This window comes from Amycolatopsis sp. NPDC049253 (assembly GCF_040678995.1).
In the GTDB taxonomy this organism is placed as follows: Bacteria; Actinomycetota; Actinomycetes; order Mycobacteriales; family Pseudonocardiaceae; genus Amycolatopsis.
The window spans coordinates 177,726-258,576 of sequence record NZ_JBFAQX010000011.1 but is presented as its reverse complement, the minus strand read 5'-3'; the positions used below and the strand labels follow the sequence as shown (position 1 = coordinate 258,576).

The following is an 80,851-nucleotide window of genomic DNA, read 5'->3' as shown; positions in this document are numbered from 1 at the left end:
AACGCCCGGTCCCATTCCGAACCCGGAAGCTAAGCCTGGTAGCGCCGATGGTACTGCAACCGAAGGGTTGTGGGAGAGTAGGACGCCGCCGAACTTTACGTGACAGTCAGGCCCCGGTCGAGAACGCGCAAGCGGTTCTCCCGGGGCCTGACCGCATTTCCGGGCCCGTTATGGCCTCGATCTAGAGGTCGATGACGATCTTGCCGTGCACGTGGCGGCCGGCCTGGAGCTCGGTCGCGCGGTGGATCTGCTCGACCGGGAAACTCGCCGCGATCGGCACCCGGAGCCGGCCCGCCGCGATCAGGCGGGCTATCTCTTCCAGGCTGCCGGGAGCGGCGTTCGCGCCGTTGGCCGCCGGCACACCGTCGACTTTCGTGGCGATGGTGCAGATGCGGCTGTCCGGAACGCCGAGTTCCCTCGCGGCGTGCAGTGTCTCTGTCCCGTGCAGGTCGATGGCGGCGGTGACACCGCCGGGAGCAAGGGTTCGGACCCGGTCGGCCAAGCCGTCGCCGTAGGTGACCGGGTCCGCTCCGAGCTCGCGCAGGAACTTGGACGAGGCCGCTGATCCTGTGCCGATCACGCGCGCTCCGGCGATCCGCGCCAGCTGGACGGCGAAGACTCCGACCCCGCCGCCCGCGCCGCCGATCAGCACTGTGTCGCTCGGGCCGGGCGCCACCGCGGCGAGGGCGGCGGAGGCCGTGCGGCCGGCGATGCTGAGAGTGGCGGCGGTGCGGTCGTCGACACCCTCGGGAGTGTGGTGGGCCTCGTTCGCCGCGGCCGCCCCGGCCGGGTCGATCACCACGAAGTCGGCTACTGCGCGCGATAAGGCGCCCCCGAACACCCGGTCACCGGGCGTGAAACCGGTCACCTCGGCACCGACTTGGTCGACCACCCCCGCGTAGTCGGTCCCGAACCCGGCCGGGAGGCTCAAGCCGAACCGGGCGGCGGTGTCCGCGTCGGCGGTCATGATCCAGTCCATCGGGTTCAGACCGGCCGCGGTGACCCGCACCCGGACCGGTCCCGGGCCGGCCTGCGGAGCGGGAATCTCACGGACGTCCAAGACTTCAGGGCCGCCGAACGAATCGAGCTGCACCGCCCTGCTCCTGCCTGCGGGCAAGTGATCGCTCTGGTGCCGCATGTATGCCTGTCTCCTTGGCTGAGGGAACGCAGTGAAACGGACTATGCTCCGTTTGCATGGACGACTCTAACACAATCGGAGCGTGATCCGTTTTGGCTGAGGCGGAGATGCGTGCGCCACGGGCGGACGCAACCCGTAACCGCGAGCAGCTGCTCGCGGTGGCGACTCGCGTGTTCGTGTCGGCTGACGCCGAGCCGTCGATGCGCGCGATCGCCCGCGAGGCCGGGGTCGGCATCGCCACGCTGTACCGGCACTTCCCGACCCGCGAGTCGCTGGTCGACGCGGTCTACCGGGACCAGGTCGTGCGGCTGACGACCGGCGCTCGTGACCTGCTCGCCCGGCTGCCTCCGGCCGCGGCGATGCGGCGCTGGATGGACTTGTTCGGAGACTGGATCGCGACCAAGAACGGGATGCTCGACACGCTGCTCGCGATGATCGAGTCGGGCGAGATCGCCCACGCGCAGACGCGGACCGAACTGTTGGCGGCCATCACCACGATCCTCGACGCCGGCCGCGCGGCGGGTGACCTCCGCTCCGACGTCACCGCCGAAGACATCGCCGCCGCCCTCATCGGCATCTTCACCGTGGCGCCCCGGCGCGAGCACGAGGCCAAGGCCGGCCGCCTGCTGAACCTCCTGATGGACGGCCTCCGGCCACCGCCGAGCTGAGCCGCCTCGAACCGGCGGGTCGGCCCCGGTGCCGGTGCCGCCCAGGGTGTCGAGCCGGCCTTATCGCCGGGGCCGGCGCAGGAGATACGTGTCCATGATCCAGCCGTGCTTTTCGCGGGCCTCCGCGCGGACCGAGCTGATGCGGGCCGCCAGAGCGGAGTCCAGGGGGCCTGACAGCAGGATCTCGTCCGGCGTTCCCACGTACGCGCCCCAGTAGATGTGCAGGCCCTGGTCGGCGAAGCGCTCGAAGGTGGTGTGCGCGTCGAGCAGGACGAAGACGTCGTCGGCGTCCGCGGGCCAGCCCGTGGCGAGGCGGCGGCCGGTGGTGAGCTGAACGGCGCGACCGATCTGGTTCATCGTCGTGCGGTGGCGGGCGACGAGCGCGGAGATGCTGCTCACACCGGGGATCACCTCGTAGTCGAAAGCGATGTTGCCGCGCGCGAGCACCGCCTCGATGAGGGCGATGGTGCTGTCGTACAGCGACGGGTCGCCCCAGACGAGGAAGGCGCCGGCGTCGTCGGGGCCGAGCTCGTCGCGGATGAGCCGCTCGTAGACGTCCGTGCGCAGTTCGTGCCAGTCGGCGACGGCGGCGCGGTAGTCGGACGGTGTGCGGTCGCGGTCGGGGTCCGTGGCGGTGACCACGCGATAGCCGGGCCGGGTGACGAAGCGCGACAGGATGTCCTGGCGCAGCCGCACGAGGTCGGCCTTTGCGGAGCCCTTGTCGAGGACGAAGAACACGTCGACGCGGTTGAGGCGGTCGATCGCCTGCACGGTGAGGTGTTCCGGGTCGCCGGCGCCGATCCCGATCGCGTAGAGCTTCCGCATCACCGCAGTCTGCCGGGCCGGGTAACCGGTCCCACAGGCGGCCCGCGTGGTGAACCCCTACCCCCAAGGGGTATAAAGGGATTAGGGAAAGCCACAGCACGAAGGAGCCGGTGATGACCGAAGCCACCTACACCGTCGAGGGTATGACCTGCGCGCACTGCGTCGGCGCGGTGCGCGAAGAGGTCGGGGAGCTCGCCGGTGTTCGCGAAGTCGACGTGGACCTCGCGTCGGGCGTGGTGAAGGTCGTCAGCGAGCAGCCGCTGGCCGTGGACGCCGTCTCGGCGGCCGTCACCGAGGCCGGCTACCGGCTCGTCGCGTAGGCCGCCATGACCACGACGACACACGCCCCGCAGACCGTCGAGCTCGTCATCGGCGGGATGACGTGCGCTTCCTGCGCAGCCCGCGTGGAGCGCAAGCTGAACAAGGTCGACGGGGTCACGGCGAGCGTGAACTACGCCACCGAGAGGGCCCACGTCGAGTTCCCCGCCACGGTGTCGGTCGACGACCTGGTCGGCGTCGTCGAAGCCACCGGCTACACCGCGCAGCGCCCCGAACCCGAGAAGCCCGAAGCCTCCGAGCCCGAGGACGAGACCCGGCCCCTGCGCGACCGCCTCGTTTATTCGGCGCTGCTGACGGTGCCGGTGATCCTGCTCGCGATGGTCCCCGCGCTGCAGTTCGACAACTGGCAGTGGCTCTCGCTCACCCTCGCCGCGCCTGTCGTGGTGTGGGGCGCGTTCCCGTTCCACCGCGCCGCCTGGACCAACCTGCGCCACGGCGCCGCGACCATGGACACGCTGATCTCCCTCGGCGTCTCCGCGGCCACGCTCTGGTCGCTCTACGCCCTGTTCTTCGGCACCGCCGGCATGACCGGGATGCGCGACGCCTTCACCCTCACCGTCACGCCGGGGATGGGCACGAACAGCATCTACCTCGAAGTCGCCTCCGGCGTGACCACGTTCATCCTGGCCGGCCGCTACTTCGAGGCTCGCGCCAAGCGCCGCTCCGGTGCCGCCCTGCGCGCGTTGTTCGAACTTGGCGCGAAGGACGTCACCGTGCTCCGGAACGGCACCGAACGGCGCGTCCCCGTGGGCGAACTGCGCGTGGGCGACACCTTCGTCGTCCGGCCCGGCGAGAAGATCGCCACCGACGGCGTGGTCGCCGAAGGCAGCTCCGCGGTCGACGTCAGCATGATCACCGGCGAGTCCGTGCCCGTCGAAGTCGCCGCCGGCGACGCTGTGACCGGCGCGACCGTGAACGTCGGCGGCCGCCTGGTCGTGAAGGCCACCCGGGTCGGCGACGACACCCGTCTCGCCCAGATGGCCCGCCTCGTCGAGGAAGCCCAGAACGGCAAGGCGGCGGTGCAGCGGCTCGCCGACCGGGTGTCGGGGATCTTCGTCCCGATCGTCCTGATGCTCGCCCTGATCACGCTCGTCGTGTGGCTGGCCAGTGGCGGCGACGTCGCCGAAGCCTTCACCGCGGCGGTCGCCGTGCTGATCATCGCCTGCCCCTGCGCGCTGGGCCTCGCCACGCCCACGGCGCTACTGGTCGGCACCGGCCGCGGCGCCCAGCTCGGGATCCTGATCAAGGGTCCCGAGGTGCTCGAGTCCACCCGTCGCGTCGACACCGTCGTACTCGACAAAACCGGCACCGTCACCACCGGCCGCATGAGCCTCACCGCCGTCCACCCCGCCGAGGGCACCACCGAGGCCGAGGTCCTGTGCTACGCCGGAGCCGTCGAAGACGCCTCCGAACACCCCATCGCCAAGGCCATCGTGGCCGGCGCCCGCGACCGCATCGGCGACCTGCCCGCGGTCCAGGAGTTCCGCTCGACCGAGGGGCTCGGCGTCACCGGGCTCGTCGACGGCACCGCCGTCCTCGCCGGCCGCGCCGCCTTCCTGGCCGACTGGGGCATTCACGTCGAGGGTCCCCTCGCCGACGCAAAGGTAGCGGCCGAGGAGCAGGGCGCCACCGCGGTGTTCGTGGCCTGGGACGGCCGAGCGCGTGCGGTGCTGGTCGTGGCCGACACGATCAAACCCACCTCGGCTCAAGCCGTCGCCGGGCTCCGCGCCCTCGGCCTCACCCCGGTCCTGCTGACCGGCGACAACGCGGGCGCTGCCCACGCGATCGCGCAGGCAGCCGGCATCGACGAGGTCATCGCCGAAGTCCTGCCCGAGGACAAGGTCGCGGTGGTCAAGCGGCTGCAGTCCGAGGGCCGCGTGGTCGCCATGGTCGGCGACGGCGTGAACGACGCCGCCGCCCTCGCCCAAGCCGACCTCGGCCTGTCCATGGGCACCGGCACCGACGCCGCCATCGAGGCCGGCGACCTCACCCTCGTCCGCGGTGACCTGCGCGCCGCCGTCGACGCCATCCGCCTCGCACGGCGCACCCTCGGCACGATCAAAGGCAACCTGTTCTGGGCGTTCGCCTACAACGTCGCGGCCCTGCCGCTGGCGGCGTTCGGCCTGCTCAACCCCATGATCGCCGGCGCCGCCATGGCCGTCTCGTCGGTGTTCGTGGTCTCGAACAGTCTCCGGCTGCGCGGCTTCCGCACCGCGCGCTGAACCGCGCTGAACCGCGCTGAAAAAAAGAGGGGCGCCCCGGCCGGGGTGCCCCTCTTTTTTGTCTGGACCTACGAGCGGACCAGCCGCGCGATCGCGTCGGAGGCCTCGCGGACCTTCAGGTCGGCTTCCTCACCACCGGCCGCGGCGGCCTGCACGACGCAGGTGGCCAGGTGCTCGTCCAGCAGCTCCAGCGAGAACGACTGCAGCGCCTTCGTGGCCGCCGACACCTGCGTGAGGATGTCGATGCAGTACTTGTCCTCCTCGACCATGCGCTGCAGGCCGCGGATCTGTCCCTCGATGCGGCGCAGACGCTTCAGATAGGCATCCCGCTCGTTGCCGTAGCCCGTCATCGCGCATCGTCCCCTTCGTTCGCACCTGTACGTCGTCCAGTATACCCACCCCACGTATCCGATACGGGGTATGCGTATTCACGCCCGGACGGCCACTGCGATGACGAGCCCGCCGACGTTCGTCGTGAAGTGCACCAGCACCGAGGCCAGCACTCCCCGGCCGAAGTGCCGCCACGCGTACAGGAAGACGCCCGCCGCGGCGGCCGCGACCATGGCGAGTACCTGCAGCAGCTGAGTCGGGATGCCGCCGAGCGCCGCGTGCACGGCCGCGTTGCGTCCGACGGCCAGCGCAGGAAGGAAGTGCCACAGCCCGAAGAACGCCGACGCCCCGAGGATCGGCCCCCACCGCCAGCGGTCGTCGCGCGCGCCGAGCAGCGCCGGCAGGACACCGCGGAACGCGATCTCCTCGACGATCACCGTGCCGAAGGTGATCCGCCCGAGCGTGAGCCACAGCAGTTGCGGCAGGTCGGGGTCGCCGACCCGCCCGTCGTCGTAGACGGTCCGCAACGCCGGCACCACGGCCGCGATGCCGAAGACGACCAGGAAGAACGCCGCCCCGATCAGCCCGGTGACGGCCGCCCGCCCGAGCGTCGCGCGGCTGACGCCGAGATCGGCCGGCGAGTACCCGGCACCGAACGCCAGGGCGAGCAGCACCGCCGCCGTCACCGCTCCGCAGACCGGGTATGCCCAGCCCGGCAGGACGCGGTTCGCGAGCGTGGTCGCCGTCGCCAGCACCACCACGCACACGACGACGAGCAGCAACCGCGTCGTCGTCTTCGGCCCGGTGACGGTCATGGCCCCAACTTAGGGGCGTACGTGATCTCCGCGGGTCGATCCACGCCGGGGCCGGGGTGAAAAGCCGGGCCACCGGCGTGGGCTCAGGTCGCCCGGAAGAAGTTGTGAGAGCGAGACAACCGCAGGTCAGCCGGTGGTGGTCGCCTCGGTGAGCGCCGGTTTGCGGCGCTGGACGGGCACGGCGGTGTCGGTGCCGCCGGGCTGCGGGTCCAGCGCGGCAGTCGCCGACGCCAGAAGTTCGCGGGTGCCGGTGAGCGCCGTTTTCAGGCGGTGGTGGATGGCCGTCAGCTCGGCGACGCGGTCGTCGGCCTGGGTGACGATGTCGTTGGCGTGCTCGGCCGCGCGGCGGACCAGGGTGTCGGCCTCCGCCTGCGCTTCGGCGATCTGAGCTGCGAGCACACGGTGGGTTTCCGCGCGCTGGTTCTCCAGGTCGCGCAGGGTTTCCGTGCGCTGGGCAGCCAGCGCACGCTCGGTCTCGACGCGTTCGGTCTCCAGCTTGCGCAGCGTTTCAGTGCGCTGCGCGTTCAGGTTGCGCACGGTCTCGGTGCGGTGGGCGTCGAGCTCGCGCAGCGTTTTCGTGCGCTGGGTGTCCAGTTCGGTGATCGTCGCGATGCGGCGCTGGTGCAGGGCCGCGGTGAGGTCTTCCTCCATGCGGCGGCGCTGCGTGGCGGCGGCCTCGTCGGCGGCGGCGCGTTCGGCGGCCGCGCGGCGCATGAACTCGTCGTGCGCGGCCTGCTGGCGACGGCGATCTTCCTCGGCCGCGGCCACGAGCGCGCGTTCCTTCTCGGTGAGCCGCACCGCCTCGGCCTCGGCGTCGAGCCGCGTCTGCTCCGCCTTTTCCTTTGCGCGCGCGATGATTTCCGAAGCTTCTTCGCGAGTCAGCTCGATCATGCGCCGTGATCGTTCCTGGAGCGCGTCGGCTTCTATGGGGGTGCGGCTGATGCGGTCGATCGTCGCGTGCAGCTCGCGGTTGTGCTCCGCCAGCCGGGCCACGCGCCGCATCGCCGCGTCGCGTTCGGCCGCCACCCGGCGGAGCTCTTCTTGGGCCCAGGCCACGAATTCCTTGACCTGGCCTCGGTGATAGCCGCGCCATGCCGGGTCGAAACGGGGCTCGACGGACATCAGGTCCTCGCCATCTTCGGGGGCCATGGCCTCACCTCCCATTTGGATGGTTTATCCCCGGGCGCGTTTTTTCCTTTGCCGCACCGAGGTTTCCGTGTGCCGTCCAGTGTGCCCGAAGACCGGGCCGCTGTGGGGACAGGCACGCGATCAATCTTCGAGCAGATCTTCCGCGCCCGTCGCGGTGCTCCGCACACCAGGCAGTTCCGCGAGTTCCGCCGTCAATTCCGCAAGATCACCGCGGCCCTGCAACCGCAGCGTGACGACCGCGATCCGTTGCCCCTCTTCGGAAACCGTCTCCCTGTCGACCGCCACCTGGTGGACCACCCAGCCGCGTCCGGTGCAGCTCGCGAGAACGTTTCGCAAAACTCCGTGCCCATCGGAGTAGCTCAGCCGCAGAATGGGTGGTTCACGCCGATGCCGTGCCACGAACCGGGAAAGCGGCGGGAAACCGCGAGTGATCACGATCAGTCCCACGGTCGTCGCCACCGCGAGCACGGGCAGCCCCGCACCGCACGCGACGCCGACGGCCGCCGCGAGCCACACCGTCGCGGCGGTCGTGAGCCCGCGCACGGCATCGCGGCGCACGAAGATCAACCCGCCGCCGACGAACCCGATGCCCGAGACGATCTGCGCCGCGATCCGCGACGGGTCGAGCGCCACGTGCTCGGTGTTCAGCAGGTCGGCGAACCCGTATTTGGACACGAGCATGAACACCGCCGACCCCACGCCCACCAGGGTGTGGGTGCGCAGGCCGGCCTGTTTGTTGCCGACCTCGCGCTCGAGGCCGATCGCCGTGCTCAGCACGAGGGCGAGCAGCACGGGGAGCAGCAGTGACCACTGTTCGTCCGTGGACCAGAGAGCGTGCACGCGGACACTTTGCCTCGCCGCCCGCTGGCGCGCCCGCCCGGCCCCCGAGGTGGATCACCCCTAAGCTCGGCGCATGGCCCGCTACTTCGACGTGCACCCGCAGAACCCGCAGCGGCGCTCGCTGGCCCAGGTCGTGGAGCTGCTTCGCGAAGACGGGCTCATCGCGTACCCCACCGACTCCTGCTTCGCGCTCGGCTGCCGGCTCGGCAACCAGGAGGGCATGGAGCGCATCCGGGCGATCCGCAAGCTCGACCACCGGCACCACTTCACGCTCGTCTGCCAGGACTTCGCCCAGCTCGGGCAGTTCGTGCACGTGGACAACACGGTGTTCCGGGCGATCAAGGCCACCACGCCCGGGCCGTACACGTTCATCCTCCCCGCGACCAAGGAAGTGCCGCGGCGGCTGATGCACGCGAAGAAGAAGACCGTCGGCGTGCGCATCCCGGAGCACGTGGTCACGCAGGCGCTGCTGGCCGAGCTGGGGGAGCCGATCCTGTCGAGCACGCTGCTGCTGCCCGACTCCGGCGAGCCCCTCACCCAGGGCTGGGAGATCAAGGAAGAGCTCGATCACCAGCTCGACGCGGTGCTTGACTCCGGCGACTGCGGCGTCGAGCCGACCACGGTGGTCGACTTCTCGTCCGGCGAGGCCGAGATCGTCCGCTACGGCGCGGGCGACGCGACGCGGTTCGAGTGACCTCAGTACCCCACGAGGTAGCGCTGCAGCGTCGGCCCGAGCCAGCGCACGGCCTCGTCCTCGGTCATCTCCGCGACCGGCGGTAGCCGCAGCACGAACCGGCACAGCGCCAGGCCCAGAACCTGCGACGAGATGAGCCCGGCGCGCACCGGCGCCTCGGCGGGGTCCGGGCACACCTTCGCGACCTGAGGCCCGAGCTGGTCGGCGAAGATCGAGCGCATGCGTTCGGCCGCCGTCTCGTGGGTGACGCCCGCGCGCAGGAGCGCGAACAGCGTCTCGTCGTCCGACCAGCGCGCCAGCACGTGCCGCGCGAGCAGGGTTCCGGCGTCTTCGAGCGGCAGCTGCGTGAAATCGGGCAGGCGCAGGTCGAAGTGGGCCGCGGCTGCGAAGAGCTTCTCTTTGGAGCCGTAGTAGCGCATCACCATCGACGGGTCGATGGCCGCGTCGGCCGCGATCGCGCGGATCGTCGCCCGCTCGTATCCGTCCGCGGCGAAGCGCTCGCGGGCGGCGTCCAGGATCGCGGCGCGGGTCGCGTCGGAGCGGCGGGGTCGGTCCGAGGTCATGCCAACAACTGTAGGCCAACGGGTGTTGACACGGCCAGCACCGGCACGTCTACTGAATGCCAACAGATGTTGGCAAACAGATGTTGGCTTGGGGGTCGACATGGAATCGGAAGTGCTGGTCGTCGGAGCCGGACCCGTCGGGCTGCTGCTCGCGGGGGATCTCGCCGAAGCCGGCGTGGCGGTGACGGTGCTCGAACGGCGGGCCACGGGATCGAACCTGACCAGGGCGTTCGGGGTCCACGCCCGCACGCTGGAGCACCTCGACGTGCGCGGCGTCGCCGACGAGCTCGTCGCCACCGGCGCGCGGCTGCGCGAGCTGCGGCTGTTCGACCGGGTCGAGATCGACCTCGCCAAGCTGCCCTCGCGCTACGGCTACCTGCTGATCACGCCGCAAACCCACACCGAGGAGATCCTGCGTTCGCGCGCCGAGCGGCTCGGCGCGAAGTTCGTGTGGGGCGCCGAGGTGCGCACGCTCGCCCAGGACCCCGACGGCGTCGACGTCACCACCGCCGACGGCCAGCTCTACCGCGCCCGCTACCTCGTCGGCGCCGACGGGCTGCACAGCGTCGTGCGCCGCCAGCTCGGCCTGCCGTTCCCCGGCCGTTCGGTGCTGAAGTCGATCATGCTGGCCGACGTCCGGCTCGACTCGCCGCCCGAAGACCTCCTCATGGTCAACGGCGTCGGCGACGGCTTCGCCTTCGTCGCCCCCTTCGGCGACGGCTACTACCGCGTCTTCGCCTGGGACCGGCGCTCCCAGGTCCCGGACGACGCGCCGCTCTCGCTCGACGAGGTCCGCGACATCACCCACCGCTCCCTCGGCACCGACCTCGGCATGCACGACGCGCGCTGGCTCTCCCGCTTCCACAGCGACGAGCGCCAGGCCCCGCACTACCGCTCCGGCCGCGTCTTCCTCGCCGGCGACGCCGCCCACGTCCACTCGCCCGCCGGCGGCCAGGGCATGAACACCGGTCTCCAGGACGCGGCCAACCTGAGCTGGAAGCTCACCGAGGTCCTGGCCGGCCGCCTGCCCGAGACCCTGCTCGACAGCTACGAAACCGAACGCCACCCCGTCGGCCGCCTCGTCCTCCGCAGCAGCGGCGCGATCATCCGCCTGGCCATGATCAAGCCGCGGGTTCTCCGCGAAGCCCGCAACCGCCTCCTCGGCACCGCCCTGTCCGCGGCGCCACTCGCCCGCCGCGTCGCCGGCATGATCTCGGGCGTCGGCATCCGCTACGCCCCACCCACCGGCGCAGACCGCCTTGTCGGCGCCCGTGCGGCGGACCGCGACCTTCCTGGGGGCCGGCTGTACGAGCAGTTGCGGGGTGGCCGCTTCGTCTTCGTCGGTGACCACCGCCCGGCCGGGTTGCCGGATGAGGTGGTATTTGCGCGGGGTGCCGGGAAGGTGCTGTCCGGCCTGATGCGCATGTGGGCTGGGTGGGGGATCCGGTGGGGTACTTCGGCCGGTGATCTCGGGTTGCCTGGGTGGCTGCCTGTGTCGGTGGTCGCGTGGTGGTCATGTCTTCGTCGGTGAGTATCGCTCGGCCGGGTTGCCGGATGCGGTGGTGTTTGCGTGGAGGTGCGGGCAGGTGCTGGTCCGGTCCGTTGCGTGTGTTGGCTGGGGTGGGGATGCGGTGGGGTACTTCGGCCGGTGAGTTCGGTTTGCTCGGGCGGCTGCCTGTGCCGGCGGTTGCGTGGCGGTCATCTCTTGGTCGGTGACCACCGCCTCCCGAGTCGGCCGGACCAGGTGGCGTTCGCGCGGCATGCACGGGAGGTGCTGGTCCGGCCTGATGTGCATGTGTGCGTCGGGGGGATCTGGTCGCGTACTTCGGCCGCTGAGCTGGCTTGCCCGGGTGAGCTGCTTGTGCCGGCGGTTGCGTGGCGGTCATGTCTTCGTCGGTGACCACCGCGTCGCGAGTCGGCCGAACCAGGTGGTGTTCGCGCGGGGAGGTGCTGGTCCAGCCCGGTGCGCATGTCGGCTGGGTAGGGGATCCGGTCGCGTACTTCGGCCGCTGAGCCAGGCCGTGGTCAGGCAACGATGGCTGCCGGGTGGCCGAGGAGGCGGGCGTAGGCGTCGGTGAGGGGGGTGGTGGAGGACGAGTGCCACGCGACCACCGCGTCGGGGCGGAGCAGGAGGGCGCCGGCGGGGGAGAGGGCGACGGAGGCGAGCCAGGTGAGGTCGGGGACCGCGACGGTGCGGAGGCCGAGGTGGTGGGCCGTCGCGGTCCAGTGGGTCTCGCCGGGGGAGGTCAGGAGGGCGAAGTCCGGGCCGGCGAGGTCCACAGTGGACACGCCGGGCGAGACCCAGGCGTGGGGCACGCGGGTGCCGGGCCGGCCGCCGGGTGCGTAGTGGTCGGAGGGCGCGGGGCCGCGGCCGTCGGGGACGAAGGCGCCCTCGTCGTACTGCACGCCGAACAGGGCGGTGACCGGGTCGACCGGGACTTCGCCGCTGGTCACGGACGCGATCATGGTGCCGAGGTGGCCGCTGACCCGGCTGGAGAACTCGGCCGTCGCGTAGCCGAGGGGGTGGCGTTCGGCATGGTAGGTGTCCAGCAGTGCGGATGAGGCCGACCCGGTGAGCACGGCCGCGAGCTTCCACACCAGGTTGTGGACATCGCCGATCGCGGTGTTCGCGCCGGCCGCGGCCATGGGCGGCATGGCGTGCGCGGCGTCGCCGGCGAGGAAGACGCGGCCCTCGGCGTAACGGTCGGCCACGTACATGCCCGACTCCCACGGCATCAGGCTCAGCACCTCGACCTCGAGGTCCGGCACGCCGACCACGGTGCGCAGCAGGTCGCGCCAGCCGTCGTCGCCCAGGGTCGCGGAGCCGGGGAAGTCCGACGTGGAGAACAGCCAGCGGTCGGTGCCGTTCACCGACACGAACGCGCCCGACGCCGCCGGGTTCTCGATCTGGCACAGGTTGAACTTCTTGTCCCGCACCAGGTCCGTGAGGTCGGCGCGGAACGCGATGTCCAGGTTGTCCGCGAGGTCGCCGTAGCCGCTGCGCGGAATCCCCAGCGCCTCGCGGACCGGGCTACGCGCCCCGTCGGCCCCGATCAGGTAATCGGCGGCCACTTCCGAGACCTCGCCCCCGGCGGACCGCAGCGACGCGATGACCCCCGAAGCGGACTGCGCGAACGACACCAGCTCCGTCGAGAACCGCACCGAAACCCTGCGGTCTTCCGCGGCGCGCCGCAGCACCGGCTCCAGCACGTCCTGCGGGCACAGCACGCTCGGCGCCGGACTCTGGTCGTTCATCCGGCCGTACTGCGCGAGGCCCGCCTGCATCGCCGGCGTGATCTCCGGCCACTTCGCCTCGGCCAGTGTCGGCCCGGTCAGCATCCCCGCGAACGACGCCAGCGGCGCACTCGCCTCCGCCACCGCGTCGCTCAGGCCGAGCGCGCGGAACACCTCGTTGCTGCGGTGGTTGAACCGCCGCGCCTTCGGCTGCGGTGACGTGCTCGCGTGCTTCTCCACCAGCACCGCGTCCACGCCGTGGTGGTGCAGCAGCAGCGCCGCGGTCAACCCGGCGACCCCGCCGCCGCTGATCAGCACCTGCGTCCGTTCGTTCACGACTACCCCCAACTCGACCGACCTCGAATGTGTACGTCGTACACTCTATGTACGTTGTACACGCCGAGTAGGATCGACGCAACCGACAGGAGGCCGCTTGAGCGCTCAGGGAACCCCGACCCCGCCGATCTGGCTGCTGCCCGAACCGCCCGAACGGCGGTGGGGCCTCGGTCGTGCGGAGATCGTGCGGACCGCCATCGCGATCGCCGACTCCGGTGGCTCCGACGCGCTCACCATGCGCGCCGTCGCGAAGGAGCTGGGCTCGTCCACGCCCATGTCGCTCTACCGGTACGTGCACAACAAGGACGGCCTCGTTGACCTCATGCTCGACGCGGCGAACGCCGAGGTCACCACACCCGAGAAGCCGGGCGAGGACTGGCGCGCCGATCTCACCCGGCTCTCGCACGACTCGTGGACGATGATGAAACGCCACCCCTGGTTCGCGGAGCTCGTGCACCAGCGCCCGCCCGCCGGGCCGCACGCGAGCCGCCGCCAGGAGTTCGTGCTGAGCACCTTCGTCGGGCTGGGCCAGGACCTTTCCGCGGCGGTCTCCTACCACCGGCTGCTGGACGGCTACGTCGTCGGCCAGGCCCTGCAGCGGTCCGAAGAGATGAAGATGTGGCAGCGCCAGGGGTTCCGCGGGCTCGACGACGTCCAGGAGCTCGCCGGCGCCTGGTTCGTCGACGTCGGCAGCGATGCCGAACCGCGTTTCCCGCTGCTCGAACGCGTGGTCAAGGACTTCCTCGGCGCCGACCCCCACGCCCCGGCCACCCCCGCCGAAGACGTCCAGTTCACGCTCGGGCTCGACTGCCTGCTCGACGGCATCTCCACCCGGCTCTGACGCTCGGGTCGCTTCGGCGTCCGGCCCGCCACCACCGGCGGCACCGCGGCGCGACCGCGCTGACCCAGGCCTCTGTGGACAGCCCGCCCGCGGCGACGGAGCCGTGGAGCGCTTCCGGACCGGCCGCGTCCGCTAGGTTGGGGCCGGTCAGGATCCGGCCCCTGGGGAGGACGACGTGAAGTTTCTGCTGACGATGCACATGAACCCCGAAGTCTGGGACGGACTCTCGGAGGAGACCAAGGACGCGGTCATGTCCGGGCACGGAGACTTCATCGCGAAGATCCGCGCGTCGGGGGAGATGATCAACACCCAGGCGCTCGGCGCCCCGGCCGACAGCGCCGTGGTGCGCGTGCGCGGCGGCGTCCCGGTCGTGACCGACGGGCCGTTCACCGAGTCGAAGGAGTTCCTCGCGGGCTTCTACCTCGTGGAGTGCGAGACCCGGGAACGCGCGCTCGAGGTCGCCGCGATGATCCCCGACGCCGGCATCGACGGTCTCGGCATCGAGGTCCGCCCGGTCGCGTTCTTCGCCGGCGCCGAGGGCGAGCCCGAGCCCGGCTGATGGACGCCGAACTGCTCCGGCCCCTCGTGCCGCAGGTGCTCGGGGTGCTGGCGCGCCGCTACGGCCAGTTCGAGGCGTGCGAGGACGCCGTGCAGGAGGCACTGCTCGCGGCCGTCGAGCAGTGGGCCGACGGGGACGTGCCGGACAACCCGCGCGCGTGGCTGCTCACCGTCGCGACCCGGCGGCTCACCGATCTCTGGCGCAGCGAGAGCGCCCGGCGCCGGCGTGAAGAGAACGTGGCCGCGCAGGAGGTCACGCAGGCGGTGCCGGGGCCGGGCGACGACCGCGCGCCGGAGCACGACGACACGTTGACGCTGCTGTTCCTCTGCTGCCACCCGTCGGTGACGCCGAGCTCGCAGGTCGCGTTGACGTTGCGCGCGGTGGGGGGCCTGACGACGGCGGAGATCGCGACCGCGTTCCTCGTGCCCGAGGCCACGATGACGCGGCGGATCACCCGCGCGAAGGAGAGCATCGCGGCCGCGGGGTCGACGTTCGCCGAGCCCTCGGCCGAGGACTGGCCCGCGCGGCTGCAGGTCGTGCTCCACGTGCTGTACCTGATCTTCAACGAGGGCTACACCGCGTCTTCGGGCGAGGAGCTGCACCGCGTGGAGCTGACCGCGGAGGCGATCCGGCTGACCCGCGCCGTGCACGCGCTGCTGCCCGGCGACGGTGAGGTCGCGGGCCTGCTCGCGCTGATGCTGCTCACCGACGCCCGCCGCCCCGCGCGGACGCACGAGGGCGCGCTGCTGCCGCTGGCCGACCAGGACCGTCGCTTGTGGACGGTGCCGCAGATCGTCGAAGGCGTGGAGCTGGTGAGCCGCACCCTCGGGCGCGGACCCGTGGGTCCGTACCAGGTGCAGGCCGCGATCGCCGCGCTGCACGACCGCGCGGCGAGCACGGAGACCACGGACTGGCCGCAGATCGTCGAGCTCTACGACGTGCTGGCGGAGCTCGCGCCGAGCCCGGTCGTGACGCTCAACCGCGCGATCGCCGTCGCGATGGTCCACGGGCCGGCCGCCGCGCTGGCCCTGCTGAGCACCGTCGAGGACGACAGCCGCCTCAAGCAGGGCCATCGCCTCGACGCTGTGCGGGCCCACCTGCTGGAGCTCGCCGGCGACACCGACGCGGCCCACGCGCACTACCTCCGGGCGGCCAAGCGGACGTCGAGCCTGCCCGAGCGCCGCTACCTGCAATCGCGAGCCGAAAGGTTTCTGCCGGCGCACCGATGAGTTCCGGGAGGCCCGCCGGTACGTCCCTGCGAAACCACTTCACAGAAGGGACCGTCACGATGACCACCACCACCGCCACCCCCGCCGAGATCCGCGACCTGCTCGAGAGCATCTACGCCGCCTGGGCCGACAACGACGCCGAGGCCTTCGCCGCGCTGTACACCGAGAACGCGACCGTGGTGATGCCTGGTGTCTTCCACCAGGGCCGCGGCGCCGTGCGCGAGTACATGGGCGCCGCGTTCGCCGGCCCGCTCAAGGGTTCGCGCGGCGTCGACGAGCCGCAGGACGTGCGCGTGGACGGCGACACCGCGATCGTCGTCAGCCGCGCCGGGATCCTGTTCGCCGGCGAGGACTCCCTGCCGGCCGACCGCGAGCGCATCGCCACCTGGGTCCTGACCCGTGCCGCCGGCTCGTGGACGGTCGCCGCCTACAGCAACGCCCCGGCACACTGACGTGCCCGACTTCGCGGCGAGCACCGGTCCGCACCGGGCCGAGCTGGTGGTGCACTGCTACCGCCTGCTCGGTTCGGTGCACGAGGCCGAGGACCTCGTGCAGGAGACGATGCTGCGCGCCTGGCGCGCGTGGGAACGCTACGACAGCACCCGCGCCTCGATCCGCACCTGGCTCTACCGCATCGCGACCAACGCGTGCCTCACCGCGCTCGAAGGCCGCGCTCGCCGTCCGTTGCCGACGGGGCTCGGCGGCCCGAGCGAAGATCCGCTGCAGCCGCTCGTGCCGGCGTTCGACGTGCCGTGGCTGCAGCCGCTGCCCGACGACCCGGCCGCCGTCACCGCCGCGCGCTCGGGCGTGCGGCTCGCGTTCGTCGCGGCGATGCAGCTGCTGCCCCCGCGTCAACGCGCCGTGCTCGTACTGCGTGACGTGCTCGACTTCACCGCCGCCGAGGTCGCCGAGCTGCTCGGCACCACCACGGCCTCGGTGAACAGCGCTCTGCAACGCGCGCGAACCGGCGTCGCCGGGGTGTCGGCCGACGAGCTCACCGAGTCGGGCGAAGCCGTGATCGACGACTACGTCCGGGCTTTCGAGGCGGCGGACGTCGACGCGCTGGTGACCCTGCTGACCGACGAGGTCGTGCTGGAGATGCCGCCCGTCCCGCTCTGGTACCGCGGCCGCGACGACTATGCCCGCTTCATGGCGCGCGTGTTCGAGATGCGCGGCACGCGCTGGCAGCTGCAGCGCACGCACGCCAACGGCCAGCCCGCCTTCGCCGCCTACTGCTGGGACGGCTCGGACTTCCGCCTGCACACGCTGCAGGTGTTCTCGATCGCCGACGGCCGGGTGGCGCACACCGTCGTGTTCCAGGACCCCGCGGTGTTCGAGGTGTTCGGCCTGGCGCCGGCGCTCACGCGCTGAGGCTCAGCCGCCGAGCAGCGGCCGGACCTCGACGCCGCCGTCGAGCACCGGGACGAAGCCGCCGATCTCCACCGCGTGGTCGAGGTCGCGCGCGTCGACGATGAAGAAGCCGGCCATGGCCTCCGGGCTCACCGCGAACGCGCCGGGGGTCACCGATGCGCCGCGCAGCGACCGCGTCATGGCCGCGGGCTGTGTGGCGTACCCGGCGATCAGCGTGCCGCCGGACGCGGTGATGCGGTCCTCGACGCGGGCGTGCTCTTCGAGCAGCTCGGGCGGGAGATCCGCGACGCCGCCGGGTGTCTCCCGCTCGTAGATCAGGATCGCGTAGTGCGGCATCCGCCTCTCCTTCGCTCGGCCGAATGGCCCAAGCTACCGGGGCGAGAGGAGGAACACGCGGATTTCGCGATGGGCGGCGCGCACGGCGTACGTGTCGTAGGCGGGCCAGTACCGGGCCACGGCGTCCCACATCTCCTGGCGTTCGTCGCCTTCGAGGAGCCGGCCGCGGACCGGAGTGGTGCGCCCGCGCGTGCTGACGGTCGCTTCGGGCTGGGCGATCAGGTTCGCCGACCACGCGGGTTGTTTCTCGCCGCCCCAGTTGGAGCCGATCACGACGTAGCCGCCGTCGCGTTCGACGTAGAGCAGTGGCACCTGGCGCGGCTCGCCGCTCGTGCGGCCGATCGTGGTCAGCAGCAGAGTCGGCAGACCCAGCGGAGTGCCGACGCCGAGGCGTCCGCCGGTCACGCGCAACATCACGCGGTCGGCCGGGACGAGGGCCCGTCCGAGCGCGGCGAACGCGGTCGTCTTGCCGAACGCGGTGAGGAGCTTTCGCAGTCCCATTCGCGCACCCTACTGGGTGATCACGAGGATCTTCCGCAGCGCCGCCACGACGTCCGGAAGCCGTTCGGTGAGGTAGAAGTGGCCGCCGGGGTGGGTCGTGAGGCGGAAGCCGCCGGTGGTGTGCGCGGCCCAGGCGCGCACGTCCTCGGGGGTCACGCGCGGGTCGTCGGCGCCGGCGTGCGCGTGGATCGGCGCGGCCAGGGGCGGGGCGTCGGGATGGGTGTGGGTTTCGACGGCGGTGTAGTCGGCGCGCAGCGCGGGGAGGACGAGAGCGCGCAGCTCTTCGTCGGCGAGCACGTGCGGGTCCGTGCCGCTGAGGTTCGCGACTTCGGCGAGCAGGGCGTTGTCGTCGAGCAGGTGTTTGGTGTCGTCACCCGCGCGGGACGGGGCGCGGCGGGCGGAGACGACGACGGCGTGCGGCCCGGAGCCCCGCGCTTCCAGCCGGAGGCCGACTTCGTACGCGAGCGTGGCGCCCATGCTGTGGCCGAAGAGCACGACGGGCACGTCGAGCCAAGGCAGCAACGCCTGTGTGATGGCGTCGGCGAGGTCCGGGAGCCGCGTGAGCGGCGCTTCGCCGAACCGATCCTGCCGGCCGGGGTACTGCACGGCGAGCACGTCGACGTCGGGGGACAGGGCCTTCGAGAACGGGTGGAAGAACGACGCCGAACCGCCCGCGTGCGGCAGGAAGACCAGCCGCGCCGGTGCGTCGTCCGCCGGGTGGTAGCGCCGGATCCACCGGTCTTCGGTCATCGCCGTGCCCCCTTCCGCCCCGGCCCCGATCCTGCCGCACCCCCAGGCGCGGCAGGACCGAGGTGTGGGTCAGCGCACGTCGGAAAGCGGGATGCGCTGGAACACCACGCTTTCGTACGGTCCGGCGGTCCCCGTCTCGTAGAGCAGGCCGACGGTCGCCGGGTCGGCTTGCACGAGGTCGGAGTAGCCCGCCGGGTTGCTCGTCAGCGTGCGGCCCGGGTGCCACGTGCGGCCGCCGTCGGAGCTGAGCCGCAGCTGCATCACGGCGCGGGTGGCCGGGTCGGCCGGGCCGGAGTACAGCAGCAGCCACGGGATCGTGGTCTGCAGCACGCTGCCTTCCACCTTCGTGCCGGAGATCCCCGGCTGCACCTGGTACGGCCGCACGAGCGTCTTCCCGCCGTCGAAGCTGTAGCCGTCGACTCGGTGGTCGGCGGCGGAGCCCTGGTTGCGGCTGGTGAAGTACAGCGCCCCGGTGGGCAGCTCGGTCATCGACGTCTCGTTGGCGGCGATCACGCCGTCGGTGCGGTCGTCGGTGAAGCCGATGTGCCAGGTGCGGCCGTTGTCATCGCTGTAGAGGTCGTGGCCGCCGTAGTACTTCGCCTCGGTGCCGACGTCGGTGGAGCCGGCGGGCGGAGCGCTGGAGTGGTTGGCGGGCACGACGATCCGGCCGGCGTGCGGGCCGTGGCGCAGGAGCGTGGCGTGCCCCGGACCGGTGGCGTACCAGCGCCAGGTGGGCAGTTTGGTTTCGGAGGTGATGTCGCGGGCCGGCGTCCAGGTGCGGCCGTTGTCACGGCTGCTGGACACGAACACGCGGCGGGTGTCCTGCGCGGACGCGGTGCCGGACATGATCTGCGCTTCGCTGACCGGTCCGTTGTGGACGGTCAGCAGCACGAGCTCGCCGTCGCGCGCCACGACCGGTGTGGGGTTGCCGGCGGTGTTGTCGCCGTTGCTGTCCACGACGGTCAGCGGGCCCCAGGTGCAGCCGCCGTCGCGGGAGGTCTTCGACACGGTCTGGATGGCGCCGGAGTCTCCGGCCGAGTCGCGCCGGCCTTCGGCGAACGCCACCAGCGACCCGTCGGCGGCGCGCACCACCGCGGGGATGCGGAAGGTGTCGTAGCCCTCGGAGCCGGAGGTGAAGGGCACCGACGACGTGCAGCCGTGGTGCGTGGGTGCGGCTGTGGCCGCGGGGGTGAACGACAGCCCGAGTGCGGCCGCCGCGAGCAGAGTCGTCCCGAACCTGCGGATCGGTGACACGTTCCGCCTCCTCGTCAGTGGGGATGGGGGAGAGACACAGGACGTGGGATGTCCGACGTCCTATGTCCGGACAACCTAGGGAGCGGTGCGGGGTTCGTCAAGGTGTTGTCGCTGCCTACACCCGCGTAGGGTTCGGGCCATGACGGAGGCGCGCACCAGCTACCACCACGGCAACCTGCGGGCGGTGCTGCTCGAGAACGCCGAGCGGGTGCTGGAGGAGTCGGGGCCGGACGAGCTGTCGCTGCGGCAGCTGGCGCGCGACGCCGGCGTGAGCCACGGAGCGCCGCGCCAGCACTTCGCGGACAAGCGGGCGTTGCTCGACGCGCTCGCGCAGCGGGGTTTCGAGCAGCTGGGGCTGGAGCTCGAGGCCGCGCGCGCGGACGACGGCGCGCCGTTCGCCGCCGCGCTGCTGGCGTTCGCGCGGGCGTGGGTTGGGTTCGCGACGCGGCGGCCGGCGCTGCTGGACCTGATGTTCGCGGCGAAGAACCGCGAGGGCGCCCGTGAGCTGCGGGCGGTGGCGGACCGGACGTTCGCGGCGACGTCGGCCATGATCGCCCGCGCGCAGGCGGGCGGCGACGTGGTGGCGGGTGAGCACGTCGCGTTCGCGATCTTCGCGACGCTGCAGGGCCTGGCCTCGCTCGTGACCAGCGGGATGAGCGGGGCGCGGCCGGTGGCGCAGCTGGTGGACGAGACCATCGCGACGCTCGTCGACGGGCTGCGGCCGCGCTGAGCTGTCGCTATTTGAGACCGCCGCGGCTCGGGGCGCGTGCGATCGTCGCGGGCGTGGATGTCGATCTCACGGTGACGGCCGGGAACTACCGCTTCGACGGGGTGTCGTTCGCGGTCGACACGAACATCTGGCTCCTCGGCGACGAGGAGGAGGTGCTGGTGGTCGACGCCGGCTTCGACGCGACCGCCATCGCCGCCGCGATCGACGGCCGCGACGTGCTGGGCATCCTGTGCACCCACGCGCACAACGACCACGCCGACGCCGCGCTCAGCTTGGCCGACGCGACGGGCGCGCCCGTGCTGCTGCACCCGGGCGACGTCAAGCTGTGGGCCCGGGTCAACCCCGGCCGCCGCCCCGACGCCGAGCTGGCCGACGGGCAGGTGCTCACCGTCGCCGGTTCACCGGTGGTCGTGCTGCACACCCCGGGTCACACGGCGGGTTCGGTGTGTTTGCACCTGCCCGACGAAGGCCTGCTCTTCAGCGGCGACACGCTCCTGTCCGGCGGCCCGGGCATGACCGGCGACGTGCTGTCGAGCGCCTCGACACTGCACGATTCGGTGCGCCGGAAATTGCTCGTGCTGCCCGATGAAACGGTGGTGCACCCGGGTCACGGATACGACACCGACATCGGCACCGAGCGCGTGGAATCGTGGGCCGGGCAGATTTGAGCGGATGTGGTCAGATTCTTTCGCAGGCGATCGTGAGGTCCACGCCGTAGAGCACGTAGGAACATTCGTGCGACGCGTGAGCGGCGTCGGTTTCCGTGCAGGCCAAGGGGAATCCGAGCACGTCGATGGAACAGTAGGCGTAGAACCGGTCCGGGTTGCCGGGCACCTGGTCGGCGGCCGCGGGCAGAGCGGTGGCGACCAGTCCGCCGCACACGAGTGCGCCGGCCGTGGCCCAGGAAGCGATTCGGGTTTTCATCTTCGCCGTCCTTTCTTCGAATGCGGGGTTTCCGCTTTCGGGAAATGCCCGGATTCCGGTGGTTCCACCCCTTCAGTCACCCCAACGTGTCATGGGGGCCGTCGCCGGGGCCCGTTGGGGCTGTCGCGGGCGTCACGGTCCTCCACGGCGAAAAGATGACGGTTGTCATATATCATGGGGGAAGGTTTCCCTGAGGAGGACGCATGGGACGCGTGTCGCGAGCCGAGGCCGATCGGCACCGCAGCGAGGTCGTCACGGCAGCCGCGCGGCTGTTCCGTGAGCGGGGCGTCGGCGGTGTCAGCGTGGCCGAGCTGATGGGTGAAGTGGGCCTCACGCAGGGCGGGTTCTACCGGCAGTTCGCGTCGAAGGAGGCGCTGGCCGGGGAGGCGGCGGCGGAGGCGTTCGAGCAGCTGGCGGCGCAGCTGCGGCAGATCCCCGAGGCCCCGGTGAGCGAGCGTCGCGCGGAGCTGGCGGCTTCGTACTTGTCGCAGGAGTCCCGGGACACGCCTGGCGAAGGCTGCCCGGCGACGGCGCTCGGCGGTGAGGCGGCGCGGGACGAGCAGGGGAGCCCGCTGCGCAAGTCGTATGCCGACGGCGTGCGGTTGTTCCTCGACGTGCTCGCCGAGTTCGACGGCGGGTCCGCGACGCGGGAGGACCACATGGCGACGCTGGCGACGTTGGTGGGCGCGCTGTACCTGGCCCGGGGGACGGCGGGGGATCCGCTGTCCGACGAGATCCTGGAAGCCGCGCGCCGGCGGGTGGTCGAGACCTCGCACGAGTGAGTCCGTTGTGGATTTTTGTTTGAGCGCACGACAATGGTCCGGCACGGGGGTGCCGGACCATTGTCCGTTGTGGAGGGTCAGCCGAGGAAGGCGTTGACGTCACCGGCGAACTCGGTGGCGTAGTGGAACAGGAAGCCGTGACCGGCGCCCGGGTAGATCGCGAGGCGGGCGTTGGGCAGGTGGTCCGCCAGGACCTTCGAGTTGGGCGTGGGGACCATGATGTCGTTGTCCCCGTTGGCGACCAGCACCGGCTGCGTGATGGCGGCGAGGCGCGCGGCGCGGCTCGGGTCCGGGATGCCCCAGGCGCTGATCGCGTCGAGCTGCGCGTCGCGGGTGGCGAGCGAGACGCCCTCGTCGCGGTCCTCGGTGCGGGTGAAGATGCGCTGCACGAACTCCCAGCCCTTCGCGACGCCGGTCGGGGTCTTCGCGAAGAACAGGTGCAGCAGGTGCTCGGCGCCGGGCTCGTCGGACTTGGCGGCGGTGCCGGTCTCGCCGGTCCAGGTGTGGAAGCCGTGGCCGCCTTCGTGGCTGGTGCCGGCGAGCACGAGCCGATTCACCAGCAGGGGCCGGATGAGGGTGAGCTCCTGCGCGACGAACCCGCCGAGCGAGAAGCCGAGCACGTCGACGTCGGTGAGCCCGAGCGCGTCGAGGAACGCCAGCGCGTCGTGCGCCATGGCGGTGACGGTGCGCGGGGTGGCGCCCGAGGTGCCGCCGACGCCGGTGTTGTCGAACAGGATCACCTCGCGCTCGGCCGCGATCGCGTCGACCAGCTGCGGGTCCCAGTTGTCGAGGTTGCCGCGGAAGTGCTGCAGGAACACGAGCGGGCGCACGTCGCGCTCGGTGTTGCCGAAGCGGCGGTAGGCGTAGGTGACGCCGTTGCCGGCCTCGACGGTGAGGTTCGGGGCGGTCAGCTGGCTGGGGGTGATGGTCTGCGACATGTCCGGGACTCCTTCGGCTGGGTCGATCTCCTTGTTTAGATTATGTACCTCATCTATTTGAGAGTGATAGATGACGTGCATCACCTAAACTGCTCGGGCTAGTCCAGGAGATCCAGGCGGAGCACGGTCGTGGGCCGGCCGTCCGGGAAGTGCGCGGCCTGGGCCTGGAGCACGGGCGGTGCTTCTTCCTCGCCGACGGGCCGGACGCGCCGGACGGTGTCCCGGCCTTCGGGTCCGTCGCGCTCCACACGGCAGTACCCGGCGGCGAGCAGGTTGCGCACCCAGCCGCGGCCGTCGGGCGCGCAGACGTACTGCCGGCCGCGCAGCTCCGTCACGTTCAGCGCCACCGGCCGCGACTCGCCGGACCGCCGCCCGACGACGTCGACGACCCTGAGCACCGGCACCCCGTCCACGTACGGTTCGACGGCGGCGTTCCGCACCTGCTCGACGTCCACGGCCTCTCCTTTCGTCACTCGAAGATACGGTTCGCCTACGGTCGGGCGTCAGGCAGCGTCCGATGTGGACTGTCCGGTGGTTGTCCTGTCGTTGTTCGGTTCTACTTCCGGCGCGAAGTCGAACACCAGCTGAACTGCGGGTGGTGTCCGGCGGGGTCGGCACGGTGTGCCGCCGACCGGGAACGGCGCGGCCGGGTTTTCGCCGTGCTGCTGTGGGTGATCGGCGAGGTAGCGCAGCTTGAGCAGGTGCCGCCGCACGAGCCCGGCGCGCCGCGCCTCGTCGAACAACGCGCGCGCCACTCGGTTCCCGGCGCGCCTGCGGTTTCGCGATTCGTTGTGGTCCACGGGGTCCTCGATGGGGTTGTTGTGGCTGCGCGTGACCGCTCCGTCGCGCATTCCGCGTGGCGGCGCCAGATAACAAGCGTGTCTCAAGTGGAACTCGGCCCGGAGCTGTTGGCCCATTCGGCCGCTGCGCGATCCGGCGTCCGGTCGTGTGGAAGATCGACGGCCCGGGCGGGCCGTCCACAGTGGGCGCTCTCGACCTCGTCGACGCGACCCGTGACGTAGCGCCGATTTCTCGGCGCCGGCGGATGCCGCGCGCTGACCGCGCGCGGCATTTCCGCTGGTGGTGCCCCCGGCAGGACTCGAACCTGCGACCTAGAGATTAGAAGGCTCTTGCTCTATCCAGCTGAGCTACGAGGGCCCGGGTCGACGACGGTTGCCGATCTCCAGCACCGGCAGCTTAGTCGTCGCCATCCTCTCGATCGTTCGACACCGTCGAATCGTTTCAGGTCTCGTTCGCCGGATTCGCCGGATGCCGCGCCGCCGCCCGGCCCCCGCGCGGGTGATCTTGCCCGCGGCCACGAAAGTCCGGCGGCGGCGCGTTCACCAGCGGTTCACCAGGCGCCCCGGGCTTCCCCCGCGGCTGTTGCCCACCCACGACATCCCGCTCGAATGGGTGGGATCGCCACGATCTCGCGGGAGGGGTCTCGGCGGGGTGGCGCTGGCTGTGGTTTCGGCAGGTCGGTGAGTGGGTGCCGGGGTGCATGGGGAGTTCCTCGCGGGGCGGGTCGGGACTTCGGCCAGTGGTGATGAATGGGGTGGGCTTGTCGGCGCACCGGGCTGCCGCGCCGGGATGGCTGCGGCGGGGCGAAACCGATCAGGGTGATCGACGGAGGCCGCTGCGGGTGGGCGGCTGGGAGCTCGCCGGCCAACGAGGTGCGGTGCTGTGGGGGGCGGGCGGGGTGCGCGATCGGGGCGCATGGGAGCGAGACGGGGGGCGATTGAGGCGTAGGTGGCTGGTGGCGGTAAAGGTGGCGCATCGGGGACCCAGTGCGATCGCGGCCAGGGTGAGCGGGCTCGGGGCTGACGGAGAGTTGCGACGCGGGTCGGCACTGCACAGTGGTGGGGATCGGGGGCGGGGGCGCCGCAGGTCAGTGGGTGGCGGTCGGGATCGGGGCTTGGCGCAGCCGGGGCAGGGCGCGGCGACGTGAGTTTGCGTGGGCTGGGCTGGGAACTGGCTGGCAGGGGCAGAGAGGGGGAATCGGAGCCTCGGTTGCCGGCCGGTGATGGGAATGGCCGGTACCTGCGGCCGGAGCGGATCCGGACCGGCGGAGGGCCGGGACAGCGGCGGGGACCGGGGAGGGCCCCGTGGGCGCGCTGGACACGGGGAAGGTGGCGCGCCCACGGGGGTGGGGCCGTTCGGGGACGGCCCCGGGGGCCGGTGATCGGTGGGGCGGCGCGGTGGGGGCCGCGGGATGGCCGATCAGCCGGTCCCGGTCAGGTGGTCGAGGGCAGGTGAGGGGAGTCGGACGGCCCCCGGGCACGGTGGTGTGAGTGCCGCCATGGCGGGCGAGCAGGGTGCGATCGCTCCGAGGCGGTCAAGGCCGGTGGAGATGCGGGCGTCGCGGAGTGGGCTCGCTGGTTGGAGTGCCCGGTGGTGAGTGAGTCGGGTGGGTGTCGCGGGGTGGGCTCGCTCGCGCCCCGTGGTGAGTGACGTGGGTGGGTTGCCTCGGAGTCGACTCCTTGGTTGGGAGTCCGCCTCAGGTGATCTCGTCGGTGAGTGCGCGGTGGCGTGGGCAAATCTGGTGGAGGCGCGGGATCGCGGAGTTGGGTAAGGCAGCTGGGAGCGCGGTGCGGTGCGGTGGGGTGGTCAAGGCGGGTGAGCGCGCCCCGGGTGGGCAGGGTGGGGTGAGTGCGCTCCGAGCGAGCCAGTCGGGTGGGTGCGCCCCGGGCGAGCCAGTCGGGGTGAGTGCGCTGTGAGGGGCGAAGAGTGGGTGCCCCCGGTGTGGATAAGGCGGGTTGTGGTTCCCGGGTGGGTGAGTCGGGTGGGTGCGCCCGTGGGTGGGCAAGGCGGGTTGTGGCCCGCGGGTGAGTGAGTCGGGTGGGTGCGCCCCCGGGGTGGCGGGCGGGGTGCCGGAGCCCCGGGGTGCGGTGGTGGCGTCAGTTCCAGATTTTGATGGCGCGCACGACGAAGGGGGACTGCGGAACGTAAGTGCCGCCACCCGGGTAGGTGGTGAAGTCTCCCTCGGTCGTGCATTCTTCGCTTTGGTAGACGGTGACGTCGCGGGTCAGGCGGTTGACGAAGGAATGCCCTTCGAATCCCTCGGGCAGGGGAATGCAGTCTTCGGGATTGGCGGTGCGGAGGTCGTAGTGCTGAGTGGTGCCGGAGTAGGTTTCGGCGGTCCACAGGCACAGTTCGCCGACGGTGCAGGCCGGGTCCGGAGTGGTGGTAGCGGAGGGAATGGTGAGGGCCGAGCCGGGAGTGGCGGGGGTGAGGTGGTCGGCCGCCGGGGAGGCGTGGGTGGCGCGGTGGGCTGACGGAGCCGCAGGGTGGGCTGAAGGTGCGGCAGAAGCGGCCTGCAGCGAAGGCACAGCGGAAGCGGCCTGCGATGAAGGCGCAGCAGAAGCGGTTTGCACCAGGGGCACAGTAGAAGCGGCCGGGCCAGAAGGCGCGGCAGAGGCCATCCCCGTCCCCGCCAGCAAGCCGGCCGTGGCCAGGAGCAGGACGCGCGGCAGGCGTGCGGGCAGGCCGGGCAGGCGGGACGGGGTCGTGGGCCGGCCGGGGTGGCCGGGGAACGTGGGCAGCTTCGGCAGCAGGCGTCGGAACATCGTGGGAACTCCCCCCTCGGTGGCGGCCGGAGTGGGCCGCCGCGGAATGTGTGGTTTCCACGATGGCGGGTGGGGGTGGGTTTGTCTGCCCGCATTCCTACGTCTGTGGACAAGTAGTATTCCGTCGCTCGAACGGCGCGAGTTGTCCACAGATCGGTGAACGGTATTGCTAAACGGCGGCCGTGCTGTTTCGGCGGATCAACGACACCGGAAGGACTACCGGCGGAGGCGGATTCCCGCCGGACATCAGGTGCAGAATCAGCTCACCCGCGGTGCGGCCCTTGCCGGCGAGGTCCTGGCGGACGGTGGTCAGCGGCGGCTCCGCCCAGGCGGCCTGGGGGGTGTCGTCGAAGCCGACCACCGAGACGTCGTCCGGCACGCGCAGGCCCAGCTGCCGGGCGGCGGCGACGGCGGCCAGCGCGAGCTGGTCGGACATGCACAGCAGCGCTGTCGGCCGGGGTGTGCCGGTCAGGAGCTCCGCCGCGCTCGCCCGGGCGGTGTCCGCCGACAGCCACGGCGCCTCGGACACCGCGACGTCGGTCACGCCCGCCGCGGAAAGCGTCGAGAGGTAGCCCGCCAGGCGCTCGCGCGTCCCGTGGAACGAGCTCGCCCGCGCGGACTCCAGGCCGGACGGGCCGTCGGGCGACAGCCGGGGTGCGGACAGGATCGCGAAACGCCGGTGCCCCAGCTCCAGCAGGTGCTGCGCAGCCAGCGCGGCCCCGCCACGGTCGTCGCAGCCGACGCGGGCGGTGCCGGGCAGCAGGGGCTGGTCGATCACCACGAGCGGCAGCCCGCGGTCGCGCACCGCCGCCAGTGCGGGGCTGCCGTCGGCCAGCGAGTAGGCCACGGCGATGTCCGCCTGCGCCGCCAGCACGCGCTCCGCCGGCGGCCCGCCGTGCACTTCGCCGCCGGGCAACAGCAGCAGCGCGTGGCCGGTCGGCTCCACGGCCTTCGCGAGCGCGTCGAGCGTGATGGACAACGCCGGGTCCGAGAACGCCGCCGAAAGGGACGCGTCGAGCAGGAATGCGATCGCGCCCGTCCGGCTCGTGGCGAGGCTGCGCGCCGTCGGGTTCGGCCCGGGGTAGCCCAGCTCCTTGGCCGCGCGCAGCACCTGCTCCCGCAGCTGCGCGGACAGCTGGTCAGGCCGGTTGTAGGCGTTCGAGACGGTCGCGCGGGACACCCCGACCGCCTCGGCGACGTCGTCCAGCGTCGGCCGCCGGCGCCGGGTGCTCGTCATCGGCGGAGCATAGCGCGGCCTTGACCCTCTGAAGCGCTTAAGTCATTCTGGGCCAAGGGCTCCCGGCAGAGAGGCAGGCGGCGATGCGCGACCGGACGGCGGTGTTCGCGGTCTTCGCGCTCAATGGAGCGGCCCTCGGCTCGTGGGCCCCGCGCACGCCCGCCATCGCCGCCCACGTGCACGCCGTGCCGGGCGTCTTCGGGCTCGCGCTGCTCGGCGCGAGCGTCGGGATGCTGTGTGCCGCACCGGTTTCCGGCCGGATCACCGAACGCGTGGGTGCCCGTGCGGCCGTCGCGGGCAGCACCGTGGTGGCCGCCGTCGCGCTCGTGCTCGTCGGGTTCGCGCCGAACGTGCCGTTGCTCGCCGGCGCCCTGTTCGTGCTCGGCGCGGGCGTGGGATCCCTCGACGTCGCCATGAACATCGCGGGCGTCGCCGTCGAGCGCCGCACGGGCCGCGCCGTGATGCCGACGCTGCACGCCGGCTTCAGCTTCGGTGCGCTCGCCGGCTCCCTGCTCGCGGGGCTGGCCGCGGGCCACGGCTGGTCGCCCGCGCGGCACCTCTCCGTGGCCGCCGTGGCCGCTCTCCTCGTGCTCGTCGCCGTGCTCAAGGCCGTGCCGGGAGACCGGCCGCCGAAGGAGACGACACCACCGGAACGCGGGAAGGCGCCGATCCGCCGGCCCGCCCTGTGGCTGCTCGCGGCCGTCGCGCTGTGCTCCGCGATCGCCGAGGGCGCGAGCTCCGACTGGTCGGCCCTGCTCATGGTCACCGCCCACGGCGTCGGCCAGGGCGCGGCGGCCTTGGCCTACTCCGGGTTCTCGCTGGCCATGGCGCTCGCCCGGCTCGGCGGCGCGTGGAGCCAGGAACGCTTCGGCGCCACCCGTTCCCTCGCCGTCGGCGCGGGGGTCGCGGCGATCGGTCTCGTCTGCACCGCCATGTTCACACCGGCAGCCTTCGCGTACGTCGGCTTCGCGCTCGCCGGCGCCGGCCTCGCCGCGGCGTTCCCGCTGGCCCTCAGCCTGGCGGGCAGCGCCGGGAAACGCGCCGACGGCGGAGGCGGCGAACGCGAGCTGGCCTTCGTCAGCACCATCGCGTACTCCGGCTTCCTCGCCGGTCCGCCGATGATCGGCGGCATCGCGCAGGCGACGTCCTACTCCGTGTCGTTCGTGGTGGTCGGCCTCATCGCGGCGCTGATCGTGCCGGCCGCCCTCGTCGCGGCCCGCGCGCGCCGGCGCGAGGACCTAGCCCTGGGTCTCCCCGTCCGGTGACTCGCGCCACTGCCCGAACGGCCGGTCGAGCGACCACTTGTCCCCGTCGTGCTCCAGCACCCGGTGCTCGCACGTGCGCAGGTTCGACAGCGACTCGAACAGGTCCACGCTCCAGCCGAACAACCGGCGGCACAGCAGCCGCAAGGTGAGTCCGTGGGACACGATCAGCACGCTGCGCGGGTGAGTTCCGCCACTGTGCAGCAGCTCGGCCAGGAACCCGGCCACGCGGTCGTCCACGTCGGCGCCCGACTCGCCGAAGGGCAGCCGGTAGAAGAAGTGCCCGAACTCGTGCCGCCGCTGCCGCTGCACCTCCTGGTCCTGCGGGTCCTGCAGGTTGCCCCAGTCCTGCTCGCGCAGCCGCGGCTCCTGCACCACGCGGTCGCAGTCGCTCTCGATGTCCAGCAACCGCAGCGTCTCGCGGGTACGCAGGTAGGGGCTCACGTACACGGCCGGGCGCTCCCCGCGCAGCAGTTCCTTGATCACCGGCCCCGTCGTGACCGCCTCGGCCCGGCCGGTCTCCGTCAGCGGGATCGCGTGGTCCGGGATCCGCGTGTAGGCGAGTTGGTCGACGCTCCCAAGGGACTCGGCGTGACGCAGCAGGATGATCCGCACGAAACCATCATGCCTGGCCGCACCCCCGTGCCGCGGAAAACGAGACCGGCCTAATCTCGAACGGTGAGCACCGACGCAGTGACGAAACCCGAACCGGCAGCGCGACGCAGGACCAGTGTGCTGCCGCTGCTCTCGGTGGGCGTGGTGCTCGCCGCCGTCGTCGCGGTCGGGCTCGTGGCGCTGACCGGTGGCGCCGGGTACCTGATCGCCGGTCTGCCCGACCCGGGGCTGGTCACGCGGTACGGCATCACGGTCGTCCGGGTGCTCGCCGAAGCCGCCTCCGTGGTCTGCGTCGGCGCTCTGCTGCTGGCTGCCTTCCTGGTGCCGCCGCAGAAGTCCGGCACGCTGGCGCCCGAGGGCTACGCCGCCGTGCGCGCGGCCGGCATCGCCGCCTGGGTCTGGTTCGTCTCGTCACTGCTCTCGGTGGCCTTCACCGCGGCCGACGGAGCCGGCAAGCCGTTCCTCGAAGTCCTTTCCCCCCAGACGCTCCTGGACCTCGTCGACGCGATCGAGCAGCCCAAGGCGTGGCTGTGGACGGCGCTCATCGCGGTGCTGCTCGCGCTCGGCTGCCGGCTCGTGCTCACGTGGGGCTGGACCGCCGTGCTGTTCTTCGTGGCCGTCGCGGGCCTGGTCCCGGTCGCCGTCACGGGTCACTCCGCGAGCGGCGGCTCGCACGACATGGCCACCAACAGCCTGCTGTTCCACCTGATCGCGGCCGCGCTGTGGGTCGGCGGGCTCGTGGCGGTGCTGGCCCTCGGCTGGCGCCGGGGCGCGCACCTGTCGCTGGCCGCGCGGCGGTTCTCCAAGCTGGCCTTGGTCTGCTGGGTCGTGATGGCGATCTCCGGTGTGATCAACGCGCTGGTGCGCATCAATCTCGGCGACCTGTTCACCACCGACTACGGCCTGCTCGTGGTCGCGAAGGTCGTCGCGCTGCTGCTGCTCGGCGTGTTCGGCCACCAGCAGCGCCAGCGCGGCGTGCGCGACCTCGTCGACGGCAAGGGCGGTGGCCAGCTGCTGCGGCTGGCGGCCGTCGAGGTGCTGATCATGTTCGTGACGCTCGGCATCGCGTCCGGGCTCGCCCGCACACCACCTCCGGCCGACGCGGTCACGCAGCCCTCGACCACCGAGCTGCTGATCGGCTACAACCTCGACGGCGCGCCCACCTTCTGGCGCCTGCTCACCGACTGGCGGTTCGACCTGGTCTACGGCACCGCCGCGATCGTGCTGGCCGGGCTCTACCTCGCCGGGGTGCGACGGCTGCGCAAGCGCGGCGACTCGTGGCCCACCGGCCGGATCGTCGCGTGGCTCGCCGGCTGCCTGGTGCTCCTGATCGCCACGTCGTCGGGCATCGGCCGCTACTCGCCGGCGATGTTCAGCGTGCACATGGGCACGCACATGCTGCTGTCGATGGTGGTGCCCGTGCTGCTGGTGCTGGGCGGCCCCGTGACGCTCGCGCTGCGCGCCCTGCCGACCGCCGGCGCCGGCGCGCCCCCGGGCCCGCGTGAGTGGCTCCTGGCGGCCGTGCACTCACCGGTGTCGCGGTTCCTGACGCACCCGATCGTCGCGCTGCTGCTGTTCGTCGGCTCGTTCTACGCGCTGTACTTCTCCGGCCTGTTCGACTCCGCGCTGAACTACCACTGGGCGCACCTGGCGATGAACGCCCACTTCCTGCTCGCCGGCTACGTCTTCTACTGGCCGGTGATCGGCGTCGACCCGGCACCGCGCAAGATCCCGCCGGTGGGGCGGCTCGGGATGATGTTCGCCGCCATGCCGTTCCACGCGTTCTTCGGCGTGATCCTCATGAACATGCAGGCCGTGATCGGCCAGGAGTTCTACACGTCACTTCGCCTGCCGTGGGTCGGCGACCTGCTCACCGACCAGCGCCTCGGCGGGGGCATCGCGTGGGCCGCGGGCGAGGTGCCCGTGCTGCTGGTGCTGATCGCGCTGCTGGTGCAGTGGGCGCGCGCCGACGAGCGCGAGGCCAAGCGGAAGGACCGCCGCGAGGAGACGACCGGTGGCGAAGAGCTGGCCGCCTACAACGCGATGCTCAAGAACCTGGCCGACGGCAAACGGGCGGAATGACCGCGTTGATGATGTCGTCCGCGTGATGTGGGCATGACCCTCGGTAGCGCGGTGGTGACCGCCGTCAGGGCGCGGATCGGGCCACTCTACGATCGCTTTCATGGCCGAGTTCATCTACACCATGAAGAAGGTGCGCAAGACCGTCGGGGACAAGGTCATCCTCGACGACGTCAGCACCGCGTTCTACCCCGGCGCCAAGATCGGCGTGGTGGGGCCGAACGGTGCCGGTAAGTCCACCGTTCTCAAGATCATGGCGGGGATCGAGCAGGCCAGCAACGGCGAGGCGTTCCTGCAGCCGGGTGCCACCGTCGGCATCCTCATGCAGGAGCCGCAGCTGGACGAGACGAAGACCGTCCGCCAGAACGTCGAGGAGGGCCTCGGCGAGACCAAGCAGAAGCTCGACCGGTACAACGAGATCGCCGAGCAGATGGCGACCGACTACACCGACGAGCTCATGGAGGAGATGGGCAAGCTCCAGGAGGAGCTCGACCACGCCGACGCGTGGGAGCTCGACTCCACCGTCGAGCAGGCCATGGACGCCCTGCGCTGCCCGCCGCCGGACGAGCCCGTCGACCACCTCTCCGGTGGTGAGCGCCGCCGTGTCGCGCTGTGCAAGCTGTTGCTGTCCGCGCCCGACCTCCTGCTGCTCGACGAGCCCACCAACCACCTGGACGCCGAAAGCGTGCTGTGGCTGGAGCAGTTCCTCGCGAACTACGCCGGCGCCGTCCTGGCCGTGACCCACGACCGGTACTTCCTGGACAACGTGGCCCAGTGGATCATGGAGCTCGACCGCGGCCGCGTCGTCGGCTACGAGGGCAACTACTCCACCTACCTGGAGAAGAAGCGCGAGCGCCTCGAGGTCCAGGGCAAGAAGGACGCGAAGCTCGCCAAGCGCCTCAAGACCGAGCTCGAATGGGTGCGGTCCAACGCCAAGGCCCGCCAGACGAAGTCCCGCTCGCGCCTCGACCGCTACGAGGAGATGGCGGCGGAGGCCGACAAGCACCGCAAGCTCGACTTCGAAGAGATCCAGATCCCGCCGGGCCCGCGCCTGGGCAGCGTCGTGGTCGAGGTCGAGAAGCTGCGCAAGGGCTTCGACGACCGCGTGCTCATCGACGGGCTGTCGTTCAACCTGCCGCGCAACGGCATCGTCGGCGTGATCGGCCCCAACGGCGTCGGCAAGACCACGCTGTTCAAGACGATCGTGGGGCTCGAGGAGCCGGACGGCGGCACGGTCAAGATCGGCGAGACGGTCAAGCTGTCCTATGTGGACCAGAACCGCGCCGGCATCGACCCGAAGAAGACGGTGTGGGAGGTCGTGTCGGACAAGCTCGACTACATCCACGTCGGGCAGACCGAAATGCCTTCGCGCGCGTACGTGAGCGCGTTCGGCTTCAAGGGTCCGGACCAGCAGAAGCCGGCGGGCGTGCTCTCCGGTGGTGAGCGCAACCGGCTGAACCTGGCACTGACGCTCAAGCAGGGTGGCAACCTGATCCTGCTGGACGAGCCGACCAACGACCTGGACGTGGAAACCCTGGGCTCGCTGGAGAACGCGCTGGAGCAGTTCCCCGGGTGCGCCGTGGTCATCTCCCACGACCGGTGGTTCCTCGACCGGGTCGCCACGCACATCCTGGCGTGGGAAGGCACCGACGAAGACCCGGCGAAGTGGTTCTGGTTCGAGGGCAACTTCGAGGGCTACGAGAAGAACAAGGTCGAGCGCCTCGGCGCCGAAGCGGCGCGGCCGCACCGGGTCACCCATCGCAAGCTGACCCGCGACTGACGCCGGGGGCGGGAGTGGAAGCCAGCAGGCACAACCGGTCGAGCTCGCCCGCACCCGCGGGCGGGCGGCTCGCTGCTGCCGGCGGGGCGACCCTCTCCGACCTCGGGCGGCTGATCGAGCGGGCGGACGCGCTGCACCTGCGCGCGCCCGAGCTCGCCTTGGTGCTCGGCGAGCGCGCGGCCGCGCTCGCCGAGGCCGCGGGCGCGGACGAGCAGTGGATCCGCGCCGAAAGCCTCGTGGTCGCGGCGCGAGTACGCCTCGGCGGTCGCACGTCGACCGTCGGGCGCGCCGTCGCCGCCCTGCGGGCCGCGGAGCACGCCGGGTACACCGACACGGCCGCGCGGCTGCGGATCGACCTGGCCGTGTGCGCGCGCAGCCTCGGCACGCCGCTGACCGGGCTCGCGGCACTGCGGCCCGTGCTGTCGGAACCCGCGGTTTCGGCCGTGCACCGCGCGGAGGCGCTGTGCCACCTCGTGGGCTGCCTCGCGCAGTTCGGCCGCAAGCCGGAGCTGGACCGCGTGCTCGTGGAGGCCGACAAGCTGGTGGTCGCCGACGAGTCGCTCGACGCCGACACCCGGCTGCTCGTGCGGGCGTTGCTGCGCAACGGCGCGGCGGCCCACCGGCGCCGCCACGGTGACCTCACCGCGGCCGCCGACGCCGCCCGCACCGGCCTCGGTTTCCTGGAGAAGCTGGACAAACCCGGCGACGACGGCGGTCTCGTGCGCGTGCGGCTCGTGCTGCAGCTCGTGAGCACGCTGCTCGACCGCGGCGACACCGACATGGCGTTCGACATCGCCGAACCCATGCTGAACGAGCCGGTGCGTGCGGCGGGGGTCGCGCCCACGGCGTGGCTGCGGCTGGCCGTGGCCACCCGGATCCACCTGCCTGCCGGTGCCGGCGACGCGGCGTCAGAGCTGGTGCGCGAAGCCGTGGCGAGCACCGATCGCCACGGGCTGCCCGCCGTCACCTCGCGGCTGTGGCTCGAACTGGCGCAGATCGAGGAGCGGTTCGGCAGCGCCGAGGAAGCCATCGCGTGCCTGCACCGCTCGCGCGCGGCGGAACACGTCCACTCACGGGCGCGTCGCCAGGCGTGTGGCCTGCTCGCGGGCGAGTTCGGCGCCGACACGGTGGCGCCGCTGGACCTCGACGACGTGATCGCGCGGTCGGCGCCGCAGGGGGGCCGTCCGGTGCCGATGGCCGTCGAGCCGCCGGTGCGCGACGTCGAGACGACGGCGTTGATCCGGGCCGTCCCCGCCGAGCCGAGCGCTCCGGAGCCGGCCGCCGCGAAGCCGGCCGTGGCGAAGGCCCAGCGTGCGGAAGCCCAGCCGCAGAAGGAAACCCCGCCGCCGAAGGAAACCCAGCCGCCGAAGGAAACCCAGCCGCAGAAGGAAACCCGGTCGCGGGCGGAAACCCCGGCGCGTCCGGAAATACAGCCGCGGCCGGCCGCTCCGGCGGAGACGACGTATGTGCGCGCGGCCGGTTCGGTGCCGGAGAAACCCGTTCGCAAGCCGGAGAAATCCGGGCCGAAGACGCCGACGTGGTCCTTCGGGCGAGCGGCCGCGGAGTCGGAGGCCGAGCGGACGTCGGTGATCCCGGTGATCCGCGACGAGCCGGAACCCGTGGTGCGCGCCGAGCGCACCGAGGCCCCGGCCGATCAGGTCGCTCGCTTCACGCTGTCCGCGCCGCGCACCGAGGCTCCGGAGCGACCGCGCGTCGCCGAGCCGCCCGCACCGCAGGTCAAGCGGCCCGTGAACGGGTTGCACTCGTCTTCGCGTCCGGCTCCTGCGGAAACCGGCCGCCGCGCGGCACCCGAGCGGCCGGCGGCGTTGCCGGGCTGGGTCAAGCCGTTCAAGAAGCCCGAAGCCGCGCCGGCTCCCCAGCCGAAGCCGGAACCCGTCGCCGAGGTCGTGCGCGAAGCGCCGGCGCCGCGGCCCCCGGCCGTGGCCGAGGACCTGCCGGGCCTGTCGCTGCCCGACCTGTCGGACATCCTGCCCGAGCTGCCGATGGCCCCCGCGCCCGCGGACGAGCCCGCCGCGCCGCTCTGGGAGAGCGACGAGTGGGCCCGCGAGGAACGCGCCCGCCGCGACGAGGTCTCCCGCGGCCGCAAGACCCGGCACGACGCGGAACACGGGTCTGTCGCGGCCCGGTCCGTGCTGGACCGCCTGGGGATCTCCGCCGGCGGTGGTGGCGGTCGCCGACGCGCGGACGAGGCCGCCGCGCGCGAGGAAACCGCGCGCACCGAGGAGCCCGAGGCCGTCTCCGACGTGACGGACCCGCCGTGGAAGCGCGAGACTCCGGACCTGGCGCCGGCCCCGCGTGCCGAAGAGGTGTCCGAGGAAGCCGTGGACCCGTGGCTGCCGCGGCTGCGGATGCCGCCGGCGCTGGACCCGCTCGAGGACTTCGACTCGTGGACGCCGACGTCGCAGCCGTTCCCGGAGAGCTACGCCCGCGCGATCGCCGAGGACGAGCCGCCGCCGGACGCCGGGCTGGCCGAGCTGCTGGCCCGCGCGCTGGCCGAGCACCAGGCCGGCACGGCGAGTGCCGCCGCGCTGGTGAAGCGGCTGGGCTCGGAAGACGACAAGCAGCGCCGTCCGGTCAACGGGCACGCGTCGGGCGAGCGCAAGCGCAACGGCGACTGAGGCCGTCGCCGAAATCCCGGTCCGTGCACCGCACCTTTCGCGTACCCGAAACCCGATGAGTTCCACGGGTTTGACGACGCCGGCTTCGGGGCACCGTCCCGTCGGATGACGACGCGACCGTCGCCCGTCCGGGCGGTTCCGGTGTGGGAATCCTCGCAGTGCCGGAAGGCAACCTTTTCCGGTTTGGCCGCCCGCTTCCGCGCGGCCACTCGCGGACTGAACCGATCACGAACCCGGTCCGGCACCACCGGACACCTCGGGCGGACCCGGGGCGCGCCCAGGGCCAAGGGATTCCCCCTGAACGGGTATCACCCGACTCCCGGGTAGCTGAACCGATCAACGCCGAAAGTCCTCGTCCTGTAAGGCAAACGTAAGTCTGGACAACTCCTGGTCTTTGTCACGGGCCCGGCGGGGTCGGATTAGTGTGGGGGTGTCCGCCACGTTGTGGTGACGGACGCGTCTCGATCTCGAAACTGGAGAGTTGCCTCACATGAGCTCGACGGGAGTCTCGTCCCCGCCCGGAACAGATGTCGGTGCCGAGGTCGGCGCGTTGCGTCGCTCGGCCAGCCCGGAACAGCTCCGGGACGAGCTGATCGACGCCGCCGCGGCGTTGGCGCCCGAGATCGGTGACCTGATCCGCCTGTACTACCGCCACATCCCGGCGGAGGAGATCGTCGGTGACGACCCCGTGGCGCTCGTCGGCGCGGTGCGCTCGCACCTGCAGCTGGCCAAGCAGCGCATGCCGGGACGCCCGGCGGTCCGGCTGCTGAACCCCACCGCGGCGCAGGACGGCTGGACCCGCGAGGCCACCGTCGTGCAGGTGGTCACCGACGACATGCCCTACCTCGTCGACAGCGTGGCGGCCGAGTTCGCGCGCGACGGCGTGCAGGTGCACCGCATCGTCCACCCGATCGTCGTGGTCAGCCGCGACGTCACGGGCGAGCTCGCGGGCCTGCACCCCGACGCCGACCCGGCGAACCCGCCGGCGATGTCGGCGGCCGAGTCGTGGATGTACCTCGAGATCGACCTCGTCACGGACCCCAACCGCGCCCGTGAGCTGGACAACCGGCTGGCCTCGGTGCTGGGCGACGTCCGGGAGGTCGTCGAGGACGCCGACAAGATGGCGCAGACCGCGTGCTCCGTGGCGGATTCGCTGGAGCAGCACCCGCCGAAGCTGCCCGACCCCGCGCAGATCGGAGAGGGTGCCCGGCTGCTGCGCTGGCTCGCCGACGGCCACTTCACCTTCCTCGGCTACCGCCGCTACGAGCTGGTCGAGAACCCGCACCCCGACTCGGACGAGCCGGCGCTGCGCGCGGTCCTCGCGTCCGGCCTCGGCGTGCTGCGCCAGGACAGCCTCGCCGCCCGCAGCCTCACCGCGGGCCCGGACGACTACGCCAGCGCGCTGTCCCCGACGCTGCTGGTGCTCACGCAGGCGAGCGCGCCTTCGACCGTGCACCGCCCGGTGTACCCGTACTACGTCGGCGTGAAGACGTTCGACGACGAGGGCACCGTGACCGGCGAGCACCGGTTCCTCGGCATGTTCACCACCACGGCGCTGCACGAGAACGTGCTCGACATCCCCGTGGTGTGCAAGCGCGTGCGCGAGGTGATCCACCGCGCCGGCTTCCCGATGGAGTCCTTCTCCGGCCAGCGGATGCTGGAGGTGCTGCAGAACTGGCCGCGCGCCGATCTGTTCTCCGCAGACACGGACTCGCTCTACGCCACCACGACCGGCGCCATCACGCTGTCGGACCGCCGGCGGCTGCGCCTGTTCCTGCGCCGCGACCCGTATGGCCGCTTCTACTCCTGCCTGGTCTACCTGCCGCGCGACCGCTACACCACGCGCTCGCGGCTGGCGATGCAGAAGGTGCTGCTGGAGGAGCTGGAAGGCACGCAGCTCGAGTACAGCGCGCGGATCGGCGAAACCGTGCTCGCGCAGGTGCACTTCATCGTGCACACCGACCCGGCGCACCGGATCGAGCCCGACACGCTGCGGATCCAGGAACGCCTCAACACCGTGGTCCGCAGCTGGGACGACCGCATGGTCGAGGCGATCCTGGCCGAGCGCCGCGAGCGCGCGGGCGACGGCCAGCCGATCGGCGTGATGGGCGAGGAGTCCGCCGTCGACCAGGGCCAGCGCTTCGCCGCGGTGTTCCCCGAGGGTTACAAGGAGGACTTCACCGCCGACGAGGCGCTCGCCGACCTGCGCAAGCTCGACACGCTGGCCGACGAGGGCGACCTGGCGCTGTCGTTCTACCTGCCCACCGACGCGGAGCCGGGCGAGCGCCGCTTCAAGCTCTACCTGCGCGGCGAAGGCGTGACGCTGTCGAAGGTCCTGCCGCTGCTGCAGGCCATGGGCGTCGAGGTCGTCGACGAGCGGCCGTACGAGCTGTTCCGCGAGGACGGCGGCGCCAGCTGGATCTACGACTTCGGCCTGCGCATCGAGGCGAAGTACCTCGACGAGACCAGCAGCGTCGCGCTCGACGCACTGCGCGAGCGGTTCCAGAGCGCGTTCCACGCGGCGTGGCGCGGCGACGCGGAGGTCGACGGCTTCAACGGCCTCGTGCTGCGCGCCGGTCTCACGTGGCGCCAGGCCGCCGTGCTGCGCGCGTACTCGCGTTACCTGCAGCAGGCCCGCAGCCCGTTTTCCCAGGCATACATCCAGAACACGGTGCTCAAGCACACCGAAGTGGCCACGCGGCTGCTGAACCTGTTCGAGACGCGCTGCGACCCGCAACTGTCCGATGTGGACCGCAAGACGCGGGAGGACTCGCTCGTCGGCGAGATCACCGCGATGATCGACGAGGTCACCAGCCTCGACGAGGACCGCATCCTGCGCCGCCTCATGGCCGTGATCAACGCGACGCTGCGCACCAACTACCACGTGACGGACGCGGACGGCGCCACGCGGCCGTACCTCGCGATCAAGCTCGACCCGAGCGGCGTGCCGGAGCTGCCGGAACCGCGGCCGAAGTTCGAGATCTTCGTGTACTCGCCGCGCGTGGAAGGTGTGCACCTGCGCTTCGGTGAGGTCGCGCGCGGTGGCCTGCGCTGGTCGGACCGGCGCGAGGACTTCCGCACGGAGGTCCTCGGCCTGGTCAAGGCGCAGGCGGTGAAGAACGCCGTGATCGTGCCCGTGGGCGCGAAGGGCGGCTTCGTGGTGAAGCGCCCGCCGGCTCCCACCGGCGACGCGAGCCTCGACCGCGACGCGCAGCTCACCGAGGGCATCGCGTGCTACCGCATGTTCATCTCGGGCCTGCTCGACCTCACCGACAACCGCGTCGAGGGCAAGACCGTCCCCGCGCCGGGCGTGGTGCGCCACGACGCCGACGACAGCTACCTCGTCGTCGCGGCCGACAAGGGCACCGCGAAGTTCTCCGACATCGCCAACGAGGTCTCGGCCCAGTACGGCTTCTGGCTCGGCGACGCGTTCGCCTCCGGCGGCTCGGTCGGCTACGACCACAAGGCCATGGGCATCACCGCCAAGGGCGCGTGGGAGAGCGTGAAGCGCCACTTCCGCGAGCTGGGCAAGGACACCCAGACCGAGGACTTCACGACCGTCGGCATCGGCGACATGATGGGCGACGTCTTCGGCAACGGCATGCTGCTCAGCGAGCACATCCGCCTGGTGGCCGCGTTCAACCACATGCACGTGTTCCTCGACCCGAACCCGGACGCCGCGTCGTCCTTCGCGGAGCGGCGCCGGCTGTTCGACCTGCCGCGCAGCTCGTGGGACGACTACGACCGCTCGCTCATCAGCGAGGGCGGTGGCATCTACCCGCGCTCGGCCAAGACGATCCCGATCAGCCCGCAGGTGCGCGAGGCGCTCGGCATCGCCGACGGCGTGACGCACCTGCCGCCGATGGAGCTCATCCAGGCGATCCTGCTGGCGCCGGTCGAGCTGCTGTGGAACGGCGGCATCGGCACCTACGTCAAGGCCGAGACCGAGACCCACGGCGACGCGGGCGACAAGGCCAACGACGCGATCCGCGTCAACGGCAACCAGCTGCGCGTGAAGGTCGTGGGCGAAGGCGGCAACCTGGGCCTGACCCAGCTCGGCCGCATCGAGTTCGCGCGCGCCGGCGGAAAGATCAACACCGACGCGCTCGACAACTCGGCCGGGGTCGACTGCTCCGACCACGAGGTCAACATCAAGATCCTGCTCGACCACCTCGTGGCCACCGGGGGCCTCGAGCACACGCGGCGCAACTCGCTGCTGGAGGAGATGACCGACGAGGTCTCCGACCTGGTGCTGGCCGACAACTACCGGCAGAACGCGGTGCTCGGCGTGAGCCGGGCCCACGCCGGTCCGATGGTGTCGGTGCACGCGCGGCAGGTGTCGTCGCTCGTCGCGAAGGGCGCTTTCGACCGCAAGCTGGAAGCCCTGCCGAGCTCCTCGGAGTTCCGCGCGCTGGAGAAGGCGGGCGAAGGCCTGTCGTCGCCGGAGCTCGCGACGCTGCTGGCCCACGTGAAGCTCGACCTCAAGGACGAGCTGCTGGCCAGTGAGCTGGTCGACTCCGAGGTGTTCACGCGCCGGCTGCCGGAGTACTTCCCGAAGCCGCTGCGCGAGCAGTTCGCCGACGCGATCGCGCAGCACCCGCTGCGCCGCCAGATCATCACCACGCTCGTGACCAACGAGCTGGTCGACGGCGGCGGCATCTCGTTCGTCTTCCGCCTCATGGAGGAGATGAACGCGACGGCCACCGACGCGGTGCGCGCGTACGCCGTGGTCACCCACGTCTACGACCTGCCGAAGCTGTGGGCGGAGATCGACGCGCTCGACAACGTGGTGCCCACCGCGGTCGCCGACGCGATGGTGCTGGAGACGCGCCGGCTGCTCGACCGCGCCGCCCGCTGGTTCCTCACCAACCGGCCGCAGCCGCTCGCGCCGCTGGCCGAGATCAACCGGTTCGGCCCGGTCGTCGCGGAGCTCGGCCCGAAGCTGGGCGACCTGCTGCGCGGCCGCGAGCTGGAGTCCGTGGAGGAGGACGCCGGCAAGCTCGTGGCCGAGGGCGTGCCCGCCGACCTCGCCCGCCGCGTGGCGCTGCTGCTGCACAGCTACGGCCTGCTCGACGTGGTCGAGGTCGCCGAGCTGGCCGAGCAGCAGGTGGGGCTCGACGCGCTGCACAGCCCGGCCGACACCGCCGAGCTGTACTACGCGCTCTCGGACCACCTGGACATCGACAAGATGCTCACCGAGATCAGCAAGCTCGAACGCGGCAACCGCTGGCACGCCCTCGCGCGGCTCTCGCTGCGTGACGACGTGTACGGCTCGCTGCGCGCCATCACGCTCGACGCGCTGCGCCACAGTGACCTGGACGTGGAGACCGACGCGAAGATCTCGCAGTGGGAGAAGACCAACGCGTCGCGGCTGTCGCGCGCCCGCGTGGCCCTCGACGAGATCACCCGCTCGGGGCGCCTCGACCTCGCGACGCTGTCGGTGGCGGCGCGCCAGATCAGGAGCACGGTCCGGTGACCTACGTTTCGCACGTCCGGCCGCGCTGGTCGGACATGGACGTGTACGGGCACGTCAACCACGCCAACATGGTGACGCTCCTGGAAGAGGCGCGGATCCCGGTGCTGTTCGGCGACGCGGTGAAAGCCGGGCTGACCGAGCTGCCCAAGGGCGTGGTCGTGGTGAAGCTCGGCGTGCACTACCGCGCGCCGATCGTGGTCACGCCCGAGACGTCGGTGCGGGTGGAGATCACGCTCACCGAGGTGAAGGCGGCCAGCATCACGCTGGCCTACGTCGTGCACACCGGGCCCGAGGAGTCGGACCCGGTGGCCGTGACGGCGGAGACCGTGCTGGCGCCGTACGACACCGTCAAGCTGCGTCCGAGGCGCCTTTCCGCCGAGGAGACCGAGTTCCTCAAGAAGGTGTTCGCCGATGCCTGAGCTGCGCATCCCCGACGCGGGCGACCGCGACACGCTCGGCGCCTTCGTCGCCCGCGCGGTGCGGCTCGACGGCAACACGGCCGTGCGGCTGCGCAACCGCCCCGACGGCGGTGTTGTCGAAGCGTGGACGGCCACGCCGTTCGAGGTCCTCGCCACCCGCGCGGTGGCGGGGACCGTGACCCCGGCCGACGTCACCGTGTCCGGCAACGAGCTGCTGGCGGCCCTCACGGTCGCCGGCGGCGAGGTCATGGATCCCGGCCCCGCGCGTGACCTGCTCTGGCACGCGGAGCTGCCCGCGCCCGGCCGCTGGCAGCTCGTGGACGACCTGCCGGTCGGCGTGGTGTCCGACCTGGCCGACCGCGGCGTCACGCTGGCCCGCGACAACGTCGGCCCGCACGGCACGCCACCGGCGTCGCTGATGGACCAGGCCGTGCTGACGGTGACCGGCGGCGAGCTCGAGGTGAAGGTGCAGCTGCGCTGCCTGTTCGCCTTGTCCGGCATGGGGTTGTTCGACTCGTCCATCGCCGGCGACGTGGTCCGCGTGACCGCCACGGACTCGTGGCTGCGGCTGGATGCCCGGTATGGGGCGGTGCTGAAGCGAAGGCACGCGTTGTTGCCTCTGCTTTTCTGAAATCCGCGCGATTGCGCGACACTCGCTCCAGCCAGGTTGTCTGTTCGCATTGTCTGTTCGCTTTGTCTGGAATTGCGCGAAAAGGGGTACCTGCCATTGCCCCTTCGCTTCTGAATTTCTTGCGATTTCCTTGCGGTCGTGGTGCTTTCCCGGCGACGGTGCGAGGGTGGGGACATGACCGACCCCGACGGTGACCCGACGGCGGATTTCCTCGCCGAGGTGCGCGCCGAGCAGACACCGTGGCGCACCGACCGCCCGGTGGACGCCGAGGGGCCCGAGCAGGCGGGCCAAACCGCGCGCCCCGGGCGCTTTTCGAAGGTCGGCCGAGCCGTGGGTGAGGCCGCTCCGTATGTCCAAGCCGCGTTGTTCGCGGCGTGGATCGCCACGTCAGTGGCCGATTCCGGCGACAGTTCGGGCGGAATGAACGGAGGCCAGAGCGGTTAGGTGGTCCCCGTGGACCGAAACTCCGGGTAGAGTCGGTGCCGGATGAGCCGCCGATGTCCGATTCGGCGCGACCTCGATCACCGCACCGCCGGTTGTCGTGGCTTTTTGCGCGCACGCGGTCCGCAGGCCGTTTTCGCCCGCCTGAGCCCCATTTCCGACGGTGGAGGGGAGACAAATGCTCCTGTCCGGTCCCGATCGTCTGACAACCGAAGCCGTGCACGAAGACCCACTGGTGCTGAGACGGGCGCTGGTCGGCTACGTACGCGCGGTGGCCGAAGCCGTGGACGTCTCCGTGGAGGGGACGTCGTGCGAGGTCGCCGACACCGTCACGGCCTACGTGGCGCTGAGCCGCCGCTCGCCGCGCTACCCCGGCCGTGACTTGATGTTGCTCTGGAACTCACGGCAGGGCTGGACGCTTTCCGTGGAGACGAGGCCGGCCGAGCCGCCGCTCGTCGTCGCGCGCCTGGGCGGAGACGCCGTGCCGGAACCCGCCCTCGTGGGCCGGTTCGTCGCCGAGGTGGTCTCGGCTTCCGACAACCGCGGGTGGACCACGCCGCCCAGCCGCGCCGCCGCCGATCGGGGTGAGCTGGCGGCCCGGCTGGAACGACGTGCCCGTCCCGTCGTCAGGCGGTCTTGAGCTTTCGCGCCAGCCGCTCCGGGCGGGGCCAGCGAACCTGAGACGCCCAGTTCAGCTTCTCGAACAGCCAGATGAGCCGAGCCGACGTGTCCAGCTGGCCGCGGCCCACGCCGTGGCGGGCGCCGGTCGGGTCGGCGTGGTGGGAGTTGTGCCAGGACTCGCCGAACGAGAGGATCGCCAGCGGCCAGAAGTTGGCCGAGCGGTCCCGCGCCTCGAAGGGGCGCTCACCGATCATGTGGCACAGCGAGTTGACCGACCACGTCACGTGGTGCAGCGCCGCCACCCGCACGAGCCCGGCCCAGAAGAAGGCCGTGAGTGCGCCCCACCAGCTCATCGTGGCGAGGCCGCCGATCAGCGCCGGCGCCAGCAGCGTCACGGCGGTCAGCACGGGGAAGAGGCTGTCGACACGGCGGATGTCCGGATCGTCCAGCAGATCCGGGGCGAAGCGGCGCGAGTTGGTCTTGTCGCGGTCGAACAGCCAGCCCATGTGCGCGTGCCAGAAGCCCTTGGCCAGCGCGGCGGGCGTGGTGCCGTAGCGCCACGGGGAATGCGGGTCGCCGTCGCGGTCGGAGTAGGCGTGGTGGCGGCGGTGGTCGGCGACCCACGAGATCACGGGGCCCTGCATCGCCATGCTGCCGGCCACTGCGAGCGCGATCCGCAGGCCACGGCGGGCGCGGAACGAGCCGTGGGTGAAGTAGCGGTGGAAACCGATCGTGATGCCCAGGCCGCTGAGGTAGTAGAAGCCGACGGCGAGGCCGATGTCGAGCCAGCTGAGCCCCCAGCCCCAGGCCAGGGGCACCGCGGCGACGACCGCCAGCAGGGGGAGCACGGCGAACAGCTTCACGAGGAAGGCTTCGGTGCCCGTCTTGCGGCCGGCGAGCATGGGCTCGGGTGCGGGCCGTTCGCGCACGGCGGTCGCCGTGCTCGAAGAGGTGGGGGCAGGGGAAGGAAGGGTGTCGCGGGGGGTGTCGATGCTGGAACGCTCCTGTCGAGCTGGTCCGATCGCTGCACTCTGCAGGACCGAGGCCGGTTCGACGGTGTGCCCGGGCTTCCCTGGCAGTTCAGGGAACGCGTCGTTGCGGGGGGCGCACACCGTTCGTGCGGTCCGGCCCCCGAGGGCCGGCCACGACCTGCTCTGCCAACGAACCGTTCGCCAGCAAGGTTCCCGGCGGAGTTTCCCGGCAGTTCCCCGAGAACGGCCGAGGGGCCGGTGCACGTGGCACCGGCCCCTCGGAAAACCGTTGTGACGTCAGAGAATCGTGACGGAAGTGGCCTGCGGCCCCTTCTGGCCCTGGCCGATCTCGAACTCCACCCGCGCGTTCTCCTCCAGGCTACGGAAACCGTTGCCCTGGATCTCGGAGTAGTGCACGAACACGTCGCCACCGCCGTTGTCCGGCGTGATGAAGCCGAAGCCCTTTTCGGCGTTGAACCACTTCACGGTGCCTTGCGTCATAAATGTCTCCACCACTGAAAACGATCGAGGTACCACTTCGGTACCCGGGTCGAAGACCGACGGTTTGATCTTCCGGTGACGGAGAACCACTACGCCCGCGCATCTTGCGAGCGTGGCTGCGGGGAGTGCCCACCGCACGAACACAAAATATGACCGCGGTCAGTTAACCACGTCGCACGCGGTCGCACCAGCCCACTGATCAGGTGGGCCCGCGGTGGCCGGAACCGGTCCACACTGTCTGTCCTTTGTGGACAAAAGGTGGGCCGGCGCCGGTACTGACCAGTGCTTCATTGTGCACGCGGGTGCACGTCGTGTAGCGTCGGTCACGTCGAGAGAGTTCTTCCCGCGCGCCGGCAGCAGAGCCGGCGTCGTCTTCGGCCGACCGCGAGGCCCGAGCCGGCTGCTCGGCCGGCCGTCGTCCCACCTGTATCTCGACGACTGCATTTCACAGAGGAGCCAGATGCGCTCGGAACGTCGTCCGCTGTCCCCCGACACCAGTGAGTTCGCCCGAGCCCGCGTCTCCGCGGAGCTGGGCCTGCGCCACCAGCGCGACCAGGCGGCCCGGACCGTCGCCGGCCGGGCCCGCGACGTGGACGACCTGCGTGGCCTGCTGGCCATGCTGGGCCTCGAGGCCGGGGCCCGCGGCTAGCCTTCCCGCTTCACCCCGCTCAGACCAGCCACGCCGCCGAGTCCGGCTGCAGCCTGCCGTCCACGAGCGGGCCGCTGGACACCAGCAGCTCGCCGGGCGGCAGGGCGATCGAGCTCGCCGACGTGTTGAGCGCGCAGATGAGCCCGCCCTTTCCGCCGCGGCGGAAAGCGAAGCAGCCGGCGGGCGCGCCGTACCACTCCAGCTCGTCACCGACGCGGAACGCGGCGTGCGTCTTGCGCAGCTCGACCGCCCGCCGGTACAGCGAGAGCGTCGACGACGCGTCTTCCAGCTGGCGTTCCGCGGTGAGTTCCGCCCACTCGGCCGGCATCGGCAGCCACGTCCGCGGGTTGCGCGAAAAGCCGAACGGCGGCAGCGAACCCTCCCACGGCATCGGCGCGCGCTCGGGGTCCCGGCTGAACTGCGGGCCCTGGCTGCGCGCCCGCGGGTCGGACATCGCCTCGGGCGGGATCTCGACGTTCGGCAGGCCCAGCTCTTCGCCGTTGTACAGGTAGACCGCACCCGGCAGGGCCAGCTCCACGAGCGCCATGGCCCGCGCGCGCCGCAGCCCGGCCGCGCCGCCGCCGTAGCGGCTCACGGTGCGCCACACGTCGTGGTTGGACAGCGTCCAGGTGGCGGGCGCGCCGGCCGCGCGCGGCACGGCCAGCGACCGCTCGATCGAGGTGCGCATCGCGTCGGCGTCGAAGTGCGTGAGCACCAGGCGGAAGTTGAACGCCAGGTGCAGCTCGTCGGGCCGCAGGTACCGCGCGAGGCGGTCCTCGTCGTGCACCCAGATCTCGCCGACGGCCATCGTGTCCGGGTACTCGTCGAGCACCTTGCGGATCATCTGGTGGACCTCGTGCACGCCGTCTTCGTCGAAGCGCGGGTCGAAGTGCTCGCCACCGCCGAAGCCGGCCGCGCGCGGGTCCATGTCGGGCAGGCCCGGCGGCTTCGCCATGCCGTGGGCCACGTCGATGCGGAAGCCGTCGACGCCGCGGTCGAGCCAGAAGCGCAGCGTGCGCTCGAGGTCGTAGCGCACTTCGGCGTTGGCGTAGTTGAGATCCGGCTGCTGCGAGGCGAACAGGTGGAGGTACCACTGCCCGTCGGGCACGCGCGTCCAGGCGGGCCCGCCGAACACGGAGACCCAGTTGTTGGGCGGTTCCGAGCCTTCGGGGCCGCGGCCGTCGCGGAAGACGTAGCGGTCGCGCTCGGGGCTGCCGGGCGCGGCGGCCATCGCGGACTTGAACCACGAGTGCTGGTTGCTGGTGTGGTTCGGGACGATGTCCACGGTCACCTTGATGCCGCGCTTGTGCGCCTCGGTGAGCAGCACGTCGAAGTCGCCGAGCGTGCCGAACATCGGGTCCACGTCACGCGGGTCGGACACGTCGTAGCCGTGGTCGGCCATGGGGGAGCGGTAGAACGGCGTGAGCCACAGGGCGTCGACGCCGAGCAGCTCCAGATACCCCAGCCGGCTGCGGATGCCTTCGAGGTCGCCGACCCCGTCGGCGTCGGAGTCGGCGAACGAGCGCACGTAGACCTCGTAGAAGACGGCGTCGGCCCACCACGCCGGGCGGGGCCGGTCCTCCGGGGACCGGCGGTGCCCCGCCACCGGGCGTCTCATCAGACGAAGCTGTTCATCATGCTGTGGGCAGCCATCTCGAGGTAGGCCCACAGTTGCTCGCGGTACGGCTCGGGCAGGTTCTCCTCGTCGACCGCCACGCGGATCGCGCGCAGCCACGCGTCGCGCTCGATCGGGCCGATCTTGAACGGCGCGTGGCGCATCCGCAGCCGCGGGTGGCCCCGGCGGTCGGAGTAGGTGTGCGGGCCGCCCCAGTACTGGATGAGGAACAGCCGGAAGCGTTCCTCGGCCGGGCCGAGGTCCTCCTCCGGGTACAGCGGGCGCAGGATCTCGTCGGTCGCCACTTCCTGGTAGAAGCGCGCGACGATGCGCCGGAACGTCGGTTCACCGCCCACGGCCTCGTACAGGTTCGCGGGTTCGGAGCCACTCACAGTCGACACCCCTCCATCTTGCCCTTACCGCGGCTACTTGTCGGCGCCCGGTGCGGACAGGTACCGGCCGAGCGGCGGCTCGAAGCCCGCCTCCTCCAGCGCGGCGAGCAGGTGCGCGCGCAGGGCCCGCTGCACGGCCCACTGCTTGCCGGGTCGCACCTTCACCGTCAGCCGCAGCTGGATGCCCTCCGGGGTGACCTTCTCCACGCCCAGCATCTCCGGCGGCTCCATCACGTTGGCGGCGAGCGCCTCGCTCTCGGACGCCTTCGTGGCCGCCTCCATGAGCACGGTGGTGGCCAGGTCGACGTCGGCGGAGTAGCCCAGGGGCACGTCGACCACGGCCACGGCGAAGCCCTGGCTGGAGTTGCCGACGCGCAGCACCTCGCCGTTGCGCACGTACCAGACGGTGCCGCCCAGGTCGCGCAGCGTGGTGATGCGCAGGCCCACGGCCTCGACGGTGCCGGTCGCCGGGCCGATGTCCACGACGTCGCCCACGCCGTACTGGTCCTCGATCATCATGAAGATCCCGGACAGGAAGTCGCGCACGAGGTTCTGCGCGCCGAACCCGAGGGCCACGCCGACGATGCCCGCCGACGCGATGATCGGTGCCAGGTCGAGGCCCAGCTCACCCAGCACGAGGATGAACGCCAGGCCGTAGATGAGGAACGTGGCCATCGACTTCAGCACCGAGCCGATCGTCGCGGCGCGCTGCCGGCGCCGCTCCACCACGGCCGGGCCGAGCACGTCGGGGGCGCGCTCGCGCAGCGGTCTCAACAGGGCGGGCAGCTTGCCGCTGCCGCCGCGCGGCAGCGTGGTCACGCGGTTGATGACCCGGCGTGTGAGATACCGCACCACGAACGCGAGAACCAGGATCAGGATGATCCGCAGCGGCTTGGTCACGAGCCAGTCCGCCGAACCGGCGAGCCACTCGTTGTGCGTGATCGAAAAGACCTGCGAGCACCACGTGCCGGGGTCGGAGATGCACGCTGGCGGGGCGCTGAGCACGGCGTTCACGGGGTGGAACAGTCCTTCCGTCGCTTCGGTTCACCCAACGGCAAGTGGATGTTGGGTCGCGGGCACGTGACACGTCACGTAACACACGTGCACTTTGGGGCTGATGTGTGGTCGACTATGCCTGCACCGGTGGAGGTGGTCGAGTGCCAGACCGACAACCCGTCCCCCTCGGCGGCGCCGGCCAAGCCATGGCCGAGCAGTCGCCGGAGACGGTCCTGCGCGCCTGCCCGGGAGGTTCCGCACCCGGCGGAACGAACCCGGCCGGGCCGGGGACCCGACCAGGGGGAGTTTCCCGTCCGCCCGGACAGCGTAGAGGCCGGGACCCGGCGACCCCGCCCTGGGGCCGCCGTCGCGTATTGCTGCTGAACGCCACCTTCGAGCCCCTCACCGCGTTGCCCATGCGGCGCGCGGTGGTGCTCGTGATGTGCGGCAAGGCGGAAGTCGTCCACGGTGACCCGGGTGGCGTGGAGCTGCACGCCGCGACCGTGTCGCTGCCCGTCCCGTCCGTGATCCGGCTGAGCACATACGTGCGCGTGCCGTACCGCGCGAAGGTGCCGCTGACCCGGGCCGGGCTCATGCACCGCGACCGGTACCGCTGCGCCTACTGCGGCGGCCGGGCCGAGACCATCGACCACGTCCTGCCGCGCAGCCGCGGCGGACCCCACAGCTGGACCAACTGCGTGGCCTGCTGCGCCAAGTGCAACCACCGCAAGGCCGACAAGCTCCTCTCGGAGCTGGGCTGGCGCCTGCGCGTGGTGCCGCGGGCGCCCCACGGCCCGCACTGGCGCCTCCTGGCACACTCCAAGGAGGCCGACCCGCTGTGGCGGCCGTATCTGGGTTCCGCGGCCTGACGGACCGCCTGAGGCCCGTTCGGAAGGCTCTGACACGTCGGCGCCCCGGCTGCCTGTGCGGCGGCCGGGGCGAGCCGATGAGTCGCTGAACCTGCCCGCGCGTTTCCCGCGCGGTGGCTTCGTCTTCACGCGCGCGCCCTTCGCCGGGTGCGCGCGTCCTGCTTTTCTCAGGCGGCCAGCGCGAAGTCGGCCTGCGAGGTCACGCGGGTTCCCCGGGTGACGCGCGTGCCGCGGGTGACCCGTGTGCCGCACGTGACGCGGGTGCCGTTGGTGACGCGGGTGCCACGGGTCACGCGGGTGCCCCTCGTGACGCGGGTGCCGGCCGTCACGCGGGTGCCGTTGGTGACGCGCGTGCCGCGGGTGACCCGAGTGCCGCGCGTGACTCGCGTGCCGCCGGTGACGCGGGTACCGCGAGTGACCCGAGTACCGCGGGTAACCCTTGTGCCGGACGTCACACGCGTTCCGGTCAGGAATTCGGTCTCGCTGGGTGACGAAATGGGCTCGATGATCGCCTGAGCGGGGGGCTGGACGCTCTGCATGACGTGGCCTCCTGGGACCGGTGCGTGACCTGCTGGGGCTGGGGAGCGGACCGCAAGGCCCGTACAGGTGAAAAAGCTACGAGCATTTCAGTTCGCCGACAAGACGGGGGCGACCGGTACGGCCGCCTGTACGTTGAGTTGCAACCTTTCGGCCCGCCCGGCTTCGCCCCAACGTTCCAGCGCGTGCGAGCCAAGCGGCGGACGGGCGCTCCCACACGACGAGCGGTCGCGTCCCGGCGCGGCGCCGTGCGGTGGCCACCAGGGCCATCCGATACGCTCACCGGCGTGAACGTTGTCGAGACGATCCTGGTCTACGCGGTCATCCCCCTGGCCATCTACTTGGTGGTCGGTGCGGCCACCCTGCGGAAGAAGTTCTCGGGGACGCCGCGGTACCGGCCGGGACAGCCGTGGGAGTACCCCGCGATGTGGTGGACCGCCAACCCGGAGGGTGTCGGTGCGGGTCACCACGCCGTCGATCCGGACTCTGTGGTGCCCTCGGGCACCGTGACCGCTGCCGGAGGCGCACGTGGCAAGTGGTGAACTCGCGCACTCGGCCACGGCCGTGGATGTCGCCGAGAAGGACCTGCCCTTTGGTGAGGTGATCACCAACAGTGGCCGCCGTTCCGCGGCCAAGATGTACGAGCCGGCCGAGCCGACCAGCCCGTTCTCGGTTCAGCAGCTCGCTCGCCTGGACGAGGCGCTGACCTTCGCGACGCGCGAGTCCGGCGTCGCCTTCAGCGTGTACCTCGGCGACCTCGGCGAGGACACCCGCGCCGGAGCCGAGAAGCTGCTGGCCTCGACCGAGGACCCGGCCAACGCCGTGGTCCTCGCGGTCTCGCCCGCGCAGCGCGCGATCGAGATCGTGATCGGCGAGCGCTCGCACGTCCGCCTGCCCGACCGCGGCGCCAACCTGGCCGTGGCGAGCATGGTCGCGTCGTTCAAGGAGGGTGACCTGGTCGGTGGCCTTGTCAACGCCCTGCGCATGCTGAGCGACCAGGCCGGGCCGGACCCGAAGCACTGACATCTCCCTGACGCACCGAAGGGGGCCTCCTCGACTGTCGAGGAGGCCCCCTTCGGCGTTCGCGGGGTGGTGGGGGCCGCCCGGGCGGCCCCCACCGGTCAGACCTGGCTGTCGAACTCCCGCGCGGCGAGCGCGCGGACGATGCCGGCGCGGCCTTCGGACACGAGCCGGCGCAGCGCGGCCGGGTGCTCGCCCTTGAGCCACTCGTCGGACGCGGCCACGGTGGCCGGCTCGACGGCCCACGACGGGTAGAGCCCGATCACGGTCGGCTGGGCGCGCTCGCTGGAGCGGCGTGTCCACACCTCGTCGATGACCTCGAAGTAGCGCTCGACGTAACTGCCGAGCAGCTGCTTCTGGCCCGGGTGCGAGAAGCCCGAGATGAGCGCGTCGCTGACGGCGTTGGGGATCTCGTCGTCGTAGACGGCGCGCTGCCACGCGTCGGCCTTGGCCTCGGCGGTCGGCTGCAGCGCGCGGCACCGCTCGGCGTGCCGCCGGCCCGCGGCCGTGTCGTCCTTGGCCAGCTCGGCCGCGATGTCCGCGGTGCCGGCCTTGCCGTGGGCCACGAGCGCCTGCAGCAGGCGCCAGCGCAGGTCGGTGTCCACGGTGAGGCCGGGCAGCGGCGCGGAGCCGTCGAGCCAGCCCGCGACGACACCCAGCGTCGCCTCGTCGAGCACGCCGCCGGCCAGCGAGTTCACGAACGCCAACTGGTGGTCGGACCCGGCTTCGGCGCCCTGGGCGAGCTCCAGCAGCCGCGCCGTGAGCGCCGGCCAGCCCTGCTCAGCGGCCCACTTCTGGTCCGCGTACGAGTTCAGCGCCGTCTGGGCCTGCAGCAGCAGCCGCTGCACCACGCCGACCTCGCTCTCGGCGTGGATGCCGCGCGCCACCAGCGTCACGAAGTCGCGCGCCTTGAGCTCGGCCTCGCGCGTCATCTCCCACGCGGCCGACCAGCACAGCGTGCGGGGCAGCGGCTCGACGATGTCGGCGATCCGGTCGATCAGCGTGGTCAGTGACGCCGGGTCGAGGCGCATCGTGCAGTAGGTGAGGTCGTCGTCGTTGACGAGCACGAGCTTGCCCGCCGGCTTGCCGACCAGCGCCGGCACCTCGGTGCGGTCGCCGGACACGTCCAGCTCCACGCGGTCGGTGCGCACGACCTTGCCGGCGCCGTCGTCGTCGTACACGCCGACCGCGACGCGGTGCGTGCGCAGCTCACCGGCGCCCGGCTTCGCGCCCGTCTGCACCACGGCGAACGAGGAGAACGTGCCGTCGGCCGCCACCTCGTAGCGCGGGCTGAGCGAGTTGAGGCCGGTGGTCTCGAGCCACTGCGCACTCCACCACGACAGGTCGCGCCCGGACGCCTCTTCCAGCGCGGCCAGCAGGTCCGCCAGCGTGGCGTTGCCCCACGCGTGCTTTCCGAAGTAGACCTTCAGCCCGTCGAGGAAGTGCTCGATGCCCACGTAGGCCACGAGCTGCTTCAGGACGCTCGCGCCCTTGGCGTAGGTGATGCCGTCGAAGTTCACCTCCACCGCGTGCAGGTCGACGATGTCGGCCGCGATCGGGTGGGTGGAGGGCAGCTGGTCCTGGCGGTAGGCCCACGACTTCTCGATGTTCGCGAAGCTGGTCCACGCGTTCTTGTACTCGGTGGCCTCGGCCTGTGCGAACACGCTCGCGAAGGTCGCGAACGACTCGTTGAGCCACAGGTCGTCCCACCAGCGCATGGTGACCAGGTCGCCGAACCACATGTGCGCCATCTCGTGCAGCAGCGTCTCGGCGCGGCGCTCGTAGGCGTAGCGCGTGACGCGGCTGCGGAAGACGTAGTCCTCCAGGAACGTCACGGCGCCGGCGTTCTCCATCGCGCCCGCGTTGAACTCCGGCACGAACAGCTGGTCGTACTTGGAGAACGGGTAGGGCGTGCCGAACTTCTCGTGGAAGAAGCCGAAGCCCTGCTTGGTCTCCACGAACAGGCGGTCGGCGTCCATGTGCTCGGCGAGCGACGCGCGGCAGTAGATGCCGAGCGGGATCGTCCGGTGGGCGTCGGAGAACTCGTCGCGCCACTCGGCGTACGGGCCGGCGATGAGGGCGACCAGGTACGTCGAGATCCGTTCGGACACGGCGAAGTTCGTCACCCGAGCGCCGTCGGGAGTGTCCTCTTCGGTCTCGACGAGCGCGTTGGACACGATCTTCCAGTCGCGCGGCGCGTGGACCGTGAGCTGGTACACCGACTTCAGGTCGGGCTGGTCGAAGCAGGCGAACATGCGCTTCGCGTCGGCGGTCTCGAACTGCGTGTAGAGGTACACGCCGTTGTCGACCGGGTCGACGAAACGGTGGAGGCCTTCGCCGGTGTTCATGTACCGGCAGTCCGCGGTCACTACGAGCTCGTTGTCTGCGGCGAGCTCCGGCAGCGCGATGCCCCTGTCCTCGACGTAGGTGCTCACGTCGAGCTCGGTGCCGTTGAGCACGGCGGAGCGGACGCCCTCGGCGACGAGGTCGATCCACGAGGACTCGCCCGGCCGGGTGGCGGAGAAGCGCACTGTGGTGGTGGAGAGGAAGGTCTTCTCACCGGGACCGCCGTGGCCGTCGGTCAGGTCCAGCACGATGTCGTAGGACGCGACATCCAGCAGGCCGGAGCGCTGCTTGGCTTCGTCACGAGTCAGGTTGGGGGCGGGCACGGGCACCTCTGGTCTTCGATTCCGGTTGCGGTTTTCGGGCTGTCGAGCATCCAATCATGCGAAGCGGTCCTCGGGCGACGGGGAACAACCGGGCCTGTCGCGCGCGTTGGCCGTCATTGGGGGAACACCCCGCTGAAAAAGGCATGCCTGCCGACGTCGAACCTCGCGAGGAGCTCGTTGAGATGACCGCTGCGTCCCAGCCCACCAAGGTGGACTTCTACTTCGATCCGATCTGTCCGTTCGCGTGGATCACCTCGCGGTGGATCCTCGAGGTCGAGAAGCACCGCGAGCTGGACCTGAACTTCCGGATCATGAGCCTGTCCGTGCTCAACTCGGGCCGCGACGAGCTGCCGGAGCGCTACCAGGAACTGATGGACAAGGGCTGGCGCCCGGTCCGCGTGGCCACCGCGCTGGCCGCAGCCAAGGGCGAAGAGGCGCTGCGCGACTTCTACACGGAGTTCGGCACGCGCTACCACAACCAGGGCAACAAGGACTTCGACGTCGTCCTCAAGGAGACCCTCGAGGCCGTCGGCGCGCCGCCCGAGCTGATCGAGGCCGCCGACTCGACCGAGTACGACGAGGCGTTGAAGAAGAGCCACCACGAGGGCATGGACCCGGTCGGCATGGACGTCGGCACGCCGACCATCCACATCGACGGTGTCGCGTTCTTCGGCCCGGTGCTCAGCTCGATCCCGCGGGGCGACGACGCCCTGAAGCTGTTCGACGGCGCCGTCGCGATGGCGAGCTACCCGGACTTCTTCGAGCTCAAGCGCACCCGCACCGGTGAGCTGAACTTCGACTGACGTCTCACGGGGTCGCGAACGCGGCCCGCGTGACGTCGGCGGGGTAGGGCGAGGCCGCCACGGCCTCGTCCGCCCCGCTGGCTCCGGCCGCCACGGCGGCCTTCAGCTCGTTGAGCCGGCGCAGCCCGTCGCGGTGCTCCCGGACGAACCCGGGGTCCACGGGCTCGCCGTGCCCGGGTACCACGATCCGCGGGTCGAGCGCGAGGATCGCCTCGAGCGCGCCCGGCCACTCGCGCAGGTGCGTCTCGTCGCTGAACGAGTACTCCGTGAAGCCCTCTGGCCCGTGCTCCACCACGTCGCCGGCGAACACGACACCCGCGTCGGGCACGTGCACGACCAGATCGTGGTCGGTGTGCGCGCGGCCGGGGTGCACGAGCGCGACGGTGCGGCCGCCGAGGTCGAGCTCGACCCGGAGGGTCACGAGCCGGTCGGGCGGCATGAGGCCGGTGCGGTCGAGGGCGTCGGCGATCTCCGGCTTGCCTTCCGCGCGGTAGCGCGCGCTCCACTTGGCTTTCGTGGTCTCGCCGTGCTCCAGCAGCTCGCGCAGGCAGCGTTCGTGCGCCCAGACGTCGCACGGCAGGAACGGCGTGGTGCCGAAGCTGTGGTCGAAGTGCGCGTGCGTGTAGACGACGCTCCACGGAAGGTCCGTCAGCTCCCGCACGGCCGCGGCGAGCTCGGCGCCCTGGTCGACGTCGCCGCGCGTGTCGATCACCAGGCAGCGCTCGGCGCCGATCACCAGCCCGGTGGTCAGGTCGAGCTCTTCGTAGCGGCGCGCGTGCACGCCTTCGGCCACTTCGGTCCAGGTCATTCCGCCTCCAGGGTTTTCCCGCGCAGGATGGGCACGGTGGTGCTGACGTCGGCTTGCGCGGCGAGCTCGACGTCGCCGGGGTGGCCCGCGGCGGCCAGTTCGCGGCCGGACGAGCAGGTGCGCAGGGCGTGCGCGAGATCGGTGCCCGCGGAGGCCGTGGCCGCGAGGGCCGCTTCCGCCGAGAGCGTGCGGCCGTGGCGGGCGAGGGCCGCGACGATCGCGCCCGCGCCGAGCTGGTCTTCCACACAAGGGCGCAGGGGTCCGAAGTGCTGCCCTTCGCCCAGCAGGTCGATGCCCCAGCGTTCGCCGGCCGGGATCACGCCGACGGGGCGCCCGGCCGCCAGCTCGAGCGCCTTCGCCGCGACGGCCGAGGTGTTGCGCAGGCAGCCGGCGAGCACGTGGGCTCCGGTGGCGGCGGCCGCGGTGGTCAGGGTGGCGCCGTTGGGCGAGGGCAGCGCGAGCAGCGTGCCGGACGGGATGTCCGTCACAGAGGAAGGCCGCAGCGTCCACGCTGCCTCACCCGCGACGACCGCCCCCGCGGCTCGCGCTTCGGCCACCCCGCGTTCGTCGCGCCAGCGCACCGGCAGCACCCGGCCGCCGCGCGCGGTGACGAGATCCGTGGTGGTGCAGAAGGAAAGCACGTCGACCACCACGAGCACCGCGCACGCACCGCCGAGCGCCGCGACGCCTTCGGCGCCCCATTCGAGCCGCACGTCGTATTCCGGCTGTCCCCAAGTGTCCACCCCCAGAGCATGCCCGCCACCGGCGGTGATGGCAGACTCGCCGCTGTGCGTGTCTACTTGGGATCCGACCATGCCGGTTTCGAGCTGAAGAACCACCTGGCCAGCCACCTCGCGGGCCAGGGGCACGAAGTCGTCGACGTCGGTCCGCACAGCTACGACCCCGTCGACGACTACCCCGCGTACTGCGTGGCCGCGGCGCTGCGCGTGTCCGGCGACGAGGGCAGCCTCGGCATCGTGATCGGTGGCTCGGGCAACGGCGAGCAGATCGCCGCCAACAAGGTCCCCGGCATCCGCGCGGGTCTCGGCTGGAGCGTCGAGACGGCGCAGCTGTGCCGGGAGCACAACCACGCGCAGGTGCTCGGCGTCGGCGCGCGGATGCACACCGCTGAGCAGGCCACCGAGATCGTCGAGGCCTTCCTGGCCACCGAGCCGTCGCCGGAGGAGCGCCACGGGCGCCGGATCCAGCAGCTGCTCGACTACGAGCGCACCGGCACGCCGCCGCCCCTGCCGGAAGCCTGATGCCCGAAGGGCACACCCTCCACCGCCTCGCCCGTCTGCACAAACGCCGTTACGCCGGCGCGCCCGTCTCGGTTTCCAGCCCGCAGGGCCGGTTCGCCGACGAAGCGGCGAAGCTCGACGGGCAGGTGCTGGAGTCCGCCGAGGCGTACGGCAAGCACCTGTTCCACGACTACGGTCCACACGGGACAGTGCACGTCCACCTCGGCCTGTACGGCACGTTCGGCGAAACGCCGCTGCCCGAGACCGAACCGGTGGGCCAGGTGCGGATGCGCCTGATCGGGCTGACGCACTGGACCGATCTGCGCGGCCCCACCCGGTGCGAGCTGCTCGACGCGGCCCAGGTCGACGCGATCAAGGCGCGGCTCGGGCCCGACCCGTTGCGCCGCGACGCCAAGCCCGACCTCGCGTGGGACCGGATTTCGCGTTCGCGCACTTCGGTGGCGGCATTGCTGATGGACCAGGCCGTGCTCGCCGGGGTCGGCAACGTGTACCGCGCCGAGGTGCTGTTCCGCCACGGCGTCGCCCCGATGGTGCCCGGCCGCGCGCTCGACCGCGGGCTGTGGGACGAGATGTGGGCCGACCTGGTGACGTTGATGCGCCACGGCGTGCGCGTCGGCCGCATCGACACGGTGGCGCCGGAGCACATGCCGGCCGCGCAGGGCCGCGCGCCGCGCGAGGACCGGCACGGCGGCGAGGTGTACGTCTACCGGCGCGCCGGGATGCCGTGCCTGGTGTGTGGCACGCCGGTGGCGCACCAGGAGCTCGTGGGGCGGAACCTGTACTGGTGCCCGTCCTGCCAGCCCGCCTGAGTCACGCGGTGAGGCCGTCGAGCAGCAGGTCGAGCCGCTCGGCCAGCGCCGCGGCCAGGTCGAACGGCGGCGCGTCGTCGGTGAGCCAGCGGCGGAGGGTGTCGCCGTAGATCGCGGTGACCACTTCGGCGACCGTGCGCGGCGGGAGATCCGCCCGCAGCTCGCCGCGGTCCTGGCCGTGGCGGATGGCGTCGATCGTCGCGTCGGGCACGGGGTGCTGGTGGGCGACGACCTCGTCGTGGCGCAGGCTCACGTGCAGCATTCGCGTGAGGGTGCGTTCGCGCTCGTTGACGGCCGCGAGCGCGGTGAAGTAGCGGTGCAGCCGCGTGCGCGCGGGTTCGTCGGAATCGTCGACGGCGAGCAGCTGGTCGCGGCGGTCCTGGCCCCACTCCACGAGGAAATCGCGCTTGTGGGGGTAGTGGTTGAGCACGGTCTGGCGTGCGACGTCGGCCTCCGCGGCGATGTGGTCGATCGTCGTCGCTTCGTAGCCGGCCTCCTCGAACAGCTTGAGCGCGGCCGTGAGCAGGCGCGCCCGCATCCGGGCCCGGTTCGCCTCCCGTCGTCCGGTCACGGCGCCAGCCTACCCAAGTTTGGGCTTGAGGCTAAACTTGGGCTGGAGACCACATATTGAAGGAGTGCATATGCAGGTGGACATCCGCGGCAAGGTCATCGTCATCACTGGTGCGGCCCAGGGGCTGGGCCGCACGCTCGCACTGGGGCTGGCGCGCGAGGGCGCGCGGATCGCGGTGCTCGCGCGCAGCTCGGCGAAGGCGGCGGGCACCGTGGACGAGATCGTCGCTTCGGTGCCGGACGCCCCGAAGCCGCTCGCCGTCGTGGCGGACGTGTCCGACGAGGACCAGGTCCGCGCCGCTGCCGAGGCTGTCGACGCGCACTGGGGCCGGGTCGACGCACTGATCAGCAACGCCGGCTGGATGCCGCCCGCCGGCACGATGCGCGTGCTGGACTTCGAGCTGGCCGATCTGCGGCGGATCCTCGACAGCAACCTCGTGGGTTGCTTCCTCGTGACCAAGCACTTCGCGCCGCTCATGATCCGCGGGGGCGGCGGCCGGATCATCTACGTCGGCAGCATGGTCGGCACCCAGGCCGGCCCCGGCGCCGGCGCGTACGGCGCGTCGAAGGCCGGCGTGCACCTGCTGAGCAACGTGGTGCACCAGGAGCTGGCGGACCAGGGCATCCGCACGGTCGCCCTGGCCCCCGGGCTCACGGTCACGCCGGGCATGCGCGTCGCGGCGAGCGAGGAACACATCGCGCGAGTGAGCGCACGCTACCCGGGCGGCCGCGTCGGCCAGCCGGAGGACATCGTGCCCTTCGCGGCTTTCCTCTGCAGCCCGGCGGCCGAGCACCTGTCGGGGACGTTGATGGGGATCCGGCCGATCACGGGGTGAGTCCGATGTGGACCCGGCCGGCGAAGTGGTTGGGGCGCCCCGGGTTTGCGCCGCGTGTGGCTGTGCGGACGGTCGAGTCGTGTCGGGGGTCGTGGGGTTGGTGCGGACTGCCGCCCGGTGGTCAACCGTGCGCTTGGGGCGAGCGTCGCCGGGCTCGTTCGGCTTGGCCCCGTTGCCGGGCCTCGGCTTTCGGTCGCGCTGCGGTGGGCGGGTGCCGCGGCCTCGGGTCTTGAATGCCGCGAAGGGCACCCTGGGGGAGTCGAAGTCCCTCGAGGTGCCCTTCACGGACGTCGCTGTGGGCTAGAAGTCGAAGCCGCCGCCGCCGAAGCCGCCGCCGTCAAAGCCGCCGCCGTCGAAGCCGCCGAAGTCCTGGCCGCCACCGTCGCCGCCGTCGAAGCCGCCGCCGTCACCGCCGTCGCCGCCCTGGTCGCCGGACTCGAGGGCGTCCTGCTGGCCGGCGTCGTAGCCCGACTCCCAGGCCGAGGCGCTGGCGATGCCGCTCATGCCGGAGAACATGGCGCTGAACAGGAACATCGAGCCCAGGCCCCACGCGCCGGCCACGAGCGCGGGCTTCCACCACGGCTCGCTGTACCAGCCCTGCGGCACCGGGCGCCCCGCGACGCGGCCGCCGGGGTAGTAGTACGGCGTGTCCTGGCCGGGGTCGGGAGAGGCCTCGTAGTGCTGGCCCTCGACGTCGACCTTGCGGTGCTCGGTCACCTTGCCGGCGCGCTCGCGCTCGGCCTCCTCCGGCAGGGCCGGGCCCGGGTCGAGGCCCATGGCCGTGCGGGCGGCGCGGACGTAGTAAAGGCCCTCGACGGCGGTGTCCTTCACCAGCCGAGCCTGTTCCACGGTCTTGGCCTGTTCCATCTGCGAGCCGGCGGCGTTGTAGCGCTCGCTGGCGTCGGCCATCGCCTGCTGGGAGGCCGTGTCGGTGCCGGAGAGGTTGAGGACCTGCCCGCCGAGGCGTTCGACGAGGCGGCGCGCGTCGGCCTTCGCGTCGTCGAGCTGCCGCTGCCGCGATGCGGCCTGCGACCGGGCGAAGTACAGCCCGCCCCCGACGATCACGACGACGAGCACGATCAGCAGGATCGCGGTGCCCATGGGTCACTCCACGTGGTGAGCTTGTCTCGGCGGCCCCGTAGCCGCCTTTGAACCGGACAACGCGGACACTGCGCTGAGGGTTCCCGAGGGGTGACGTGGAGCACCTCTGGCCGGGCAAAGTAGAACACGTTACAGTCGGGGCATGAAGTTCTCCCTGTCGATCGCGATGAACCCCCTCGATCAGCTGGGCGAGCTCGCCCGCGCCGCCGAGGAGGCCGGATTCTCCTCGATCGTCCTGCCGGATTCCCTGTTCTACTCGGAGAAGGTGTCCGCGGACTACCCGTACACGCCCGACGGCAGCCGGTTCTGGACCGAGGAAACGCCGTGGGTCGACCCGCTGGTGGCGGCGGCGTCGATGGGCGCGGTGACCGAGCAGCTCGAGTTCTACACGTCCGTGTTGAAACTCGGCTCGCGCAATCCGGTGCTGCTCGCGCGTCAGGTGAACTCGGTGGCGGCGCTGACCGGCGGCCGCTTCGGTCTCGGGCTCGGCATCGGCTGGTCGCCGGAGGAGTTCGAGTGGTGCGGCGCGCCGTACGAACGGCGCGGCAAGCGCTTCGACGAGGCCATCGAGGTGCTGCGCCTGATCCTCGACGGCGGCATGGTCGAGTTCCACGGCGAGTTCTTCGACTTCGACAAGCTCCGCATGAGCCCGACGCCGCCGAAGCGCGTGCCGTTCTACATCGGCGGCCACACCGACATCGCGCTGCGCCGCGCCGCGCGCGTGGGCGACGGCTGGTCGTCGGCGATGATGACGCTCGACCAGCTGCGCGACACGATCAAGCGGCTCAAGGAACTGCTGGCCGAACGCGGGCGCGAGGCCGATCCGTTCGAGTTCCAGGCGGTCTGCGTCGACCGGTTCGGGCTCGACGGCTTCCGCGAGCAGGCCGAGGTGGGCGTGACCGACGCGATCACCATGCCGTGGGTGTTCGAGGGTCTCGGTTTCGACGCCGCGGTGGGCCCGAAGGTCGACGCGATCCGCAAGTTCGGCGACGAGGTCATCGCGAAGTTCCGCGAATCGGGGGAGTGACGTGAGTGTCGAAGTCAGCTGGGACGTCGACGCGGCCCAGCCGCCGGCTCGCCTGGCGTCGTTCCGGTCCATGACGTCGGTCGCAGCGAAAGACAAGGACGCGTGGCTGGCCTTGTTCGCGCCCGACGCCGTGGTGGAGGACCCGGTGGGCCCGTCGATGTTCGACGAGCACGGCAACGGCCACCACGGCCCCGAGGGCATCGGCGCGTTCTGGGACCTGACGATCGCCCACGTGGAGCGCTTCGAGTTCGTGATCCGCGACTCCTTCGCCGCGGGCACGGAGTGCGCCAACGTCGGCACCATCACCACCTACCTGCCCGGCGGCTACCGCGTGGACACCGACGGCGTGTTCGTGTACCGCGTGGGCGAGAACGGGCTGATCACGTCGATGCGGGCGTTCTGGGAAACCGAACGCGCGATGGCGACGGCGCGTCAGGTCTGAGCCTGTCCCGTCGTTTCAGGACGCGCTCAGGTACTCGTCGGCATAGGAGCACCACGTCTCGATGACCTCACGGAGGTCGTCGCGCACCGCCGCCGCGTCGGCGAGCGGGGACCTCGTGCGCAGCCACCGGGCCCAGGGGCCGTTCTCGCCGAGGAACGGGGCCGCGTGCCCGGTGCCCAGCCGCGCGTCGAGGTAGGCGAGCGCGCCCAGGGCCGCGTCCTGCTCGCCGCGGTCGGTGCGCGGCAGGAACGCGTGGAGGTAGTCGACCAGCAGGCGTGCGTCCTCGTCCGTGCCGAATCGCGCCAGCGCGAAACAGAACCCTCGGCCCGCATAGATGCGTTCGTCCGCGAGGAGCAGCTCGCCGATCCGGTCGCGGTACGCCTCTCGCCGTGCGAAGGCGATGAGCCACGACGCCGTCAGTTGCGCGCGCCATTCGTAGCCGAGCAGCAGCGCGAGTTGGTCGTCGGTGATGCGCAGCGAGTCCTGCGCCAGTGTGCGCCCGAAGGTCTCGCGCTGCGCGGCGTCGCTCAGGAAACAGGTGTTGGCCAGGTGAACGTACCGGCGGCCGGGCGTCACGTAGGTCTCGACGACGGCGTTCAGCGCGGGTTCGTGCCGGTGGTCGCGCATGCGGGCATTCTGCCGGCGCGGGCGCCTGACCGCGACGGCGTTTCCTGGCAAGATCGCCGGTCGGGAGTTGCCGGACAGGGGAGGCGTCATGGCTGCCGGACATCCGCTCGGGCCGCCGGCTCTGGACCTGGCACAGCGGCTCGCACAAGAGTTCGCGCTCACCGCCGCCGAGCGCGACCGGACCGGTGAGCTGCCCGTCGAGAACCTCCGCCGGCTCAATGCCAGTGGGCTCGACACCGCGTTGCTGCCGGCGGAGTACGGCGGCCAGGACCTGAGCTATCGCAGCTACGGCGCGATCGTCCGCGTGCTGAGCGCGGCATGTCCCTCGACGGCGTGCGTGTGGGTGATGCACGTCGGCGCGGCGGCGGGGCTGGTGGCGATGTCGGAGCCGGACGTGGCGCGGTTCTTCGCCGAGCGGCTGGCGGCCGGGGCGCGGTTCGCGAACGTGTTGAGCGAGCCGGCCGGTGGGAACCTGTTCCTGCAGTCGCAACAGCCCGCCGAGGCGGTGGCGGGCGGGTTCAGGCTGAGCGGGGAGAAGCGCTTCTCGTCCGGGTGCGAGATCGCCGATCACTTCCTCGTCAACGCGAAGGTCGACGGCGGCTCCACGTTCTTCGGGCTCGACGCAGACCCGGCGACGATGACGTTCCAACCGAGCTGGGACGCGATGGGCCTGCGCGCGAGCGGCAGCCAGGTGATCCGCTTCGAGGGCACGCTCCTGCCGCACGAACGCCGCTGCCCGCCGTCGAAACGGCGGCGCCCCAACCACATCGGAGCGGGGGTGGCGGCGTTGTCGCTGGGGGTGGCCGACGGTGCGCTGGCCGCGTTGCGGGAGCACGCGCGCGCCCGGAAGGTGCTGCCCGGTGGCGGGACGGTGGCGGAGCAGCAATGGGTGCGCTTCGGCGTCGGCGAGCTGGAGAGCCGGCTGCAGGCCGCGGGGATGTTCGCGCAGCACATGTGCTGGCTCGCCGACGAGAACTCGTCCGGCTTCCTGCCCGCGACGATGCGCGCGAAGCTGCTGGCCAACGACGTCGCCCGGGAGATCGCCGACCTCGGCGTGCGCGTGGGCGGGGGATCGGGGTATGTGAAGACCTCGCCGATCGAGCGGTGGTTCCGCGACGCGCAGGCGGGCTGGCTGATGGCCTACTCCGCCGAGATCTGCAAGGACGTGATCGGCGCGCAGGTGCTGGGCGACGATGCCTGAGCGGTTGCTGTTCAACGCGTTCCACATGTTCGCCGTGTCCCACCACGCGCAGGGTCTGTGGGCCGAGCCGGACAGCCGCCAGCTCGGCTACACCGATCCCTCGACGTGGCTCGACCTCGCCCGGACGTTGGAGCGCGGCCGGTTCGACACGCTCTTCTTCGCCGACGTCCTCGCCCCGTACGAGACCTACGGCGGCTCGCGTGACGCGGCCGTGTGCGAGGGGATGCAGTTCCCGGCCGGTGATCCGTCGGTGCTGATCCCGTTGCTCGCCTACCACACGGAACACCTCGGATACGCGTTCACGCAGAACATCCTGCAAGAGCACCCGTACCCGTTCGCCCGGAAAGTGTCCACTCTGGACCACCTGACGGGCGGGCGGGTGGCGTGGAACATCGTCACGTCGTTCCTGCCGGGCGCGGGCCGCAACCTCGGCCACGGCGGGCTGCCGGGCCACGAGGAGCGCTACGGCCGTGCCGAGGACTTCACGCAGGCGGCGCTCAAGCTGTGGCTGCACAGCTGGGAAGACGGCGCGGTGCTGCGCGACCGTGCGCGGCGCGAGTTCGCGGATCCGGCCAAGGTCCACGCCGTGGTCCACAATGGACCTTACTACCGGCTCGATGGCCCGCACCTGAGCGAGCCGTCGCCGCAGCGGGTGCCGGTTCTGTTCAACGCCGATGTTTCGCCGACCGGCCGCGCGTTCGCCGGCCGGTACGCGGAGTGCCTGTTCATCAACTCCCAGGACCCCGCCGAGGCGGCCCCGATCGTCGCCGACGTGCGCCGGGCGGCGGCCGCCGCGGGCCGGAACCCGGCGCACGTCAAGGTTTTCGTGCCGCAGTCGTACCTGCTCGCCGACACCGAGGCCGAGGCCCGGCGGCGCCACGCCGAGCTGCTGGAGCGCCAGACGGTGGAGGGGAACCTGGCGCGCGCGTCGGTGTTCGCCGGCCACGACTTCGGCCTCGACGACCCGGACGCGCTCGTCGGCGACCTGCGCCGGCGCGAGGTGTCGGAGCCGGTGTGCAAGCTCCTCGCCACGACCACGCGGGACGACTGGACGCTCGGCGAGCTGATCCTCAGCCGCACCAACAAACGCGTCGTCGGGACGCCGGAGCAGATCGTCGAGAACATCGCGCGCTGGCGCGACGCGGGCGTCGACGGGATCAACCTCGAGTACGTGATCTCGCCGACGAGCTTCACCGAGTTCGTCGACCACGTCGTCCCGCTGCTGCAGGCGCGCGGCCTCATGCAACGCGAGTACCGGCCGGGCACGTTGCGGGAGAAGCTCTTCCCCCGGTGCAGGCCCGGTGCCGCCGCGCGATCACCCGGCGTGGGCGCTCAGGCCGCGCTGTGGGCCAGCCAGTGGTCGACGAGATCCCGATCGCCGGTGATCGTCACGTCGTCGGCCGGCCGACGACGGGTGAGCACGAGCAGGAGGCCGGTCAGCGGGCCGGCGAGCGTGACGTCGGCGGGGGCGGCGGCGCGGGTCCACTCGATGCCGTCCGGGGTGCGGGTGACGTGCCAGCCCTCGGCGTCGTCGGGGAGGAACCGCAGGGTCTGCCCGGTGCCGCTGAGCCCGGCGACGTCGGGTTTGAGCGTCCGTGTGGCGGGGTTCGCGAGGAGGCCGAACCAGTCGCTGATCACGTCCTCGGCCAGGTCCGGGGTGACCGAGAACGCCGGGCCCGCCGCGTCGGCATGATGCACGACGGCGTCGTTGAGCAGGCGGCGCAACCAGAACGTGGCGGGTCCCTGGCCGAAGAACGTCCACACGGGACTGTCGCTCGTGGACACCGCGTCGACGAGGTCCGTGGCGCCGGCCCGCAGCCAGGCGGACCACCCGGCCGGGTCGCCGGGGTCCGCGTCGAACGGGTCGGGCACCGGCGACGGGCCGGAGCGCACGATGCTCGCCGCCCAGCGGTGCGCCTGGCCGACGTGGCCGACGAGCACGCGCATCGGCCAGTCGGGGCACGTCGGCACGCGGGCTTCGGGGTCGCCGCCGGCCGCGGCTTCGGCGAGGGCGGCGGTGTGGTGGTGGAGGGCTTCGGCGAGTCGGGTGGTGTCCATGGCCGTACCGTAGGAACTCCATCCGGCTGGAGGTTCTACCGATGGTGACCGGGGTCACACTGGGGATCGGCGACCTGGCGCGACGGACCGGCGTGCCCGTCCGCACGATCCGCTTCTACTGCGACGAAGGCCTGCTCGAACCCACCCGCAGCGCGGGCGGCCACCGCCGCTTCGCCGAGGAGGCGGTCGAGCGGCTCACGCTGGTGCGCCGGATGCGCGGCCTGGGCTTGGGGCTGCCGCTGATCACCGACGTCCTCGCCGGCCGCCGCTCCCTGGCCGATGCCGTGGCCGCCGAACGCGCCGCCCTCGACCGCGAGGTCGCGACGCTCGCCTGGCGACGCTCAGTCCTGCGCGCCGTCGAGGACGCGCCGCCGCTCGACCGCCCGGCGCGGCTGGAGCTGCTGTCGGCCGTGGAGGACGGGTACGCCGCCCACGACGTCCTCGTCCGCCTCTGGCGCCCCATGACCACCGGCCCCGTCCCCGCCGACTCGGCCCGCATGTTCCTGGACATCAGCGCCCCGCCGCCCCCGGAGCTGCCCACGCCCGCGCAGGTCGTCGCGTATGCGTCGCTCGTGCTGCTCGCCTCGGACCGCTCGTTCGTCGATGCCCTGCGCACCAGCACCCTGGTCGACCACGACCGGATCCCCGACCTCGCCGCCCTCCACGCCGAGGTCGCGCAGGCCTGCGAACTCGCCTTCCCCGCCGTGACGTCCGGCACCCGCCCGGCGCCGGGCCCGGCCCTCGATCGCTTCGTCGCCGCCCACGCGGGCGCCCTGCGCACCACCGACACGCCGGCCTTCCGCCGCGCCCTCAACCACCGCACGGCCCCCGACCGTGACCCGCGCGTGCGCGCCTACTGGACCCTGGCGGGCCAGATCACGGGCGAGCCGGCCCCGATGGGCGTCACGCACACGTGGCTGCTCGACGCGCTGAACGCTTCGGCCGGCTGAACGGAGCGCCGCCCCGTGAAGGTGAACCCGAAGGCCGTGCTGCTCGCGCCGGTCGTCGTGCTGCCGGCCGCGTGCGGCCCGACGGCGAACGCGATCGATCCGCCTCATCCGGGGCAGCCGCCGTCCGCGTTGCTCGCCGGCATGGACGGCTTCTCCGTCAACCCCGACAACCCGGCCGCGAAATGGGTGCGGACAGCACCGCCCGGGCCGCGCACGGACTCGATCCGGACGCGCATCGCCACGAGGCCGGCGGGCCACGCTGATCGCGGAGCCCGCGGCCACCGCCGCCGCGCAAGTCCGGGCCGTGGTGACCGCGGCCGCGGCGGTGCGGACGCTGCCGGCCCTGCTGCTCGACGCGGATCGGGCCGGTGCGTGCGCGGACGGGGGTGCGCGCTGGTTCGGCGAGGTGGCGCGGGGCTGGGGGACGACCGCGCGCTGGTCGTCGTCCGCGGGCGCCACTGCGAAACAGGTGACGCTGCCCACGCTTTGGCGGCGGCCCACACGACCGTGCTGCTCGACGTGTCCGATGCGGTGTCGCCGGAGGTTGCGGCGAGGCGGGTCGCGGCGAGCGGGCCGGACGTCGACGGGTTCGCCACCGACGTCGGCGGCTATACGCCCGAGCGTGTGGGCATCGCGACCAGCCGGGCGATCAGCCGGGTCCTTGCCGCGAGCACCGGAAAACGCGACTACCTCGCCGTGATCGACAGCAGCCGCAACGCCGAGCCGGTGTCCGGTGCGTGCAACCCGGCCGGTGCGCGAATCGGGTTGTACGAGTCGCTCTCCGGCGACGGCGCTCCGCAGCAGCTGTGGCTCACCGTGCCGGGCATTTCCGACGGGCCGTGCGGAATCGCCCCGGCCAGCCGTGCCGGCGACTTCGACCCGGACCTCGCCGCCGCCCTCGCTCGGCAGTGAGTCCCAGATCCTGGACAGACTCGCCAGACGTCTGACGTCCAACCTATTGTCGCGGCGGATGAGGCAAGGAGTGGTGCATGTCCGAACGTGATCGGGCTCGGCTGGCCGAGCCGGCGCAGCCGCAGGATTTCCCCGACAGCCCGTTGAGCCGGGTGTTGCGGCAGCCGTTGATGCTGGGGGTGTTCCTGCCGCTGCAGACGGGTGGGTGGTCGCAGTCGACGTTGCCGCGCGGGACGGACTGGACGTTCGACTACAACCGGGCGCTGACGCAGCAGGCGGAGAAGTTCGGGTTCGACATCGCGTTCGGGCTGTCGCAGTGGTTGCCCAAGGGCGGGTTCGGCGGGGAGACGCACTACCGCGAAAACTTCCTGGACCCGTTCGTCTCGGCGATCGCGCTCGCGTCGGCGACGGAGTCGATCCTGTTGCTGGGGACGGTGCACGTGCTGTACGGGCCGTGGCACCCCTTGCACCTGGCGAAGTTCCTCGCCACCGCCGACCACATCTCGGGCGGGCGCTTCGGCGCGAACATCGTCACCGGGTACGCCGACACCGAGCCCGCGATGTTCGGCCAGCTCAAGCCCGAGCACGACAAGCGTTACGCGATGGCCGACGAGTTCGTCGCCGTGTGCAAGGACCTCTGGGCGGGCGCGGACAACCTCACGTTCCAGGGCGAGCACTACGCGCTGCAGGAGGCCTACGTGTCGCCGCGGCCGAAGTACGGCCGCCCGATCCTGGTGTCCGCCAGCGGTTCCCCTGCGGGCTTCGCGTTCGCGGGCCGCAACTCCGACCTCGTGTTCATCTCCAGCCCGGCGGGCGAGAACATCGACCGCGCGCTGGAGGCGTTGCCGGCGCACGTGGAAAAGGTCAAGCAGGCCGCGCGGGACCAGGGCCGCGAAGTGCGCGTGGTCATCAACCCCACGGTCGTCTCGGCGCCCACCGGTGAAGAGGCGCACGCGCGGTACCAAGCGATCATGGACCACGCCGACCTCGGCGCGATCGGCGCGTTCACCGACCGCCACGCCGCGGGCGACAGCCAGTCGTGGCTGGAGCACTCGGCCCGTGGCCGCGCGGTCGGCGGGCACCTGCACATCGTCGGCTCGCCCGAGGAGGTCACGGACAAGCTGCGCCGGCTGCACGAAACGGGCATCGACGGCGTTCAGCTGACGTTCTACGACTATCAGCCCGAACTCCACTTCTTCGGCACCCAGATCGTGCCGCTGCTGGAAGAGGCCGGTCTGCGCAAGAGTGTTACGAATCCCTGACTGTCCACGCGGGACCGGCCGCCCCGGCCGGCCCCGGCCTACTCTGTGCGCAGACAGAGGAGGTCACCCTGATCACGTTGGTGCTGATCGGCTTGGTGGGCGGGCTGATCACCGGCATCTCGCCCTGCGTTCTCCCGGTTCTGCCGGTGTTGTTCATGACGGGCGGGGCGAGCGGTGCGTCGGCCGCACCGACGCGGCGCCGGCCGTTCCTCATCGTCGCGGGGCTGGCGTTGAGCTTCAGCCTCGTCACGCTCCTCGGCACGCTCGTGCTCGCCGCGCTGCACCTGCCCGGCGACGTGCTGCGCTGGGCGGGGCTCGTGGTGCTGGTGGTGCTCGGCGTCGCGATGATGTTCCCGCGCGTGCAAGACCTCCTGGAACGCCCTTTTGTCCGCCTGGGCCGAAAATCCGTGCCGGGCGACCGCGGCGCGTTCGTGCTGGGGCTCGCGCTCGGCACCGTGTACGTGCCGTGCGCGGGACCGGTGCTCGCGGCCATCACCGTGGCCGGCGCGACGCACACGATCGGCGTGACGACGGTCGCGCTCACCCTCGCGTTCGCCGTCGGCACGGCGATTCCGCTGCTGTTCTTCGCGATGGCGGGCAACCGCGTCGCCGAGCGGGTGAAGGCGTTCCGCGACCGGCAGCGGCAGGTCCGCGTCGCCGCGGGGATCGTGGTGATCGGGCTGGCCGTGGCGCTCACGTTCAACGTCACCGACGCGCTGCAGCGCGCCATCCCCGACTACACCGCGGGGCTGAACCAGGCCCTCGGCGCGGACAAGGTCGGCGGTGGCAGCCTGCAGGCGTGTGAGCCGTCCGACGACCTGCAGGACTGCGGAGCCGCGCCGCAGCTGGTCGGGATCGACCAGTGGCTGAACACGCCCGGCGGGAAACCGGCGGCGCTGCACGGGAAAGTCGTGCTCTACGACTTCTGGGCCTACTCGTGCATCAACTGCCAGCGCGCCATTCCGCACGTCGAGGCGTGGTACCAGCGCTACCACGACGCAGGTCTGGAGATCGTCGGCGTCCACACGCCGGAGTACGCGTTCGAGCACGTTCCCGCCAACGTCGCGGACGGTACCGCACGCCAGCACATCACCTACCCCGTGGCGATCGACAACGACTACGCCACCTGGAACGCGTTCAAGAACGAGTCCTGGCCCGCCGAGTACCTCGCCGACGCCACCGGGCAGGTCCGCCACGTCTCCGTCGGCGAGGGCGACTACGACGGCACCGAGTCACTCATCCGCGAGCTGCTCACCACCGCCGACCCGAGCCAGACGCTGCCGCCGCGCACCGACGTCGCCGACGACACCCCCACGAACCCGTTGCAGAGCCCGGAAACCTACCTCGGCTCCGAGCGCAGCGGCGCCGGTGGCGCCCCGGTCGACCTCCACGGCAAGTGGACCACGACCCCCGAGTACCTCACCGCCGGCGACGACGCCTCCCTCACGCTCACCTACGACGCCTCCGCGGTCTACCTCGACGTCGGCGGCACGGGCACCGTCACGGCGACCGCCGGCGGCGTCACGAAGACGATCCCGGTGTCCGGCAGCCCGGACATCCACGCCGTCGTGCAGACACCGACGCCCCAGCAGGGGACTGTGACGCTGAAGCTGAGCCCGGGGCTTCAGGCGTACTCGTTCACCTTCGGCTGACGGTTCGGGACTCGGAAGGTCACCAGCGGCCGCGGTGCACGACCTCGTCGAACGGACGGCGCGTGGGATTCTTGATCGGCCGCAACGGCCGGTCGGCGGGGTAACCGATGCCCAGCATGAGCGACACGACGTGGTCGCCCGGCACGCCGAGGATCCCGCGCGCCCGGTCCTGGTCGCCGATCGAGGAGTGCCCGGTGCCGATGCCGAGGTCGGCGGCCGCGAGCATCATCGCGTAGGTGGCCTGCCCGAGGTCGTACTGGTCGAGCACGCGCGTCCGGTCGTCGGCCGGTTCGGGGACCACGAGCACGATGGCGGCCTGGGCGCCGGCGAGATGCCCGGCGCCCTGCCAGACCGTGGAGAGCTCACGCAGCTGGGCGCGGTCGGTGACGATCACGAAGTCCCAGTGCTGCCGGTTCGAGGCCGACGGCGAGCGCCAGCCGGCCTCGGCGATCCGCGTGAGGTGCTCTTCGGCGACCGGCTGGTCGGTGTAGCTGCGCACGTTGCGGCGGGCGCGGATGGCGTCCCAGGTCTCCATGGCGGTCTCCCTCTTCGCGCGACGGTCCGGTGCGGCACCAGGCTGCCACGGCGGGGTCGGAGAGGCCAGATGGCCTTGTCCAGCTTCCGGATGATCTTCCCGTCCAGCCCCGTGACCCGGCCGGCAGGCACGCTCAAGCCCGACGAAGATCCGCGAGGCGACGGCAAGTTGCACCGGGGATTTGGTGGGGATCCGGGTCAGTGGCCCGTAAGGCAGAGCCGAAATGTCTTCCGGCGGCGAATCTCTTTCGCGTGTGGACTGTCCGCTGTGGACGCAGCAGCCTACTTCGGCGCGTGGCGCTCGATGATCGCGATCATCGAGTCCAGACCCGCTTCCAGCGCCTTCGTGGAGCGCTGCGCCTGGGCCAGCACGAGGCCGCCCTGCAGCGCGGCCAGCATCGCCAGCGACAGGTGCTCCGCGTCGGTGTCTTCCCGCAACACGCCGTGGTCGATCATGTGCTGGAGCCCGTCGCGGATCGCCTCGGCCCAGAGGGTGAAGCTGTAGGCGAGGGCGGCGCGCGCGTCGGCGTCGTGTTCGGCGAGCTCGCCCGAGAGGGTGGCCAGCGGGCAGCCGCCCTCGCAGTGCAGGTCCTGCTGCAGCTGCACGAGCGCGTCGCGCCAGGCGCGCAGCGCGGCGAAGCTGTCGAGCCGGGACAGCAGGGCGTGCTGACCGCCGACGATGCGCGTCGTCTGGAACTCGATGACGGCCCTGGTCAGGGCGCCTTTGTCGGCGAAGTAGTGGTAGATCTGCGACGAGCTGACCCCGGCGGCGTCGCGTACGTCGGGGGTGCTGGTGCCGGCCACGCCGCGCTCGGCCATCAGCTGGGCGGCCGCGGACACGATCCGGTCCCGGGTGGCCTGCCCGCGTGCCGTCAAGCGGGCCGTCGCCGTCTGCGTCATGCCTCCAGTCTACGGAAAACCCGGCGAACTGGATTTGACTATCCAGTTCGTGGCCGGTATTACTGGATCGAGCTATCCAGTTCTGCCGGCCGGTGGAGCTGACGAGGACGTCGAAGGGCCTGATGTGACCACCACCAGCAGCACCATCGCCGCACGAGTCGAGGCCCTGCAGGAAGGGCTGGCGGGCAAGATGCCGGCCGAAGCCGCGGCCGCGTTCGGCGGTGAGCAGGCCGCACTCGACGCCGCCGGCGTGCCCGCGGGCGTGCTGTCCGCCGGCGCGGCGATGCCCGACGGCGACCTGCTCGACGCGCACGGCACCGCCACCACGCTGGCCGCGGCGCGCGCCGGCAAGCCCGCCGTGGTCGTGACCTACCGGGGTGCCTGGTGCCCGTTCTGCAATGTCACGCTGCGCGCCTACCAGGAGCAGCTCGTGCCGGCGCTCGCCGAGCGCGGCGTCGGGCTCGTGGCCATCAGCCCGCAGAAGCCGGACGGCTCGCTGACCATGGCGGAGAAGAACGAGCTCACCTTCACGGTGCTGTCCGACCCGGGCAACCAGATCGCCCTCGGCCTGGGCGTGCTCACCGCCCCGACCGACGAGGTCCGCGGCGCGCAGCAGGCCATGGGCCTCGACCTGGCCGAGATCAATGCCGACGGCACCCGCGGCATCCCGATGCCCACCGTCGTCCTGGTCGACGCCGACGGCACCATCCGCTGGATCGACGTCCACCCCAACTACACCACGCGTACCGAGACGTCGGAGATCGTCGCGGCTCTCGACCTGCTCTGAACGACGGGAAGCGCGCGCTTTCCCCGACACGGGCGCACAGGCGTCCACCGAACGACAAGGCACCGGGTTCGCCCGGTGCCTTGTCGTAGCCGCGGTGACCATCGAGGACCTCAGCGGTGAGGTGACGATCGTGATCGTCATCCACAACATGCAGCAGGCCCGACGGGTTTCCGCGCAGTGCGCCTTCTTCCTCGCCGGAGAAGGCGCCCCCGGCGGCATCGTGGAGGCCGGCCCGACCGGCACGACCTTCGAGTCACCCGACGACGACCGCACCGCCGACTACGCCCACGGCCGCTTCGGCTGAGCCCTATTCGCCGTCGTCGTGGAGGATGACCGTCGGCGGGGCCCCCTTCGCCTTCACGTAGAAGACCGCCAGCTTCGCCGGCTCCGTCGCGCTCGCGTTGCGGCTCACCACGTGCACGTCGGTGGGGGACTCGTAGAAGACGCCGCCGGTGGCGACGGTCTGCAGCTTGCCGCCCTTCACCTGCGTGACGACGCTTCCCTCCAGGACGTAGACGAACAGGTCGCAGTTGTGCCGGTGCACCTGGGAGGCTTCCCCGGGCGCGAAGTCGACGATCTCGATCATGCCCTCCTTGCCTTGGACGTCGGGCAGGCTCTGGGTCATGAGCCGGGTGACGGCTCCGGCTTTCGTCTGGTGCTCCGCCGGGCCGCTGCCGTGGGGGCCGCTGCTCGACGGCGGTGCCGTGTCGGCCACCTGGCCCGTGCTGCACGCCGCGACACTGCCCAGCGCCAGCAGGGAAACCAGTGCTGTCTTGAAGAGGTTGTCCATGTCTCGCACTCCTGCCCGGTAGTTGATCTCCCTCTCGACGTTAAGGTTGGGCTGGCACCGGAGTGCGGGTCATTTCAGGGCGGGAACAGTGGGCCACTTTCACGCCATAGGCCGCTCGCTGCAGGGGCGGTGGGTGGGCGCGTGTGTCATCGAGGTCGCGGATCAGGTGGTGATGAACTCGTTCGCGAAGGTTCGCAGCGTGTCCGCGTCGAGCGCGTTCTGGAAGCCGACGATCAGCTCGTCCACCCCCGCCTCGCGGTAGACCTCGAGCCGCTTGCGGATGGTGTCGAGAGTGCCGACCAGCCCGTAGTCGGCCAGCTCGCCCGGGAACACCAGGGGCGCCCACGGCGGAACCGCCTCGCGGGCCTCCTCGTCGGTGTCGGCGATGATGCAGTAGCTCGTCGACGTCTTGGTGATCTCCGAGAAGTCACGGCCCACCGTCTCGCAGTGCCGCGCGAGGATGTCGTACTTGCGGCGCACCTCGTCGGGGGCTTCCTGCACGTTGCACAGATCGCCGTACAGCGCGACCAGTCGCAGCGTCACCTTCTCCCCGCCGCCGGCGATCATCACCGGCGGGTGCGGCAGCTGGACCCCGGTCGGCAGGCTCACCGCTGCGGCGGTGCTGAAGTAGCGGCCGTCGAAGGTGGCCGCGTCGCCGGTCCACAGTGCCTGGATGATCCGCAGCGCTTCCTCCAGCCGCCGCAGGCGCTCCCCGGCGCCGGGGAAGTCGTAGCCGAACGCCTTGTACTCCTCTTCGTACCAGCCGGCGCCGATCCCGAAGGTCAACCGCCCGCCGGAGAGAACGTCGAGGTTGGAGGCCATCTTGGCCAGAAGGGCGGGGTTGCGGTAACCGTTGCCGGTGACCAGCTGCCCGAGACGGGCGGTGCCGACTTCGCGGGCGAGGGCGGCCAGAGTGGTCCAGGCTTCGAACACGTAGGACCCGGACGGGCCGAACGGAATGAAGTGGTCGGGCGCCCAGATGGTGGCGAACCCGGACTCGTCGGCGACCTTGGCCAGTTCCAGGAGCTTGTCGAACGCTGCGATCGGGTCGGTGTAGCCGGCGAACTCGTGTGTCGTGCCGGTGGGCAGGTAGTAGCTGAGTTTCATCGAGGGTCAGACCAAACGCGATCCTCGAAGGAATCGGGGCCGGACCGATTCCTTTTCCGACCCGGCCGAGTCCAACCCCCTATGACGACGCACTCTCCGCGGCGCCTGGTGCTCAGCACCCTGGTGTCGCTCAACGGCGTGATCAGCGAACCGAGGGCGTGGGCCGGGCCCTACTTCGGCCCGGGCAGCGCGGCGGCTTCGCTGGCGGAGTTGCGCGGCTGCTCGGCGATGCTGATGGGCCGGCGGACCTACGACATCTTCTCCCGGCAGTGGCCGGACACCCCCGGCGACTACGCCGCCCACCTCAACGCCATGCCGAAGTACGTGTTCTCCTCGACCCTGCGGGATCCGCACTGGACCAACACCACCGTGCTCGACACCGAGATCGCCGGCACCGTCGCCGCGATGAAGCGGGAGCCGGGCGGGGACCTGATCGTCTACGGGCACGGCCGGTTCGGGCGGACGCTCACCGCGGCGGGGCTGGTCGACGAGCTGGCGGTGACCGTCGTGCCCGTGATCGTCCCCGACGGCGCCTCTTTTTCCGACCCCGGCGACGCGCCGAGCAGCTGGGCGGTGCTCAGCGCGGGGCCGGGCGCCGATCCGGGGCTGGTTTCCTTGCGCTACCGGCCACGACGAGGATGACGGACATGCCGGAGACATGGGACGGTCTCGAGGAGTACCGGCCGGAGCTGGTCGCGTTGTGCTACCGGATGACGGGTTCGGCGCACGAGGCCGAGGACCTGGTGCAGGAGACCTACCTGCGAGCGTGGCGCAGCCGCGCCTCCTTCGAAGAACGTGCGTCGGTGCGCACCTGGCTGTACCGGATCGCCACGAACGTGTGCCTCACGGCGTTGCAAGGGCGGGGCCGTAGAGTGCTGCCGGCCGGACTCGGCGCGCCGGGTGAAGACCCGGACGTCCCGTTGGCCGCGGCCGAGGTCCTCTGGGTCACGCCGTGGCTCGGCGACCCGGCCCACGTGGCCGAACAACGCAGGATGCTGCGGCTCGCCCTGGTCGCCAGCGCGCAGTACCTGCCGCCACGGCAACGCGCGGCGTTCCTGCTGCGCGAGGTACTGGCCATGCCGGCCACCGAGATCGCCCAGGTGCTCGACACGAGCGTGCCTGCGGTCAAGAGCGCCCTCCAACGCGCCCGTGCCCGGCTCGACGAACTGACGCCGGCGCCGGAGAACTTCGCCGAGCCGGACTCGCCCGCGGCGCGCGACGTCCTGAACTCCTACATGGCGGCCTTCGAAGCCGCCGACGTCGCGGCCCTGACCCGCCTGCTGCGCGACGACGCCACCCTCGAGGTGATCCCGTCCGGGTTGTCCCTTTCCGGGAAACGCGCGTGCGTTCCGTTCCTGGCCGAGCACGTGCTCACCGCGCCGGGGCTGTACCGGATGTTCCCGACCGTCGCGAACGACCAGCCGGCGGCCGTGGCCTACCACCGGGAGCGGACCGACGCGCCCTTCCGGCCTTTCGGGCTGGCCGTGCTGACCACGGACACCACGCACCTGGCGTCGATCACGACCTTCCTCGACCCGGAACTGGTCGGCACGGCGGGCTTTCCCGACGATCCCGACCAGGTGTGGTCACCGCACGACGGCGGCCGCACCGCACGGGACAGCGGTCATCCGGCGGCGTCTGCCCGGTAACTGCCGGGGGTGGTCGCGTACTCCCGCCGGAACGCTTTGGCGAAGGCGAACGGAGAGCTGTACCCGGTGGCGGCCGCGACCTGCGCCAGCGTCTTGTCGGTGCTGCGCAACAGCTGAGCCGCGGTCGTCATCCGCCAGCGCGTGAGGTACGTCAACGGCGGTTCGCCCACCACGGAGGCGAATCTGCGGGCGAAGGCGGCACGCGACAGCCCGGCGACCGCGGCGAGCTGCTCCACCGTCCACGCTCGGCCGGGCTCGGCGTGCATGGCCGCCAGCGCCCGGGACGTCACCGAGTCGGTCAACGCGGCCGACCAGCTCGTCGCGGTGTTTTCGGAGCCGGCCATCCACGCGCGAAGCAGATACACCAGCAGAGCGTCCACAAGCGACGGTGCCACGGCGGCGGCCCCGGGCGGTGCCTCGTGCAGCTCGGCGCCGAGCAGGTCCACCATCGCCCGCAGCCCCGGATCGCGTCCGGGCGCGGCAGGCAGGTGGACAACCTCCGGCAGATCCCGCAGCAGCGGATGAGGACGGCGGCGCGCCAGCTTGTACGCGCCGCACACGATGGTCGACCGAGCCCCGGATCCGGGCAGCGCGAACCGCCCGAACGAGCCGCCCGGTGTGTCGCGAACGGGAGTGAACGGAGTGAGGTCCGCTCCCGGTGCGGAGACGATCGCGTGCGGAGCACCCCGGCCGAGCAGCACCACGTCCCCAGGCCCCAGCTGAACCTCCGCGAACGCCGCCCCGCCCAGGGGAACCAGCTGACAACTGCCTTGCAGCACGACGTGGAACGCGGCGCCCAGGACCTGCTCGAAGCGCAGCCCCCAGGGTGCGTGGACCTCGGTGAGAGCGGCGACCGGCCGGCCCGATCGCATCGCCGTCAGGATGTCGGCCAGCACGTCCATTCGAGCAGTCTACGCGTCCACACCTTCGAGACGATGAGACAAAGAAGGACGACTATCAACCATTTTTCGTCTCTCCTGATCGCCATAACCTGGCGCCAGCGTTCCTCGACAACGAACTGGAGAAGACCATGAAGACGGTATGGGTGGAAGGCGCCACGGGTAAGGCGGGCAAGCGTGTTGCGGCCGCGCTCGCCGCAGCGGGTTTTCCGGTGCGGGCGGCGACCCGGCACCCGGGGGCGCCGACGGCGAACGTCACCCCGGTCCGGTTCGACTGGGCCGACGAGTCCACGTGGGCGGATTCGGTCGCCGGCGCCGACGTCCTGTTCCTGAAGGGTCTCGACGTGCTCGATGACGCGGCCTCGTTGTTCGCGCGTCTCATCGCCGCGGCCCCGAGGGCGGATCACGTGGTCCTCATGTCCGCCTTCGGGGTCGACAAGGCGCCGGCGGCCGCTCCGCGCGCGCGAGTCGAGCAGGTGGTGCGGGAGTCCGGCCGGAAGTGGACGATCCTGCGCCCCAACTGGCTGATGCAGAACTTCGACGAGGACGACGCGGTGTACGCCAGGGCGATCCGCGACGAGGACGAGCTCTACGCGGGAAGCGGAAGCCACCGTGCGGCCTTCGTCGACACCCGCGACGTCGCCGACGCGGCCGTCGCGGTCCTGACGACCGACGGCCACCACGGCCACGGCTACGACCTCTCCGGCCCTCGGTCCCTGACCTTCGCGGAGGTGGCCGACACCCTGTCCGGCGCGTCCGGACGGGCCATCCGCCACGTCGACGCCGACCTCGAGACGCACCGCGCGCACTTCGCCCGCTCGGGCCGCCCGGACGCGTGGGTGGACCACATGATGGACCTGTTCGCCTTCGTGCGCGCCGATGTCTTCGACGACGTCACCGACGATGTGCAGCGGCTGACCGGCCACGCCCCGCGCTCTCTGGACGCCTACGCGCGGGAGGTTTTCGCATCGACGTCTCCTGCGCCTTCGACGTCGATCGCCTGACGAGTGCGGGTTTGGGCGCCATGGTGCTCATGTGCCGGCTGGCGCGCGATGAGCACTCGCCGCCCTGCCCGGACACAACACAAACCGAGCCGGCTCGCGCGGGTTCCGCCGGGCACGTCGCGCACAGCCGCTCGACTTCGGCCGGCGGCCGGGTCGGCCGCGTCCCCAGGTATACAGGTCCAGATGGATCCGCGGATGCTCCTGGAGTGGCGTCTCGGTGGCGCGCGTGATGCAGCTGTTTTCGGGCTCGCGACCGACCCCGGAAGGCCTGATCCGAAAGGTCCTGGCCTTTCCGGCTCGGGTGACCTGGGAAAACTGCGTTGCGGCGCCACGCTGCCAGCAGCCGCGTTGGCCTCTCGTCGGTCGAGTGCTCGGTGCGCACACCACCCGGTCGCCCTCGCCGCCGATGCCGCTACCGGCGGGCGAGGCAGGCGCTAGGGCTTGACGAGGAAGATGCCGGTCACCGATCGACGCTGCCCGTTCGGTGCGAAGACCGCCACTCCGTGTCCGGTGTCGACCTCCAGGCGGTAGCCGTCGATCGTGCGCAGCACTTCGGAACCGTCGGGCCACTGGTGCAGAACCCCGCTGGGCAGGCCTGCGGGATCGAGGTCGAGCAGCACGAAGGTCAACCCGGATTCGCAGGGCGCGTTCCAGTACACGACGCCGTCGGCACCGACCTGGTAGGGGATGACCTTGTCGAGCTGAACAGTGCCCGGCTCGTCGACCTCGGCGGCGAGCAGCAGCATGCGCACCGTGCCGTCAGCTGTGGGAACGTTCATGCCTTCCGCCTTCCGCCGGGTTCGTGCGAGCAGACTCTTCCCCGGCGCCTTCGGCACCCAGCCTGGGCCGCCGGTGATGGAGAGACGGAACGCACCGTTCAACCCGTTGCATGGCGGAGGTCACGAATCGCGCCAGTGCTGTTGGGCAGGAGCCGGACGGGGCTCCGCTGGGCGAGGAGCTCGAGCAGGCGGCTGACGCAGGGGACACCGAGCTGGTCAGCACCTCAGCCGACAAAAGACCAAGTCCTCGCCGGACGGGCAGGTCTCCGCGATGGCGAAGAGGTCACCGCGCGCGAGGTGACTCGAGCGCGACACGACGGCGCCGGGTTCGCCGGACCGCGCTAGTCGAACCCCGTGCGGATGAACCTGAGTGGCTCGACAACGAAACAATCCCGCCGCTGCCAGTTGCGTCGTCACGCTGCTGATCATCGTCGGTATCGCCGCGCTGGTTGGCTGGATACGGGGATCGTCTGCCGAGTTCGAGCACGCGCCTGCGTTCCTCTGTGCTCGGGACGGCTGCGCCAACGCCCAGGTCACCGGCCGCGCTGGTGACCTGGGTGCCGACGTGATTGCCTGGGCCCCGACGGGTGCAAGATCGTCTTGCAGGCTGAGCGGTACGTCGGAACGAATAAGGTGTCCGGCCCTGACCTGCGACGCTTCGGCGGCACCTGCTTCACCGTGCACGGCGCCAACGTCGCCGCTGTCGTCACGACCTCGACATTCACCAAGCAAGCGCGGGAATGCGCCGCACACCACGGCATCCGGCTGTTCGACGCACCTGCGCCGGCAGCATGGGCAAAGCCGCACCGGTCCGGCGCCGTGGCACTAAGCCCTGACAAGTTCGGCCCACAAACCCCGCGCGCCGAGGCAGCCGATCTCGCCAGAATCCGAAGGAGCTGTCGGCGCGCGCAGTGGTGATCTTGGTCCACGAACTGCTGCCCACCGGTGCCGGACACGCCCAGTTCGGGCAACTGCTGCCTGCCGCGACCAGACGTTCCGAGTATCACCAGGTCAGCGTTAAAACTACGGATGGGGCGGTCAGGTGTTCTTGTGCCATGCCAGAACGACGGGAGCCGCCGGTGTCCGGTTGGACGGCAGCGGCTCCCGTCGTTCTGGCATGACGAGACTCACCGGTCGATCGCAGTTGCCTTGTACCGGGCGCGGGTTCGAGTGGTTCGGGGTTCGCCGCAGTGGGCGCAGGTGATCATGCGCCCGGCCTGGCGACGTGCCACGACGCCCGGCGCCGAGGCCGGCAACGTCTGGATGGCCACGTGCACAAGGCAGGTGCCGGCGCCGCAGTGCACACAGACCCCGACGGCCGGTTCGCTCATGCCTTGTGTCGCGCAGTCAATGCAGATCATGGTTCTCCTTGAAAAAACGGCGGGAGAAGCCACGATAAGCAGGTCTCCGCCGGATAACGATGTTCTCGTTCGGGACCAGTGCGACATCACATCGCAGGTGCCGTCGGCGAGGCCGAGCACGTCCAGGTGCGCGATGCGGTCGAGCTCCTCAGCGGAGAGGGTGCGGCTACCCAGGTGGCTACTTGGCTGATCAATGACAGTCACGATGACGGCGAACGCCCGTCAGCCAGGTGCATCAGAGCCAGCCCAGACAACCGCCGCGTCAGCCTGATCAGCAGTGGACGTCGGCCGAAGTGGGCAAGCCGGCCGAGTACCGTTGGGCGATCATCTCCAAGTGCCGCGGTGAATACTGCTCGAATCAAGCTGTC

Annotated in this window: 81 protein-coding genes, 1 tRNA gene, 1 rRNA gene and 2 pseudogenes; 45 read left to right on the top strand and 40 right to left on the bottom strand. The window is 71.4% G+C overall.

What is annotated here, in order from left to right; all coding sequences use genetic code 11:
- A 5S ribosomal RNA gene (gene rrf, locus AB0K15_RS25775) occupies positions 1 to 94 on the top strand; the annotation flags it as partial.
- A gap of 87 nt (positions 95 to 181) precedes the next feature.
- Here the strand turns inward: rrf and AB0K15_RS25770 are convergent.
- On the bottom strand, positions 182 to 1,138 hold the full coding sequence (locus tag AB0K15_RS25770; protein WP_364055318.1) for an NADP-dependent oxidoreductase: 957 nt from the start codon (positions 1,136 to 1,138) through the stop codon (positions 182 to 184).
- A 92-nt stretch (positions 1,139 to 1,230) separates the two neighbouring features.
- On the opposite strand from AB0K15_RS25770, the gene AB0K15_RS25765 reads away from it, so the two are divergent.
- A complete protein-coding gene (locus tag AB0K15_RS25765) occupies positions 1,231 to 1,806 on the top strand; it encodes a helix-turn-helix domain-containing protein (protein WP_364055315.1) in 576 nt (191 codons plus the stop codon).
- Between the two features lie 60 nt (positions 1,807 to 1,866).
- Here the strand turns inward: AB0K15_RS25765 and cobF are convergent, their stop codons facing one another.
- Complete coding sequence (cobF, locus tag AB0K15_RS25760; protein WP_364055312.1) at positions 1,867 to 2,631, bottom strand: precorrin-6A synthase (deacetylating); 765 nt, start codon at positions 2,629 to 2,631, stop codon at positions 1,867 to 1,869.
- Between the two features lie 113 nt (positions 2,632 to 2,744).
- Here cobF and AB0K15_RS25755 point away from each other — a divergent pair, with 113 nt between their 5' ends.
- On the top strand, positions 2,745 to 2,951 hold the full coding sequence (locus AB0K15_RS25755; RefSeq protein WP_364055309.1) for a heavy-metal-associated domain-containing protein: 207 nt from the start codon (positions 2,745 to 2,747) through the stop codon (positions 2,949 to 2,951).
- Between the two features lie 6 nt (positions 2,952 to 2,957).
- A complete protein-coding gene (locus AB0K15_RS25750) occupies positions 2,958 to 5,192 on the top strand; it encodes a heavy metal translocating P-type ATPase (RefSeq protein WP_364055306.1) in 2,235 nt (744 codons plus the stop codon).
- A 68-nt stretch (positions 5,193 to 5,260) separates the two neighbouring features.
- Here the strand turns inward: AB0K15_RS25750 and AB0K15_RS25745 are convergent, their stop codons facing one another.
- The 4 genes from AB0K15_RS25745 to AB0K15_RS25730 form a co-directional block, all read right to left on the bottom strand.
- Positions 5,261 to 5,542, bottom strand: coding sequence for a metal-sensitive transcriptional regulator (locus AB0K15_RS25745; protein ID WP_220243036.1), 282 nt, complete (start codon positions 5,540 to 5,542; stop codon positions 5,261 to 5,263).
- Positions 5,543 to 5,620: 78 nt separating this feature from the next.
- Positions 5,621 to 6,337: a CPBP family intramembrane glutamic endopeptidase gene (locus AB0K15_RS25740; RefSeq protein WP_364055302.1), complete on the bottom strand. Its 717-nt coding sequence runs from the start codon at positions 6,335 to 6,337 to the stop codon at positions 5,621 to 5,623.
- 126 nt (positions 6,338 to 6,463) lie between these two features.
- Positions 6,464 to 7,486 carry a DivIVA domain-containing protein gene (locus tag AB0K15_RS25735; RefSeq protein ID WP_364055299.1) on the bottom strand — a complete coding sequence of 341 codons (1,023 nt, stop codon included), beginning with the start codon at positions 7,484 to 7,486 and terminating at the stop codon, positions 6,464 to 6,466.
- 120 nt (positions 7,487 to 7,606) lie between these two features.
- A complete protein-coding gene (locus tag AB0K15_RS25730; protein ID WP_364055296.1) occupies positions 7,607 to 8,326 on the bottom strand; it encodes an MgtC/SapB family protein in 720 nt (239 codons plus the stop codon).
- 73 nt (positions 8,327 to 8,399) lie between these two features.
- Between AB0K15_RS25730 and AB0K15_RS25725 the strand changes: the two genes are divergently transcribed.
- Complete coding sequence (locus AB0K15_RS25725) at positions 8,400 to 9,020, top strand: L-threonylcarbamoyladenylate synthase (RefSeq protein WP_364055293.1); 621 nt, start codon at positions 8,400 to 8,402, stop codon at positions 9,018 to 9,020.
- A gap of 2 nt (positions 9,021 to 9,022) precedes the next feature.
- Here AB0K15_RS25725 and AB0K15_RS25720 read toward each other — a convergent pair whose 3' ends face one another.
- Positions 9,023 to 9,583 (bottom strand): TetR family transcriptional regulator, encoded by a 561-nt coding sequence (locus tag AB0K15_RS25720; RefSeq protein ID WP_364055290.1) that lies wholly within the window; start codon positions 9,581 to 9,583, stop codon positions 9,023 to 9,025.
- Positions 9,584 to 9,695: 112 nt separating this feature from the next.
- Here AB0K15_RS25720 and AB0K15_RS25715 point away from each other — a divergent pair, with 112 nt between their 5' ends.
- Complete coding sequence (locus AB0K15_RS25715; protein WP_364055287.1) at positions 9,696 to 11,114, top strand: FAD-dependent monooxygenase; 1,419 nt, start codon at positions 9,696 to 9,698, stop codon at positions 11,112 to 11,114.
- Positions 11,115 to 11,608: 494 nt separating this feature from the next.
- On the opposite strand, the gene AB0K15_RS25710 is transcribed toward AB0K15_RS25715, so the two are convergent.
- Positions 11,609 to 13,153 carry an FAD-dependent monooxygenase gene (locus AB0K15_RS25710; RefSeq protein ID WP_364055284.1) on the bottom strand — a complete coding sequence of 515 codons (1,545 nt, stop codon included), beginning with the start codon at positions 13,151 to 13,153 and terminating at the stop codon, positions 11,609 to 11,611.
- 97 nt (positions 13,154 to 13,250) lie between these two features.
- On the opposite strand from AB0K15_RS25710, the gene AB0K15_RS25705 reads away from it, so the two are divergent.
- The 5 genes from AB0K15_RS25705 (at position 13,251) to AB0K15_RS25685 (ending at position 17,153) form a co-directional block, all read left to right on the top strand.
- The gene (locus tag AB0K15_RS25705) at positions 13,251 to 13,994 is read left to right on the top strand and encodes a TetR/AcrR family transcriptional regulator (RefSeq protein WP_364055281.1); all 744 of its coding nucleotides are present in this window, start codon (positions 13,251 to 13,253) and stop codon (positions 13,992 to 13,994) included.
- A gap of 175 nt (positions 13,995 to 14,169) precedes the next feature.
- Positions 14,170 to 14,553, top strand: coding sequence for a YciI family protein (locus AB0K15_RS25700; protein ID WP_364055278.1), 384 nt, complete (start codon positions 14,170 to 14,172; stop codon positions 14,551 to 14,553).
- Positions 14,553 to 15,782, top strand: coding sequence for a sigma-70 family RNA polymerase sigma factor (locus tag AB0K15_RS25695; protein ID WP_364055275.1), 1,230 nt, complete (start codon positions 14,553 to 14,555; stop codon positions 15,780 to 15,782). Before AB0K15_RS25700 ends, AB0K15_RS25695 begins: the two co-directional genes overlap by 1 nt.
- Positions 15,783 to 15,841: 59 nt before the next feature.
- Complete coding sequence (locus AB0K15_RS25690; protein ID WP_364055272.1) at positions 15,842 to 16,234, top strand: SgcJ/EcaC family oxidoreductase; 393 nt, start codon at positions 15,842 to 15,844, stop codon at positions 16,232 to 16,234.
- 1 nt (position 16,235) lies between these two features.
- On the top strand, positions 16,236 to 17,153 hold the full coding sequence (locus tag AB0K15_RS25685) for a sigma-70 family RNA polymerase sigma factor (protein WP_364055269.1): 918 nt from the start codon (positions 16,236 to 16,238) through the stop codon (positions 17,151 to 17,153).
- A 3-nt stretch (positions 17,154 to 17,156) separates the two neighbouring features.
- On the opposite strand, the gene AB0K15_RS25680 is transcribed toward AB0K15_RS25685, so the two are convergent.
- The 4 genes from AB0K15_RS25680 to AB0K15_RS25665 form a co-directional block, all read right to left on the bottom strand.
- Entirely contained in the window at positions 17,157 to 17,489 is a 333-nt protein-coding gene (locus AB0K15_RS25680; RefSeq protein WP_364055266.1) for a YciI family protein, read from the bottom strand.
- Positions 17,490 to 17,522: 33 nt separating this feature from the next.
- Positions 17,523 to 17,990: a nitroreductase family deazaflavin-dependent oxidoreductase gene (locus AB0K15_RS25675; RefSeq protein ID WP_364055263.1), complete on the bottom strand. Its 468-nt coding sequence runs from the start codon at positions 17,988 to 17,990 to the stop codon at positions 17,523 to 17,525.
- Positions 17,991 to 17,999: 9 nt separating this feature from the next.
- Entirely contained in the window at positions 18,000 to 18,740 is a 741-nt protein-coding gene (locus tag AB0K15_RS25670) for an alpha/beta fold hydrolase (protein ID WP_364055260.1), read from the bottom strand.
- Positions 18,741 to 18,809: 69 nt separating this feature from the next.
- Positions 18,810 to 19,994, bottom strand: coding sequence for a sialidase family protein (locus AB0K15_RS25665; protein ID WP_364055257.1), 1,185 nt, complete (start codon positions 19,992 to 19,994; stop codon positions 18,810 to 18,812).
- Between the two features lie 139 nt (positions 19,995 to 20,133).
- On the opposite strand from AB0K15_RS25665, the gene AB0K15_RS25660 reads away from it, so the two are divergent.
- Both AB0K15_RS25660 and AB0K15_RS25655 read left to right on the top strand, forming a co-directional pair.
- The gene (locus AB0K15_RS25660; protein ID WP_364055254.1) at positions 20,134 to 20,724 is read left to right on the top strand and encodes a TetR/AcrR family transcriptional regulator; all 591 of its coding nucleotides are present in this window, start codon (positions 20,134 to 20,136) and stop codon (positions 20,722 to 20,724) included.
- A 53-nt stretch (positions 20,725 to 20,777) separates the two neighbouring features.
- Positions 20,778 to 21,392, top strand: coding sequence for an MBL fold metallo-hydrolase (locus AB0K15_RS25655; protein WP_364055251.1), 615 nt, complete (start codon positions 20,778 to 20,780; stop codon positions 21,390 to 21,392).
- Positions 21,393 to 21,402: 10 nt separating this feature from the next.
- Here the strand turns inward: AB0K15_RS25655 and AB0K15_RS25650 are convergent, their stop codons facing one another.
- Positions 21,403 to 21,648 carry a hypothetical protein gene (locus AB0K15_RS25650; RefSeq protein WP_364055248.1) on the bottom strand — a complete coding sequence of 82 codons (246 nt, stop codon included), beginning with the start codon at positions 21,646 to 21,648 and terminating at the stop codon, positions 21,403 to 21,405.
- 203 nt (positions 21,649 to 21,851) lie between these two features.
- Between AB0K15_RS25650 and AB0K15_RS25645 the strand changes: the two genes are divergently transcribed.
- Positions 21,852 to 22,430, top strand: coding sequence for a TetR/AcrR family transcriptional regulator (locus AB0K15_RS25645; RefSeq protein WP_364055245.1), 579 nt, complete (start codon positions 21,852 to 21,854; stop codon positions 22,428 to 22,430).
- A 77-nt stretch (positions 22,431 to 22,507) separates the two neighbouring features.
- On the opposite strand, the gene AB0K15_RS25640 is transcribed toward AB0K15_RS25645, so the two are convergent.
- The 6 genes from AB0K15_RS25640 to AB0K15_RS25615 form a co-directional block, all read right to left on the bottom strand.
- Positions 22,508 to 23,368 carry an alpha/beta hydrolase gene (locus AB0K15_RS25640; RefSeq protein WP_364055242.1) on the bottom strand — a complete coding sequence of 287 codons (861 nt, stop codon included), beginning with the start codon at positions 23,366 to 23,368 and terminating at the stop codon, positions 22,508 to 22,510.
- Positions 23,369 to 23,466: 98 nt separating this feature from the next.
- Positions 23,467 to 23,823, bottom strand: coding sequence for a hypothetical protein (locus AB0K15_RS25635; RefSeq protein ID WP_364055239.1), 357 nt, complete (start codon positions 23,821 to 23,823; stop codon positions 23,467 to 23,469).
- A 48-nt stretch (positions 23,824 to 23,871) separates the two neighbouring features.
- On the bottom strand, positions 23,872 to 24,219 hold the full coding sequence (locus tag AB0K15_RS25630) for a hypothetical protein (RefSeq protein WP_364055236.1): 348 nt from the start codon (positions 24,217 to 24,219) through the stop codon (positions 23,872 to 23,874).
- Between the two features lie 230 nt (positions 24,220 to 24,449).
- A tRNA-Arg gene (locus tag AB0K15_RS25625) sits at positions 24,450 to 24,526 on the bottom strand.
- Between the two features lie 1,739 nt (positions 24,527 to 26,265).
- Positions 26,266 to 26,688: a peptidase inhibitor family I36 protein gene (locus AB0K15_RS25620; protein ID WP_364055342.1), complete on the bottom strand. Its 423-nt coding sequence runs from the start codon at positions 26,686 to 26,688 to the stop codon at positions 26,266 to 26,268.
- Positions 26,689 to 27,103: 415 nt separating this feature from the next.
- Positions 27,104 to 28,171 carry a LacI family DNA-binding transcriptional regulator gene (locus AB0K15_RS25615; protein ID WP_364055233.1) on the bottom strand — a complete coding sequence of 356 codons (1,068 nt, stop codon included), beginning with the start codon at positions 28,169 to 28,171 and terminating at the stop codon, positions 27,104 to 27,106.
- Between the two features lie 83 nt (positions 28,172 to 28,254).
- On the opposite strand from AB0K15_RS25615, the gene AB0K15_RS25610 reads away from it, so the two are divergent.
- Positions 28,255 to 29,436, top strand: a complete 1,182-nt coding sequence (locus tag AB0K15_RS25610) for an MFS transporter (RefSeq protein WP_364055230.1) — start codon at positions 28,255 to 28,257, stop codon at positions 29,434 to 29,436.
- On the opposite strand, the gene AB0K15_RS25605 is transcribed toward AB0K15_RS25610, so the two are convergent.
- Positions 29,410 to 30,048: a histidine phosphatase family protein gene (locus AB0K15_RS25605; protein ID WP_364055227.1), complete on the bottom strand. Its 639-nt coding sequence runs from the start codon at positions 30,046 to 30,048 to the stop codon at positions 29,410 to 29,412. The two genes, AB0K15_RS25610 and AB0K15_RS25605, sit on opposite strands and share 27 nt — an antisense overlap.
- 63 nt (positions 30,049 to 30,111) lie before the next feature.
- On the opposite strand from AB0K15_RS25605, the gene AB0K15_RS25600 reads away from it, so the two are divergent.
- The 8 genes from AB0K15_RS25600 to AB0K15_RS25565 all read left to right on the top strand — a co-directional run bounded on the left by AB0K15_RS25600 (position 30,112) and on the right by AB0K15_RS25565 (position 44,153).
- Positions 30,112 to 32,130 carry a cytochrome c oxidase assembly protein gene (locus AB0K15_RS25600; RefSeq protein ID WP_364055224.1) on the top strand — a complete coding sequence of 673 codons (2,019 nt, stop codon included), beginning with the start codon at positions 30,112 to 30,114 and terminating at the stop codon, positions 32,128 to 32,130.
- A 100-nt stretch (positions 32,131 to 32,230) separates the two neighbouring features.
- Entirely contained in the window at positions 32,231 to 33,907 is a 1,677-nt protein-coding gene (gene ettA / locus AB0K15_RS25595; protein WP_364055221.1) for an energy-dependent translational throttle protein EttA, read from the top strand.
- Positions 33,908 to 33,921: 14 nt separating this feature from the next.
- Positions 33,922 to 36,546, top strand: a complete 2,625-nt coding sequence (locus AB0K15_RS25590; RefSeq protein ID WP_364055218.1) for a hypothetical protein — start codon at positions 33,922 to 33,924, stop codon at positions 36,544 to 36,546.
- Between the two features lie 490 nt (positions 36,547 to 37,036).
- Positions 37,037 to 42,022: an NAD-glutamate dehydrogenase gene (locus AB0K15_RS25585; protein WP_364055215.1), complete on the top strand. Its 4,986-nt coding sequence runs from the start codon at positions 37,037 to 37,039 to the stop codon at positions 42,020 to 42,022.
- Positions 42,019 to 42,441 carry a thioesterase family protein gene (locus AB0K15_RS25580; RefSeq protein WP_364055212.1) on the top strand — a complete coding sequence of 141 codons (423 nt, stop codon included), beginning with the start codon at positions 42,019 to 42,021 and terminating at the stop codon, positions 42,439 to 42,441. Before AB0K15_RS25585 ends, AB0K15_RS25580 begins: the two co-directional genes overlap by 4 nt.
- Positions 42,434 to 43,072, top strand: coding sequence for a hypothetical protein (locus tag AB0K15_RS25575; RefSeq protein ID WP_364055209.1), 639 nt, complete (start codon positions 42,434 to 42,436; stop codon positions 43,070 to 43,072). Before AB0K15_RS25580 ends, AB0K15_RS25575 begins: the two co-directional genes overlap by 8 nt.
- A gap of 174 nt (positions 43,073 to 43,246) precedes the next feature.
- A complete protein-coding gene (locus AB0K15_RS25570) occupies positions 43,247 to 43,516 on the top strand; it encodes a hypothetical protein (protein WP_364055206.1) in 270 nt (89 codons plus the stop codon).
- A gap of 214 nt (positions 43,517 to 43,730) precedes the next feature.
- Positions 43,731 to 44,153, top strand: a complete 423-nt coding sequence (locus AB0K15_RS25565) for a DUF6292 family protein (RefSeq protein WP_364055203.1) — start codon at positions 43,731 to 43,733, stop codon at positions 44,151 to 44,153.
- Here the strand turns inward: AB0K15_RS25565 and AB0K15_RS25560 are convergent.
- A complete protein-coding gene (locus tag AB0K15_RS25560; protein ID WP_364055339.1) occupies positions 44,140 to 45,036 on the bottom strand; it encodes a fatty acid desaturase in 897 nt (298 codons plus the stop codon). The genes AB0K15_RS25565 and AB0K15_RS25560 overlap by 14 nt on opposite strands.
- 366 nt (positions 45,037 to 45,402) lie before the next feature.
- Positions 45,403 to 45,606 (bottom strand): cold-shock protein, encoded by a 204-nt coding sequence (locus tag AB0K15_RS25555; RefSeq protein ID WP_220243000.1) that lies wholly within the window; start codon positions 45,604 to 45,606, stop codon positions 45,403 to 45,405.
- 460 nt (positions 45,607 to 46,066) lie between these two features.
- On the opposite strand from AB0K15_RS25555, the gene AB0K15_RS25550 reads away from it, so the two are divergent.
- Positions 46,067 to 46,255, top strand: coding sequence for a hypothetical protein (locus AB0K15_RS25550; RefSeq protein WP_220242999.1), 189 nt, complete (start codon positions 46,067 to 46,069; stop codon positions 46,253 to 46,255).
- A 19-nt stretch (positions 46,256 to 46,274) separates the two neighbouring features.
- Here AB0K15_RS25550 and AB0K15_RS25545 read toward each other — a convergent pair whose 3' ends face one another.
- From AB0K15_RS25545 to AB0K15_RS25535, 3 genes are read right to left on the bottom strand one after another with little or no spacing between them, the layout of a single operon-like run.
- Complete coding sequence (locus AB0K15_RS25545) at positions 46,275 to 47,873, bottom strand: glycoside hydrolase family 13 protein (protein ID WP_364055200.1); 1,599 nt, start codon at positions 47,871 to 47,873, stop codon at positions 46,275 to 46,277.
- Positions 47,873 to 48,262 carry a globin gene (locus AB0K15_RS25540; RefSeq protein WP_360608026.1) on the bottom strand — a complete coding sequence of 130 codons (390 nt, stop codon included), beginning with the start codon at positions 48,260 to 48,262 and terminating at the stop codon, positions 47,873 to 47,875. Before AB0K15_RS25540 ends, AB0K15_RS25545 begins: the two co-directional genes overlap by 1 nt.
- Positions 48,263 to 48,295: 33 nt before the next feature.
- Entirely contained in the window at positions 48,296 to 49,276 is a 981-nt protein-coding gene (locus tag AB0K15_RS25535; protein WP_364055197.1) for a mechanosensitive ion channel family protein, read from the bottom strand.
- A 398-nt stretch (positions 49,277 to 49,674) separates the two neighbouring features.
- Here AB0K15_RS25535 and AB0K15_RS25530 point away from each other — a divergent pair, with 398 nt between their 5' ends.
- Positions 49,675 to 50,127, top strand: coding sequence for an HNH endonuclease (locus AB0K15_RS25530; RefSeq protein WP_220246993.1), 453 nt, complete (start codon positions 49,675 to 49,677; stop codon positions 50,125 to 50,127).
- Between the two features lie 167 nt (positions 50,128 to 50,294).
- On the opposite strand, the gene AB0K15_RS25525 is transcribed toward AB0K15_RS25530, so the two are convergent.
- Positions 50,295 to 50,420, bottom strand: a complete 126-nt coding sequence (locus AB0K15_RS25525) for a hypothetical protein (protein WP_326837852.1) — start codon at positions 50,418 to 50,420, stop codon at positions 50,295 to 50,297.
- A gap of 531 nt (positions 50,421 to 50,951) precedes the next feature.
- Between AB0K15_RS25525 and AB0K15_RS25520 the strand changes: the two genes are divergently transcribed.
- Together AB0K15_RS25520 and AB0K15_RS25515 are read left to right on the top strand one after the other, a co-directional pair.
- Positions 50,952 to 51,206 carry a hypothetical protein gene (locus tag AB0K15_RS25520; protein ID WP_220242995.1) on the top strand — a complete coding sequence of 85 codons (255 nt, stop codon included), beginning with the start codon at positions 50,952 to 50,954 and terminating at the stop codon, positions 51,204 to 51,206.
- Entirely contained in the window at positions 51,193 to 51,687 is a 495-nt protein-coding gene (locus AB0K15_RS25515) for a DUF5130 family protein (protein WP_354883817.1), read from the top strand. The genes AB0K15_RS25520 and AB0K15_RS25515 overlap by 14 nt, the downstream gene beginning before the upstream one ends.
- A gap of 98 nt (positions 51,688 to 51,785) precedes the next feature.
- On the opposite strand, the gene pepN is transcribed toward AB0K15_RS25515, so the two are convergent.
- The gene (pepN, locus tag AB0K15_RS25510) at positions 51,786 to 54,353 is read right to left on the bottom strand and encodes an aminopeptidase N (RefSeq protein ID WP_364055192.1); all 2,568 of its coding nucleotides are present in this window, start codon (positions 54,351 to 54,353) and stop codon (positions 51,786 to 51,788) included.
- A gap of 182 nt (positions 54,354 to 54,535) precedes the next feature.
- Between pepN and AB0K15_RS25505 the strand changes: the two genes are divergently transcribed.
- Positions 54,536 to 55,156: a DsbA family protein gene (locus tag AB0K15_RS25505; RefSeq protein WP_364055189.1), complete on the top strand. Its 621-nt coding sequence runs from the start codon at positions 54,536 to 54,538 to the stop codon at positions 55,154 to 55,156.
- Between the two features lie 4 nt (positions 55,157 to 55,160).
- On the opposite strand, the gene AB0K15_RS25500 is transcribed toward AB0K15_RS25505, so the two are convergent.
- Positions 55,161 to 55,964, bottom strand: a complete 804-nt coding sequence (locus AB0K15_RS25500; protein WP_364055186.1) for an MBL fold metallo-hydrolase — start codon at positions 55,962 to 55,964, stop codon at positions 55,161 to 55,163.
- Positions 55,961 to 56,707, bottom strand: coding sequence for a 2-phosphosulfolactate phosphatase (locus AB0K15_RS25495; RefSeq protein WP_364055183.1), 747 nt, complete (start codon positions 56,705 to 56,707; stop codon positions 55,961 to 55,963). The genes AB0K15_RS25500 and AB0K15_RS25495 overlap by 4 nt, the downstream gene beginning before the upstream one ends.
- Positions 56,708 to 56,752: 45 nt before the next feature.
- Here AB0K15_RS25495 and AB0K15_RS25490 point away from each other — a divergent pair, with 45 nt between their 5' ends.
- Positions 56,753 to 57,226 (top strand): ribose-5-phosphate isomerase, encoded by a 474-nt coding sequence (locus AB0K15_RS25490; protein ID WP_364055180.1) that lies wholly within the window; start codon positions 56,753 to 56,755, stop codon positions 57,224 to 57,226.
- Positions 57,226 to 58,035: a DNA-formamidopyrimidine glycosylase family protein gene (locus AB0K15_RS25485; protein ID WP_364055177.1), complete on the top strand. Its 810-nt coding sequence runs from the start codon at positions 57,226 to 57,228 to the stop codon at positions 58,033 to 58,035. The genes AB0K15_RS25490 and AB0K15_RS25485 overlap by 1 nt, the downstream gene beginning before the upstream one ends.
- A gap of 1 nt (position 58,036) precedes the next feature.
- Here the strand turns inward: AB0K15_RS25485 and AB0K15_RS25480 are convergent, their stop codons facing one another.
- Positions 58,037 to 58,606 carry a TetR/AcrR family transcriptional regulator gene (locus tag AB0K15_RS25480; RefSeq protein ID WP_364055174.1) on the bottom strand — a complete coding sequence of 190 codons (570 nt, stop codon included), beginning with the start codon at positions 58,604 to 58,606 and terminating at the stop codon, positions 58,037 to 58,039.
- Positions 58,607 to 58,676: 70 nt separating this feature from the next.
- Between AB0K15_RS25480 and AB0K15_RS25475 the strand changes: the two genes are divergently transcribed.
- Complete coding sequence (locus AB0K15_RS25475) at positions 58,677 to 59,441, top strand: SDR family oxidoreductase (protein ID WP_364055171.1); 765 nt, start codon at positions 58,677 to 58,679, stop codon at positions 59,439 to 59,441.
- 300 nt (positions 59,442 to 59,741) lie between these two features.
- On the opposite strand, the gene AB0K15_RS25470 is transcribed toward AB0K15_RS25475, so the two are convergent.
- On the bottom strand, positions 59,742 to 60,542 hold the full coding sequence (locus AB0K15_RS25470; protein ID WP_364055168.1) for a hypothetical protein: 801 nt from the start codon (positions 60,540 to 60,542) through the stop codon (positions 59,742 to 59,744).
- Positions 60,543 to 60,684: 142 nt separating this feature from the next.
- On the opposite strand from AB0K15_RS25470, the gene AB0K15_RS25465 reads away from it, so the two are divergent.
- Together AB0K15_RS25465 and AB0K15_RS25460 are read left to right on the top strand one after the other, a co-directional pair.
- Positions 60,685 to 61,569: a TIGR03619 family F420-dependent LLM class oxidoreductase gene (locus AB0K15_RS25465; RefSeq protein WP_364055165.1), complete on the top strand. Its 885-nt coding sequence runs from the start codon at positions 60,685 to 60,687 to the stop codon at positions 61,567 to 61,569.
- Between the two features lies 1 nt (position 61,570).
- Positions 61,571 to 62,011: a nuclear transport factor 2 family protein gene (locus AB0K15_RS25460; protein ID WP_364055162.1), complete on the top strand. Its 441-nt coding sequence runs from the start codon at positions 61,571 to 61,573 to the stop codon at positions 62,009 to 62,011.
- 15 nt (positions 62,012 to 62,026) lie between these two features.
- Here the strand turns inward: AB0K15_RS25460 and AB0K15_RS25455 are convergent, their stop codons facing one another.
- Positions 62,027 to 62,638, bottom strand: coding sequence for a DUF6000 family protein (locus tag AB0K15_RS25455; RefSeq protein ID WP_364055159.1), 612 nt, complete (start codon positions 62,636 to 62,638; stop codon positions 62,027 to 62,029).
- An 88-nt stretch (positions 62,639 to 62,726) separates the two neighbouring features.
- On the opposite strand from AB0K15_RS25455, the gene AB0K15_RS25450 reads away from it, so the two are divergent.
- Both AB0K15_RS25450 and AB0K15_RS25445 read left to right on the top strand, forming a co-directional pair.
- A complete protein-coding gene (locus AB0K15_RS25450) occupies positions 62,727 to 63,839 on the top strand; it encodes an acyl-CoA dehydrogenase family protein (protein ID WP_364055156.1) in 1,113 nt (370 codons plus the stop codon).
- A pseudogene (locus AB0K15_RS25445) lies at positions 63,832 to 65,106 on the top strand (NtaA/DmoA family FMN-dependent monooxygenase); the annotation flags it as partial. The gene AB0K15_RS25450 and the pseudogene AB0K15_RS25445, both read left to right, overlap by 8 nt.
- Before the next feature lie 65 nt (positions 65,107 to 65,171).
- Here the strand turns inward: AB0K15_RS25445 and AB0K15_RS25440 are convergent.
- A complete protein-coding gene (locus AB0K15_RS25440; RefSeq protein ID WP_364055153.1) occupies positions 65,172 to 65,897 on the bottom strand; it encodes a maleylpyruvate isomerase family mycothiol-dependent enzyme in 726 nt (241 codons plus the stop codon).
- 41 nt (positions 65,898 to 65,938) lie between these two features.
- On the opposite strand from AB0K15_RS25440, the gene AB0K15_RS25435 reads away from it, so the two are divergent.
- The 4 genes from AB0K15_RS25435 to AB0K15_RS25420 all read left to right on the top strand — a co-directional run bounded on the left by AB0K15_RS25435 (position 65,939) and on the right by AB0K15_RS25420 (position 70,673).
- Complete coding sequence (locus tag AB0K15_RS25435) at positions 65,939 to 66,847, top strand: MerR family transcriptional regulator (protein ID WP_364055150.1); 909 nt, start codon at positions 65,939 to 65,941, stop codon at positions 66,845 to 66,847.
- A gap of 15 nt (positions 66,848 to 66,862) precedes the next feature.
- Positions 66,863 to 67,759 carry a glycoside hydrolase family 6 protein gene (locus AB0K15_RS25430; RefSeq protein ID WP_364055147.1) on the top strand — a complete coding sequence of 299 codons (897 nt, stop codon included), beginning with the start codon at positions 66,863 to 66,865 and terminating at the stop codon, positions 67,757 to 67,759.
- A 77-nt stretch (positions 67,760 to 67,836) separates the two neighbouring features.
- On the top strand, positions 67,837 to 69,021 hold the full coding sequence (locus AB0K15_RS25425; RefSeq protein WP_364055144.1) for an LLM class flavin-dependent oxidoreductase: 1,185 nt from the start codon (positions 67,837 to 67,839) through the stop codon (positions 69,019 to 69,021).
- 80 nt (positions 69,022 to 69,101) lie between these two features.
- A complete protein-coding gene (locus AB0K15_RS25420; protein WP_364055336.1) occupies positions 69,102 to 70,673 on the top strand; it encodes a cytochrome c biogenesis protein CcdA in 1,572 nt (523 codons plus the stop codon).
- Between the two features lie 19 nt (positions 70,674 to 70,692).
- Here AB0K15_RS25420 and AB0K15_RS25415 read toward each other — a convergent pair whose 3' ends face one another.
- Together AB0K15_RS25415 and AB0K15_RS25410 are read right to left on the bottom strand one after the other, a co-directional pair.
- Positions 70,693 to 71,208: a nitroreductase family protein gene (locus tag AB0K15_RS25415; protein WP_364055141.1), complete on the bottom strand. Its 516-nt coding sequence runs from the start codon at positions 71,206 to 71,208 to the stop codon at positions 70,693 to 70,695.
- A 281-nt stretch (positions 71,209 to 71,489) separates the two neighbouring features.
- Positions 71,490 to 72,107 carry a TetR/AcrR family transcriptional regulator gene (locus AB0K15_RS25410; RefSeq protein ID WP_364055138.1) on the bottom strand — a complete coding sequence of 206 codons (618 nt, stop codon included), beginning with the start codon at positions 72,105 to 72,107 and terminating at the stop codon, positions 71,490 to 71,492.
- Between the two features lie 124 nt (positions 72,108 to 72,231).
- Here AB0K15_RS25410 and AB0K15_RS25405 point away from each other — a divergent pair, with 124 nt between their 5' ends.
- The gene (locus tag AB0K15_RS25405) at positions 72,232 to 72,894 is read left to right on the top strand and encodes a peroxiredoxin-like family protein (protein ID WP_364055135.1); all 663 of its coding nucleotides are present in this window, start codon (positions 72,232 to 72,234) and stop codon (positions 72,892 to 72,894) included.
- A gap of 88 nt (positions 72,895 to 72,982) precedes the next feature.
- Positions 72,983 to 73,198: pseudogene (locus AB0K15_RS25400) on the top strand (phosphate ABC transporter ATP-binding protein); the annotation flags it as partial.
- A 3-nt stretch (positions 73,199 to 73,201) separates the two neighbouring features.
- Here the strand turns inward: AB0K15_RS25400 and AB0K15_RS25395 are convergent.
- A complete protein-coding gene (locus AB0K15_RS25395; protein WP_364055132.1) occupies positions 73,202 to 73,684 on the bottom strand; it encodes a cupin domain-containing protein in 483 nt (160 codons plus the stop codon).
- A gap of 162 nt (positions 73,685 to 73,846) precedes the next feature.
- Positions 73,847 to 74,791, bottom strand: a complete 945-nt coding sequence (locus AB0K15_RS25390) for a TIGR03560 family F420-dependent LLM class oxidoreductase (RefSeq protein ID WP_364055129.1) — start codon at positions 74,789 to 74,791, stop codon at positions 73,847 to 73,849.
- A gap of 81 nt (positions 74,792 to 74,872) precedes the next feature.
- Between AB0K15_RS25390 and AB0K15_RS25385 the strand changes: the two genes are divergently transcribed.
- Positions 74,873 to 75,433, top strand: coding sequence for a dihydrofolate reductase family protein (locus AB0K15_RS25385; protein WP_364055126.1), 561 nt, complete (start codon positions 74,873 to 74,875; stop codon positions 75,431 to 75,433).
- Between the two features lie 5 nt (positions 75,434 to 75,438).
- Positions 75,439 to 76,440 (top strand): RNA polymerase subunit sigma-70, encoded by a 1,002-nt coding sequence (locus AB0K15_RS25380; protein WP_364055123.1) that lies wholly within the window; start codon positions 75,439 to 75,441, stop codon positions 76,438 to 76,440.
- Here the strand turns inward: AB0K15_RS25380 and AB0K15_RS25375 are convergent.
- A complete protein-coding gene (locus AB0K15_RS25375; protein ID WP_364055120.1) occupies positions 76,416 to 77,342 on the bottom strand; it encodes an AraC family transcriptional regulator in 927 nt (308 codons plus the stop codon). The two genes, AB0K15_RS25380 and AB0K15_RS25375, sit on opposite strands and share 25 nt — an antisense overlap.
- A 128-nt stretch (positions 77,343 to 77,470) precedes the next feature.
- Here AB0K15_RS25375 and AB0K15_RS25370 point away from each other — a divergent pair, with 128 nt between their 5' ends.
- Positions 77,471 to 78,343: an NAD(P)H-binding protein gene (locus AB0K15_RS25370; RefSeq protein WP_364055117.1), complete on the top strand. Its 873-nt coding sequence runs from the start codon at positions 77,471 to 77,473 to the stop codon at positions 78,341 to 78,343.
- A gap of 434 nt (positions 78,344 to 78,777) precedes the next feature.
- On the opposite strand, the gene AB0K15_RS25365 is transcribed toward AB0K15_RS25370, so the two are convergent.
- Positions 78,778 to 79,122: a hypothetical protein gene (locus AB0K15_RS25365; protein ID WP_364055114.1), complete on the bottom strand. Its 345-nt coding sequence runs from the start codon at positions 79,120 to 79,122 to the stop codon at positions 78,778 to 78,780.
- A 633-nt stretch (positions 79,123 to 79,755) separates the two neighbouring features.
- Here AB0K15_RS25365 and AB0K15_RS25360 point away from each other — a divergent pair.
- Entirely contained in the window at positions 79,756 to 80,040 is a 285-nt protein-coding gene (locus tag AB0K15_RS25360; RefSeq protein WP_364055111.1) for a restriction endonuclease, read from the top strand.
- A gap of 209 nt (positions 80,041 to 80,249) precedes the next feature.
- Here AB0K15_RS25360 and AB0K15_RS25355 read toward each other — a convergent pair whose 3' ends face one another.
- Positions 80,250 to 80,687, bottom strand: coding sequence for a DUF2180 family protein (locus AB0K15_RS25355; RefSeq protein WP_364055108.1), 438 nt, complete (start codon positions 80,685 to 80,687; stop codon positions 80,250 to 80,252).
- Positions 80,688 to 80,851: the final 164 nt, after the last annotated feature.

Coding starts and splice junctions, on each gene's coding strand:
- AB0K15_RS25770 (WP_364055318.1), bottom strand. CDS start 1,138: ATGCGGCACCAGAGCGATCACTTGCCCGCAGGCAGGAGCAGGGCGGTG.
- cobF (WP_364055312.1), bottom strand. CDS start 2,631: ATGCGGAAGCTCTACGCGATCGGGATCGGCGCCGGCGACCCGGAACAC.
- AB0K15_RS25755 (WP_364055309.1), top strand. CDS start 2,745: ATGACCGAAGCCACCTACACCGTCGAGGGTATGACCTGCGCGCACTGC.
- AB0K15_RS25750 (WP_364055306.1), top strand. CDS start 2,958: ATGACCACGACGACACACGCCCCGCAGACCGTCGAGCTCGTCATCGGC.
- AB0K15_RS25745 (WP_220243036.1), bottom strand. CDS start 5,542: ATGACGGGCTACGGCAACGAGCGGGATGCCTATCTGAAGCGTCTGCGC.
- AB0K15_RS25740 (WP_364055302.1), bottom strand. CDS start 6,337: ATGACCGTCACCGGGCCGAAGACGACGACGCGGTTGCTGCTCGTCGTC.
- AB0K15_RS25735 (WP_364055299.1), bottom strand. CDS start 7,486: ATGGCCCCCGAAGATGGCGAGGACCTGATGTCCGTCGAGCCCCGTTTC.
- AB0K15_RS25725 (WP_364055293.1), top strand. CDS start 8,400: ATGGCCCGCTACTTCGACGTGCACCCGCAGAACCCGCAGCGGCGCTCG.
- AB0K15_RS25720 (WP_364055290.1), bottom strand. CDS start 9,583: ATGACCTCGGACCGACCCCGCCGCTCCGACGCGACCCGCGCCGCGATC.
- AB0K15_RS25695 (WP_364055275.1), top strand. CDS start 14,553: ATGGACGCCGAACTGCTCCGGCCCCTCGTGCCGCAGGTGCTCGGGGTG.
- AB0K15_RS25690 (WP_364055272.1), top strand. CDS start 15,842: ATGACCACCACCACCGCCACCCCCGCCGAGATCCGCGACCTGCTCGAG.
- AB0K15_RS25680 (WP_364055266.1), bottom strand. CDS start 17,489: ATGCCGCACTACGCGATCCTGATCTACGAGCGGGAGACACCCGGCGGC.
- AB0K15_RS25675 (WP_364055263.1), bottom strand. CDS start 17,990: ATGGGACTGCGAAAGCTCCTCACCGCGTTCGGCAAGACGACCGCGTTC.
- AB0K15_RS25670 (WP_364055260.1), bottom strand. CDS start 18,740: ATGACCGAAGACCGGTGGATCCGGCGCTACCACCCGGCGGACGACGCA.
- AB0K15_RS25660 (WP_364055254.1), top strand. CDS start 20,134: ATGACGGAGGCGCGCACCAGCTACCACCACGGCAACCTGCGGGCGGTG.
- AB0K15_RS25650 (WP_364055248.1), bottom strand. CDS start 21,648: ATGAAAACCCGAATCGCTTCCTGGGCCACGGCCGGCGCACTCGTGTGC.
- AB0K15_RS25645 (WP_364055245.1), top strand. CDS start 21,852: ATGGGACGCGTGTCGCGAGCCGAGGCCGATCGGCACCGCAGCGAGGTC.
- AB0K15_RS25640 (WP_364055242.1), bottom strand. CDS start 23,368: ATGTCGCAGACCATCACCCCCAGCCAGCTGACCGCCCCGAACCTCACC.
- AB0K15_RS25630 (WP_364055236.1), bottom strand. CDS start 24,219: ATGCGCGACGGAGCGGTCACGCGCAGCCACAACAACCCCATCGAGGAC.
- AB0K15_RS25615 (WP_364055233.1), bottom strand. CDS start 28,171: ATGACGAGCACCCGGCGCCGGCGGCCGACGCTGGACGACGTCGCCGAG.
- AB0K15_RS25610 (WP_364055230.1), top strand. CDS start 28,255: ATGCGCGACCGGACGGCGGTGTTCGCGGTCTTCGCGCTCAATGGAGCG.
- ettA (WP_364055221.1), top strand. CDS start 32,231: ATGGCCGAGTTCATCTACACCATGAAGAAGGTGCGCAAGACCGTCGGG.
- AB0K15_RS25585 (WP_364055215.1), top strand. CDS start 37,037: ATGAGCTCGACGGGAGTCTCGTCCCCGCCCGGAACAGATGTCGGTGCC.
- AB0K15_RS25575 (WP_364055209.1), top strand. CDS start 42,434: ATGCCTGAGCTGCGCATCCCCGACGCGGGCGACCGCGACACGCTCGGC.
- AB0K15_RS25570 (WP_364055206.1), top strand. CDS start 43,247: ATGACCGACCCCGACGGTGACCCGACGGCGGATTTCCTCGCCGAGGTG.
- AB0K15_RS25560 (WP_364055339.1), bottom strand. CDS start 45,036: ATGCTCGCCGGCCGCAAGACGGGCACCGAAGCCTTCCTCGTGAAGCTG.
- AB0K15_RS25555 (WP_220243000.1), bottom strand. CDS start 45,606: ATGACGCAAGGCACCGTGAAGTGGTTCAACGCCGAAAAGGGCTTCGGC.
- AB0K15_RS25550 (WP_220242999.1), top strand. CDS start 46,067: ATGCGCTCGGAACGTCGTCCGCTGTCCCCCGACACCAGTGAGTTCGCC.
- AB0K15_RS25545 (WP_364055200.1), bottom strand. CDS start 47,873: ATGAGACGCCCGGTGGCGGGGCACCGCCGGTCCCCGGAGGACCGGCCC.
- AB0K15_RS25530 (WP_220246993.1), top strand. CDS start 49,675: ATGCGGCGCGCGGTGGTGCTCGTGATGTGCGGCAAGGCGGAAGTCGTC.
- AB0K15_RS25505 (WP_364055189.1), top strand. CDS start 54,536: ATGACCGCTGCGTCCCAGCCCACCAAGGTGGACTTCTACTTCGATCCG.
- AB0K15_RS25500 (WP_364055186.1), bottom strand. CDS start 55,964: ATGACCTGGACCGAAGTGGCCGAAGGCGTGCACGCGCGCCGCTACGAA.
- AB0K15_RS25485 (WP_364055177.1), top strand. CDS start 57,226: ATGCCCGAAGGGCACACCCTCCACCGCCTCGCCCGTCTGCACAAACGC.
- AB0K15_RS25475 (WP_364055171.1), top strand. CDS start 58,677: ATGCAGGTGGACATCCGCGGCAAGGTCATCGTCATCACTGGTGCGGCC.
- AB0K15_RS25470 (WP_364055168.1), bottom strand. CDS start 60,542: ATGGGCACCGCGATCCTGCTGATCGTGCTCGTCGTCGTGATCGTCGGG.
- AB0K15_RS25465 (WP_364055165.1), top strand. CDS start 60,685: ATGAAGTTCTCCCTGTCGATCGCGATGAACCCCCTCGATCAGCTGGGC.
- AB0K15_RS25455 (WP_364055159.1), bottom strand. CDS start 62,638: ATGCGCGACCACCGGCACGAACCCGCGCTGAACGCCGTCGTCGAGACC.
- AB0K15_RS25450 (WP_364055156.1), top strand. CDS start 62,727: ATGGCTGCCGGACATCCGCTCGGGCCGCCGGCTCTGGACCTGGCACAG.
- AB0K15_RS25440 (WP_364055153.1), bottom strand. CDS start 65,897: ATGGACACCACCCGACTCGCCGAAGCCCTCCACCACCACACCGCCGCC.
- AB0K15_RS25435 (WP_364055150.1), top strand. CDS start 65,939: ATGGTGACCGGGGTCACACTGGGGATCGGCGACCTGGCGCGACGGACC.
- AB0K15_RS25425 (WP_364055144.1), top strand. CDS start 67,837: ATGTCCGAACGTGATCGGGCTCGGCTGGCCGAGCCGGCGCAGCCGCAG.
- AB0K15_RS25415 (WP_364055141.1), bottom strand. CDS start 71,208: ATGGAGACCTGGGACGCCATCCGCGCCCGCCGCAACGTGCGCAGCTAC.
- AB0K15_RS25410 (WP_364055138.1), bottom strand. CDS start 72,107: ATGACGCAGACGGCGACGGCCCGCTTGACGGCACGCGGGCAGGCCACC.
- AB0K15_RS25395 (WP_364055132.1), bottom strand. CDS start 73,684: ATGGACAACCTCTTCAAGACAGCACTGGTTTCCCTGCTGGCGCTGGGC.
- AB0K15_RS25390 (WP_364055129.1), bottom strand. CDS start 74,791: ATGAAACTCAGCTACTACCTGCCCACCGGCACGACACACGAGTTCGCC.
- AB0K15_RS25385 (WP_364055126.1), top strand. CDS start 74,873: ATGACGACGCACTCTCCGCGGCGCCTGGTGCTCAGCACCCTGGTGTCG.
- AB0K15_RS25380 (WP_364055123.1), top strand. CDS start 75,439: ATGCCGGAGACATGGGACGGTCTCGAGGAGTACCGGCCGGAGCTGGTC.
- AB0K15_RS25375 (WP_364055120.1), bottom strand. CDS start 77,342: ATGGACGTGCTGGCCGACATCCTGACGGCGATGCGATCGGGCCGGCCG.
- AB0K15_RS25370 (WP_364055117.1), top strand. CDS start 77,471: ATGAAGACGGTATGGGTGGAAGGCGCCACGGGTAAGGCGGGCAAGCGT.
- AB0K15_RS25365 (WP_364055114.1), bottom strand. CDS start 79,122: ATGAACGTTCCCACAGCTGACGGCACGGTGCGCATGCTGCTGCTCGCC.